We start from the raw sequence: 113,176 nt of genomic DNA, 5'->3' as shown, positions 1-113,176 counted from the left end.
GCGTCGCGAGCGTCACGGTCTCGTGGTCCATGTCCGTCGCGGTGCTGCCCTCTTCGTAGATCCAGACCGAGGTGTGCGCCGTGTTGGCCCACTTCTCGAACAGCTTCACGTGGCCGTTGCGCAGGATCATGTCGCCCGGCTTGAGGTTCGCCCACGAGATCCTGGTGGCGACCTCGTCCAAAGTGGACGTGTTGCGGCTGGACGTCAGCTTCCAGGCCATGGACACGAAACCGGAGCAGTCAGTGCGGTACTGCTTGCCGTGGTTGACGTCCCACGCGTAGGCGGTCTGGCTGTACGGAACCTTGCGGTCCCACCAGTTCTTCGCCCGGCTGATGACCTCGGTACGGCTGATCGAACCGCCGTACCCGGCCGCCGCCTGGACCTGCGAGATGGAGGTCTCCTGCTCGGCAGGACCCTCCGGCGCCGCCTGGGCGATACCGGTGATGCCGGACAGCAGTCCGAGCGAGAGTGCGGTCGCCGCGACGGCGTGGCGAATGCGCATCGTTGTTGCTCCGATCGATTCGATGTTGACGACCGGGACTGTCCACGACGGCGCCAAAGATCGGCCAAAGGTCGATTTAGGCGTCTCTTTACCGCTCCTTCCTAGCTTCTGCCCTCCTTGCTTCGGGCATAAGGAGAGAGCATGTTCGTTCGCACGATCGCAGCCGTGATCGCGATGTTCGCCGCTCTGATCATGGGCGCGTCCGTCGCGTCGGCGGCCCCGGCCAAGTACACGCACGCACAGGCGACCGCGCAGCTGCGCGCGGCCGGCATCACCTGGTCGTCCAGCGGTGGTTGCAGCGACCGCAACCGTCCGAACTGCACGTCGTTCGACCAGGTCAACCAGACCTCCATCGCGGGTGCCAAGACGTTCAAGCGGGCGTCGGGCTGTGCGCTGAACATCACCGGCGGCACCGAGACCGGCCACGCGTCGGGCACGTACTCGCACTGGAACGGCTACAAGCTGGACTACTCGCTGTCCAGCTGCGTCACCAACTACATCAAGGGCACCTTCTCGTCCATCGGCGGCAACAAGTGGAAGTCCGGCTCGGGCAACATCTACTACCTCGAGTCGAACCACTGGGACGTCACGTACTACAACTGCGGCGGTTGCTGAGTTGACCGCGGGGCCGGTAGAAGTTGACGGGTGACCACACTCGGCGCTGTCTACCGGCCCCAGCTTCCGCCTGAGAACCTGCGTTCCGTCGTCCTGGCCGCCGAGGAGTCCGGTGTGGACTCCTTGTGGCTGTGGGAGGACTGCTTCCTGGAGAGCGGCATCGCCTGTGCCGCCGCGGCGCTGGCCTGGACGCAGCGGCTGAAGGTCGGTGTCGGACTGCTGCCGGTGCCGTTGCGCAACGTCGCGCTGACCGCGATGGAGGCCGCGACGCTGGACCGGTTGTTCCCCGGACGCGTGTCGATCGGCGTCGGGCACGGCGTGCAGGACTGGATGGGCCAGGTCGGCGCGCGGGTGTCGTCGCCGCTGACCCTGCTCCGCGAGTACACCGACGCCCTGAAGGCACTGCTGGCGGGCGAACGGGTCACGCGCGACGGCCGGTACGTGAAACTGACCGGCGTCGCCCTCGACTGGCCACCGGCCAAGCCCATGCCGATCTACGTGGGCGGGCTCGGCATGAAGACGCTGGACCTCGCGGGTGAGGTCGGCGACGGCACGATCCTCGACGCCTCTGCCGATCTCGACCGGGTCCGGACCATCAGCGCCTCCCGCGAGCACCCCGTGATCGTCTACGTCGAGACGGACTCGCGGGACCGCGCGTTCGTCACCGACCTGGTCGCGTCGGTGGCCGGGGCGGGCGCTACCAGCGTGATCTTGCAGCAGTCCGCCACGAGCGAGGACCCCGAAGGGTTCGTTCGGTTCGTGGGATCACTCGATGGAGTGAGTGCATAGCGCTGGAGATAACGGCGGATACCTCCGTGCGATGGAACGGTCATGGGCCTTTCGTCGGTGTTCGGGGAGGTAAGCATGCTGGGGCGCAAGAACCGCCGGATCGCTGAGCTGGAGCGGGCCGTGGAGGGCCTGCAGGAGCTGCTCGCTCGAATCGGTGACGCCCGGACGGCGCAGACGTACGCGCTGGAGGAGGTCGACCGCGCCGGCGCCGAGCTGACCGCGCTGCGGCACCGCATCAAGAGCGCGCGGGCGGAGCTCCAGCCGTTGAAGGAGGAGTTGACCTTCCAGCGGGCCGGTGTCTTCCGCACCGACGAGTCCGTGGACCACCAGGCCCAGCTCGACCTGATCCACGACGAGATGAAGACCCTGATCAAGAACGGAGCCGCGGTCGAAGGTGGCGGGCAGGTCACCTACAACGGGTCGGACGCCACGGGGCGCCGGCTCGTCGACGACTGGTCGGCGCTGATGCTCCGCTCGTACAACTGCGAGGCCGAGAACTGCCTGCGCATGTTGAGGGCCGGTGGCCTGGACGCCGCCCGCAGGCGGCTCGATCGCGCGGCGTCGGCGATCGAGCGGCTCAGCGGCACGTTCGCCCTCCGGATCTCGCCGCGCTACCAGGCGTTGCGGTCCTACGAGCTGGAGCTCAGCGCCGACCACCTGCAGCGCAAGGCCGAAAGTCGCCGCACGCGCCGGATTGCCTCCTGACGCCGGGGGTACCTCCAGTGCGTGGCTGAGGTCTCCCTGAACGTCGAAGCGCCCATGGACGCCGTGTGGACGGTGCTCGCCGACGGCTGGTCCTACGCGGGTTGGGTGGTGGGCGCGTCGCACATCCGCGACGTGGACACGGGCTGGCCCAAGTGCGGCACGCGCATCCACCACAGCGTGGGCCCGTGGCCGTTGGTCATCCAGGACACCACTGAGGTCGTGCGTTGCGAACCGGGCCAGCTGCTGGAGCTGGACGCACGGCTGTGGCCGGTCGGGGCCGCACGGATCACGTTCACCCTGCGCGCACGGTCGGAGTCGATCACGCACGTGCACATGGCCGAGCGCGTCGTGCGCGGCCCGTCGACGATCCTGCCGGAGTTTGTGCAGGATCTGCTGCTTATTCCACGTAACAAGGAAACGCTGCAACGCCTCGATGCGCTGGCTCGAGGCCGCACCTGAACACCCTTTCACTAGGTAACTAGTGAAAGGGTGATACGGTCGCTCCCATGGGACAGAGGGAGCATCCGCCGGTCGTGGCGGAAGGCCTGGGGAAGAAGTACTCGCGGGGCTGGGCGTTGCGGGACTGCACGCTGGAGATCCCGGCGGCCCGGATCGTGGCGCTCGTCGGGCCGAACGGTGCAGGCAAGAGCACGCTGATGGGCATGATCACCGGACTGCTCCGCCCGACGACGGGCCGGATCACCGTGTTCGGTGACGAGCCGAACGGGCGCGGGATGCACGGCTCGGTGGCGTTCCTGACGCAGGCCAAGCCGCTGTACCCGCAGTTCACGGTCGCCGAGACGCTGCGGTACGGCCGCAGCGCCAATCCGGGCTGGGACCAGGCCTACGCCGAGGAGCTCGTGCAGAAGGCGCAGGTGCCGTTCGAAGCCAAGGTGGGGACGCTCTCGGGCGGTCAGCGCACGCGGGTCGCGCTCGCGCTGGCGCTGGGCAAGCGGCCGCGCCTGCTGATGCTCGACGAGCCGCTCGCCGACCTCGACCCGCTGGCGCGCGAGAACGTGCTGCGGACGCTGGTCGAGGAGTGCCGGACACAGGGCATCACGGTGCTGCTGTCGTCGCACGTGCTGGCCGAGCTGGAGGGTGTGTGCGACCACCTGGTGCTGCTGACGTCCGGACGGGTGCGGCTCGCCGGTGACGTCGGCCGGCTGTTGCGGGAGCACGCGCAGTCGAGTCTCAGCGCGCTCGCGCTCGCCCACATGCGCGAGGAGGTGGCGGCATGATCTGGATCGTGTGGCGTCAGCAACGTCCGGTGCTCATCACGCTCGCGGCCGGGCTGGTCGTGGCGGTGGCGACCATCCTGTTGCTGCGGGCGGGAATGCTCGCCGATCTGAAGGCCCGCAACATCGTGGAGTGCGTGGAGCGGAGCCTGGAATCGTGTCGTGGTTCGGCCACCCGCGACTTCCGGAACAGCTGGTACGACCTGATCCACATCGCGCAGATCGCGGTGGTCGTGGCACCCGCCATGATCGGCGTGTTCATCGGCGCGCCGCTGTTCGCGCGTGAGTTCGAGCAGGGCACGCACGTGCTGGCGTTCACCCAGTCCGTCAGCCGGACGCGCTGGATGGCGACGAAGTTCGTCGTCGCCGCGTTCCCCGCGGTGCTCTTCGTGGTGGTGCTTCAGCTAGTGGTGCGCAGCTGGGTCAACGCGGCGGGCCAGCTCGGGCCGTTGGTGGGAGGGCCTTACTACTTCACCACCTTCGATGCTCAGGGAGTGTCGCCGATCGCGTACACGCTCTTCGCGTACACGCTGGGCGTGTTCATCGGCGCGCTGTTCAAGCGGACGCTCGTGGCGATCACGTTGACGCTCGGCGTCTTCGTCGTGGCGCGCGGCTTCCTCGGCATGCGGCGGGAGGACATGATCGACCCGGTCCGCGTGCTGTCGGACGAGCTGACGGATCCCTACGCCTCGATGGGACCTGGTCAGGTCGTGTTGAACACGGGTTTCCTGGACGCCGGGGGAGCCGTCGTGGCCAACCCGGGCGTGGCACAGGCGAAGTGCGTGCCCAACGCGCGAATCGAGGTCTCGGTCGAGGACAGGACCGCCTGCTGGCAGCAGAACGGCCTCGCGCGGTCGTTCCGGGACGTCCTCCCGGTCGACCAGGCGACCACGGTGCACCTGCTGGAGGCGTCGATCTTCGCCGGCGCGGCGGTGCTGTTCGTGCTCGGCTCGGTGTGGGCCGTGCGCAGGCAGGTGTGACGGAAGGCGATCGCGGGACCGGTGGACACCTATGCTGAGCGGCGTGATCGAGTTTCGCATCGATCGGCACTCCGGGGTGTCCACCTATCTCCAGATCGCCGCACAGGTCAAGCAGGCCATGCGGATGGGGCTGCTCGGACCCGGCGACAAGCTGCCGACCGCACGGGAGGTGGTGGAGGCCACCAGGGTCAACCCCAACACCGTGCTGAAGGCCTACCGCGAGCTCGAACACGAGGGCCTCGTCGAGGGCCGCCGGGGCATGGGCACGTTCGTCACGGCCTCGCTCGCCACCGACTCCGCGCGGCCCGACGCGCCGCTGCGGCAGGACCTGGAGCAGTGGATGGGCCGCGCGGTGGACGAGGGTCTGTCCGGCGACGAGGTCGACGCGATCTACACCGACGTGCGGGGCACGCACTTCTAGAGGTCCTGGTGTCCACTGTGGATTTTGGAGCACGATGAACGTCAGTCCGGTGCACGCGGAGAGCGTGGCGAAGCACTTCGGCCGGGTCAGGGCGCTCGACGACTGCACGTTCACGTTGCCGGAGGGCAGCGTGACGGGCCTGGTGGGACCGAACGGCGCGGGCAAGAGCACGTTGCTGTCGCTGATCGCCGGTCTGGCTCGGCCTTCTCACGGTTCGGTGAGCGTGCACGGCACGGTGGTGCGTGGACGGATGCATCCCGATGTTTCCCTGCTGACCCAGCGGCGTCCGTTGTACGACCAGTTCACCGTGCGCGAGATGATGCGGGCGGGCGCGGCGATGAACGACCGCTGGTCGTCCGAGCGCGCCGACGAGATCCTCGACCTGCTGGCCGGTGTGGACAAAGACGCACAGGTGCGCACGTTGTCCGCCGGCGCGCGCACGCAGGTCGCCATCGCGTTGGCCCTGGGCCGGCTGCCCAAGGTGTTGCTGCTGGACGAACCGTTGTCCGACCTCGATCCGTTGGCGCGCGACGAGACCTTGCGGATCGTCATGACCGACGTCGCCGAACGCGGCACAACGGTTCTGTTGTCGTCGCATCTGCTCACCGACCTCGGCGACGTCTGCGACCACCTGCTGCTGCTCGACGAGGGACGGGTGCAGGTGTCCGGGGACATCGACGAAATCCTGGCCGATCACCAGATCGTGGTCGGGCCCGCGGATCTCGAGACCGACGGCGTCGTCGTCGACTCCTCGCACACGGCGCGCCAGACGACCGCGCTGGTGCGGGGCGGGTCGGCGCCTTCTGGTTGGCAGGCAACGCATCCGGACCTGGAAGCGCTGGTGATGGGCTACCTGCGGGCCTCACGGACCCGCAAGCTCGCCCGTCAGTAGATCGCTTTGTGCGCGCCCTGGATCAGCGTCTTGTACAACTCGCCCGCCGCACCCCAGCGCGTGAGAGCCGCGCGAGCCGCGTTCGCTCCGGCCGCGCCGTGCACGCCGCCGCCCGGCCAGGCCGAGGAGCCGGCCAGGTAGAGGCGGTCGAACGGGGTGTCCGCGCGGGAGAGACCCGGCACGGGCCGGAAGACCAGTTGCTGGTGGATGGCCGCGGTGCCGCCGTTGACCGAGCCGATCTCGTCCGGGCCGAGCACCGATCGCTCGAGGATGCGGGAGCGGAAACCGGGGGCGCGTTCCTCGATCACCAGCTCGAGGCGGTCGGCGCGGCGCTTCAGGCGGTCCGGGGTCCAGCCGCCCTTGGGCGGCACGTGGGTGTACGCCCAGGCGGCCTCGGTTCCGGCGGGGGAGCGTGACGGGTCGGACGTCGTCATCTGGCCGATGAGCATGAACGGGTTGCGCGGGACTTTGCCGCACGCGAGTTCGTGGGCCGTGGTGGCCATGCCGTTGACGTCGCCGCCGAGGTGGACGGTGCCCGCCTGCGCGGCATCCGCGTTGGTCCAGGGGATCGGGCCGGACAGCGCCCAGTCCACCTTGATCGTGTCGCCGTCCCACTGGAACCGCTTCAGGTCGTCGGCGAGCTTGGCCGGCAGGGCGTCACCGCCGATCAGGTCCAGGTACAGGTTCGGCGCCGGGATGTCGGCCAGGACGGCGCGGCGTGCGCGCACCACGGAGCCGTCTGCCAGACGCACGCCAACGGCCACACCGCGTGCGTGCAGCACTGAGGTCACACGCGCGTTTGTCTCGATGCGTCCGCCGAACCGTCGCACCAGCGAAGCGCTCAGCTCGCCCGCGCCGCCGCGGGGCACCGGGTTGCCGATCTCCTGCCCGAGCATGGCCAGCAGCCAGCCGAAGCCCGCGCCGCCGGCCTGGTCAGGGCCGAGGTCCGTGTGCATCGTGTTGCCCGCCAACAACACACGGGCGCCTTCGCCCTCGAAGAGTTCCTCGCCCAGACGACGCACCGGCAGCGTCAACATCCGTGCGAGACGGAGAGCGTCACCGACTCCGGCCGACCGCAACAGCGAAAGGCCGCCACGGACCGGTGGGAAGGGACGCAGCAGTGACTCCAGCACGGCGTCACGCACTGTGCGCCAGCGTGCGTACTCGGCCTGCCAACGGTCGGCGTCAGCGTGTGCGAACGTGCCGACCGACTTCGCCGTCACTTCAACGTCACGCGACAGCAACGCCACGCGGTCGTCCGGCAGCACGTGGGCCAGCACGGCAGGTGCGTGTTGCCACTGCACGTCGAGGTTCAACGCGCCGAGAACGGGCGAGCCGAGTCCGAGGGGGTAGAACGCGCTGTAGACGTCGTTGGTGAAACCGGGAGCGGTGATCTCGGCCGACGCGACGGCGCCGCCGGGTGTGGCGCGCTGCTCGAGCACCAGCACGTCCCAGCCCGCGTCCGCCAGCAGCGACGCGGCGACCAGGCCGTTCGGTCCGGAGCCGATGACGACCGCGTCGACCTCGTTCACGCACGCCTCCCCATTGCTGTGACGACCTCGCGCAGCACATCACGCGCGTCGTGTTCGGGCCACCATTCCAGATCATCGTGCGCGCGGGTGGTGCGCACGAGGGGCGCCTGGTCGGCCATCCGGACCCACTCCGGCGTCAACGGCTGCAACCCGAGCCGCGCCGTCGCCCCCGCCAGCTTCTCGGCCAGCGGGTACGGCACCGCGATCCGGCCGGCACCGACGCGTCCGGCGATCATCGGCGCGGTCAGCACCGGTTCGGCGGCGAGGTTGAAGGCGCCCAACGCCCTGCGGCGCACTATCTCCACGATCGCGCGCGCCACGTCGGTTTGATCGCCCACGCCAGGTAGATCACCACGTCGGCACCGCGGATGGCGTCGGACAACGACGACAGCGCGCGAACGTCCACACCGACGTCCTCGAAATCGAGGTGGCGGCGCAGGGCGGTGCCGACGTTTCCGGAACCTCCACCTCGGCGAACAGCGCGCGGATGGTCTCGTGCCGCTTCCGCAGAAGGGTGATCACGTCAGCCATGCCGTCCGTATACCCGGAATGTGAGCGATCACGCCGTATCTCATTTCGTTCGGCACCGAAGAGCTAGCACACTCCGTAGTCGAGCGGTAGTCACATGAACCTTACGTATCTGTGTTCCGTACCACATAGAGAGGCATTATGTGACAACGAAAAGAATACTGAGCTACCGCTTAGTATGCCGAGATCATTGGGACAAGGACTGCTGAATGGCCCTCCGCCGCCGTGTACTGCCCATCGCTTTGGCGCTCACCGTGCTCGTCGCGGGGTGTGGCGCGAAGGACGACAAGAAAGTCCAGGTCAAGACCGGGCCGGGCGTTACCGACGACACGATCTCGCTCGGCATCCTCACGGACATGACAGGTCCGTTCAAAGCCTCCGCGCTGACCCGCATGAAGGGCTACGAGCTGTACTTGAAGCAGGTCAACGACCGCGGGGGCATCTGCGGTCGGCGGGTCGAGCTCAAGCAGAAGGACCACGCGTACGACGTGCAGAAGGCGCTCGACGCCTACTTCGACCTGGAACCGCAGGTCCTGGGCCTGCTGGAACTGGCGGGCACGCCGATGACCGCGGCCATCGAGCCGGACATCATGCAGACGCGCACGCTGACGGCGCCCGCGTCGTGGGCCGCGTCGCTGCTCGGCAACCCGCACATGATGATCGTGGGTACGACCTACGACCTCGACGTCATCAACGGGCTTGATCACTACAAGCGACGGGGTGTCATCAAAGAGGGCGACACCATCGGCCACGTCTACGTCCAGGGCAGCTACGGCGACAACGCCGTGGAGGGCAGCCGGTTCGTCGGAACGCAGTGGAACATGAAGGTCGCCGAGCAGCCCATCGGTGAGACCACGGCCGACCTGACCCAGCAGATCGCCTCGCTGAAGGCGCAGAACGCGAAGGCCGTCGTGCTGAGCACCACGCCCGCCCAGACCGCCGCCGCGGTGGGTGTGGCCGCGGCGCTGAAGTGGGACGTGCCGTTCATGGTCAACGTCGTCGGCTTCGACACCGCGATCCTCGACTCGCCCGTGGGCGCCGCCGTGGAGAAGCAGGTGTCCGTCGTGACCTCCGTGGCGCCCTTCAGCGGCACTCAGGCGGGTCCGCGTGAGGTGGCGGCGGCGTTCAACAAGAACTACCCGAACGACAAGCCCGCGATCTACGTCGACCACGGCTACACGGTCGCGATGGTGTTCCTCGCGGTCGTGGAGAAGGCCTGCCAGCACGGCGACCTCAGCCGGGACGGTGTGCTGAAGGCGTTCCACGAGACCAACGGCCTGGACACCAAGGGGCTGACCTCGGCGCTGCACTACTCGCTGGTGGGACGGCCATCCGCCACGCAGTCCTACGTCACCAAGGTCGACCGGTCGGCGCCCGGCGGTCTGACGACCGTCGAGGAGCTGTTCGAGTCCGAGCTGGTGAAGGCGAAGGGCACGCGCGCCAAGTAGCGCCTGCTGTTGGGGCGTCTGCAAGTACTACCAACTGCGAGTTGGCGGTACTTGCAGACGCCCTTTCGCCTACTTGCCGAAGCCGGCCTTGCGGAGCGCGTCCGCCATCGACCCGCTGGCCGCCGGCGGCGCGGAGCGGTTCTGGCCGCCGCGCTGAGGCTGCCCTCCACGCTGCTGAGGCCGACGGTCCCGGCCGCCACCCCCGCCCTGCTGCTTCGGGGCGGGCTTGCCCGGTTCGTCGGTCAGGCGCAGCGTCAGGCCGATCCGCTTGCGGGCCTCGTCGACCTCCAGCACCTTCACCCGCACCACGTCACCGGACTTCACGACGTCGCGCGGGTCCTTCACGTAGGTGTTGGACAGGGCGGAGATGTGCACGAGACCGTCCTGGTGGACGCCGATGTCCACGAACGCGCCGAACGCGGCCACGTTCGTCACGACGCCCTCCAGCACCATGCCGGGCTTGAGGTCGGCGATCTTCTCGACGCCGTCCGCGAAGGTCGCCGTCTTGAACGCCGGGCGCGGGTCGCGTCCCGGCTTCTCGAGTTCCTTCAGGATGTCCGTGACGGTGGGCAGACCGAACTGCTCGTCGACGAACTTCTCCGGGCGCAGCTTCGTGAGCACCGCGGTGTTGCCGATCAGCTCGGCACCCGCCTCCTGCTGCATCTTCCGCACGACCGGGTAGGCCTCTGGGTGCACGGACGAGGCGTCCAGCGGCTCGTCGCCACCGCGGATCTTGAGGAAGCCCGCGCACTGCTCGAACGCCTTCGGGCCGAGCCGCGCCACGTCCTTCAACGCCTTGCGCGACTTGAACGGACCGTTGGTGTCGCGGTGCAGCACGATGTTCTCCGCGAGACCGGCGGTGATGCCGGAGACGCGGCTCAGCAGCGGCACGGAGGCCGTGTTGAGGTCGACGCCGACCGCGTTCACGCAGTCCTCGACCACCGCGTCGAGCGACCGCGACAGCTTCGCCTCGGCCAGGTCGTGCTGGTACTGGCCGACGCCGATGGACTTCGGGTCGATCTTCACCAGCTCGGCCAGCGGGTCCTGCAGCCGGCGCGCGATGGACACCGCGCCGCGGATCGACACGTCGAGCCCCGGCAGTTCCGCGGACGCGTAGGCCGACGCCGAGTAGACCGACGCACCCGCCTCGGACACCACGATCTTGGTGAGCCCGAGCTCCGGGTGGCGCTTGATCAGGTCGGCGGCCAGCTTGTCCGTCTCGCGCGACGCCGTGCCGTTGCCGATCGCGATCAGGTCGACGTTGTGCTGCTTGGCCCACACCGCGAGCTTGGCGATCGACTCGTCCCAGCGGTTCGCGGGCACGTGCGGCTGGATGACGCCGTGCGCGACGACCTTGCCGGTGGCGTCGACGACCGCGACCTTCACGCCGGTGCGGTAGCCGGGGTCGAGCCCCATCGTGGCGCGCGTGCCGGCCGGGGCGGCCAGCAGCAGGTCGCGCAGGTTCGACGCGAACACCTTCACGGCCTCGTCCTCGGCGAACTGACGCAGGCGTCCGCGCAGGTCGATGCCCAGGTGCACGAGGATCCGGGTCCGCCACGCCCAGCGCACGGTGTCGGTGAGCCACTTGTCGCCGGGGCGGCCGCGGTCGTCGATGCCGAACCGGGAGGCGATGCGCACCTCGAACGTCGACGGACCGTCCTCGCGCGGCTCCTCCGGCTCCAGGACGAGGTCGAGGACCTCCTCCTTCTCGCCGCGGAACAGCGCCAGGATGCGGTGCGACGGCAGCTTGGAGAACGGCTCGTCGAACTCGAAGTAGTCGGAGAACTTGGCGCCGTCGGTCTCCTTGCCCTCGCGGACCTTGGAGACGACCCTGCCGCGCGTCCACATCTGTTCGCGCAGCTCACCGATGAGGTCGCCGTCCTCGCCGAACCGCTCGACCAGGATGGCCCGCGCGCCCTGCAGGGCGGCCGCCGCGTCCGCGACCTCCTTCGCCGGGTCGACGAACTTCGCGGCTTCTTCCTGCGGGTTCAGCCCTGGGTCACCCAGCAGCGCGTCGGCCAGCGGTTCGAGACCGGCCTCCCGCGCGATCTGGGCCTTCGTGCGGCGCTTCGGCTTGTACGGGAGGTAGATGTCCTCGAGCCGCGCCTTGGAGTCGGCGGCGAGGATCTGCGCTTCGAGTGCCTCGTCGAGCTTGCCCTGTTCGCGAATCGAGGTGAGAACCGCCGCGCGGCGCTCCTCCAGCTCGCGCAGGTAGCCGAGCCGCTCCTCGAGCGTGCGCAGCTGCGCGTCGTCGAGACCGCCGGTCGCCTCTTTGCGGTATCGGGCGACGAACGGGACGGTCGATCCGCCGTCGAGCAGGTCGACCGCGGAGCTCACCTGCCCCGCGGCCACGCCGAGCTCGTCAGCGATCTTCTGGTGGATGAGCGTTGTCACAGCGCGCCATTCTGCCCGCTGCCCGATTCGACGTGGCACGGTGTCCTCGTGACCATCGCCGAGGTCGTCCCGTCTTTGCTGTCCGGCCTGGACGTGCCGGGTGCCGACAACACGCTGAACCTGCCGGTCGCCCGGCGTGTCGTGCTGCTGCTCGTCGACGGGCTGGGCCACGAACTGCTGCGCGAGCACGCCGGTCACGCCCCGTTCCTGTCGTCGCTGGCCGGCCGGGAGGTCTCCGTCGGTTTCCCGTCGTCGACCGCGACGAGCCTCGCCTCGATCGGGACCGGGCTGCTCTCGGGTGAGCACGGGATCGTCGGCTACACGTTCGCGGTCGGGGACGAGGTGCTCAACTCGCTGACCTGGTCGCGGGCCGACGACCGTCACCACGACCTGCGCAAGACGCTCGTGCCCGAGGTCGTGCAGCCGCACCCGACCCTGTTCGAACGCGCGTCGGCGGCCGGTGTCGCGGTCAGCGCGGTCGCCCCGCTGTTCCACCGGGGCAGCGGCCTCACCAGGGCCGTGCTGCGCGGCTCGTGGTTCCGCGGCGCGGCCGGGTTCGGCGACCTCGCCCTCGGCGCTCTCGCGGCGATCCGGGAGGACCGCTCGTTCTGCTACGCCTACCACGCCGACCTCGACACCATCGGGCACCTCTACGGGCCGGGTTCCGAGGAGTGGTTGCTGCAGCTGGAGTTCATCGACGAGCTGGCGTCCAGGATCGCCGCGCGCATGCCGTCGGACTCGATGCTGGTCGTCACCGCGGACCACGGCATGATCACCGCGGGCGAGCGGATCGACTTCGACACCGAACCCCTGCTGTGGCAGGGAGTCCGGGTGATCGCGGGAGAACCTCGGGTGCGTTATCTGCACACCGCGAGCGACGAGGTCCTGGACGTGTGGCGCGAGTACCTCGGCGACCGCGCGGACGTGCTGGCGCGTGCGGACGCGGTGGACGCCGGGTGGTTCGGCCCGATCAGCCCGCTGGCACTGGACCGCATCGGGGACGTCGTGGTCGCGATGAAGGACTCCGCGGTGATCGTGCGCAGCCAGGCGGAGCCCATGTGGACCGGCATGAGCGGGTTCCACGGGTCCCGCACGCACCAGGAAACGGCGATTCCGGTGCTCTTCCACGTCTCGCCTTAGGATCATCCGACGTGACGATCGAACTCCCCGGACCCGTCGCCTTCGTGCTCGGCGGCGGCGGCAGCCTCGGCGCCTCGCAGGTCGGCATGCTGCGCGCGCTGCACGAACACGGCATCAAGCCCGACCTGGTCGTCGGCACGTCCGTGGGCTCGGTGAACGGCTCGCTGCTGGCGCTGGACCCGGAGAAGGCCGCGGAACGTCTCGCGGTGATGTGGGAGGGGATGACCCGTCAGCGGGTGTTCCCCGGTGGTCCCATCGCGCAGCTGAGGTCGTTGCGCACCAACAAGACCTACCTGTTCCCGAACACCGGCCTGGCCTCCGTGCTGGCCGACGGGCTCGACGGGAGCACGTTGTTCGAGGAGCTGACGCTGCCGTTCGGCGCGGTGTCGGTGGACTGCGTGACCGGTGAGGCCGTCAACATCACCGAGGGCGAGCTGCTCCCGGCGATCATGGCCAGCGCGGCGATTCCCGGTGTGTACCCGCCGGTGCGCATCGGTGAGCGGGTCCTCTACGACGGCGGTGTGCTGGCGAACGTGCCGATCCGGCAGGCGCTGGCGATGGGCGCGAAGTCGTTGGTGGTGCTGGACTGCGCGTTCCCCGGCCACCTGCCGACGGTGCCGGAGACGCTCGCCGAGACCCTGCTGTTCTGGGCGACCTTGGGCATGCGCAACCAGGCGGTGCTGGAGGTCGAGCTCGCCTCGCAGCACGCGCCCGTGCTGTACCTGCCGGGGCCGCCGGTGCAGGCCGTGACGCCGCTGGACTTCTCACACACCGCGGAACTGGTCGAGGCGTCCTACCTCGCCTCGACCACGTTCCTGACGACGCTGGAGATCGGCGGCGCGGGGCTCTACGGGCATCCGTCACACGGATAGCGCCGCTGCGAACTGGTTGGCCGGGCGCGGCAGGCCGTAGTGCTCGCGCAGCGTCCGGCCGGTGTACTCGGTGCGGAACAGACCGCGGGCCCGCAGGATCGGCAGCACCTCGTCCGCGAACCGTTCCAGGCCCGACGGGAGCACCGCGGGCATGATGTTGAACCCGTCCGCGGCGCCTGCCCGGTGCCACTCCTCGATCGTGTCGGCGACCTGGATCGCGGTGCCGGCGAACGTCTTGTGCCCGCGCCCGCCACCGAGCCTGCCGATGAGCTGCCGCACGGTCAGCCGTTCGCGCCGGCCCAGCTCCACGATCAGCGTGTACCGCGACTTCGCGCCCTCGATCGCGGCTTCCTCCGGCAGGTCGGCCGGCAGCTCCTCGTCCAGTTCCAGGTGGTCGACCTTGAGCAGGGCCGCGAGCTGCTTGACCGCGTGCTCCGGCACGATCAGCCGTTCCAGTTCGGCGTCGAGCTCCCGCGCTTCCTCCGGCGTGGAGCCGATCACGGGCACCAGGCCGGGCAGGATCTTGACCTCGTCCGGATCACGGCCGAACTCGACGGCGCGGCGCTTCACGTCCTGGTAGAAGGCGATCGCGTCGTCGAGCGTCTGCTGTGCGGTGAACACGGCTTCCGCGTGCCTGGCCGCGAAGTCCCTTCCGTCCTCCGAGGAACCCGCCTGGACCAGCAGCGGGTAGCCCTGGGGTGAGCGCGGCACGTTCAACGGCCCCTTGACCCGGAAGTGCGGGCCGACGTGGTCGATGGTGTGCACGCGGTCGTCCAGGGCGTGCACGCCTCGGGCCTTGTCCGCGATGATCGCGTCGTCGTCCCAGGAGTCCCAGAGCTTCTTCGACACCTCGACGAACTCCGCCGCCCGGTCGTAGCGGGTGAGGTGGGCGGGCTGGGCGTCGAGACCGAAGTTCTGGGCCGCGTCGTCGCCCGCGGTCGTGACGATGTTCCAGCCCGCGCGGCCACCGCTCACGTGGTCGAGCGAGCTGAACCGGCGGGCCAGGTTGAACGGCTCGTTGTAGGTGGTGGAGGCCGTCGCGATCAGGCCGATTCTCGTGGTGACGGCGGCGATCGCGGTGAGCAGGACGGTCGGTTCGATCTTGCCGGACGGGCGGCGGCTCGGGTTTCCCCACAGCACGGGGGAGTCGGCGAGGAAGACCGAGTCGAACCTGGCTTCCTCGGCGATGCGCGCGATCCGTTGGTGGTAGGCGATGTCGATGTGCGCCAGGGGTTCCGACTCGGGCAGCCGCCACGACGCCTCGTGGTGGCCGGTGTCGTGGATGAAGAGGTTCAGGTGCAGCGTCATGCGGCGACTCCGATGCCGAGTGCGGACAACAGGTGGGTGCGGTCGGCGTCGTGCGCCGGGAGGTCGAGTCCGATGCGGCCTTCCTGCAGGACGACCACGCGGTCGGCCAGTTCGATGGCCTCGTCGACGTCGTGCGTGACCAGCAGGACGGCGGGCCGGTGCTTGGCGCACAGCTCGCGCAGCAGGTCGTGCATCTTGATGCGGGTCAACGCGTCCAGCGCGCCGAACGGTTCGTCGGCCAGCAGCACTTTCGGCTCGCGGACCAGGCATCGGGCCAGTGCGACCCGTTGCTGCTCACCGCCGGAGAGTTCCGCCGGCCACGCGCGTTCGCGACCCTTGAGCCCCACTTCTTCCAGCGCTGACCGGCCTCTTCCCGGCTTCACGCCCAGTTCGACGTTGTCCAGCACCCGCAGCCACGGCAGCAGCCGGGAGTCCTGGAACGCCACCGCGACCTCCTGCGGGACTGCGAGGTCGCCGCTGCCGGTGACGTCGTGGTCGAGCCCGGCGATCGCCTTGAGCAGCGTCGACTTGCCGGATCCACTGCGCCCCAGCAGGGCCACGAACTCGCCGGGCGCGATGGTGAGGTCGAGTCCTTTGAGGACGTTGCGGCTCTGGAAGGTGCGGGTCAGATTGCTCACCCGGACAGCGTGCGTCGCCATGCCAGCGCCCTCCGTTCGATGATCCGCAGCAGCGCGTCCGACACGAACCCGAACAGGCCGTAGACGACGAGGCCGACCACGATCACGTCGGTCTGGCCGTAGTTCTGCGCCTGGAACATCAGGTAGCCGATGCCGCTGGTCGCGTTGATCTGCTCCAGCACCACCAGCGACAGCCACGACGCCGTGACCGCGAGCCGTAGTCCGAGGAAGAAACCGGGCAGCGCGCCGGGGAACACGACCTTGCGCACGTACTGGGTGCGTTTGAGGCCAACGGCTTCCGCGAGTTCGACGTACCGGCTGTCGATGCCGGTCAGCGCCGCGTAGGTCTGCAGGTACATGATCGTCGCGACGGTCACCGCGATCACGACGATCTTGAACTCCTCGCCGATGCCGAGCCAGAGGATCAGCAGCGGGATCAGGCCGAGCGACGGGATCGCGCGCTTGACCTGGACCGTGCCGTCGATCAACGCCTCGCCGGTCCGGCTCAGCCCCGAGGCGATCGCGAGCACCGTGCCGGTGGTGGCACCGAACAGGAAGCCGAGCGCGGCCCGTTGCAACGAGGTGAGGATGCTCTCGGGCAGCTTGCCGGTGCCGGTGAGCTCGATTCCTGTTCGGACGATCGTCCACGGCGCGGACAGGATGCGCGGGTCGAGCACGCCGGTGGCCGACGCGACGCTCCAGATCGCGATGACCAGCGCCGGGCCGAGCGTTCTGCCGTACGGGATGGGCTTGCCGAGCCCCAAACGCTTGCGCCGCAGTGGTGTCGTGGGCGTGGCGGCTACGGGCCGTTCGAGCACCTGGGTCATGTCCGGCTCCGATACTTCGCGTCGACGGCCTCGGCGGCGACCTTCTCGAACCGGCGGTCGAACAGCTCGGTGACGTCGAACTTGGGCACGAAACCGCCTTCCGCCAGCAGGTCTGCCGTTTCCTGCTCCCACTTGATCGCGCGGTCCCAGTTCGTGGGGAAGGTCAGCGGCGGTGTCGACTGCACGATCCGGTCGCCGTCGGCCTTGGAGACGTTCTGGTCCTTCACGTAGTAGTGGTCGACCCACTTGTCCGGGTTCTCGTAGGTCCACACGGTGCCGCGGGCCCAGAACGGGATGAACGCCTTGATGGCGGCGAGCTTCGCCGGTTCGTTGAGCACCTCCACCGGCGCCCACAGGACCGTGAGCAGGTCGATGGAGTTCATCTGGATCGCGGTCGCGTCCGGGTACTGGCCCAGGTACTTGGTGAGCTGCGGCTCGGCCAGCACCGCGACGTCGACCTGCTTGGCCTGCACCGCCGTGAGGAACTGGTTGCTGGTCAACGGGATCAGCTCGACGTCGGTCGTTTTGAGGTTCAGCTCCTTGAGGGTTCTGAGCACGACCACGCCCTGCGCCTGACCCTGCGAGAACGCGATCTTCTTGCCCTTGAAGTCGCTGAGCTTCCTGATGCTGGAGCCGGGTGCGGTGGCGTAGGTGTAGAGGGGCTTGTCGCGTTCGCCGACGGCCACGATCCGTGCGTCGAACTTGGTGGCGCGGGCCTGGATCGGCGGGATGCCGGCGTTGGACGCGAGGTCGACGGACCGCGCCCGGAACGCCTGGATCACGTCCGGGCCCGCGCTGATGTTGGGCCAGTCCGAGACCTGGAACGGCAGTTTCGGCAGCTCACCCGAGGCTTCGAGCTGCTTGAGCGTGGTGCGGATGGAGATCGCCAGCTTGGTGTCCGGCGGCGGCGCCGTCGTCGGCAGGTCACCGACGACCTGCTGGGTGGTGAGGCTGCCCGTGGAGCACCCCGCGGCACCGAGAGCCGCGAGGCCGAGCAACAGGGAACGCCTGGTCAGCATCAGTCCACCACCACGGCGTGGTCGGCGGTGAACGGCCGGCCCGCGAGCAGCGTGGACTCGCGCCCGTCCGGTCCGACCGGGGTGTCGCCGATGAGCGTGACGCGGTGCAGGGTGCGCTGGACGTCGAGGTGGTCCAGGTCGCGCGGCGCGAGGTGGGCGGTGGCGCGGTTGTCCCAGAACGCGACGCTGCCCGGCTCCCAGCGGAACCGCACCGTGTACTCGGGCCTGGTCAGCTCGCTGTAGAGGAGGTCCAGGATCGCCTTGCTCTCGTTCGCCGACACACCGGTGATGTGGCTGGTGAAGCCCGGGTTGACGAACAGCGCCTTCTCGCCGGTGATCGGGTGCACGCGGACGACGGGGTGCTCGGCGACCAGCAGGTTGTCGTTGACGCGCTTGGCGTACGTGCCGTCCTCGACCTTCACCGCGCCGCCGTACCGGTGCTCGGCCCGCAGGCCATCCACAAAGGACTTCACTGGTTCGGAGAGTCCGTTGTACGCGGCGACGAGGTTGGTCCACGTCGTGTCGCCACCGATCTCCGGCACGACCTCGGCGCGCAGGATCGACGCGGCCGGCGGGTTCACCGCGGCCGTGACGTCGGTGTGCCAGCCCGAGAAGTAGCTGTACCGGCGGGTCTGCTTCTGGAAGTCCTTGCCGTAGCGCTCCTCGTACCGGCGCGGGTCGATGGTGAAGATCTCCGGGAACCCGGTGGGCGGGGCGTCGTCGTGCGGGTGGGCGTAGGTCAGCTCCCCGAACTGACGGCCGAACGCGATCTGGCTCCCGTGGTCAAGATCCTGGTCTCGGAAGAAAATCACCTTGTGCGCGTGGAGCGCGTCTTGAACCGTTTCCAGCTCGGCCGCCCCGAGTGGCCGAGAAATGTCGATGCCAGAGATTTCCGCACCGATGTGCCCGGCCACCGGCTTGACCGTGATGGTCTTTTCCTGAACTGAGGTCATGTGACAAGCGTGCAGTTCAGCGCCCTGGACTGTCTATTTTCCGCTCAGGAAAAATAAGTCGGACCACCGTAGATCTCACTGAGCACCACACTTCCGGCGGCGACACTGAGCACGTCGCTGCCGAAACTCGTCGGATTCACATCACCGATTCGCTCTTCTATTTCCTTTGTCAATTCCTCCCAGCATCCGGGAATCAGCATCGCACCGGCCTCCACGACCACGAGCACGTCCGGGTTGATCACGTCGAGCAGCAGTTGCGCGGCCTGCCCGACGAGCCGGGACCGTCGCCGGAACAACTCGACCGCCCGCGGATCACCCCGCTGCCCGGCCTCGATCAGCAGGTCCAGCAACGGTTCCGCGATGATCCCGTCCCGCGCGGCCCGCTCGGCGAGCGTCCGGTTCGACGTCGCGGCCTCGAGGCACCCGCGGCGTCCACAAGGACAAGGCGTGTCGTCGTTGCGCAGCCGCAGATGCGCAATCTCACCCGCCGCGCCACCCGGCCCGCTGTGCACCGCGCCGCCCGTGACGATGGCGGCATCGACCACGTTGCCCACGAACAGGTGCACCAGGCTGGTGCGGGCTCTGGGGTCATGCCCGAAAAGCTGCTCGGCCCGCGCGAGAGCCCTCGAGTGCGACTCGACCCGAACCGCCGTGTCGAGCGCATTAGTCAGAAACTCCTCAGCCCGCGCGTCCTTCCACCCGAGCTGGCTGTGCTCCACGATCACCCCGTCGTCCACCCGCCCACCGGTAGCGACCCCGACCCCGATCGGCACCCGCTCGTGCCTGGCCAGAAACGCAGGCACCCGCTCGGCGATCCTGGTGAGCGCATCGCCGGCCGTGGGCCGATCATGCGGCTCACGCTCTTCCGCGAGCACCCGCCCCCGCAGGTCCACCAGCGCCAAAGTCGTGTGCCCATAAGCAATGTGCACCCCACACACCACATGCCGATCCACGTCGATGTCCACCGGCACGTGCGGCCGCCCGATCGTGACCCGCGGAATACGCGTGACGACCTCACGCACCAGCCCGCGCTCAGCAAGCTCGGCATACTGCTTCGTCACGGTGGCGGCGCTCAACCCGGTCAGTCGCGCGATGGTGCTGCGCGCAACGGGCCCGTGCTCCAGCACGGACCTGAGCACGGTGGCGGCGGTGCGGCTCATGCGTCCCTCCCCTTCTCGCAGGGGCTCGTCTGATCTCCGGTCAGGCGAAGGCGGGCACCGCACAGATCGCGCTCGCCTGCCGACGAAGGTCGACATGACGGCGCGTGCTGAGCACGGATGCCTGGGACACACCCCGATGCTGACACCCGCGGTTCCCTCAACCAAGCGCGTTCACGTGGTGAGACAGCACGGCCGAACAGGTGAACGTTCGTCCGTCAGCTAACGACCGACTGATCCTCTCGGACGTACCCCACACATCAGATCGCGTCCATCACCCGCGGTCGCGGCTTTGGGAGCGCGCGCGACATGACGCCAGCTGAGATGGACCTGTTCAACGCGATCGAGAAGATGGGGCGGGTCAGGTTCGCCGGCGCGGGCCGGGAGATCGGCGCCGGGTTCCTCTCGGAGCAACTGCTGCGCCAGAACGGTTGCCGGCCGCGTGTGCTGACCCTGTGCGATGTGACGGTGATCGGACAGCTCGATCTCGAGGCGGGCGAGGTCGGCTTCCCGGTGGAGTTCGAAGGATGCGTGTTCGACCACGCACCGAACATCGAGCAGGCCACGTTGGCCGGCCTCTACTTCACGGACTGCCAGCTGCCCGGCCTGTGCGCCTCGCAGGTCCGGCTGCACGACGGCTTGGCTTTGCACAACTGCCACGTGAACGGGTGCGTGCAGCTCACCGGCGCGCACGTCGCAGGACAGTTGGACATGGAGGACTGCGTGATCGCCGGTTCGGCCGAGGGCGCGCTGGAGGCCGACGGGCTGAGGGTGGAGCAGGACGTCTACTTCTCAGGGAAGTTCCGGATCACCGGACCGACGAGGATGATCGGCGCTCACATCGGCGGTGAGTTCATCTGCGACGGCGCGGTCTTCCGGAACGCCGGGACCGAGAAGACGTTGGAGTTGAGCCGCCTCGTCGTGCGGGAGCACGTCTTCTGGCGGCACGGTTTCTCCGTCGAGGGTGAGGTCGACCTGAGCGGCGCCGAGATCGCGGGGCGGCTGATCTGCCACGGTGCCCGCTTCTTCAACCTTCGCGGCATGGCCCTGCAAGCGCCCAACATGACGGTGCGGCAGGAGGCCGAGTTCTCCCGGGGATGCAGTGTGGACGGTGAGCTGAGCCTGGTCGGATGCCAGATCGGCGGATGGCTCGACTTCACCGGAGGCCAGTTCCGCAACCCCGGTGGCAGGGCGATCGACCTCACTCTGGCGTCGACCGTGATGAACCTGGTGATGCGCGCGGGAACTCTCGTGCACGGCAAGCTCAGCCTGTCGAACGCGAAGATCGGCGGTGCTTTCCGAGCGCAGGGTGGTCACTTCCAGAACAGGTTCGACACGGCGATCGAGGCCCTGGGGCTGAAGGTGCACAGCGATATCAGCCTTGGTGTGCGCGACGGCGAGCGGTTCCGCGCGCAGGGTCAGGTCGTGCTGAGTGATGCTCATGTCGGCGGCAACCTCAACTGCACGGGTGGGCGATTCGAGAACAAGGAGCGGGACGCGTTGGTCGCCCGCGGCATCAAGGTGGACCGGAACGTGTTGTTGCGCCGTGAGTTCTTTGCCAGCGGCAGGGTTGACTTCGCGGGCGCGTCGATCGACGGCAAGGTCGACTTCCGCGACGCCTGGTTCGAGAGCAGTTCCGAGGCTGTGCGGTTCGATCGCGTCCGAGTCGGGCACGCCATGAAGTTCGACAGGGCCGCGGTCGGCGGTGGCGTGCGGATGTGCAGCGCCCGGATCGGTACCGAGGTCACCTTCGACGGCGCCGCGCTCGGGGGTGAGACGGCGTTGAAGCTCAAGGGAACCCAGATCCGCGGGACGTTGCGGCTGAACTTCGCCGAGCCGCCGGAGGGCTCGGTCGACCTGCGTCAGGTCACGACGGGGTCGTTCGACGACCGTGAGGGAGACCTGCCACCCGGTGACGACACCCAGCTCGACGACTTCGTGTACGGGGCGTTGCACGACACGTCGGTGAAGATGTCGAAGCGCCTGAAGTGGTTGAAGGGCCGTGCTTACCTTCCGCAGGTCTACCTGCAGCTCGCCACCACCTACGCCCGCGCGGGTCACCACGACCAGGCGACCACCGTGCTGGTGGAGAAGGAAGAAGCGCGGCGCCTGGCGTGGAAGGGGTTCCCCGGTCCGCTGTTCCGGATGTGCTGGTGGGTCCTGAAGCCGACCGTCGGGTACGGCTACCGGCCCTTCCGGGTGCTCGTGTGGCTCGGGCTCCTGCAGATCGCGGGCGGAATCGCTTTCAGCAGGGTGGACGCGTTCGACGCGGCGAGAAACGGCGTCCAGATGGAGTGGTACCACTCGTGGCTGTACACGTTCGATCTTCTCGTGCCGGTGGTGAGCCTGCATCACAGTGAGCTCTGGGTACCGCAGGGCGCGACCAGGTGGTGGGCGCTGGCCTTCACAGTGCTCGGCTGGGCTCTGGCGATCTGCCTCGTGACTGGGATCGGTCGGCTCTTCAAGCGGGACGAGCGGTAGACATCGGCTCGTTTGGAGCCTTTATCGATTCGGTTCGGCATGTAAACGCGTCATACCTCCGAGGACCTCTTGAACTCGCGCGGCCAGGTGGCGTAGACCAGTGCGCGGTAACACCGAGCACGTCTTCCTACCGCCGCGGGGAGCGTCCACCAGGAGGCTGGCTCGTGCGCAAAACGTTGCGTCGTCTCGGCGTGTTGATGACCGCCGCTCTGCTCGTTGTCGGCGTGAGCTCTCCGGCGCGTGCCGAGGTGCTGCATCCGCGGCAGGACTGGCTGCGGGCGTCCACCTCGGGGTTGTTCCTGCACTGGGGGATGCGGACGAGTCCGGGCTACACCAGTTGCGGCGCTTGGGAGGCCGCCGTCACCAACGGTGGCTGGACCGCGAAGTACTGGGTCGACGAGGCGAAGAAGCTGCACGCGCAGTACCTGGTGCTGGCGTCGTTCCACAGCAGGCTCGGGTACGCGCGGGCGTGGCCATCGGCGATTCCCGGGAGCTGTTCGACCAAGCGGGACTTTCTCGGCGAGCTGATCGACGCGGCATCGGCCGAGGGGTTGAAGGTCATCAACTACATGACCGACGACCCGCAGTGGCACAACGAGGGCGGCCACGAGTGGCTCGACTCGGCCGGGTACTCGAAGTACAAGGGCAAGACGGTCAACCTGCAGGAGCGGCCCGGTTTCGGGCAGTTCAGCTACGACAACTTCGTCGAGGTCATGCAGCGCTACCCGAAGCTCGCCGGGTTCTGGATCGACAACGACAACGCCTACTGGGAGCAGAACGGCCTGTACGAGCGGATCCGGCGTGATCGTCCGGACATGGTCCTCAGCAACAACAACGAGGACACGGCGATCATGGACACGATCAGCAACGAGCAGAAGACCGGCATGACGCCGAACTACGACTATCCGCAGGCGGTCTACACGGCGGCGCCGCGGTTGATCGAGGCGTGCTTCAAGCTGCCGAGCAGCGGCGCGTGGTGGTACTCCGGCAGCAACTCGGCGGTCGACTACAAGCTCACGCTGGGGCGGCTGATCACCAACGCCGGCAGCGACGTCAAGGCGCTGATGGCCGAGACCGCGATGGTCAACGGCAAGTTCCCGTCGAACCAGGCTTCCTTCAACAACTTCACCGACGGGTATCTGCGCGACATCTGGGAGTCGATCGGCGGCACCTATGGCGGCGGCTACCTCAACGGCGGGCTCAAGCCGGGGTTCTGGAACGACGGCGCGCACGGCGTCACGACCGTGTCCAAGACCAACCCGAACCAGCACTACGTCCACGTCATCAACAAGCCGTCCGGCAGCACGTTGAAGTTGCGGGACAACGGGTACAAGGTCAGCCGCGTCACGAACCTGCGCACGGGCGCGGCGGTGTCGTGGTCGCAAACCGGCGGCACGCTGACGCTGGCGGGCGTGTCGAACTGGGACCAGTACGACACCGTGTTCAAGGTCGAGACCGCCGGGCGCGAAGGGATCATCCCGGCCTCGACTTACACGATGAGCGCGTCGGCCTCGGGTTCAGGCCACCCGGCCTCTCACGCGGCCGACGGCAACTACCAGACCTATTGGGACGCAACGGGTGCGGGCACCGTGTCGCTGCGCTTCGACCTGGGCTCGGCGAAGAAGGTCTCGTACGTGGCGCTGAACCAGCGCGAGGACTCGACGACGTATCCGTCATCAGGTTCCGCGCGCATCAAGAACTACAACGTCTACACGTCCAACGACGGTTCCAGTTGGACGAACGTGAAGTCCGGATCGCTGGCGAACCACCGCGGTGTGCAGTTCATCGACCTGCCGGCGAACACCACCGCCCGCCACATCCGCGTGGAGAAGACGTCTACGCAGGGCAAGGCACAGCTGCGGATCGACGAGGCGTGGCTCGGCTCCGCCTACCCCGGCGCCGGCGGCGGCGAGCCCACCCCGGAGACGCGGTTCGAGGCCGAGAACGGCGTTGTGTCGCAAGGGGTCGTGGAGTCGAATCACGCCGGGTTCTCCGGCACCGGCTTCGTCAACTACGACAACGTCGCGGGGTCCGCGGTCGAGTTCAAGGTCTCCAGCGCCGCTGCCGGGCCGAAGCAGGTGACGCTGCGGTTCGCCAACGGCACGGCGGTGAACCGGCCGCTCGACATCTCGGTCAACGGCCAGCTGGCCGTGGACGAGCAGTCGTTCGCGGGCACCGGCGCGTGGACGACCTGGCAGTCGGTGACCGTGACGCTGAACCTCGAAGCCGGCGAGAACACCGTCAGGGCCGCCGCGACCACCGCGAACGGCGGCCCGAACCTGGACTACCTGGAGATCTAACGGGCCACCCCAGATGTGCCACGCTCCGGGACGTTGGTGCGAGGTGCGTGAAACTGGCCCCAACGCGAGTGCCAACACATCTGGGGCGGGCGGACACGAACAGGTATGACGACCGAAGACCCTGACGACCGAGCGTTGTGGTCGCAGGCCGCTGGGGGCAGTGCGCATGCCTTCGGGGTGCTGTTCGACCGGCACGCGAAGGCGGTCTACAACCACTGCTTCAGGTTGACCGCCTCGTGGGCTGAGGCCGAGGACCACCTGCAGGCCACGTTCCTGCTGGCCTGGCGCAAGCGTGCCGAGGTGCGGCTGGAACGCGAGTCGGCGTTGCCGTGGCTGCTCACGGTGGCGGCGAACGTGGTGCGCAACGACCAGCGGTCGCTGATGCGGCGGCTCAAGAACGTGCGGCGGGTCGGCGAGGAGCGGCCGGTGCCCGACCACGCTGACCAGGTGGTGGAGCGGCTTGACGACCAGCGGCAGATGAAGCAGCTGCTCAAGGCCGTGGCGAAGCTGCCGCGCAACGAACGTGAGGCGCTCGCGCTGTGCGTGTGGTCCGAGGTGTCGTACGCGGATGCGGCGGCGGCGCTCGGCATCACCGAGGGCAGCGTGCGGGCGCGGGTCAGCAAGGCCAAGTCGAAGCTCCAGCAGCACCGCGAACTCGTGCACACCGGGGAGGACCGATGACCAGCATGCTTCCACCCACTCGCGACCTGCCTCCCGGCCGTCACACGCAGATCCGCGCCGAACTCGAACGGCAGGTGTCCGGGCGCCGCGGGTCCTCGCGGTTCACCGTGCCCATCCTCGCGGCCGCCGCCGTGGTCGCCGTGGTGGCCGTGGGAGTGGTGGTGTTCAGGCCAGGGGCGACGGAGCACACGCCGGCCGTTCACATCACCACGTCACCGGCGCCGGTGAGGGAGACGTTCGGCCTCGCACCTGAGCAGGTCGAGGCGATCGAACAGGGCTGCGCCAAGGAAGCGAAGGTGACGGACAAGCTGACGCTGTACCAGCACGGCCGCGACGAAACCGGTCGATGGGCGTTTCTCTACACCGACAAGGCCTGGGTGTCGTGCGACATCGGCCGCGGCGGCGAGGAGTACGACACGAGCGGTCCCCAGGAGGTCTACGTCGACTGGTTGGCGGGACACTTCAGTCTCGATGCGGGCGGCAGCCGTCCCGGCGGCGACACGCATCCGTTCCGACCGGCGCTGGCAGGTGTTGGCGGTTACCGCATTCTCGCGGGTCGCGTCGACTCGTCCGTCGCCAGCGTCACGTACCGCGCGTCGGACGGCAGGACGGCGGAGGCCAAGATCGCCAACGGCACGTTCGTCGTGCGCATCCCCTACCCGTCGACCTGGGACGGCTCCGAGGGGAACGGCACCTCCGAGCTGCGGGTTCTCGACGCTGCCGGGAACCTGCTCGGCACCGCGGGCGAGTCCGAGAAGTGCTGGACCATGCCGGGAGTCAAAGAAACGCTTCCCGACCACAGGGACATCGACTTGGTGCAGAACGCGAACAACAAGTGCGAGCCGGCCCCGCGCTGGAAGTCGCCTCTGAAGTGATGCCACCGACGGGTGCTACCGATCAGTAGTCCCAACCGACATACTGGTTGGTATGACGACTGTGGCGAACTTCGGCGGCACCAGCCACTACGCGGACCTCGACGGGCCCGTGCACTGGGTCGACTTCGGCGGACCGGAAGACGGTCCCCGGATGGTCCTGGTGCACGGGCTCGGCGGCTCGCACCTGAACTGGGCGTTGCTGGCGCCGTTGCTCGCGCAGAAGGCGCGCGTGGTGGCCGTCGACCTGGCCGGGCACGGTCTGACCAACCCGGAGGGCCGCCAGACCACGGTCCAGGCCAACGCGGCGCTGCTCGGCCGGTTCGTCAAGGAGGTCGTCGGCGAACCGGTGATCCTGGTCGGCAACTCGATGGGCGGGATGATCTCCCTGTTCCACACCGCCTACAACCCCGACCTGGTCAGGGGCCTGGTGCTGGTGGATCCCGCGCTGCCGATGGTGTTCGGGACGCGGCCGGACCCGACGATGATCGGCACGTTCTTCATGTACTCGGTGCCGGGGCTGGGGGAGCGGTTCCTCGCCAGGGCGAAGACCGTGTCACCGCGCAAGCAGGTCGAACGCCTGCTGGACATGGTCTGCGCGGACCCGTCGGGCATCCCCGAGGAGCTCAAGCAGGCCTCTGAGCACCTGATCGGCGAGCGCGCGAAGGTCCAGGGCCTGGACGCGGCGTTCCTGGCGGCGGCGCGCAGCACCGTCTTCACGACGTCCAAGCGCGGCGCCTACTTCGCGGCGATGGCCAAGCTGCGCGTGCCGGTGTTCCTGATGAGCGGCGACCGGGACCGGCTGGTCAACGTCGCCGCGGCCCGGTACGTCGCCCGCAGGCACCCGCACTGGCGTTACGACGAGTACGCGGGCGTCGGTCACGTGCCCCAGATGGAGATCCCCGAGGTCGTGTCCGGGCGGGTCTTGGACTGGATGGACGCCAACCGCTTGAGCACCTCCGCGAGCTGACCGAGCGTGAGCCGCTCCCGCAGGACGGGGGCGGCTCCGGTCAGCACGAAGTGGTCGTCGAGCTGCTCGACGCCGGTCAGCTGGATGCCGCGCGGCAGCTCCGGGACGGCGAACACGCGGGCCGGCAGCCACTTGTGCAGCCGCACGTGCAGCTCTGTGCCGACCAACTGGACGGTCAGCGGGAACCAACTGACCGGTTGTAACTCCGGAATGTCCGAAAAGTTCACCTCGACGCGGAACTCCACGGGAGACGACACCAGCACCGCGGGCGGGTTCACGTGCACGTCCCGGCACACGACGGTCGCGCGGCGAGCACGCCAGCGCGACCATCGCACGTCCTCCAGCTCGATGCGGACGTCGTCGACCTGACCGAGCGCCAAACCGAGGGCGCCCAGCCGTGCGTCGAGTCCTACTACGGTCAGCTGCAGGTCGTGCGCGCCTGCCTGGACCGTCAGTTCGTGTCTCAGGCCTTGGTCTCCGGCTTCACACCGTTCGTCGCCGCCTTGGACGTCGCGCGGACGGCACGCGGCTTGGGGGCGGGCTTGGCGGCGGCGGGCTTCGGGGCAGCGGGCTTGGCGGCAGGCTTCACCGCTGCCTTCTCGGCGACAGCCGCCGCTTCCTTGACGCTCTCGGCCTTCGCGGCCGCTTTCTCCTCCGCCTCCGCGGCCAGCGCGACCATCTCGTCGAAGCCCGCCCGGATGCCGTCGGCGAGCAGCTGGACGTCCGGCACGCCGTCGAAGTCGGCGTTGATGCCGAAGGTGAACCTGTCCAGGTAGGAGAAGATGCCGACGGTGATCCGGATCGTGGACGCGACCGGCACGTACGGGAACATCTCCACCAGCGGGCGGCCGAGCATGTAGAGCGGGATGCGCGGGCCGGGCACGTTCGTGGTGACGGTCTGCAGGATCTGCTGCGGGAACCGCATCGCGGTCCGCGAGCCCAGCGCCATCAGCGTCGGCGCGGCGAAGTTCGACAGGTTCGTGATGACGTCCGCACCGGCGGCCTGGCGGGAGCTCTTCAGGTCGTCCATCTGCGCGCGGATCGACGCGAGACGCTTCACCGGGTCCGCCTCGCCGACCGGCAGGTTCACCAGCACAGCGCTGACGCGGTTGTTCAACTCGTTGTGCTGGTCGGACTTGCGCATCGACACGGGCACCATGGTCCGCACGACCATGCCCTCGGTCAGCTCGCCGCGCTTCTCCAGCAGATCCCGGAAACCACGCGTGATCGCGGTGAGGATGACGTCGTTCACCGTGCCGCCGGCAGCCTTGCGAATCTGTTTGATCTCAGCCAGGTTCGCGCGCGCCCACACCCAACGGCGGTGCGGCCCAATAGGACCGTTGAGCGAGGTCGCGGCGCGCGTGACCAAACGACGTGCGGTACCGGGAAGCGAACCGAGAACCGTCTTGCCGAAGTCCACGATCTCGTTGAGGGACCGCATGTTCCGCGCGACGGCGGGCAACGCGGACAGGTGCTGCACCGGCGTCACGATGGCGTCACGCACGCCGTCGACGACCAGGTCGAGGGTCGACGGCTGCGGCGCCGGCTTCCACTCCTTCGGCTCCGGCAGCGCGCTCTCCTTCTTGAAGTCCAGGATGAGCTGCAGCATGTCCGAACCGGACACTCCGTCGATCATGCAGTGGTGGACCTTGGAGATGATCGCCCAGCGACCACCCTCCAGGCCTTCGACCAGCCAGGCCTCCCACAGCGGCTTCTTGTCGTCGAGCTTCTGAGCGAAGATCCGGCCCGCGAGGTTGCGCAGCTGGTCCTCCCCGCCCGGCGACGGCACCGCGGTGTGGCGCACGTGGTAGAGGATGTTGAAGTGGTCGTCGTCGACCCAGACCGGACGGCCGACGTGGAACGGCAGCGCCTTCACCTTCTGCCGGTAGCGGGGGACCTGGTCCAGCCGCGACACGAAGAGACGGATCACGTCCCCGTAAGACGGCACCGGGCCGTCGAAAACCAGGACGGAACCCACGTGCATCGGCACGTTCTCGTCCTCGATGAAGTAGAAGCTGGCGTCCAAACTGCTCATCCGATCCACTCGAAAAATGGTAGAGGACCGGAGCGTCTCAATCGACGTCCATGCAGGTGAGAGGCACTGCACACGTGTGAGGTTGCCAACGTGTTACCTGGACGTGGCGAATCGAGACTCGAAAGTACTGGCGAAAAGATCGTTCACGAAACATCATGGACTCACTGGGCAACGCCGCCCAGGGACGCCGGCTCGGGGTTGTCGACGTGTGGGGAGGCTCTTATGTCTGCCGTACCTTCAGACGAAGTCTTCGACTTTGCCGCTGCTGCTCCTCCCCTGCACCTCGTCAGAGGAAGCGCGCCCGGATTGTTCTGGTACCTCACCGAACCCACCCGCTGCGCGCTCGACATGAGCGAGTTCGTCGCCACGCGCTCGATGCTGCGCGGCGCGCCGTCGGGTGACGGCCACCCGGTGCTGGTGTTCCCCGGCCTGGGCGCCGCCGACTCGTCGACCGTGATGCTGCGCCGGTTCCTGTCCGGTCTGGGCTATCAGGTGAACCCGTGGGGTTTGGGCCGAAACATCGGACCGACCCGCAAGGCCGTGGACGGCATGCACGCCTTGGTGAAGAAGGTTTCCGACGCTTACGGCGGACCGGTTTCCATCGTGGGCTGGTCGCTGGGCGGGATCTTCGCGCGCGAGATGGCGCGGGACCACCCGCACCGCGTGCGTCAGGTGATCACGCTCGGGTCGCCGTACAACATGAGCGATCCCGTGCAATCACGCGCGATGCCCGCGTTCGCACTGTTCTCGCGGCTGCACATCCCGAAGGACGAGTTCCCGCCGCTGGAGTCGACCCGGCCGCCGATCCCGGTGCCCGCCACGTCGATCTACTCCAAAACGGACGGGATCGTGTCGTGGGAGTCGTGCATCGAGGAACCCGGACCGCGCAAGGAGAACGTCCAGGTGTCGTCCTCGCACCTGGGATACGGCTTCAACAGCACCGTTCTGTGGGTGGTCGCTGACCGGCTGGCACAGGCGGAGGGCACGTGGGCGCCCTTCGCCGCGCCGCCGGGCATGGCACGCATGTACCCGCGGGCCGCCTAACAGGGCCTCGGGTCCGCGTAGATCACCAGCGTCTGGTCGGGCTGCTCGGCGAGGTGGAACGCCGTGTAGGCGTAGTCGAGCGGTCCGAGACGCGGGTGCCGCAAGCGTTTCCGGCCGCCGCGCCGTGCCTGCACGTCGTAGTGGGGCCACCAGTCGCGCACCTCCTGGCTGGCCTCGTGCAGGTCGTCGATCAGCCTGGTGAACCTGGCCTCGCCGGCGTGCCGTCCGGCGAGCGTGCGCAGCCTGGCGAGCAGGCCGCGTGCTTCCGGTTCCCAGTCCATCAACGCGTGCCGGGCCTGCGGGTCGGTGAACACCCAGCGCACGAAGTTCGGGTTTTCTCCTTGCAGGGCGGGAAAGAGGTCAGCCGCCGCCTCGTTGTGGACGAGCACGTCGTAGGTGGCGCCGATGATGTACGCCGGGTTCGGTTGCAGCAGCGCCGGAACCGCGGCCACCTCGTCCGGCAGGGCCTCTTCGACCTCGGCCGCCGGCGCGCGTCCTGCTATCTGGAACAGGTGGTCCTTTTCGGACCGGTCGAGCCCGAGCGCCGCGGCGAGCGCCCCGAGCACCTGGTCGGACGCCTGCACGTCCCTGCCCTGTTCGAGGTACGTGTACCAGGTGGCGCTGATCCCGGCGAGCACCGCGATCTCCTCCCGGCGCAGACCCGGTGTGCGGCGCCGGCCGGTGCTCGGCAGCCCGGCCTCGGCCGGGGTGATCCGCTCCCGGCGGCTGCGCAGGAACGCGCCCAGTTCGCTCATGGTGGCACCTCCTGTTCCAGAATAAGGCGGCTCTGGATACCAGGCTGAGCGCGACGCAGGCTGGGTGCATGTCTGGAATCAACGGAAAGGTCGTCGCGATCACCGGCGCCAGCAGCGGCATCGGCGAGGCCACCGCACTGCTGCTCGCCGAACGGGGCGCACGGCTCGTGCTCGGCGCACGGCGCGCGGATCGTCTCGAGGGTTTGGTTGCGCGGATCGAGAAGGCAGGCGGCACGGCCGTATACACACGTACGGACGTGACCCGGCGGGAAGATGTGCACGCGTTGGTCGCGTTGGCCCAGGAGCGGTTCGGCAGGCTCGACGTGCTGGTGAGCAACGCTGGCGTTGGCCCTATCTCGCCGTTGGACGACCTACGCGTCGACGAGTGGGACGCGATGGTCGACGTCAACATCAAGGGCGTGCTGCACGGCATCGCGGCCGCGTTGCCGGTGTTCCGCGCGCAGCAGGCCGGGCACTTCGTCACCACAGCTTCGACGGCCGCGTTCACCGTCGTGCCGACGATGGCGGTCTACGCGGGCACCAAGGTCGCCGTGCGGGCGATCTGCGAGGGCCTGCGCCAGGAGTCGAACGGGGCCTTCAGGGTGACGACCGTGTTCCCGGGGTTCGTGCACACCGATTTCGCCGAGGCCTCGAGCAATCCTGAAGTCCGGTCGCGCATCGCGGGCATGCGGGACCAGATCGCGATCCCGCCGGACTCGATCGCCCGCGCCATCGCGTTCGCGATCGAGCAGCCGGCCGACGTCGACGTGAACGAGATCGCCGTGCGACCGGCTGCCCAGGGTTAGTTGTTCAGAGCTAGGAACTACTTCGTCATCGGCTTGCCATTCGCGGTGACGTTGGTGAACTTCAGGCCGTCGACGTTCTTGACGGTGTTGGTGGTGGAGCTGACGGTGAACTTGGAGTCCCGCAGCTCCAGCCCCTTCACGTGCTCCTGCGACAGGCCGGACACGTCGAGGACCTTGGAAGCCTTGGTGCTGCTGCAGTTGGAGACGTAGAACGGGCCGAACTTCGGCACGTTGCTGCCCGTCTGCGAGTTGTACGTGGTGGTGACGTAGACGAAGGCGCGCGCGAACGTGCCGGAAACGCTGTCCAGGTTGATGTTCTGCGAGAAGCCGCCGCGCTTGGTGTTCGACTTGACGTACAGCGCGAACTTGGTGGCGTTGACGCAGTTCAGCTTGTAGCCGTAGACGTTGCGGATGCCGCCGGTCTGCTCGGAGCCGCACGTGATGGCGCCCCAGTTGCCGTTCATCCGGCAGTTGACGACGACGAGGTTCTGGCACGGCACGTTGACGCGCCGGCCGTCCTCGTCGCGGCCGGACTTGATGGCCACGTTGTCGTCGTGTGCGCCGAGATCGCTGTTGGAGATCACGACGTGGTCGCACGACTCCGGGTCGCACGCGTCCGTGTTGTTGGCGGACGTCGTGGGGTCGGTGTGCACGTCGTCGACCGTGACGCTCTTGCACAGCGTGGGGTGGATCTGCCAGAACTTCGGGTTCTTCAGCGTGACGCCCTGGATCAGCACGGTGTCGCACGAGTAGGGCTCGATGAACGTCGAGCGCATGTTCTTGCCCGAGCCGGGCACCACCCGCTTCTCCGGCGGGGTCCCCTTGGCCACCAACGACTCCAGGTACGAGCGGTCGCTGCCCTTGTTCCACGAACCGGTGGCGCCCGCGTCGAGCGTGCCCTTGCCGGTCAGCGCGATGTTGGTCTGCTTGTACGCGTAGACCATGGGGGAGCGGTTCATGCACTCGATGCCCTCGTAGCGCGTGAGCACCGTGGGGAACTTCGAGGCGTCGCCGGAGAACTTGAGCAGCACGCCGTCCTCCAGGTGGAAGTCGACGTTGCTCAGCAGGTGGACCGCGCCCGTGACGTAGGTGCCCTTCGGAACGATCACGTGGCCGCCACCGGCCGCGTTGCAGGCGGCGATGGCCTTCTTGAACGCTTCGGTGTTGTCGGTCTTGTTGTCGCCCTTGGCGCCGTACGCGGTCGCGTCGAAGTTCTTGTCGGGGAACGACGGGAGCTTCGTGTTCCGCACGATCTCGTTGGCGGCCGGCCAGGGCAGTTCGGGGATCGCAGCCGAGATGACCGTTGCCGAGATGACAGCGGTCCGCTGGAGCGGATCAGCGACCGCGGCTCGCGCCAGCACCGGTGTGGCGATGGCGGCCACGACGGTTGACTTCATCAGCAGTCGACGGTTGATCCTGCCGTCCATTCGACGTCCTCTTCCACAGTGAGGCGAACGTGGGTGGCGGCGGCGTGACCTGCGTTACAGAAATACTGTAAACGTTTGCGCTGCCGCCGTCCACCTGCGTTCAGCTGCGGAAGGCGTTGCGCGTGTAGGTGAGGCTGAAGCTGCCCTTGTTGGCGAAGTACCGGTCGATCAGCAACGCCGGGTCGGTGGCCATGTAGCCGCGGTAGATCGCGCCATCGTTCTGGTCGTCCCAGCCCCACGGCGCGTTGGCGGCGTTGTCCTTGCCGTTGTCACCGCGGAAGGTGCCGAACGACGCGTAGGTCTCGGAGTTGTTGCGGCGGGCCCACATGCCGTTCGTTTCGAGCGTGTTCACCAGGCGGTATCCGACGCTCCGGTCGTTGCCGCCGGACGGCACCTCACCGGTGGCGGCCGGGTGGTAGACGACGCCGTCACCGCCGGGGAAGTTGGCGCCGTCCCACCGGTACAGGCCGTGGCCCTTGGCCTCCTGCCGGGTGGCGGGGCGGCCGTTGACCAGCAGCAACGTGCCGTCGATGGTCTCCGCGCCGTTCTGGAACGGCGACCCGGCGGGCACGTACGAGTAGAAGTCGCTGTGCGCCACCGTGACAGCGGCTTCGAGCTGGCCGAACCCGCTGTCCTTGCGGACGGTCAGCAGCACGCCCTCGAGGTCGTTCTCGTGGGTCCTGGTGCTGAACGGATCGGGCTGGTCGTCCCAGTCACGCGGGTGGAAGAAGCCGTAGACGATGAACCAGTGCGTCGACGTCTCGACCACCGAGTAGTAGGCGGCACCGGTGAGTTTCGCGAGCTGGGTCTGGTTCTCCCAGTTGTTCAGCCCGTTCCAGTCGCCGTCGAAGTCCACAGTGGACAGATAGTCGGCGTCGTAGTCCGAGTCGTCGGTGTCCTGGTGGTGGACCGGCGCCCAGTGGAACGCCAGGTCGTAGTCCGAGACGGCGGCGTGGGCGGGTGTGGTGAGCGCCGTGGTGAAGAGTGCGATGGCCAGCAGGGTGGCGCGGATCGTTTTCACGACGGCGCACGCTAGCTGTAAATGGTGACCGTCAGCCGTGGGTTTGAGCGAAAATCCGTCGACTCGTAGGCAACGCGCGCGAGTGGCATCGAGCCGGCCGCCGCGGTCAGCGTCGTCTCGATCTCGTTGCGCTCGTCCTCGGTGAGGTACGCCCAGAACGAGCTGTGCCAGATCACCGTGTACGTGCCGCGCTCGTCCGGCGGCACGAGGTTCTCGCGCAGCCACCGCCCGGCCGGCGAGCGCTCGACCTTCACCCCGACCTTGGCCGCGAGCTCGATGGCGTCGTCGAGGTCCCACCGCAGCGCGTCGTGCTCCGGCGGGATGAACGAGTGCAGGATCATCGCGTGCTTGGCGTCGCCGGGATCGCGCGGCTGCAGGTCGCACCCGGCCCGTTCGACGATCTCCAGGTTGGGCGGCTGCGGCCCGACGGCGGCCAGGCGCACCGGCGAGTCCTTGTCGCCCCACTCCCAGCCGAGCCCGAACCAGCGGTAGTGGTCCAGGATCAGGTTGAGGCCGGCGCAGGCACCGAGTTCGAGCAGCCGGACCTTGGGCGCCCCGATCATGGTCAGGCCGCGGAGCAGGAACCCGGCCGTCTTCGGCTGGTGCTGCTGCACCGTGCGGTCCAGCGCCGCCAGGATCTCGCCTGGGTTGTCGACGATCGCCCGCCGTGCCGCGAGCCAGGCCAGCAGTGCCGTCGAGTCGGACTCACCCGCCATCGCCGCCGCGTGCGCGCTGGCGAAGCGCTGGCTCAGTTCCGGCGCTTTTCCCGACAGCATCAGCAACCGCACCCCGGCGAGCGCCTGGATGCCGAACAGCGGGCTGTGCACGGCGCTGTGCGAGCAGAGCAGGTCGGCCACCGGCCCGCCGCGGTCGAGTTCGCTCGCGAGTTCCGAGAGGATGCGCGCGGAGACCGGCGCGCTGGTGCGCAACCGCACCGCGAACGTGCGCAGGGTGGAAGCTCCGATACCAGCCGCGGTCACACTTCCTCCCCTCTTCGGCAAGGGACATTACAAGGGCGTGAACGGGTTCCTCCCCATATGAGACCGGGCGTGGCGCCGGAACGCGGTAGGTATCGTGCGGCACGTGAGCGAGTTCCTGGAGCTGTCCGCGGCCGGTCCGGTCGCCACGTTGACGATCAACCGCCCGGCCAAGCGCAACGCGATGAGCTACGAGATGTGGTCGGCCCTGCCAGGGTTGCTCGCCCGTGTTTCCGCTGATGAGAGCGTCAGGGTGCTGGTCATCCGGGGCGGCGAGCACTTCTCCGCCGGTGCCGACATCGCCGAGTTCTCGACGCTGCGGCGAGGCGCCGAGGGTGCCGCTCACTACGGCGAGGCGGTGCACAACGGGGAACGCGCGATCGCCCAGTTCGACAAGCCGACGATTGCCGCGATTTCCGGTTTCTGTGTCGGCGGTGGGTGCGAGATCGCCCTGGCTTGCGACATTCGGGTGGCGTCCTCCGATGCGCGATTCGGCATCACGCCCGCGAAACTCGGCATCGTTTACAACTTCACGTCGACCAAGGCGCTCGTGGACGCGGTCGGGCCGGCGTGGGCGAAGCAGATCCTGTTCTCGGCGGATTTGATCGACGCTTCGACGGCGCTGCGCATCGGGCTCGTGAACGAGGTCGTGGAGTCGTTGGACGCGCGCGTGAAGGAACTGTCCGAACAGATCGCCGCGCGGGCGCAGGTGAGCGTCAGGGGCGCCAAGAAGATCATCAACTCGATCACCGAGGGCGGGCACGAGGACGACTTCGTGCGGGCGCTGTACGCGGAGGCCGCCTCCAGTGCCGACTACCAGGAAGGCGTGTCGGCGTTCCTGGAGAAGCGGCCCCCGCGGTTCTGACGGTTCTGGTTGTACTAGCGGTTCTGGTTGTTCTGGCGGGCTAGTGGAAGGTCACGGTCAGCTTGTTGCAGTCGCGGCAGCTGTACATGACGCGGTTGCCGGGCTCCTGGTCGTGCTTGGACCAGCTGTAGGCCTTCGGGCAGTTCCTGGTGATCGCGTTGCTGTACGGCGTCTTCGCGTCGCGGTTCGGGTTGACGCACAGCATGGGCTTGCCGGTGCCGGGGTGCCTGCGCAGGTTCGCGTCGGGACACGACGGCAGCAGTGCACCGGGGCAACCGGCGGTGCCGCAGAACTGTCCGTTGGGCGGCGGGCCGTTGGTGGGGTTGATCGTGACCGGCACGTTGACGGCGTTGACGTAGCTGACGTTGTACCAGGGTGCGGGCGCGTCACCGGGGTCGAAGTTGAACTCCGCCAGGCTCGCGGGCTGCTCGCCGGTGGTGCAGTGGCCCGGCCGGGCACCGCAGTCGCCGACCAGGCAGTGGAAGGTCGAGCCCGGCTCGCCGGAGCAGTGCTGGCGGGCGAAGAACTTGCCGCGCCAGTGGTTCCTCGGCCCGAGCGGGATGCGGACGACGGCGGACTCTCCCGCCTTGAGCTTGGGCAGCCCGTCGATGTTCTGGGAGCCGTCGTCGTTGACGGCGCTGCCCACCCAGATCGGGCCGCCGGTGGAGTTCACCAGCGTGACCGAGTACGGCGGGGCGGCGGAGGCAGGTGCCGCCAGGAGTGAGCCGGCCAGCGCCAGCAGCAGGACGATCCATTGTGGACGTAAGAGTTTTCTCACGGGGCGCAACGCTAGGGACGGCCGACGGCCGTGCGGAACTTCGGTGCTACCCCAGCATTTGCGCCAGCGCCTGGTGGAACACCTCGCGCTGCTCCGGGTCGAGCGCCGCGAGCATGCCCGCGTCCACCTTCTGGATCGCGGCCAGCAGCACCATCGCCGCGCCGCGTCCCTCGGCGGTCGGGCGCAGCAGCACCTCTCGCCGGTTGGTGTCGCTGCGTTCGCGGTCGCAGTAGCCGAGCGCCACGAGCTGGTCGGCGAGGCGGCTCGCGGCCTGCTTCGTCATTTCCAGCCTCCGCGCGAGGTCGCCGACGGTACCCTCCCGCCGGGCCAGCTCGATCACGAACCAGAAGGCGGTCGGCGGCACCGGGCGGTAGTCCTGCGCCTCCAGCGCGTCCTTCATCGCCTCGCGGTAGCGGCGGAGCACGACCGCCAGGCGTTCCGGAGTGGTTCGAGCACCTCGATCACCCGTGACGACCTCCACGTCCGGCGTACTGGGGAACGACCTGGGCTGCATGCGCCGACGATACCTACAGATGCGGACAGTCTCATAGTGCGACTGTCCTAAGTATTGACAGTCCCGCGTGACCCCTCGTACGGTCCGTGCGTGTTCCGTTACCGCTTTGTTCTGTGTGTGAGCGCTCTCGTGATCGTGGCCGCCTCTGCGGGACCGGCGAACGCGACAGCTCTCACGGCCGTCCGTGCCGAGTTACTCCGGCCGGCGAAGACCGGCTGCCAGAAGCTCGTCGTGGCAGGGCGCAAGCTGCCGCCGCGCTGCCGTCCGTGCCCGAAATCGCTTCTGGGGAAGGCGAAGAAGGCTACGAAGACGGCGAAGAAGTCCAAGGTGAAGAAGTCCAAGAGGTCGAAGACCGGAAAGGGACGACCGCCGAAGCGGTGCGTGCCGGTGCCGGACCTGACGGTCCTGCCCACGGCCGCGGACGGTCCTGCGACCCGCAGGCGCCGAATGCTGACTTGGGGAAACTCAGCATGCGCAAGCAACTTCGCACCAACGCCCGGCAGACCGGCTGTCTCGCCGCGCAGGCGATCCGCCAGACCATGGGCGGCACGCACTTCCCGGAGGCCGCTCGTCTCGCCCACACCGCGCTGGACGCGCCTTCGTGCCGCGCTGACCCGGCCTGTGTCTGGAGAGCCCTGCTCGTCCTGGTGGCCGCGGGCGACCTGATCACGGCCGACGCCAACGCGGAGCGCCTGCTGAACGGCACGAGCCTCGGCACCACCATGCACGCCCACGTCCGCGCCAAGATCGCTCGCCTGTCCGGTGACCTGGCCACCGCACGTGACCTGCTGGCGGACGCACCACCATCGGCGAAGTCGTTGCAACAGCTGTCCGTGGCGCTCCTGATCGAGGTCCTGGTGGACACCGGCGACGTCGACGAGGCCGAGAAGACGTTGCTGGCCAACAAACTCGACGACGCACTGTGGCAGCCCTCCTCCCTGCGCCCCATGCTCCTCGCGGCCTGCGCCGCGGTGCATCGGGCGAAGGACCGTCCGCTGGCCGCGTACGTGGACCACCTGGTGGCGGGCCACGACCTGCTCGCCTCCGGTGTGACCAGCCCGGCGATCCTGCCGTGGCGCGGAAAAGCCGCCCTCGCGGCCCACGCGGCCCATCGCGAGGAGCTCGCCCAGCGACTCGCGGCGGAGGAACTGGCCGCGGCTCGCCGCTGGGGTGAGCCGCGGACGGTCGGCATCGCCCTGTCCACGCTGGGCAGGGTCCGCGGGGACGACGGCACGGCGCTCCTGTCCGACGCGGCCGACCTCATGACCGTGGCCGGTGCCCGGCACGAACTGGCCGCCATCCGCCTCGAGCTGGGGCACCGGTTCGCGGCCCGCGGCGACGACGGCGCGGCCCGCGGTGAGTACGCCGCGGCGCGCACCACCGCGGCGCGCACCGGGAACGCACGCCACCTGCGGCAGGCGTCCGAGGCGCTCGCCCGCCTCTCTCCCGCGGCCGCCCAGGCGCTGACCAGGCAGGAAGACCTGGTCGCGAGCCTGGCCGAAGCGGGGCTGAGCAACCGTTCCATCGCACAACGCCTGTTCCTGACCGTCAGCACCGTCGAGGTTCATCTGTCCAATGTGTACCGAAAGCTCGGTGTCCACGGCCGCAAGGACCTCTCCGGTGCACTGCGCGCGCGATGAACGCACCCTGCGGGCCATCCGGTTGACTCTTCGCGGCACGGACCGCGCCACTGCGATCGCCCTCGCGCGGGAGGTGCTGGGGTCGGCCGTCGGAGAAGGCGACGCCCAGCACTGCCTGCTCGTGCTGGACGCCGCCGGTGAACCCGCCGGGCCGCCCCCTCGCACCGCGGCCCGGCGTGCCTGCGACCTGGTCGACGACGGCCGCCACGACGAAGCCCTGGACCTGCTGCTGGCCTGCGAGGAGTCCGCCAGGTCGCGGTTCGCCAGAGGCCGTCTCAACCAGGCGATGGGCCACCACGACCGCGCGTACTCGGACTTCCTCGCCGCGGGCAGGGCAGCGGAACACCAGGGCGTCACCAACCCGGCCGTGCTGCCGTGGTGTTCCGCCGCCGCGATCAGCGCGCACGACGCGGGGCGACCGGTGATCGCACGGTCCCTGGCCGAAGCGGAACTGGTCGCCGCCCGGCGCTGGGGCGACGCGCGCACGGTGGGCCGCGCCCTGCACGCGGTCGCGCTGACCGGCGATGCGGACCGCGCCGTCGCCCGGTTCACCACGGCGGTCCGGCTGCTGGGCGCCGCGGGTGCTCTCGCCGACCTGCTCGCCGCCCGGCACCACCTGGCGCAAGCCCTTGTCACCAGGGGAAGACACGACGAGGCCGTCGAGGTCTGTGCCGAGTCGCACGCACTGGCCGCTGGAAATCCACTGTGGACTCAGCAGACCGAGGAGCTGGGCGCGCGGGTGGAACGCCTGCGGCGGCTCACTCCGCAGGAGTCCCGCACGGCGGTGCTGGCGTGCGGGATGAGCAACCGGGAGATCGCCGCCGTGCTGGGCGTGACCACCAGGACCGTGGAGCTGCACCTGTCCCAGGTGTACCGCAAGCTGCACGTGAAAGGGCGGCGCGAGCTGAACCGGGTGATCCTCCGGCTCGGCGTCACGCCGCCCTGACACCGCGCGTCAGCCGCGGACGAACTTCCACTTGAGGTTGATGACACCACGATCGGGATCGGCCAGCTTGCGGAACGCGGGCAGGCTCAGGTCGATGTGGTCACGCCCGCACCCCATGCACTTGTCCTTGACCCTGGCCTTCACCTTCTTGCCGTTGAACGTCGCCACCACGAAGACGTTGCGGCACAACGGGTCGTTGTTCGGGTTCGGCGTAGTCCAGTAGACCGGCGACACGGCGACCAGCACCTCGCTGCTCGCGTCGATGGGCGTGCCGCACGCACCGGTACCCCGGTCGTTGTAGTAGGTCGCCTTGCCGTCGACGACCTGGCCGAACGGGATGGCGGCGCTGGCGTCCACCGCGGCCACCAGCGTGATGGCGGTGGCCGCACCGAGGACGGTCAGGAACTTTCGGGTGAATGTCATGTGTCCCAAGCTATTCAGCCGGACACGCCCCGCCCATCTCGGTGCGACCCCAAGATCAGCAGCCGGGATTCCCCTGTTGTGGCACCATCTCAGCCTCCCTGCACGTGTGCGGCCGCCCAGCAGTTCTGCGCGCAGGTCGCCAGCTCCCGCAACGGTCCTGCGAGCTGTCCCGCCCGCGGCGCGTTCGGCCTGTTGTTGTGCTGCAACGGATCGGCCTTCAGGTCGTAGTACTCCTTCTCGCCGTTCGCGTACTCGACGTACAGGTCGTTCCTGGTGCGGACGGCCTTGTACGAGGGCGTGGCCGCGGCGAGGTCGTCGAAGTCCGGATCGGCCTCGCTCGCCTGGGGCTTGCGGTGCTCGACGAGCGCGGCGTTGCGCCAGTTCGGCTGGTTCTGGTTCCTGATCAGCGGCAGCAGGCTCCGCCCGTCGCGATCGGCCGGGTTCGCCCCGGCCATGTCGAGGAACGTGGCGAACAGGTCGACGTTCTGCACGATCTCGTCGCGCACGAAGTCACCGCCGCCCGTCCTGCCGGGCCTCTTGACCAGCAACGGCACGTTCACGTCGTGGTCGTAGGCGGTGCCCTTGCCGCGGATCAGCCGGTGCTGCCCGAGGTGGAACCCGTTGTCCGAGGCGAAGACGATGAACGTGTCGTCGCGTTCCGCCGGCGTCAGCTTGGCGAGCACGCGCCCGACCAGGTCGTCGACCGACTGCACCATGCGGATCCGGTTGCGGAAGTCCTGACGGAGGTCGTCGACGATGCCCGGTCCCAGCGGCTCGCGTCGCACCCAGCCGGGCTTGTCCGCGGTGTCCTCGTCGAAGGAAGGCAGCTCCTGCGCCACGTCGATGCCCTGGCAACCCCGGCCACCGCAGTCGCCCTGGGGGAACTCGCCGCCCGGCCGGTCGCGGTGGGCCGGCGGGAACCGCGGTTCGCTTTCACCCGGCTGGAACGGCACGCGCGAGTGTGGCGAGAACGGTGCCACCTGCAGGAAGAACGGCCGGTTCGGGGCCAGCTCGCGGGACCGCTCGATGAAGTTCTCCGCCGTGCGCGCCAGACGGTCCGTCAGGTAGACGTTGTTGCCGGGCTCCAGCCGTTTCGTGCCGGTCTCACGGACGTAGTCGCTGATGCTGTAGTTGAACTCGTTGTAGCCACCGCCGCCCGCGACGTGCCACTCGTCCCAGCCCTCCGGCACCTTGAAGTTCTCGCCGACGGGGTACTCGTTGATGTACTTGCCCAGGTAACCGGTGCGGTAGTTCTGGCGGTGCAGCGCCGCTCCGTACGTACGGCCCTCGTGGCGTTCGAAGGCCGAGTAGCCGCCGTTGTCGGTGCCCACGTTGGTGAGCACGCCCGTGTTGTGCGGGTGCTCGCCGGTGAACATCGATGCCCTCGACGGGCAGCACAGCGAGTTCGACACGAAGTAGTTGGTGAACCTGGTGCCGTTGTCCGCGAGGGACCTGGTGTTGTCCATGTACTTCAGGAGGTCGGACGACAGGTCGTCGACCAGGACGAAGATGATGTTGGGGCGGGCCGCCTGCGCCTGCAGCGGGGTGGCCGTGGTGACGAGGCCCGACAGGAGCAGGAGGACTAGCGCGAACCTTCTCATGCTCTCGGGACGCTAGCGACGGCGCGGGCGGCCCGGTACTTCGGTCTGCCCCCGAGATTTCCCAGGGGCAGACCGGTTTCTCAGAACACTTCAGCGGCGATCGTGGTGTCCGCGCCGTGGCCGGTGTGCACCACGGTGTCGCCGGGGAGCGTCAGCAGCTTCTCCCGGATCGACTTCTCGATCGTCGGCCGGTCCGAGAACGACCGGCCGGTCGCGCCCGGACCGCCCTGGAACAACGTGTCTCCGGTGAACACCGCACCGAGCGACGGCACGTAGAAGCACACGGCGCCGGGCGAGTGCCCCGGCGTGTGGAGCACCTCGATCCGTTCGCCGGCAACGGTGAGCACCTGGCCGTCTTCCAACGCCTGGTGCGGGATCACGCCGGTGTGCGTCAACGACCAGACGACGTGGTCGTCCTGATGCAGAGCCAACGGCGCACCCGTGGCATGGGCCAGATCCGGTGCGACGCGGACGTGGTCGTCGTGGGCGTGGGTCAGGAGGATCGCCACGACCTTGCGGCCGTCGACGACCTTGAGGATCGCGTCGACGTCGTGCGGCGCGTCGATGACAACGCACTCGTTGCTGTCCCCGATGACCCACACGTTGTTGTCGACGTCGAAGGTCTCGCCGTCCAACGAGAAGGTGCCGGACGTGACGGTGTGGTCAACCCGAAGCGGCATCAGAACACCACGACCGATCGCAGGACCTCGCCGTGGTGCATCTTCTCGAAGGCCGCTTCCACGCCGTCGAGCGGGATCTCCTCGCTGACGAACGCGTCCAGGTCGAACCGGCCCTGCTGGTACAGGTCGACCAGCATCGGGAAGTCGCGCGTGGGCAGGCAGTCGCCGTACCACGAGGACTTCAGCGAGCCGCCGCGCGAGAAGAAGTCGATCAGCGGCATCTCGAGCCGCATGTCCGGCGTCGGCACGCCCACCAGGACCACGGTTCCTGCCAGGTCGCGGGCGTAGAAGGCCTGCTTCCACGTCTCGGGGCGGCCGACGGCGTCGATCACCACGTCCGCGCCGAACGAGTCGGTCAGCCGCTGGATCTCGGTCACCACGTCGTCGACGTCGCGCACGTTGATGGTGTGCGTGGCGCCGAAACCCTTGGCCCACTCCAGCTTCCGCGGGTCGGTGTCCACAGCGATGATCTTCGCGGCACCGGCGATGCGGGCGCCCGCGATGGCGCCGTCGCCGACACCGCCGCAGCCGATCACGGCCACCGAGTCGCCGCGCGAGACGCCGCCGGTGTTGATGGCGGCACCGACGCCGGCCATCACGCCGCAGCCCAGCAGACCGACCGCCGCCGCACGCGCGGACGGGTCGACCTTCGTGCACTGTCCTGAGTGGACCAAGGTCTTCTCGACGAACGCGCCAATACCAAGTGCGGGCGAGAGCTTCGTGCCGTCGACCAGGGTCATCGGCTGCGAGGCGTTGAACGTCGAGAAGCAGTACCAGGGCTTGCCGCGCTTGCACGCACGGCAGGTGCCGCAGACCGCGCGCCAGTTCAGCACGACGAAGTCGCCGGGCTCCAGGTCGGTCACACCGGAACCGACGGACTCCACGACACCCGCGGCCTCGTGGCCCAGCAGGAACGGGAACTCGTCGTTGATGCCGCCCTCGCGGTAGTGCAGGTCGGTGTGGCAGACACCGCACGCCTGGATCTTCACCACGGCCTCGCCGGGACCGGGATCGGGCACCAGCACCGAGGTCAGTTCGACGGGTTGACCTTTGCCCCGGGCGACGATGCCCTTGACCTCTTGCGCCACTGCGACTCCAGTTCTCACTTGATCAGGGTCGTGCCTTCGAACTCGCCGAGTTCCTCCCGGTAGAACTCAATCCCTACACCGTTCGGGTCACGGATGTACAGGCTGTCCTCGACGCCGCGATCGGGGCCCAGGTACTCGACGCCGCCCTCGTCCAGCTTGGACTTGATCTCGTCGAACCGCTCGGGCGAGATGGACAGCGCCAGGTGCTGAACGGCGCCGATCGTCTCCATGAACGCCGGGTGGTCGTGACCGGGGAAGTCGAAGAACCCCAGCAGGTTCTTGTTGCCGAGGTCGAAGAAGAAGTGGCTGGAGCCGCGGTAGTCGCGGTTCTCCACCAGTTCCACCAGCGGGAAGCCCAGGAACTCCTGGTAGAAGCGGATCGTCTCCTCGACGTCCTTGCAGATCAACGCGATGTGGTGCACGCCCCGCGTGGGCGAGCCGCCCCGTTCGTCGAGCGGCTTCACGTACTGTTCGCGCAGCTCGTCGCGCTTGGCCCTGATCGCGTCGAGCTCCGCACCCTCTGGCTGTGGCATGGAGCCAGAATAGTTGAGTGTTCAAGCGTTCGCTGACCTAACCGGCGACGCCCTCGAACTCCACCGCGCGTTCCCCCGGAAGCAGTGTGGCCTGCATGAACGCCACGCTCGTCTCGCTTTCCAGACGCGTGTCGCACTCGAACCCGGCCAGGGCAAGATCACCCGGTTGCCGCGCGTAGACCTTCAGCGACGAGATGTCGTGCAGCCCGAACCCGTCGTCGACACCCCAGTTCGCCAGGTTCGCCGCGCTCATCAGCTCCTCGGCGTCGTCCAGGGAGGGCGCGGAGAAGAAGAGCCGCCCGTGCACGTGGACGCCGCGGGCGCCGCTGGGCGAGATGATCGTGACCGGCTCGCCGGTGCGGCAGGCCAGGAAGTGGAACGCGATCCCGCCACCGCGCGAGCCGACGACCGTGGCCGCCGTCAGACCGCTCCACGTCACCGGCCTGCGGGCGAACGCCTCCGCCTGACCGAGCAGGAACTCGCGGTAGGTGCGCGGGGTGAGGTCCTGGAGGTAGTTCCACATCCGGAAGACGTGGTGATAGCCGAGCTTCCCGGCGAGCTCCAGTGCGGCGCGGAACGCCAGCCGTCCGGCATAGGTGTGTTCGTCGCACGGGGGAATCCGCCCGGCGCAGAACAGGTACTCGCCGTCGTGGGCATAGGTGATCGCCTTGTGCTCACCGGACTCCACACGGCGCGAGCTCGTCCACACTTCCGCGAATCCGCGCCCGGCGTCCTCGGCCATGTGCACGGTCAGTTCCGGGTGCCCGTCCCGCAGCACCGGGTTGAACGAGGTGCCGGCGAACCGCACCACACCCAGCCTGCCGCGGGCCGGGCCTTCCGGCACGACGGACAGCGGCACGAACCTCGACAACAGCTCACGCGCCCGCAAGTGGCGAGTCATCACTGGCCCTTTCGCAGGCGACCGGGCCAGATTAAGTCTCGAAACGATTGGTGTGAACCACTGCGTCTCGTTTCGGGGAACTGGATCGAGTGGTGCTCAATCCTCTTCGTCGCCGGGCCATTCGCCGGTCAGCTTCTGAAAACTCTTGGCGCCACCGCGGTCGATAGCGGCTTTGACCAGGCCGAAGATGGCTCCCTGCAACGCCGCGGCCAGCAGCACCTCGCGCCAGGTGCGGTTCCTCATCGTGGCACTCGGCGCTTCCGAGTCGCCCGCCACGAGTTTCCACACCTGACCGAAGATCGCGGTCGCGAGGAATCCTCCCAGCGCGCCGAACAACATTCCCAGTGGGCGGTACAGGAACTTCATCCATTCCTCCTGGAAATCTTCCAGATGATCAGGACGAGCGTGATGAGCACGGCCGCGATGGCGGCGGGATGCCGGCGCGCCTTCTCGACCTGCGCCGCCACGGGCTCCGGCAGCGAGTCGATGGCCTCGTTGGTGGCCTTGGTCATCGTGCCGATCGCCTCGTTGGTGGCGGTCGCGACCTTGACCTTGGTCTCGTGCGCCTGTTCCTTCACACGGCCGGGCACGTCGACCTTGTGCGCCAACGCTTCCACGGTCTCACCCAGCTCGCGGCGGGTGCGCTCGACGTCGCGCTGCAGTTCTTCCTTGGGGTCGCTCATCGGTGCGCACTCTCCTTGATCGTCGCGATGTCCTGCTGGACGTTGTCCATCGCCTGTCGCGGCATCGGGGGCGTGGCCTGCTTGACCTGACCCTTGCCCACGAGCGCGAAGATGCCCGCGAACAGCAGAAGGGCGGCCGCGACGATCAACGCGGCCGCCCACGGCGGTACTACGAGTGCCAGCAGCAGGATCAGGCCCGCGACGACGCTGAGCCCGCCCCACCACGCGAACACGCCGGCCGCGCCGAACATCCCGGCGCCGACACCGGCGTGCTTGCCCTTGTCCTTCAGCTCCGCGACCGCGAGACGGATCTCATCGCGCGCGAGCCTGCTCACCTGCTCGGACAGCTGGCTGACCAGCTGTGCGGTCGACGTGTCGGTGTTCATGCACGTCAGGTACCCACACCTCGGCTGGGCCAATCAGCGGTTGATCGAGGCGGTCAGCCCTGCTGGGCCTGGGCTTCCGCGACCTTCGCGTGAACCTCTTCCATGTTCACCTCGCGCGCCTGCTGGATCAGGTCGTCCAGCGCCTTGCCCGGCAGCGCGCCCGGCTGTGAGAACAGCACGACGCCTTCCCGCACGATCATCAGCGTCGGGATCGACCGGATGCCGAACGTGGCCGCGAGCTCCTGCTGCGCCTCCGTGTCGACCTTGCCGAACACGATGTCCTCGTTCTTGTCCGACGCGGCCTCGTAGGTGGGCCCGAACGCACGGCACGGACCGCACCACTCGGCCCAGAAGTCGACCAGGACGATGCCGGAGCCGTCGGAATCGCCGACCACCTCGTCGAAGTTCTCCGTGGTCAGCTCGACCGTCGCCATGTTGGTCCTCCTCGTTTGCTGGGGGCATCCGGACCAACGAACCGGATGCCGATGGAATTCCCCAGGTGCCGCCGGTCACGCCTGGCTTCAACTTTTTGTGGACGTCTTCAACTCGACGTTGTACGGTCCCCGCCATGATGCCGCGCCTGCTCGTGACCTCGCTGCTCGTACTGGGGCTCGCCGCCTGCGGGTCCACGCCGGACAATCCGCAGACGTCCACGCCGCCGTCCTCCGACCTGGGTTCGGTCAAGAAGGACGACGCGCTCGCCGCGCTGGTGCCGCCCGCGATCGCGTCGGCCGGCACGCTCAAGGTCGGGTCGAACATCCAGAACCCGCCGAACAACTTCTACGACCAGGACGGCAAGACGCCGCTGGGCTCCGAGGTCGACCTGATCAAGGCGATCTCCGCCAAGCTCGGGCTCAAGGCCGAGCACAGCGACATGGCGTTCAGCTCGCTGATCACCAGCCTGGAGACCGGCCGCGTCGACGTGACGATGGCCGCGATGAACGACACCGCCGAACGTCAGCAGAAGATCGACTTCGTCGACTACTTCACGTCCGGCATCACGATCATGGTGCAGAAGGGCAATCCGCAGGGGGTCAAGAGCGTCGAGGACCTGTGCGGCAAGGGGATCGCGGTCAACCTGGGCAGCTCGCAGGAGCAGTTCGCCAAGGAGCAGAGCCAGAAGTGCGTCGCCGCCGGCAAGCCCGAGGTCACGCTCAGCGTCACCGACAGCGACACCGGGAACCAGAACCAGCTGCGCACCGGCCGTGTCGCCGCGATCCTCAACGACCTGCCGACCGCCGTCTACGTCGCCAAGACCGCCGGTGACGGCCAGTACTTCGAGGTCGTGCCGCTCGCGCCGATCAACGGTGGCCCGTACGGCATCGGCGTGAACAAGCAGAACGCCAAGCTGTCCGAGGCGATCAAGGGTGCGCTGCAGTCGCTGATCGACGACGGCACCTACGACAAGATCCTCACCACCTGGGACATCAAGCAGGGTGCGATCACCAAGGCCGCGATCAATGGCAAGTGATGTCCGCACCAGTGACCTCCAGCAGGGGGAGCTCACCGTCGTGCCGCTGCGCCACCCCTGGCGGTGGTTCAGCGGCGCGATGATCCTGCTGGTCCTCGCGGGTCTCGGCTGGGCGATGGCCGAGGCGCAGATCCAGTGGGAGGACGTGCCGGGGTTCTTCACGCACCCCGTGATGCTCGAAGGCCTGCTCAACACCATCGTGCTCGCCGTGGTGTCCCAGGGCGGCGCGATCGTCCTCGGCGTGGTCATCGCGTTGATGCGGCTCTCGGCCAACCCGGTCGCGCGGTGGTTCGCGGTCGGTTACATCTGGCTGTTCCGCGGGCTGCCGGTGCTGCTGCAGATCCTGATCTGGTTCAACCTGGCGCTGGTGTTCCAGAACATCAGCATCCCGATGCTGTTCTCGGTGCCCACCAACGTGGTGATGACCGCGTTCGTCGCGGCGCTGCTCGGCCTCGGCCTGAACGAGAGCGCCTACATGGCCGAGATCGTCCGCGCGGGTCTGAGCAGCGTCGACCCCGGCCAGACCGAGGCGGCCAAGTCGATCGGCATGACGCCGATGACGACGTTGCGCCGAGTCGTGCTGCCGCAGGCGATGCGCGTGATCATCCCGCCGACCGGCAACAACTTCATCAACATGATCAAGGGCACCTCGATGGCGTCGGTGATCGCCTTCCTGGAGCTCATCCACGCCGCGAACAACATCTCCTCGCGCAACCTGGAGATCATGGAAACCCTGTTCGCCGCCGCGGCCTGGTACCTCGTGATGGTGTCCCTCGCGTCGATCGGGCAGCACTACCTGGAGCGTGCTTATGGCCCTCGTTGAGGCGATTGGGGTCCGCAAGTCGTTCGGCCACACCGAGGTCCTCAAGGGCATCGACATGGAGGTCGAGCGCGGCGAGGTCGTCTGCCTGCTCGGGCCGTCCGGCGCGGGCAAGTCGACGTTCCTGCGCTGCGTGAACCACCTGGAGACCATCGACGCCGGCCGGATCTGGGTCGACGGCGTGCCGGTCGGGTTCCGCGCGGCCGGCGGCAAGCTCTACGAGCTGCGCGAACGCGACGCTGCCCACCAGCGCCGCGACGTCGGGATGGTGTTCCAGCGGTTCAACCTCTTCCCGCACCGCACGGCTCTCGAGAACGTCATGGAGGGCCCGATCCAGGTGCTGGGCCGCGGCCGCGCCGAGGTGCGTGCGGAAGCGTCGGCGCTGCTGGAACGGGTGGGGCTCGCCGAGAAGGCCTCGGCCTACCCCGGTTCGCTGTCCGGAGGCCAGCAGCAACGTGTTGCGATCGCCCGCGCTCTGGCGATGAAGCCCAAGCTGATGCTGTTCGACGAGCCCACGTCCGCGTTGGACCCGGAGCTGGTCGGCGAGGTGCTCGACGTGATGACCTCGCTCGCCCGCGACGGCATGACGATGATCGTGGTCACTCACGAGATCGGCTTCGCCCGCTCGGTCGCCGACCGCGTGGTGTTCCTCGTCGACGGCGCCGTGGTGGAGAGCGGCACACCGTCCGACGTGCTGGACAATCCGCAGCAGCCGCGCACGCAACAGTTCCTCGCAAAGGTGCTCTAAGTTGATCGACGCCTCGTACCTCGCCCAGTTCCGCGAACCGGAGGGGTACCTCGACTTCGCCCGCTTCGGCCCGCCCTCCACCCCGGTGGTGGCGGCCACCTCGCGCCTGATGGAACAGGCCTCGCTGGCCGGTCCCTCCACAGTGGACACCCTGATGCGCGAGGAACAACGGGTGAAGGCCGCCGTCGCGCGCCTTTGCCGCTCGGACACCGACCACGTCGCCCTGGTGCCGAACACGTCCATCGGCCTGTTCCAGGCGGCCTTCGGGCTGTCCGGCACGGTCATGTACTCGGCGTCGGAGTTCCCGTCCAACACCTACCCGTGGGTGCGCGCCGGCCTGCCGTCGATCGTGCTGGACGGCCCGGTGCACCCCGCGGCGGTCGCCGTCGCTTTGACCGAAGAGGTTTCCGCGCTGTCGGTGTCCGCTGTGGACTTCCGCACCGGCTACCGCGCGGACCTGGCGGCGTTGCGCGAGGCCGTGGGCGATCGGCTGCTGATCGTGGACGGCATCCAGGGCTTCGGCGTGGTCGACGAACCGTGGGAGCTCGCCGACGTGCTGGTGGTCGGCGGCCAGAAGTGGTTGCGCGCCGGCTGGAGCACCGGTTTCGTGGTGCTGTCCGACCGCGCTCTGGAACGGCTTTCGCCGGTGCTGTCCGGCTGGACCGGCGCCCTGGACGCGGGCCTGTTCGACAACTCGGTGCACGAGCCCGCGCCGGACGCCGCCTCCTGGAACATCACCAACCTCTCCCCGGTCGTGTCCGGCGCCTTCGCGGAGGCGCTGGAACTCGTTGAGCTGGCCGGGGTTTCCGCTCTGGACACGGCCGTGGGCGAGACCGTCGCGGAACTCGAGGAGATCGTCCTGTCGTGCGGCGGCAAGATCGTCTCCGCCCGCGAACGCCGGGGCGGAATCCTGGCGTTCACCATGCCCGAGGCCGCCTCGGTCGTCGGGGAAGCCTTGAACGGCTTCGGCATCGCCGCCACCGTCCGCCCCGAGCACGTCCGTTTGTCGCCGCACGCCACGACTTCGCGCGGCACCCTGGAACGCGTTCGCGCCGCCCTGAAGTCGCTGTCCAGCTCGGCGGCTTCCCCGGTGCCGGCAGCGTTGTCGGCTCTGGTGCCCACCGTGGACTCGCTCGCCTCGGCCCTGGGCCCGGACACCGAGGTCGTGGTGCACGACCTGTCCCGCCTGCCGAACTCGATCATCGCGATCGCCGGCTCGCTGACCGGCCGCCAGGTGGGCGGGCCGATGACGGACCTGTTGCTGGGCCTCGTCCGGCGTGGCACGACCACCGACATGCCCGGCTATGAGACGTACGCACCGGACGGCCGTGCGATCTGGTCGTCCACCACGTTCGTACGCGACGCCGCCGGGGTCGCCGTGGGTTGCTTGTGCGTCAACAAACTCGCCGCGCACGAGGCTTCCGGGCCCGTCGAGTCGTTTCCACAGGACGTGGACACGCTGCAGCGAGTGTTGGTGGAGAAGGCGATCGCCGATGTCGGCGTGCCCGTCGAGCTGATGAAGAAGGTGCACAAGTCGCAGGTCGTGCGGGTGCTGGACGAGGCGGGGTTCTTCCTCATCCGCGACTCGGTGGATCACCTCGCGGGGGTCCTCGAGGTGACCCGGTACACGATCTACAACTACCTCAACGAGAACCGAGGAACCTGAGCAGGGATTGCCAGGCAGGGGACGAGAACGCGAGGACGCCGCCGCTCGCGTTCTTCGAGTCCCAAGCTCATTGCACTCTCGTGGGTTAGTGAAGGTACTGCGTGAGCCTTGTGCGCGTTTGCTGCTCGTCCAGTGCGACCTTCTCCAGCTGTTTGAAGTGGAGCCTCGCCTTCGCGATCGCGCCGGGATCCTGCACGAACAGGCGCGCGAACTCGTTCTCGCTGTAGGCGACCGGCTTCGACTTCTCGTACTCCCACAGCATGAAGCCGGCGGAGAACACGGCGATCTCCTCGGGCACGAGCCGAATCATGTGGGCTTTGGACAGCAGTCGCTTGTACTGCCCTTGCATCACCTCGTCGTCGCCCATCCGCTGCTGAAGCGCTAGCTCATGGACGTAGAACACGCAACTCGCCCGATCGTGTCGTCGCAGGATCGCCTGTCGGTCAGTCCGGGACTGCACGAGCACGGGAATCCGCTCCTCCGCGACCATTCCTGTCACTCGGTACACACCCTCGGCGTACTCCGCCGTCTGGAAGAGGCCTGGCACCGCGAGCGTGTCGTAGCTGGTGATTCCCTTGGCCGTGGACTCGGCCATCGTGACAGTGCGCAGGTTGCCTGACACCTGCAGCGCGTACTCGTCGAACGCGTGCTGGTAGCGCTGCTTGAAGTTCTCGTAGAAGTCGATGTCCTTGCCGCACATCGACAAGTACTGCACCAGGTCGATCTCGCTGGCGCGTGCCTTCCCGTGCTCGATGGTCGAGACCTTGCTCGGGTCCCAGCCGAGCTTCTTGGCGAGCTCGTGGCCCTTGAGTCCGGTGGAGGTCTCCCGGAGCCTGCGCAGCTCGTCGCCCAGGTCCCTGCTGTACGCGGTCGATGGAGTCATGCGTTGACGCTATGGCTTGTATTCGCTCCATGAATCTGCTCGTTCGGGTGAAAACAATTCCGGGACCGGTTCGCATTCCGGTGGAGTCTCTGAGCTTTCCCGTAACTTTCGTCTTCCCTCACCGTCATCTCGGCTTTACCGTTCAAGGTGTGAGAGCGCTCTCAAAGACGAGATGGCGGGCTGGACTGGCCGCCGTAGCGATTGCCCTGTCGTCATTGGCGACGGTCGAGGCCGCCTATGCGGCCGACGACTACACGCAGAACGTGACCGCGATCGACGCGACTCAAGCCCGGATCAACTTCACGCCGACGACCCCTGCCCTGTACGTCGACGTGCACTACCTGATCTCCGGCCAATCGCAGCAGAACTTCCGGATGACCAACAACGCCGGGACCTGGCAGAAGACCGTCGGGTCGCTGTCGTCCGGCACGGTGATCGACTACTGGTTCACCTACGAGAAGTCCGGGCCGCAGTACGACACGCCGCACTTCAGCTACACCCACAACAGTGCGCCGCAACCGGTCGCGACGCCTACTTTCAGCCCGCCGGGTGGCACGTACGCGACGGCGCAGACCGTGACGATCTCCACCGCCACGTCCGGTGCGACGATCCGCTACACCACTGACGGCTCGACGCCGACGGGGTCCTCGTTGCTGTACACCGGGCCGATCTCGGTGCCCAGCAACAGGACCATCAACGCGATTGGTATCAAGTCGGGTCAGGCGAACTCGTCTGTCGGCAGTGCCTCGTACGTGATCGGCACGCCGGTCGCGACGCCGACCTTCAGTCCACCTGGCGGCGCCTACACCTCCGCGCAGACGGTGACGATCTCCACCACGACGAGTGGCGCGACGATCCGGTACACAGTGGACGGCTCGACGCCGACGGCGTCCTCGCCGCTCTACAGCGGGCCGATTTCCGTGCCCACCAGCCGAACCGTGAGTGCGATCGGCATCAAGTCGGGGCTCGCGAACTCGGCCGTGGCCAGCGCGACCTACACGATCGGCACGTCGCAGGGCTGTGTTCAGCCGGACAACCCGAGTTTCGGGCCGAACACGCGCGTCTTCGACCCGGGCATGTCGGCGGCGAGCATTCAGGCGCAGCTCGACACCGACTTCAACAACCAGAAGGACACGCTGACCGCGCAGATGGCGCCGCGGCGGGTCGCGCACCTGTTCAAGCCGGGTACGTACAACGTGCATGACGACGTCGGCTTCTACACGTCCGTCGCGGGGCTCGGCAAGAACCCCGGTGACGTCGTGATCAACGGCGACATCACCGTGGACGCGTTCAACGAGTCCGACAAGGGCGTTGCGCTGCAGAACTTCTGGCGCTCGGCCGAGAACATGGCCGTGAACCCGAGCAGCGGCACCAACCGCTGGGCCGTCGCGCAGGCGGCGCCGTTCCGGCGCATGGACGTTCGCGGCAACCTGGCGCTCTACCCGGCCAGCTACGGCTTCGCGAGTGGTGGCTACACGGCCGACACCCGCGTGTCCGGTCAGACGGCGTCGATCTCGCAGCAGCAGTGGTACACCCGTGATTCCAACTACGGCAGTTGGAACGGCGGCGTGTGGAACATGGTGTTCTCCGGGACTCCGGGTGCGCCGCCGAACACGTTCCCGAGCCCGCCGGAGACGACGCTCGCGACCACGCCGGTCTCGCGTGACGTGCCCTACCTGTACTTCGAGAACGGCGCCTACCGGGTGTTCCTGCCTTCCCTGCGCACCAACGCTTCCGGTGCGTCGTGGATCAACGGTGGCACGCCGGGCACGTCGCTCGCGATGAACCAGTTCTACGTCGTGAAGGCGGGCGACACCGCCGCCACGATCAACGCGGCACTGGGCCAGGGCTGCAACCTGTTCTTCACGCCCGGCATCTACAACGTCAACCAGACGATCAACATCACGCGGCCGAACACCGTCGTGCTGGGCATCGGCTACGCGACGATCGTGCCGCAGAACGGCGTCACCGCGATGCAGGTCGCGGACGTCGACGGTGTGCGGATCAAGGGCATCCTGTTCGACGCGGGCACGACGCTGTCGAGCTCGCTGCTGACCGTCGGGCCCTCGGGTTCGTCGGCATCGCACGCGGCCAACCCGACGACGTTGCAGGACGTGTTCTTCCGGGTCGGCGGCGCGGTCGCGGGCAAGGCGACCAACAGCCTCGTGGTCAACAGCAACCACACGATCATCGACCACAGCTGGATCTGGCGGGCCGACCACGGCAACGCCGGCACGTGGGGCTGGAACGAGGCGATCGGTGACACGGGCCTGGTGGTGAACGGCAACGACGTGCTGGCCACCGGGTTGTTCGTCGAGCACTACCAGAAGTACCAGGTCATCTGGAACGGCGAGCGCGGACGGACCATCTTCTTCCAGAACGAGATGCCGTACGACGTGCCGAACCAGGCGTCCTGGAACAGGCCGAACGGGCAGGCCGGATACGCGGCCTACAAGGTCGGCGACAACGTCACCACGCACGAGGCGTGGGGGCTCGGCAGCTACTGCTTCTTCAACGTCAATCCGTCCGTGCGGGCGGAGAACGCGTTCGAGGTGCCCAACCGGTCCGGTGTCCGGTTGCACAACCTGCTGACCGTGTCGCTGAACTACCAGGGCACGATCACCCACGTGGTGAACAACGTGGGCGGGGTGACGCCGCCGGGAACCGTGCCGGTGAACGTCGTCAACTACCCGTAGTGCTGAGGTGAGATACGGCCCGTCACCGCGGTGGCGGGCCGTATTCGCGTCCGGTGAGCAAAACGACGGGCCGGGCCGATTTCATTTCCCGGACGCGGCATTGCATGATTCGTGCCATGTCGATCGAGCGGGGCGCCGAGTTCGCCGAGTTCTGGGCTGAACGGCACCTGTGCACGTTGTCCACCGTGCGTCCGGACGGGACGGTGCACGTGGTGCCGGTCGGGGTCACGCTCGACCAGGACGCCGGTGTCGCGCGGATCATCACGCACGGTGCGTCGTGGAAGGTCAAGCACGTGCGCAAGGCCGGGTACGCGGCTGTGTGCCAGGTGGACGGACGGCGTTGGTCCACGGTGGAGGGTCCCGCGGTCGTGCGCGACGACGTGGAATCCGTCGACGACGCCGTGCGCAGGTATGCCGCGCGGTACAAGCAGCCTCGGGTCAACCCGGAGCGCGTGGTGATCGAGATTCAGGTGCAGCGTGTCACCGGAACCGTCTGACGTCACCGTCGTCGGCATCGGGGCCGACGGGTGGGACGGGCTCTCGCCCGCCGCGCGGCACGCCGTTGGCACTGCGAAAGTGCTGATGGGCTCGCAGCGGCAGCTCGATCTGGTGCCGGGGGAGTTCGAGCGGGTCGCGTGGCCGTCGCCGCTGGTGCCGGCGTTGCCCGCGTTGTTCGAGAAGTACCGCGACGTTTGTGTGCTGGCGTCCGGCGATCCGATGTTCCACGGAATTGGCACGACTTTGGTCCGTTTGCTGGGTTCGCGGGTTACCGTGATCCCGCATCCGTCGTCCGTGTCGCTGGCCTGTGCGCGGCTCGGGTGGGCGCTGAACGACGTCGAGGTCGTGTCGCTGGTCGGGCGGTCCGCCGACCTGCTGCGACCTGCCCTGACGCCGGGACGCCGGGTGCTCGTGCTGGGCGGTGATCCGGAGGTCGTGGCCGGGATCGCCGGGCCGGTCACCGTGCTGGAGCAGTTGGGTGGGCCCGCAGAGCGGGTGTACCAGTGGTCCGGGGAGAGCTCGGACCCGTTGTGCGTCATCGCGATCGAGTGCTCTCAGAGCGCGTATTCGCGGGTGCCGGGCTTGCCGGACGACGCGTACGAGACCGATGGGCAGCTGACGAAGCGTGAGGTGCGGGCGATTTCGCTGTCGACACTGGGGCCGTTGCCGGGCCAGCTGTTGTGGGACGTCGGGTCCGGGTCGGGTTCGATCGCGATCGAGTGGTCGCGGACGCATCCGACGTGCCGGGCGATCGCGGTGGAGCAGTCCGCCGAACGGGCCGAGCGGATCGTCCGCAACGCCGCTTCGCTCGGGGTCCCGGGAGTCGAGGTCCACATCGGACGGGCTCCGGAGGCGTTGGAAGGGCTGGAGAAGCCCGACGCGATCTTCATCGGTGGCGGGCTGACCGTGCCGGGCGTGATGCAGACGTGCTGGGACTCCCTGGGCGCCGGCGGGCGGCTCGTCGTGAACGCCGTGACGCTGGAGTCCGAGGCCGTGGTCGCGCAGTGGTACGCGAAGGTCGGCGGTGACCTGGTGCGGATCGCGGTGAACCGGGGTTCGCCGGTCGGCAAGTTCACCGGGTGGCGGCCGCACCTGCCCGTGACGACGTGGAGCGTGACGAAGTGACCGTGCACTTCATCGGGGCCGGGCCAGGGGCGGCCGACCTGATCACGGTGCGGGGGCGTTCGTTGATCGAGTCGTCGCCGGTGTGCCTGTACGCGGGAGCGCTGGTGCCGGTCGAGCTGCTGGACTTCTGCCCTGATGGGGCGCGTCTCGTCGACACGGCTTCGCTGACGTTGGACGAGATCGTTGCCGAGCTGGTGGCGGCTGACGCTGCCGGGCTGGACGTGGCGCGGCTGCACTCCGGGGATCCGGCGGTGTTCAGCGCGATGGCCGAGCAGATGCGCCGGTTGGACGCGCTGGAGATCTCGTACGACGTGACGCCCGGGGTGCCGGCGTTCGCGGCTGCCGCGGCGTCGTTGCAGCGTGAGCTGACCGTGCCCGGAGTGGGGCAGACGGTGATCCTCACGCGCACCTCGCAGCGTGCGACGCCGATGCCTCCTGGCGAGGACCTGGACACGTTGGGGCGTTCGCACGCCACCCTCGTGCTGCACCTTGCCGTGCAACGGATTTCCGAGGTCGTCGCGGAGCTGGTCCCGAACTACGGCCTGGACTGCCCGGTCGCCGTGGTCGCGTACGCCTCGCGGGCCGACGAGATCGTGCTGCGCGGGACGTTGGACGACATCGCTTCGCAGGTCGAGGCCGCCGGGATCAAGCGGACCGCGGTGATCATCGTGGGGAACGTGCTGGGCGCGACCCAGTTCCCCGACAGCCACCTGTACTCGGCCACGCGCGTTCGATGATCCTGATCCTCGGCGGCACGGGGGAGGCGCGCGAGCTGGCTTCCCGCGTGCCCGCGATTTCGTCCCTCGCGGGACGGGTGAGTTCGCCTCGTCTGCCGGTCGGCGAAGTCAGGGTCGGAGGGTTCGGCGGGGTCGACGGGCTCGTGCAGTGGTTGCGGGACAACGACATCCACGCGGTGGTCGACGCCACCCATCCGTTCGCGCGGCAGATCACCGCGAACGCGTTCGAGGCTTGTGAGCGCGTTGGCGTGCCGTTCCTGATCCTGCGACGGCCTGGGTTCACGCCTGTCGATGGCTGGCACTGGGTGGACAGCGTCGCCGAGGCGGCGCGGAACCTGCCGGGCGAGCGGGTGTTCCTGACCACCGGGCGGCAGGACCTCGCGGAGTTCGCTCACTGCCCGCAGTGGTTCCTGGCGCGGATGGTCGAGCCGCCGTCGCCGCCGATGCCCGCCCGGATCGAGGTGCTGCTGTCGCGCGGCCCGTTCACCGTGGACGGCGAGCTGGAGCTGATGCGGTTCCGTGAGATCGACGTGCTGGTGACCAAGGACAGCGGCGGCACGATGACCTCGGCCAAGCTCGAAGCCGCGCGTCAGCTCGGGACACCGGTCGTGATCGTGCGCCGGCCACCGCTCCCACCTGCGGAAACGGTGGCCGACGTCGATGCTGCGGTCAGCTGGTTGGATAGCGCCGGGGTGTGAACACCACGCCGGCGTCGGTCACGATCGTCTGGGACGAGCCGATGATCAGCAGGCAGCGCATGTCGATCGTGTCCGCGTCGAGAGTGCCGAGCGTGAGGACGCGGATCTCCTCTTCCGGGCCGCCGACGTCGCGTCCGACGACCACCGGGGTCTCCGCCTTGCGGTGCTGCAGCAGGAGGTCGCGCATGTCCGCGACCTGGTGCGTGCGGGCCTTGGACGCCGGGTTGTAGATCGCGATGACGAGATCTGCCTTGGCGGTGGCGGTCAGACGTTCGGCGATGACGTCCCACGGCTTGAGGCGGTCGCTCAGCGAGATCACCGCGTAGTCGTGGCCGAGCGGGGCGCCGGCCTTTGCTGCCACGGCGTTCGCGGCGGTGACTCCGGGGATGATTCGCACCGGGACGTCCTGGGTTTCCGCGGCGACTTCCAGGACGGCAGTGGCCATCGCGAAGATGCCGGGGTCGCCGGAGGAGACGACCGCGACCCGCTTGCCCTTCCTGGCCAGGTCCAGGGCGAACGCGGCGCGTTCGGACTCGACCTGGTTGTGGGAGGCGTGCTTGGTCTGGCCGGGGCGGTCCGGGACGCGGTTCAGATAGGTGCTGTAGCCGACGAGCTCGTCCGCCGCTTCCAGTTCCTGGCGGGCTTCGGGGGTGAGCCAGGTCCGCGCGCCGGGGCCGAGGCCGACGACCACGACCTCGCCCTTGGGTTTCGCGGGCTTGGACTGGCTGGGAAGCAGGGCCAGCGAGAAGTACGGGACGTCGTCGGGGTTCACGTCGGCCAGTGGCGACATCTTCTGCCGGCCGGTGGTGGCGCGCTCGACGTACCAGGCGCCGTCGAGCCTGCCCGTGGTTTCGAGTGCTTGGCGGACGTTGCCGAAAGTGCGGCCCAGCTTGAGGATCGCGGCCGAGTCGGTGTCGGCGAGGCGCGTTGCGAGCTCGGCGGGCGGCAGGGTGCCGGGCAGGATCGTGAGGACCTCGTCGCGTTCCACCAGCGGGGTGCCGAGAACGGCTGATGCGCCGCTCACGGACGTCACGCCGGGGACCACTTCCCACTCGTAGCGGTCGGCGAGGCGTTTGTGCATGTGCATGTAGGAGCCGTAGAAGAACGGGTCTCCGGCGGCGAGGACTACGACGTCGCGTCCGGCGTCGAGGTGCGCGGCGAGCTTGGCCGCGGCTTCCTCGTAGAACGCGTCGATCTCGCCCTGGTAGTCGTCGGTGTCCTCGGTCGTCACGGGATAGACGAGCTGTTCCATGATCTGCGGATTTGGATCATCTTGGCTGCGGAAGTACGGCGCCGCAATGGTTTTGGCGACTGACCTACCGTGCCGGGCGCTGTGGAACGCGATGACGTCGGCTTCCTTGATGAGCCGCGCGGCCTTGACCGTCACGAGTTCCGGGTCGCCAGGACCCAGACCGACGCCGTAGAGCTTGCCCGTCATTCTTCTTCGCTCGCAATCGCGTTGATAGCCGCTGCCGTCATGGCGCTGCCGCCGCGCCGGCCGTGCACCACGAGGTGCTCCAGATCCGTTGCGGCCAAAGCCTCCTTGGACTCCTGCGCACCGATGAACCCGACCGGGATGCCCAGGACCGCCGCCGGCCTCGGAGCTCCCCGCTCGATCAGGTCGATCAGGTGGAACAACGCGGTGGGGGCGTTGCCGATCGCGATCACCGCGCCCTCGAAGCGGTCCGCGAGGAGTTCGAGGGCGGCGGCGCTGCGGGTGTTGCCGATGTCCTGCGCTTTGGCCGGCGTGCGCGGATCCTGAAGGTAGCAAAGGACTTCGTTGTCCGCGGGCAGACGACGGCGGGTGACGCCGGACGCGACCATGTTGGCGTCGCAGAGGATCGGGGCACCGTTGCGCAGCGCCGCGCGGGCGGCGCGCACGACGCCGGGGGTGAAGGCGACGTCGTCGGGCAGGTCGGTCATGCCGCACGCGTGGATCATGCGCACGACGACTTTCGCGACGTCTGCCGGGAACCTGGTGAGGTCCGATTCCGCGCGAATGGTGGCGAAGGACTGGCGGTAGATCTCCGCGCCGTCCTTGATGTACTGCGTCACCTGTACTCCTCGTAGCCGTCGCCGGTCGCGACGAACTCGATCACATCACCGGCCGGGCGACCACATCGGCGTGAGCAACCCGACCAGTGCACCGGACGGCTGTGCGGGGTTCCCAGCCAGGCTTTCGCGTCCGCTCGCACGTCGGAGAGCGACTTCGCGCAGCCGGGGCGTCCGGTGCAGGCGCTGACGCCGTGCCAGGGGGAGGCGGGGTCGGTGATCAGGCCGGACGTGTCGGTTCCCGGCGGTACGACCAGGCTGCGCCACGGCGTCAGCCGGATGGGGACGCCGGGGAGTTGGTGTGCGTCCAGCCTGCCCAGTGGGACGCCGGGGGTGGTGGGGGAAGGTGCGACCGGCGTCACGGCAGGGGTGACGCGCGGGGCGTCTGAGGTGCCGAAGTGCTCGGTGATCTTTCGCACACCGTCGTCCACTTCGGACAGGCGCCAGGCGGTCCCCCGGATCTGCTGGAAGAGGCAGGCGGCGGTGAGGACGGCGTCGACGGGGTTGTGAACACGGACACCTGTATCGGTACCGGCGAGAAGGAGGACGAAGCCGTCGGAAGGGCCGTCGCCTGCCCTCGCAGCGCCGTCCACCAGCCCGAAGTCGCCCCCGAGGCCGCTCACCGCGCCACCCACCGTGACCAGGAAACGCCCTGGCAGCGAGGCCAGAGAGGGGTTCTCGCACAGGGCCGCGTCGATCTCGTCGACCAACGCCTGGTTGTCCTCCAGCGGCGCCGCGACGATGTTGCGGATGCGTTCGTGCGTCGAAGAGGGCAGCAGGCCCGCCGCACCCAGTCGCGCACCCAGCTCGACGCCGTCCGCGAGCCCCCTGATCTGGAGGTTCGCCCGCGAGGTCAGTTCCAGCACTCCGTTGCCGAGCTCCGCGGCCGCCAGCCGGACGACGTCCCACTGAGCAGCGGAAAGAGTGCCGCCCGGGATCCGGATGCGCGCCAGCCCGCCGTCGGCTGCCTGGTGCAGCTCGACGGCGCCGGGGCAGGCGTCCGAGCGACTGCGCTCAATCCCACTGGGCATAGGTCGGACTGTAACCCGCCGGTTAGGGTGAGCCCGAACGACGAAGCACAGGAGGAAGCCGGTGTGAATCCGGCGCGGTCCCGCCACTGTGACCAGCGAACACGCTGGGAGTCAGGAACTCCGCTTCCGAGTCACCCGCAACCTGGGGCGAGGACCCCACGAGGGATGGAGCCCTGCGTGATCCTGCTGCTGTCGACCTCTGACACCGACCTGCTGTCGGCGCGTGCCTGTGGCGCCGAGTACCGGCTCGGCAACCCCGCCCGGCTCACCGCCGACGACCTGCCCGCGCTCGTCGACGGGGTCAGCCTCGTCGTCGTGCGCATTCTCGGCGGCCGCCGGATGTGGGAGGAAGGGCTCGACTGGCTGCTGGCCAGCGGGCTGCCGGTGGTGGTGCTCGGTGGTGAGCAGCAGCCGGACGCCGCGCTGATGGAGCTGTCGACCGTGCCCGGCGGTGTCTGTGCCGAGGCGCACCTCTACCTCGCGCACGGCGGGCCCGCGAACCTCGCCGAGCTGCACAAGTTCCTCGAGGACACCATCCTGCTGACCGGCCACGGGTTCGCGACCCCGCAGGCCACGCCCTCGTGGGGTGTCCTGGAGCGGGAGACGACGACCGATGGCCCGACGGTCGCGGTGCTCTACTACCGCGCGCATCACGTGGCCGGGAACACGGCGTTCGTGCACGCGTTGTGCGACGCGATCGAGGCCAAGGGCGGGAGGGCGCTGCCGGTCTACTGCTCGTCGTTGCGCACCGCCGAGCCCGAGCTGCTGGAGACCCTCGGCCAGGCAGACTCGCTGGTCGTGACGGTGCTCGCGGCCGGTGGCACGAACCCGGCGAAGGCATCTGCGGGTGGGGACGACGAGGCGTGGGACGTGGGCGCGCTCGCCGCGCTGGACGTGCCGATCCTGCAAGGGTTGTGTCTCACGTCCAGCCGCGAGTCGTGGGACGAGAACGATGACGGACTGTCCCCTTTGGACACCGCCACCCAGGTCGCGATCCCGGAGTTCGACGGCCGGATCATCACGGTTCCGTTCTCGTTCAAGGAGATCGACTCCGACGGGCTCACCGTCTACGTGGCCGATCCGGAACGGGCGCTGCGCGTCGCCGGCATCGCGGTCCGGCACGCCAGGTTGCGGCACATCCCGGTGGCCGAGCGCAAGATCGCGGTGATGCTGTCGGCGTACCCGACCAAGCACTCCCGCATCGGCAACGCGGTCGGACTCGACACACCGGCCTCCACTGTCCGGCTGCTCAAAGCCATGCAGGAGCACGGGTACGACATCGGTGACGCGTTGCCGGGCGTGCAGGAGCTGGACGGCGACGCGTTGATCCACGCGCTGATCGCCGCCGGTGGCCAGGACGTGGACTGGCTGACGCAGGAGCAGTTCGAGAGCAACCCCGTGCGCATCGCGGCGGCCGACTACCGGGCGTACTACGAGACGCTGCCCGAGGACTTCCGCGAGTCGATGCGGGAGCACTGGGGCGAGGCGCCGGGCACCCTCTTCGTCGACCACTCGAAGTCCAAGGACGGCGAGATCGTGCTGGCCGCGCTGCGGTCGAACAACGTGGTCGTGATCGTGCAGCCGCCGCGCGGGTTCGGCGAGAACCCGATCGCGATCTACCACGACCCGGACCTGCCGCCGTCGCACCACTACCTCGCCGCCTACCGGTGGATCGAGTCGCAGTTCGGCGCGGACGCGGTCGTGCACGTCGGCAAGCACGGCAACCTGGAGTGGTTGCCCGGCAAGACCGTGGGCATGTCGGCGTCCTGCGGCACGGACGCGGCCCTCGGCGACCTGCCGTTGATCTACCCGTTCCTCGTCAACGACCCCGGTGAGGGCACGCAGGCGAAGCGGCGCGCGCACGCCACGCTGGTCGACCACCTGGTGCCGCCGATGGCCCGCGCGGACAGCTACGGCGACATCGCCCGGCTGGAGCAGCTGCTCGACGAGTACGGCAACATCTCCGCGATGGATCCGGCCAAGGTACCGGCGATCCGCGCGCAGATCTGGACGCTGATCAAGGCCGCGAAGCTCGACCACGACCTGGGACTCGACGACCGGCCCCACGACGCGGAGTTCGACGAGTTCATCCTGCACGTCGACGGCTGGCTGTGCGAGGTCAAGGACGTCCAGATTCGCGACGGCCTGCACATCCTGGGTGAGGCGCCCACGGGCTCCGTCCGCGTCAACCTCGTGCTGGCGATGCTGCAGGCGCGGCAGATGTGGGGCGGTCAGGTCGCCGCGCTGCCCGGCCTGCGCGAGGCACTCGGCCTCACCACCACGGGCCGCGAGGACGTCGACGCGGTGGAGGAACAGGCTCGCGTGCTCGTCCAGGCGATGGAGGACGCGGGCTGGGATCGTTGCGCCGCAGCGGATCTGCACGAGTCCGAGGACGTGCGGAAGATCCTGGAGTTCGCGGCGGACGAGGTCGTGCCCCGGCTCGCACGCACCACCGACGAGATGACGAACGTCCTGCACGCGCTGGACGGCGGCTACATCCCGGCAGGCCCGTCCGGTTCCCCGTTGCGCGGCTTGGTGAACGTGCTGCCGACCGGCCGCAACTTCTACTCGGTCGACCCGAAGGCCATCCCGTCGCGCCTGGCGTGGGAGACCGGTCAGGCGATGGCCGACTCGCTGCTGGAGCGCTACCGCTCCGAGAACGACGGCGAATGGCCGCCGTCGGTGGGCCTGTCGGTCTGGGGCACGTCCGCGATGCGCACCGCCGGCGACGACATCGCCGAGGTGTTCGCGCTGCTGGGCGTGCGGCCGGTGTGGGACGACCAGTCCCGCCGCGTCACCGGTCTCGAGGTGATTCCGCTGCAGGAGCTGGACCGGCCGCGCATCGACGTCACGATCAGGATCTCCGGCTTCTTCCGCGACGCGTTCCCGCACGTCGTGTCCATGTTGGACGATGCCGTGCAGCTGGTCGCCGCGCTGGACGAGCCCGCGGAGCACAACTTCGTGCGGGCGCACATGCTCAAGGACCTCGAAGAGCACGGCGACCAGCGCCGGGCCACGTTGCGCGTTTTCGGTTCCAAGCCGGGCGCGTACGGCGCGGGCGTGCTGCCGTTGATCGACAGCCGCAACTGGCGCGACTCGTCGGACATCGCCGAGGTCTACGCGGTGTGGGGCGGGTACGCGTACGGCCGCGGGGTCGACGGCATCGCGGCGCGCGAGGACATGGAGTCGGCGTACCGGCGGATCGCGGTGGCGGCCAAGAACATCGACACCCGCGAGCACGACATCGCCGACTCGGACGACTACTTCCAGTACCACGGCGGCATGGTCACGATGGTGAAGGCGTTGACGGGCAAGGCACCTGCCGCGTACGTCGGTGACAGCACGCGTCCCGAGGCGGTCCGGACCCGCACGCTGACCGAGGAGACCTCGCGGATCTTCCGCGCCCGCGTGGTGAATCCGCGCTGGATCGGTGCGATGCGCAACCACGGGTACAAGGGCGCGTTCGAGCTGCAGGCGACGGTCGAGTACCTGTTCGGCTACGACGCCACCACCGGCGTCGTCGCGGACTGGATGTACGAGAAGCTGACCGAGTCGTACGTGCTCGACCCGGAGACCCGCAAGTTCCTGCAGACCTCGAACCCGTGGGCGTTGCACGGCATCGCCGAACGTCTGCTGGAGGCCGCGGAACGCCAGATGTGGGAGCACCCCGAGCCGTCCACTTTGGACGCGCTGCGGGCCGCCTACCTGGAGACCGAGGGCGACTTGGAAGACGGCGCCTGAGGGCTCTGATCCAGCTTCACGCAGCAGTGTCCTGGTGAGGGATCGAGGCGAGCGCTCACGTCGTTCGCCTTGATCCCGTCCAGCAGTCCGCTGATCAGGCAGAGGTTCATCCCGCACACCAGCTGCGTGTGCCGCTGAGCCAGGCTGTGGAACGGGCAGTTGCCCAGCAAGATCGCGGTCCCGTCGGTCCGCGGCTCGAACCCGAGGTCCTCCAACGCCTCCGCCACGTCGCCAGAGGTCTGCGCCGCCAGGTCCTCGCCCCACTCGTACGCGCGCCGGTTCAGGATCTCGCGCGCCGGCTCACCCGTGCTCTCCGCCTCCAGCAACGCGTCGGTGAGCAGGTGGCTCGCCGCCTCGTACCGCCGGTCGGGCAACGACACCTCGATCTGCTCCCCGGACCGCCGGTAGAGCTTCGCCGGCCGCCCTGCCCCCGGCCCGGTCCGGCCGGACCGGCGCTCGTGGAGCACGTCCAGCAGCCCCATCTCGACCAGCTTGTCGAGGTGGAACGCGGCGGTCGTGCGCGGCAGCCCGATGGCGGCGGACGCCTCGTCCTTGCTGATGGGCGCGGTCTGGCGCACCACGAAGTCGTAGAGCTTGCGCCGGTTCGGCTCGTCGAGGGCCGCGACGGCGGCGACGTGGTCGGCCATCTCTAAAACCTACTCCTGTTGACGAAAATCGGCACGCGGCTCTAACGTTAGCTGAAGTTGTCGTTAGAAGGAGGAGTCATGGCGGTCCTGACACGCACGGATCCGGCGACGCAGGCGTTCGTGTTGCTGCGCACGGTCTTCACGGTGGCGCCGATCCTGTTCGGGCTCGACAAGTTCTTCAACCTGCTCGTCGACTGGCCGGTCTACCTGGCGCCGTGGATCGACTCGGTCGTCCCCGGCAGCCCGCAGACCGCGATGTACGTCGTCGGCGTGATCGAGATCGTGGCCGGGGTCCTGGTGGCGGTGGCACCAAAGTGGGGCGGGCTGGTCGTCGCGGCCTGGCTGCTCGGCATCATCGTCAACCTGCTGACCCTGCCCGGCTACTACGACGTCGCGTTGCGCGACTTCGGCCTGCTGGTCGGCGCACTGGCGTTGTCGAGGCTGGCCAGCCGATGACCGACCCGATCGACCCGATCGACACCGAGGCGGCGCGGCACGCGGTGACCGACCTGCTGAAAGCACTGGGGAAGGACCCGTTCTCGGTGCACCTGGCCGACACCCCGCGCCGCGTCGCCGAGGCTTACGCGGAGCTGCTCACCCCGCGGTCGTTCAACCTCACGACATTTCCCAACGACGAGGGATACGACGAACTCGTGCTGGCGCGAGGAATCCCGGTCCAGTCGTTGTGTGAGCACCACATGCTGCCGTTCCACGGCGTCGCGCACGTCGGGTACCTGCCGGGGGACCGGATCCTGGGCCTGTCGAAACTCGCGCGCGTCGTCGAGATGTTCGCCCGTGACCTGCAGGTGCAGGAACGCCTCACCAAGCAGGTCGCGGACTGGTTGCAGGAAAACCTGCGACCCAAGGGAGTGGGCGTCGTGATCGAGGCCGAGCACATGTGCATGACGCTGCGCGGAGTGCGGGTCAACGGGGCCAGCACCGTCACTTCGGCCCTCCAGGGCGTGCTGCGGAACGATCCAGCGTCACGCCAAGAGTTCTTCACCCTCGTGCACTCGTAGTCTGTGCGGCATGGTGAAAATTCACGCCGGTGCCAAGCTGACACCGTCGTTCCGGGACTTTCTGCCCGTGTGGGTCGCGAGTCGGCCGTGGTACCGGGGAAACGGCGCGCTGTGGCCCATCGGGTTCTTCCGGTTCGAGGACCCGGCGGGGCAGGTCGGTGTGGAGACGCACCTGCTCCAGGACGGCCCGGTGGTGTACCAGGTGCCGCTGACGTACCGGTCCGCCCCGCTCGCCGGGGGAGCGCTCGTCACGACGGCCGAGCACAGCGTGCTGGGTACGCGGTGGATCTACGACGCGGTGACCGACCCGGTGTGGATCGCGGCGATCCTGGACCTGGTCGCCACCGGCGGGGTCTCGGACTCGGCCGCCCGCAGCGGGTACGGCCCGGTCGTCGCCCGCGGCGCGGTGATCCGCCCGGTGCGGCTCACCCCGGAGACCGCGGTGATCGACCTGGACCGGCGGATCGTCCCGGGAACCCCACCGGGTGACGCGGTGGGTGTGGTCAACGGGTCGTGGTACCAGGACGGGGTGGAGAAGAGCGGTCGTCTCGCGGTGATCCGTCAGACGGGCCCGAAGACGTAGGTGCCGGCGGCCTCGGCGTTGTCACCGGCCCAGAACTCGAGCCACAGCTGGGAGAACTCGTCGCGCGACAGCTTGCCGTCGCCGTCGAGGTCCAGCGCGGCGAAGTCGGTGACGCCGTCGTGCCCCAGCCACGCGCTGATCATCGTCCGGTACTCGCCGGACGAGATGTAGTCGTCGTGGTTCTCGTCGACGGCACCGAACATCGCGTCGGCGGTGTCGGTGACCGCTTCCGGCGTCTTCGGGAGCGCGTCCACGATGCTCAGGACGTTGTCGATCGTCACCCTGTCCTTGCCCGCGATCGCCGAGAGGGTCGCCCACCAGCCCATCATCACCCCGGACAGCAGTTCCTCGTCGCCACCGCGCAACGACGCCCAGCGCGCGGTGAGCGCGCGGAAGTCGCTCTCGTCCAGGTAGCCGTCATCGTCGGCGTCCATCGCGCCGAACACCACTGCCACTTTGCGTCGTTGCAGGTCGCTAGCCATGCGCTGGACCATAGGCCGAACGTTGCAACGGAAACCATCGGCCGAACGGGTCCGAACTACCGCGCATCGAGTGCATCCGAGAGACCCAAACGGCCCGATACGCCCAACTTTCGGTATGTCCCGGACAACACGCCCTCGACGGCGTCCGCGGGCATCAGCAACGTGGCAGCGATCTCCTCGTTGGAGCGCCCGCGTGCCGCCAAAGCCGCCACCTGGTGCTCGGTCGGGGTGAGCGCGGTCGGTCCGGTCTGGCGCATTCGCCGTGGCCCGGCGCCGGTCGCCACGAGTTCGGAGTAGGCCCGCGCGGCCATCGCGGAAGAGCCGCACTTCTGCGCCAGATCCAACGCCTCACGCAGGCACGCGCGCGCACCGGACGTATCTGCCTGACGCCGCACCACGACGCCGAGGTCGACCAACGCCCGTGCCAGCTCCAGACGGGCGGGGGAGCCGCGCAGCACCCGCACGGCCTCTTCCAGCAACGTCCGCCCGGCCGCGCCCGCGGTCACCCGGCCCGCCGCGCGCAACGCCATGCCCAACGCCCGTGGCGCGCCCCAGACGCGGGCCAGCGCTACCTCTTCCAACGCGAGTTCGCGCGCCCGTTCGCCGTCGCCGATCGCCGCGCACGCCTGGGCCGCCCCGGAACGCCACGCCAGCGGTGCGGGGTTGCGGTAGGGCCAGCCCTCGCAGTGCCGTCCCGCCGCGAGAAACGCCTCCAGTGCCTCGTGGTCGGCGCCGCGCACGGTCAGCATCCGGCCCTGGGTCGTCAGCAGGCTGGCGTAGGTCCACGTCCTGCGCGCTTCTTCTGTCGCCGCTTCGGTGATCACCGAAGCGGCCTCGTCCGGATGACCCTCCTCGAGCAGGATGTCGGCGAGCAGCGCCGCGTGCCACGTGGAGACCGTGTGCCAGCGCCGGTCCTGCCGCAGCTGGTCGTCGGCCAGCGCCAGGTCGGCGCGGGCGGCCACGAGATCACCCTTGCGGCGCTGGACGTTCGCCCGCATGACGTACGTCAGCGCGCGCACCGCGGGAGGTTGGGTGCGGTCCACGTCGTCGAGCAGCGCCAGTGCGGGGTCCAGTGAGTCGGCCAGGTTGAGGATCATCGCGGACGCCAGCGCCGACATCGTGTCTTCGGCCGACACGAGCAGAACCGCGTCCGCGGCACTGATGTCGCCGACCATCACGTGGTGCAGCACCTCGGCGGGTGTGTCGAGCGGGACCGACGAGGGCACGGCCTCCTGCCACGCCAGCCCGTGCACCGCCAGATGTGCCCGCGCCCGCGGCGAACCGGACAGCACGGTCTTCAGCTCGGCCGGGTTTCCCTCGGCGTGCAAAGCGTAAGACAGCGCCACGGCCGATTCCGGATCGTCCTTGTTGGACTCGAAAGCCTCACGCAACCGTGCGGACGCGCCCGGAAGGTTGCCGACGAGCTCGGCAACGCCCAGCAACCGCAACGCGCGTGACGGGTTCGCCACCGGTTCGCGCAACGCACGCCACAACAACCGCGCGGCACCGGACGTGTCGCCCCGGTTCACCGCCTCCTGCGCGGCCCGGTCGAGCACCTCACCGGCCCACGGCTCCAGCCCGGGCGAGGTCTCCACCAGGTGCTCTGCCACCACCCGGTCCGAGGCGCCGTGTGTGCGCAACGACCGTGCGGCCCGGAGATGCAGAGCAGCCCGCGAAGGCGCTGGCATGTCGTCGAGAACGGCCGGGCCGGCCACCCCGAGCAGCTCGACGGTCCGGACGGCGTCGGCGAGCTCGACCGGCGACAGCCGGGTCAGTTCGGCCAGCACACCGGGATGAGGAGACGGTCCGAGCACGGCCAGCGACTGCGCCGCGGCCACCACGGCGGCCGGACGACGACGCAACCGGGCCGCCATGATCTCGCCGGCCACCTCCGCGCCGCGTTGCGCGACCCGCCACGCGGCCTCGGCGGTCGGCGGCACCCCGTCCTCCGCCAGCGCCTTCACCAGACGCGTCACCGTCAGCGGGTTGCCGCCGGTCGCATCGAGGCACGCGGCGACGAACTCGGGAGCCGGAGCGGGGGAGATCAGCGCGGCGATGGCGTCCGCGGACAGGTTGTCCAGCGCGATCCGGCCGCACGCCGCCATGATCTCGCCGAAAGAAGGGTCGTCGCACCGCTCGCCCGCACCCACGGTCAGCACGACGGCGATGGGCAGGCGCTGGATCCGCAAGGTCAGATAAGCCAGCCACCGCAACGACGCGGCGTCGGCCCAGTGCGCGTCGTCCACCGCGATGAGCAGGCCGGACGTGCCCGCGAGCGCCGCGGCCAGCCGGTACACGCCGTGCAGCACGGCGAAGTCGGCGGCCGGCGCGGTGAGCCGGAGCGCGCCGATCGCCTCGGCGGGCACGAGATCCGGGTCGGTCATGTCGAAGAGCTGAGCCACGATCCCGAACGGCAGGTCGCCCTCCAGCGCACTGCCGCGCGCCCGCACGACGCGCCGGCCGGAGGCCTCCCAGCGCGCGGCGAGGTCGTCCGCTGCCGCGGTCTTCCCGGTACCGGGTGCGCCTTCCACGACGGTGGTCGTGCCGGGAGTCACCTGGTCGCTGATTCCGGCACACCACGCTTTCCGCCGGTTTTCCATGATCTCTCAACAATCCGTGGGTGAATGGATCAGCGGAATTGATGCTAGGAGAAAGAGCGCCACTTGCCCAGGTAAACGTTCCTGCGCTATGGGCGTCTCAACAGGGTGGCTACACGTATGATCCGCCGGGCAACTACTCGAATGGGTAGCGGCAGCCGGGTGACGACCTCTCACGGTCATCCCAACGGCCTAGGGGTGCTGCTTCGGGGCTGGTCGGGATGCGGGTCGTTGTGGTAATGCAGCGCTTGTTCTCCGCCGCCGCGGAGCGAAAGGAAAATGGGTGTCGGGGAATCGGGACAGTGTGTTCCGCGGCCGTGCGGGAGAACAGGAACTCCTCAGCGGTGTGCTGGACGCGGGCACCGGCGTGGTGCTGGTCGACGGTGCGGCGGGAACCGGCAAGACGCGGTTGCTGAGCGAGATCGCCGCCGTCGCCACGCGTCGCGGTTTCGAAGTCGCCACGGCACAGGACGAACTGGAACAGCCCTTTCTGCTGGCGCGCCTGGCCGAACGCGAACCGGACGGCCCCACGCTCGTCGTGCTGGACGATCTCCACCTGGCCGAGCCGGGCACCCTGGCCGCATTGCGCGCACTGCTGCTCAACTCCACCCACGAGAAGGTCGTCTGGCTGCTCGCCCGCCGCCGCGGTGAGGGCGCGGAGCGCCTGTTCGCCGCCGCCGCACAGCGCGGGGCCGTGCGGATCGAACTTAGGCCGCTGACGGACAACGTGGTCGCGGACCTCGTCGCCGATCTCGCCGGAGGAATTCCCGACAACGACCTCCGGGCGTTGGCGGCGACCGCCCAGGGAAATCCAGCGGCATTGATCGGTCTCGTCAACGCCCTTCTCGAAGACGGTCAGGTCGTGGTCACGGCCGAGCACGCGTCGTTGCGCGCCGACCGTTCGCCCCGGCACACCGAGTCGCTGCTGCGCGACCGCGTCGGTTCGCTGAGCGGCCAGGCGAGGCACCTGCTGCAGGTCGCGTCCGTGCTCGGGCCGCGCTTCGAACCCGGTGACGTCGCGGAGATGCTCGCTTCCAGCACGGCGATCCTGTTGCCCGCACTGGACGAGGTCATCGGCGCCGGCGTGGTGACGGCGCTGGACGACCGACTGGCGTTCCGGCACGAGCTGGTCTGGCGGCTGGTCGCCGACTCCGTGCCGCCGCCCGTGCGGCGCGCGCTGCACCGCGAGGCCGGCGAAATGCTGCTGGGGCGCGGGGATTCCGCCGTCAACGCCGCCAAGCACCTTCTGCACGGCGCCCAGCGCGGTGACGTGCGGTCGATCGACGGACTGGTCGCGGCAGCGATCGCCGTGCTGTGGAACGCTCCTGATGCCGCGGCCGAACTCGCGGTGCGGGCACTCGAACTCACCGACCAGGCGTCCGCCTCGCTGGTGCACCGCACGGTCATCGCCGTGCGCGCGCTGATCGCGGCAGGGAAGCTCACTGCCGCGCAGGCACTGGCGCAGGACGCGTTGTCCCGTCAGGTTTCCCCGGAACCCTCCGCCAAGCTGCGGCACTGCGTGGCCACGACGACGTTGCTGGGCGCGCAGCACGGCGAGTCGGTGGAGATCTCCGAGGCGTTGCTGGCGGAACCCGACCTGCCGCCGGAACTCGCGCCGTGGGTGGAGATCACCAGGATGATGGCCCTGCTGGGCCATGATCGGCGCCGTGCGGAGGAACTGGCCGAGACCGTCGTGCGCAACCACACGGGCGCACCGGACGACGTGCTGGCAACGGCTTTGGCGGTGCTGGCGGCGATCGCGCGCGACAGCGGACAGCCTGGCGCGGCACTGGAACTGGCCCGCGAGGCCGCGCAGTCCGTTACGTCCCACGACCTCTGTGCCTATCCGCAACTGCTGCTGGCGACGCTGAACGCCGGGCTGCGGGACTTCGCCGAGGCCGACGGCGTGGTGCGGCGGGCGCGCAGCGGGCCGTCCGCGGTGGTGACCAGGGAACTCATGACCGCGGTCGTGCAGGCGCGGATCCTGTTGCAGGCCGGGCGAATCGAGGAAGCGGCGATCGAGGCGCGCGGTGCGCTGACGGTGGCAGAGGAGACCGGGCACGTGGCGCTGGTCGCGCCCGCGCTGGTCGTGCTGGCGATGGTCGCGATCCACACCGGCGACCTGCCTGCCGCGATCGAGCACGTCGAGCGCTACCGCGACCGCGTCCCGGTCGACGGGATCATCTTCTCGCGCGCCTACTACCAGTGGGCCGACGTGCTGGTCACGTACGTGGCCCACGGCCTGGAAAAGGCGCTCGGTCTGCTGACGGACGAGTATCCGGGGCTAGTGTCGTCCGCGTTGTTCGCGGAGGAACCCCGTGCCGCCGGGTGGTTCGTGCGCCGGGCCGTGGAAGCGGGGGACGAGCGGCTGGCCAAGTCCGTTGTGGACCGTGCTGAACGGCTCGCCGAGGAGCACCCCGGATTCCGTGCGGTGGCGGCGGCCGCGATGCACGCCCGCGGCCTGTTCGACACCGACGCCGCGCTGCTGGAACAGGCTTCACAACAGCACCGTGACCTGTGGGCCCGGGCCAACGCGTCCGAGGACCTCGGCGTGCTGCTGACGACCACGGCCGATCGCGCGGCATCGGTGAAGGCGCTGGAGAACGCTCTCGGGCTGTACCGGGAGATCGGCGCGTCCCGCGACGGCGCCCGCGTGCTGGGGCGGCTGCGCAAACTCGGCAGGCGCCGGCGCGCGGAGCCGGTGCGACCGGCGTCCGGATGGTCCAGTTTGGACGACACCGAACGGGCGATCGCGAACCTGGTGGCGAAGGGTCAGACGAACCGGCAGATCTCCACGCAGCTGTTCATGTCACCGCACACGGTGAACTTCCACCTGCGCAAGATCTTCCGGAAGCTCGGGATCAGTTCTCGCGTCGAGCTGGTGATGAGGTCGAGGGACGACCAATAGGCGTCGCGACCCGCTTCGCCTGCCGGCGCAGCTGCAGGATGCGGGCCGCACCGACGACCGCGACCAGCAGCGCGCCGCCGATCGCGCCGAACAACAGCGCCACCCCGAGCGGAAGGCTGAACTCGCCCCACAGAAAGTGGATCGTCGCGTTGCCGCCGTTCTGCAGGATGAAGACGAGCAGGAAGATCAGCACGACGATCGCGACCAGCACGGCGATCCACGTGCCGCTGATCCGGGTGGGGCGCAGCTTCTTCGGTGCGGCCACGGCCGGGGGCTTGGCCGCGGTCGGAGGCGCGGCCGGGATCGGTTCGGTGATCGGCGTCTTGGGGGTCTCGTCGCTGGAGGTCGCCACAGGGACGATTATCGGCGACCAGGCGTGATTCCGCGCGGTGGCAAAAGGGTTACAACCTGCGCAGGCCGGACAGAACGCGCTCGAGCAGCGCCATGTTCGGCTTGTCGCCGGGTTCGTGCACGGCGACCAGGTTCAGCGTGATCAGGTCGCTCAGGAGCACGCGCGTGACGCCGAGCGGGATCTTCATCAGTGCCGAGATCTCGGCGACCGACCGCGGCTGCAGGCACAGCCGCATCATCGCCGCCTGGTCGTTGTTCGCGCGGTACAGCCGGTCCTCGTCCGTGGAGAGCAGCGTTTCCAGGCGGAGGTCGTGGCGGGCCGTGGTGCGGCCGCCGGTCCGGGCGTAGGGACGGATGAGCGAACTGTCCCGCGAGGGGGTGGGTGGTTCCTGTTCCTGCATCGGCCACTCCGGTGGCGGTTCCGGTGGGCGTTGGCGCAACGGTTGCTGACGGGGCAGTTGTTGCGTCTCCGCGCCGTGGGAGTCTGCTCTTCTGTCGGCGCGCAGTCGTTTACGGGTCGCCGGAGACCCGAAACGGGCCCCCGTGTAACCGATTTCCGTCGCTTCCTCGTCGTGCACGTGCTCAAGCTATAACGAAGACGCCCAAATGTATGTCGATCACGTTGCCTTTTTGTTCCTCAAGTCGAATCTGACCTGGATCGCAGTGCCGGACGACGTCGTTTGGGTGCGCACGAGGTCCGCCAAACGGTTCACCAGCAACAGTCCGCGACCGCCTGGATCGTTTGCGTGAACGGGTGTACGGCCGGCCAGCACATCGGTGATGTGCCCGTTGTCGTTGACTTGGCAAACAATACTTTCGCTTTCCGCCCAGACCCGGACCGTGCTCTCGCCGCCGCCGTGCCGGACGCTGTTCGTCGCGAGCTCGGTGACCGCCAGCGCGAAGTCGTCGACGCGGTCGTGCGCCAGTCCGAACTTCACGGCCTGCTCCCGTGCGAACGTCCGCACGGCGGCCATCGCACCGGCGCCTACCAGCGTGCTTGCCGCGTCCGCCGGGGTTGCCAGCGGCAGTGAGTGAGCGGCGACGACGACCCGTGCGGGGTGGAAGTGGTCGCTGGGACGATGACCGCTCGCGTCGATGACGACCGGGTGGGTCTTCTCGGCGTCGGCCAGGATGTCATGGTTGAGGGCGGAGATGTCGTACGGGCACAGAATGCTGAGGTCACGGCCGCTGAAGGCGTAGTTGACCAGCGCTTCGTGCAGCGCGCACGCCGGGTACTCGACGTCGGTGCGCAGGTCCCACACCGGCTCGCTGATGATCCGGACGGGCCCGCGGTGCCGGTCGGCGAACGCGCGGAGGTCGGGGATGATCCGGCCGGGGTTGCGTCCGGCGTCCGCCATGTCGATGAACGTGACGAGGTGCGCGAACCCGCTCAGCGCCTCTTTGAGCAGCTCCAGGTTCCGGTTCGGCACGGCCACGGCGACCGGTTCGGCGTTCGCGAGGCCCTCCATGACGAACGGGACGGTCCCGTCGATGTAGGACTCCTCATCGGAGTAGAACAACGCCGGATGTGCGAACGTCATGTGCCACCTCTCGTCAACGCCCCAGGATGCGCACCTGGCGCGTTGCTCAAACCATCATTTCTTGACCCTCACACCGTGTCAGCCCCTACACAGGAGCAGTCATGTTCACCATCGGAGACTTCGCCCATCTGGGGCGCGTGTCGGTGCGGATGCTGCGCCATTACGACGCGGTGGGGTTGCTCCCACCGGCCCACGTCGACCCGTCGTCCGGCTACCGCTTCTACACCGCGGTCCAGCTGCAACGACTCAATCGGCTGGTCGCGCTGAAGGACCTCGGTCTCACGCTCGACCAGGTTCGAATCGTGCTCGACGAAAAGCTTTCCGTGGAGCAGCTGCACGGAATGCTTTCGTTGCGTCGCGCTGAGCTGAGGCAGCAGATTCTTGCGGACGAGTCGCGTTTGCGGCGGGTCGAGGCACGTCTCCGCGCCATTGAAAGGGAAGGCGCCATGCCTACTGACGACGTTGTTGTGAAGCCTGTTCCGTCTGCGCGGATCGCCCGGCTGACCGCGACCGCCGCGTCGTACGGGCCCGAGGACATCGGTCCGGTCATCCAACCGCTGTACCCGGAGCTGATGACCCGGCTCGAACGCGCCGGCGTGCCGATCACCGGGTACGGGATCGCCACCTACGAGCCCGCCGACGGTGACGCCGTGGTCGTGCACGCGGGGGTGACCGTGTCCGTCGAGCCGTCGCAGGCCTACGACTTCGAGGTCGTGGACCTCCCGGCGCTGACGTCCGCGGCGACCATCGTGCACCGGGGGCTGATGGACGACGTCGACGCCACCTACCAGGCCGTGGCGGGATGGATCGAGGCGAACGGATACCAGCAGAACGGGTTCGCCCGCGAGGTGTACCTGAACTACGGCGACGGCGACCCCGCGGAGTGGGCCACCGAGCTGCAGCTGGAGATCACCAAGCCGTAAGGGCGATCACGACGGCCAGTCCGAGCAGGCCGACCGGCAGCGAGGCGACCGCGGCGAGCCCGCCCGTGAGGAGCGGGCCGCCCGCGTCGCCGAGCTCCCTGCCCACCTCGGCGCTGCCCATCGTCTGGCCCATCCGTTCGTCCGGAGTGGACCTGGCGAGGGCCGCGAACGCCAGCGGGGTCACGATTCCCGACCCGGCTCCGATGAGGACGGCCGCGACGAGCGCGCCGGCGAGTCCGGGGATCGCCGCCGCGGCCACGAAACCGGTGGCTGCGGTGAGTGTGCCGATCCGGGTGCCGCGGCGGGTGGCGATGCGTCCGGCGTCCAATGCCCTGCCGACGCGAGGTTGGACGAGTGCCGCGGTGATCGCGAGGAGCGACACCGCGGCGCCGGTGACGATCGGGCCGTGCTGGGCGGCTTTGACCGGTAGGAAGCCGACTCCGGTGGCCAGTGCCGCGGTGGACGCGGCCAGTGCCGCGGTGGGCCGGAGGAAGTCGCTGTGGGACAGGCGCTTCACGAGGTCGGCGACGGTTTGCCGTTGGCGGGGCAGGGGTTCCAGGCTCGGTACCGCCACGAACGCCCACCCGGCCACGGCCACCGCGAGCGCCGCCATCGTGAGGAACAGGACGTCGAAGCTGCCGAAGTGGATCAGCAGGCCGCCGAGCAGAGGGCCGGCTGTGTAGCCGATGCCCTTCCACGCGCCGTACCGCCCGAACGCCCTGCCTCGCGCGTCGCTCGGAGTCAGCCGGGCGACCATGGCGCTGGCCGCCGGGGAGAACGCGGCCGCGGCGACACCCTGCCCGAACCGCGCCACGGCGACGTTGTCGATCAGCACGAACGCGCTGCTGGCCACGGCGAAGGCCAGCAGGCCGCCCAGCAGGACCGGGCGCGGGCCGACGCGGTCGGCCAGCGAGCCGAACACGGGCTTGAGCAGGACCTCGGCGCCGTCGTAGATGGCGAGGACCAGCCCCAGCGCCAGCAGGTTCGTCTGCAGGAAGCCGAGACCGGAAGCGACGCTGTGGGCGCCGAACGCGGTGACGAAGCCTGCTGCGCACAGCGGCAGGACGTTCCTCACGCTAGTGGTCGTCCTGGTGGATGCGGCGGTGCAACGACTCCATGCGGTCGTCCAGCTGGGCCGCGATCATCGCCGACGACATCAGCTCGTCCACGAAGTCGGCGGGCGGGCTGTCGTCGTACTTGTAGAACAGCTTGTGCTCCAGCGTGGCCCAGAAGTCCATCGCGATGGTCCGCAGCTGCACCTCGACCTTCACGTGCTCGACCCGGTCCGAGAGGAACACCGGGATCTCCACGATCAGGTGCAGGCTGCGGTACCCGTTCGGCTTCGGGGCGGCGATGTAGTCCTTGGTGCGCAGGATCTTCAGGTCGTGCTGGCGGGCGAGCATGGCCGACACCCGGTACACATCGGACACGAACGGGCAGATGACGCGCACGCCGGCGATGTCGTCCAGGTAGTCGCCGATGCGGTCGACCTCGAGCGGGAAGCCCTTGCGCCGCAGCTTCTCCAGAATGCCCTCAGGCTTCTTCACCCGGTTCGTGATGTGCTCGATCGGGTCGTGCTGGTGGACGTAGTCGAACTCCTCGCTCAGGATCCGGAGCTTCGTCATCAGCTCCTCGATCCCGAACTTGTAGACGAGCAACCGCCGTTCGAGGTCGCGAAGGAGGCTCAGGTCGTCGGCCAGGTCGGTCACGACTCCAGCGTACTGACCACGCGGATGCCCGGTCGTTCGGGGAAAAATCACGGACAGATCCTGGTCAGTTCGACATCAGAACTGCGCGACGGCTTCCGGCGCGTAGCCGTAGAAGCCCGGAAGACCACCCGTGTGGAGGAACACCACCGGCACGTCACTCCTGGGTGCGAGCTCGCGGAACTTGACCGCCGCCTTGCCCGTGTAGACCGGGTCCAGGATCACGCCCTCGGTCTCGGCGAACAGCTTCAGCACGCTCCACATCTCCGGCGTCGGCACGCCGTAGCCCGGCCCGATGGTGTCGTCGGTGACGGTGACGTGCGCGAGCTTCGGTTCCGGCTCACCCAGGAGTGCGGCGGCGTCGGTCGCGAGGGTGCGGAGGTCCTGCTGGGCGTCCTGTGCGGTGTGCGACACGCTCGCGGCGTGCACGGTGCCGGGCCAGCCCAGCAGTTCGGTGCCGAGCGCGATGCCGGCGGCCGTGGCGCCGCTGCCGTCCGGCACGACGATGGTGGCGTTGCCGATGCCGCGCTCGTTGAGCTGGCCGACGAGTTCGACGGCCGCCGCGACGTAGCCCAGCGCGCCCAGGCCGTTCGAGCCGCCGACGGGCAGCGTGACGGCCTTGTCGTGGTTGACCTTCTCGTAGGCCCGCACGGTCTCCTCGGCGTCCGCGCAGATCTGCACGTTGGCGCCGAACATGTGGTCCAGCACGACGTTGCCGGACCGTTCGTACGCGTCGCCGGTCATCGGCACCTTGGCGGTGAGCACGAGCTCGCACCGCAGCCCGAGCTTCGCGCACGCCGCGGCCGTCTGGCGCCCGTGGTTGGTCTGCAGCGCGCCGAACGTGATGATCGTGTCCGCGCCCTGCTCGATCGCCTGCCCGAGCAGGAACTCGAGCTTGCGCAGCTTGTTGCCGCCCGCGCCGAGGCCGTTGACGTCGTCGCGCTTGATCAGCACCGGCGGGCTGCCGAGCGCGGCCGCGAGCCTCGGGGCGTCGTCCAGCGGGGTCGGCCAGCTGCCCAGTGCGACTCGGGGAAACGCGCTCAGGTCCATGGGGCGAGCCTAATTGCTTCGCCGGGGTCCGGTGCCGGGCCGATGCCGTGCAGGACGTGGGCGAGGACCTCGATCCCGCGCACGACCCGCGGGCCTGGGCGGTTGTGGTAGCTGGGCCCGTCCAGCACCCACATCTGCGGGAACCGCTGGTCGGGAAGCTCTTTCAGGGTGCGTTCCGGCGGGAAGCCGCACGGCATCAGCAGCACGACGTCGGGTGCGGCGTCGTGGACCGTCTGCCAGTCGATCGGGGTGGTGTGTTCGCCCTTCTCGGCGATGAGCGGGACACCGCCCGCCTTGGCGATCTGCTCCGGCACCCAGTGCCCGGCCGGCCACACCGGGTCGAGCCACTCGATCGCGGCCACTCGCGGGTGCTCGAGGTCCTTGGTCTGCTGTTCAACGTGGTCGATGCGGTGCCGGAGCGCCGCGATCTTGTCCGTGCTGTCGACGCCGAGCGTGTCGCCGACGGTCTTCAGGCAGTCCAGCACCTCGTCCAAGGTGGAAGGTTCGAGACTGAGCACCTTCGGGCCGATGTCCATCACGCGCACGGTGTCCGTGACCCTGCGGTACGAGATCGCGCAGACGTCACAAAGGTCTTGGGTGAGGATCACGTCCGGCTTGAGGTCGTCGAGCAGTTCCTCGTCCAACCCGTACAACGACGAACCGCGGTGCACGGTCGCGGAGATCTCCCGGCTGCTCACCGCGTTCTGGTCGATCCCGGTGCTCGTGACCACCGGCACGGCGGCGACCTCTGGCGGCCAGTCGCACTCGTGGGTGCGTCCGACGAGGTGCGAGACCAGCCCCAGCTCGGCGACGATGTCCGTCGAGGCGGGCAGCAGCGACACGATCCGCATCAGACTTCCCGGCCGAACTCGGCGTACCGCGTGGTACCGCTCTCAAGGGCGGCGACCGCGAGGGTGAGCCGCCGGTGCAGGGACGGATAGATCTTGGCGCGGGCATCGTCGAGCGTCAGGTAGACCACACCGGACAGTTCGGGGTCGCAAGCGGTGGCACCGTCCACCACACCGCCGTCGAACACGAACTGGTGGCAGTCGCGCCACACGCCGTTGCGCGGCGTCCAGTCCACGACGAGCAACGGTCCCAGGCCGACGTTCAGGCCGAGCTCCTCGCGGATCTCGCGAATCGTCGCCGCCTTCGGGGACTCGTCGTCCTCGGTCATGCCGCCCGGGATGTCCAGCACCGGCTTGTAGATCGGCACCACGAACAGCACGCGTCCGGCGGAATCCCGGATCAGCGCGCCACCGGCACACGTCTTCGTAGGACGCCGGGAAGCCACGCCGGGCTCGTACTCGAGCTCGGCCGGACCCTCGTCCAGAACATCGGCGGCGAATGCGGCGGGGTCTCCCGCGTGGTGAGCGGACACGAGTGGATGATCACACCACAGGGTGAATCCCGCACCTGTTGTGCAGCGGTTAAAGCCTGGTGAGCAGATGTATCGAAGATGACGGAACGCAACCAAACGATCCGGGAGTACGCTTGAGCCTGTAACTCCGTGCGATCAATCGCCGATGTCCAGGCAACATCGGTGGAGGTGACGCCAATGGGGGCAACCGGTGCCGCCAGACGAAGAAGCGACAGCAGATCGGCCCCGTGGTCGGTGGTCGGACTCACTGTCGTATTCGTCGTGGTGGCCCAGGTCCAGTTCGCCATCGCGGTCGCGGAATCGGTCTGGTGGCCGGTCGCGATCGGGGTGCTGCTGCTGGCCGCGGCGGTCGCGTTCGTGAAGACGGCACGCAGGCTGCGTTGGGAAGACAGCGACCCGTACGAGGCACCGCCCGAGGTGGCCCAGCCGCTTCCGGCCGTCGAGTACGAGAGCCACGTCGACGCCGACGGAAGCCTTGCACGCGCGGTCGGCGACGTGGTCCACGCGTCCAGGCGCTGGCGGGCCTGACAGCCTCGTAGAGCGGAGACCGGGTCAGACAGGGCGGCCCGGTCATGTCGCGGTGTCCGCGGCCCTCAGCCGAGAAGGCCCAGCTCGTTCGCCACCGTGCCCGCGCGGTAGACCAGGTCTGGCCGGTGGTGGCTGACGTCCGTGAAGTCCACCGAGGCGAACAGCGCCCGGAGATCTGGTTCGCAGTCCCGGTAGCCGCGCTCGTGCAGACGCAACAACGCGTCCAGCATCGGTATCTCGCAGCTGCCTGCCGCAGGCCCGGACTGCCTGTCGCGGAGCACGTCCAGCAGTTCCTTGTCAGAGCCACCTCTGCCGATCCGGTCGCAGAGCTGCACGACGAACGCACCGCTCTTGCCGAGCGTCGTCTTCGAGAGCTGGCGCAGGGTGTCCACGCTCACCGTGACGTCGCGGCGCAGGCAGTCGAGGACGACGTCGGGGAATCGGCTGGACCACCGCAGGTACTGCCGTGCCCTCTCCTCGGGGTGCATCGGCGACGCGGCCAGCCCGATCAACGCTCTGGCGTAGTCGACGTCGAACCGGCCTTCCGGAAGTGTCTCGAACGCGTACTTGAACTCGTTGACGGCCGGATCGCCGGTGAACCGGGCGTCCAGCGCCGCCTCGCGCAACGAGATCCGCCCGGCGAGACCGTCCAACTCGACCGAGGTCGGCAGCGGCGTGCCGATCGCCACGGTCGCGTGCGGCCGGTCGGTCCACCGCACGTAGATGGACTCGATGAGGGTGCGCCACTCGCTGTCGGTCAGCTGGGACTTCCACAACATCGCCAGCTTCGTCCAGTCGAGCACACCGATGTCGCGCGAATCGCAGACCCTGGCGAGCACGACGTGTAGCAGCACCAGGTTGAGACTGTAGATCGCGTAGCGCGCCGGCGCCGGCCTGCGCACCGGCTGGTAGGCCTCCAGCGATCGCGAACGAGGCGTTTGCGACAGCGCGAAAAGCTGCCGCACCAGCGTCTTCATCTCGTCGCGGTACTTGGCGGCACCGGCCATCTCCATCAGGAACTCGATCACCGGTGTGCTCGACGTGAGCGGGGCGAACGAAAGCAGGGCCCACAGCATGCTGTCGTCGGGCCGGGCACCCGTGATCCGCCGCCCCGTCGACTCCCGCTCGCACAGGTCGTTGAGCACGCACCAGGTGAACCTGGCTACCAGGAACTCGCCGAACGTGGCGTGCAGGAACTCGTACGTGTGGAGGCGGTGGTCATCCCGTGTCGCGGTGGCGCATTGGACGAAGAAGAAGAACCGGCCGACGATCCGGTCTCCTTCACTCAACGGAGTGCGCGTGCCGTCGGTCTGTTCGGACACGCCGGCGCGCAGCAACGCGGTCATGTCCTCGTCGATCGCGTTGCCGCCGACCCACTTGATGCCGCGCTGGAACATCGCGAACGCGACGACGGACAGCTTCTCCAGCTCCACCTCGACCGGGTCCTCGTCGGGCGACACCGCGTCGTTGCCCTTGTCGACCTCCCTGCGAGCGAAGCGGCGCAACAACTTCTCGTACAGGTCGACCTTGCCCAGGCTGTCGTGGTCGCGCTGCAACGCGTTCCCGACGGCGTCGTACAACGCGAGCATCAGCAGCAGGAGTGGTTGCTCGGCGAGGTCGTGATGATCGAGCACCGCGGTGGCGGGCAGCGGAACCAGGCCGTTCGCGGCGAAGTACCCCGCGTTCGACGAATTCCACACGTCGAGCCAGGACGCGACGTTCGAGTCGGTGAACGGCAGGAGCCGCAGCACGTCGGTGCCGAGCGGGATCTGCATGCCACCGGACACGCAGATCCGGCTGGTCACGACGAACGCCACGGGATGCCCGGCGTCCGCGCAGTCGCGCTGGAAGTCCTGGACCCGGTCCAGGAAGTCGGTCTGGCTCACCCCGGTGGCCTGGAGCAACTCGTCAAAACCGTCGAGCAGCACCACGGGCAACGCGTCACCCGCAGCCCGTGCCATCGCCGTGAAGCTCACGTCCTCGAGCAACGCCGTGCTGAGCCCGGCGTCGATCTGCCTGCGCACGTCGGCCTCCGCCGCGGCCGCCCGCAGTTCCACCCGGACCGTGAAGTAGTCGCTGGCGGGCAGTCGCGCGGCCAGGACCTTCGTCAGCAGCGACTTGCCCGATCCCGGATCACCGAGCACCACCAGCGGATGCGTCACCGCCCTCGGCGAGGTGAGGTGGCCGACGAGGTACTGGTAGAGATCCGACCGAGGCGGGAAGTCGTGCCACCACCCGAGCTCCGCCGGGTGAGCGTCCTGGGACATGGGCACGACCTGGTAGTCCGGGTCGATGTACGCGTCGCGGGTGAGCGGGATCTCCAGCCCGGCGGGCACCTGCCCAGGGTCGATGATCGGTCGGTCCAGCACCGCCCGATAGCGGCTGTGCAGCGCCTTTCGCCGCTCGTCGGGTTCGCCGCCGACCTGGGTGCGGGCCAGCGCCTCCTCCAGCCTCGCGAGACCCGCGGACACGCTGGCGTTCTCGTGCGCCTGCAGCCAGTACGCCAGCTCCTGATATTCCACCGCGAGCTTGCGGATCAGCTCCTCGTACCGCAGCAGCGCGCTGCCGTGCAGCGCGGACAACACGCCCTGGGTCCGGCGGCGCTGCTCGTCGGTCAACCGGGCCCAGATCGTCTTGCTCTTCAACAGCTTCAGGAACTCGCGGCAGGCCTGCTCGTACTGGTCCGCGAGTGCCTTGAGATTCTGCGCGTACGGCCGGTTCGCGCTGGGCAGCACGCCGTTGCCGTTGAAGATGCTGCTGAGGCCCACCAGTGCGTGCTGTTCGTCCTTGTCGAGCCCGAGCTCCTTGAGCTTGAACGGCAGGTCCACCTGCTTGAACGCCTCGAACAACGCGACGATCACGATCACGGTGTGCGCGGCGTGCAGCCGTTCGGACTGGCTGTACCGGCTCAGCCCTGACCGCTTCTCCCCGGCTTTGACCAGCAGCTCACGACTCAGCCGCACGAAGTCGGCCTTCGCGTCGAACCAGCCGAGGAGTTCGGAGGCCCCGCTCACCGAGCCGCCGAGCAACGCCAGCCCGACCAGCTTGTCGAGCTTGTCTACGAGCGCGCTCTCCTTCTTGCCCAGCAGCTTGACGGCGTCCGCGTAACTGTAGGTCTTGGCCACCTCCCAGAGTCTTGACACGTGATCATGACGCTGTGCGCGAGTTGCGATGACAGGTCGTTTGGTTCCGTCGAGCGGTTGTGGGCTGATCGGCCCAACGGGCCAGTCGCGGTGAACTTCTCCGTACAGTGCAGCTGAATTCTCCGTATCGCTCCACGGATGTCCGCACCCACCACTCGCAGCTGAAATGTCGAAGTCACATTTCACGAAATGCGAGGGGGATTCAGGTGCGCAGACTCATCGCGCTACTGGGAATCGGGCTGCTGTCTTGGACGACGGTGGGGACGGCGCAGGCCGCGCCGGTGTCCGTGCAGGCGGTCACCACGAAGATCGAGAAGGTCGTCAGCGACATCGACTCCGTCAGCCCGAAGGGCAAGACCGCGAACTGCCCGCCGGGCATGGTCGTGACGGGTGGCGGGTTCTCCACCGCGACCGGGGTCGGCAACGACGGGTCGGTCGTCATGGACGAGCTGATCATCAGGGACAACTTCGTGACCGGCACGGCCTACGAGGACGTCAACGGCACGTCGAAGAACTGGGGCATCACGGTGTTCGCCGTGTGCTCGAACCCGTTGCCCGGCTACGAGATCAAACTCGGCCGCAGCGTGAACACCGGGTCGGAATTCGAGAAGCCGGCGGTCGCCACCTGTTCTCCAGGCAAGGTCGTCATCGGTGGCGGGTTCCAGGTCACCGGCGGTGTGGGTGAGGTGGTGGTCGACGAACTGCTGCCGAGCAACACGCAGGTCTTCACCAAGGCCTTCGAGGGCAAGGCGGGCACGTCGCGGAGCTGGTTCCTCGACGCCTTCGCGGTCTGCGCGTTCCAGTCGGTGGGCTGGGAGATCGTCAACAAGGTCGGCCCGATCCACTCGTCCGGCAAGATCACCACACGGGAGTGCCCGGCGGGCAAGAAGGTGCTCGGCCCGATGTTCGACCTCACCGGTTCGCTCGGGCAGGCGCACATGATGTCCCTGCTCCCGAACGACATCCCGCGCCACGAGGTGTCCATCGCCGCGTTGGAGGACGACGACGGCACGACCAACTCGTGGGGCCTCAACAACTGGCAGATCTGCGCCAGCTGAGTGCACGGAGCCCAGGGGTCTCATGATCCCCGGGCTCCGTTGTCGATCAAGCAAACCGTGTCATGTCAACGAAATCGCTCGCTCTGGGCCGGTGCGGCTGTCACCATCGCCCGCATGGAGCTGGCCCTGCGCAGATGTCCCACGGCGACCGACACCACCGGCAGGCGCTGGCGTGAACCGCAGATCGCCTTCGCGCTCGGCCGGATCCGCACCCGCGGACTGCTGGTCACCGGCGAACCCGGCGTCGGCAGGACGTGGTTCGCGCGGGCCGTCGCCAGGCTGTCCGGCGCCGAGGTCCACTGGGTCGTCGCGACGGAGTCCAGCCGGTCCATCCCGTTCGGCGCACTGGCGGGACTCGCGGACGACCTGCACCCCGTCGCGGTGCTGAACTCCCTGCGCAAGAGGCTCGGGCCGCGCTCGCTGCTGGTCGTGGACGACGCCCACCTGCTCGACGAGGCCTCCGCGACCACCCTGCTCACGCTGGCCGCCGCCGGGACGTCGCGGCTGCTCGTCACGGCTCACCTGGGCGGACCGGTGCCGGACGCCGTGCTCGCGCTGGTCAAGGACGGGTTCCTGGACGAGCTGCCGCTCCAGCCGTTCGGCCGCGCGGACACCGCCGGGGCACTGGCCGAAGGCCTCGGCGCCGAGATCGCGCCCCGCACGGCCGACCTGCTCTGGCGGTGGAGCAGGGGCAACGGACGCCACCTGACCGAACTGGTGCAGCGCGGCCTGACGGACGGCACACTCACCCGGATCGGCGACGTGTGGGTGTGGCGCGGTGACACCGACGTCCCGCCCGTCGCGGCCCAGCCGATCACCGGACTGTCGGCCGCGGGCGTCGAGGCGTTGTGCGCGCTGGTGCTCGCCGAGCCGATCACCTTGGACGCGTTGTGCGCGACCGCCTCGCCGGAGGGGTTCGCCGAGATCGAGGAACGCGGCCTGGTCGGCGGCACGGCGGGGATCGTCCGGCTGGCGCACCCGATGCTGGCCGCGGCCGCCGCGCCGCATCTCACGCCGTTGCGCCGCCGTCGGCTGGTGGACCGGCTGCTGGCCGCTGACTCCGGCAGGCCGCACCTGCTGCTCGACTCGGGCGTCACCGACCCGGCGCGGTTCGTAGCGGCGGCCCGTGAGGTGCTGCTGGACCAGCCGAAGCTGGCCGTCCAACTCGCCGAACGCGCCTTGCCGCTGGACTCCGGCCCGCACGCGGCACTCGTGCTGGCCGACGCGCACGCGGAGAGCGGTTCGCCTGCTTCGGCGTGGGAGGCACATCGCATTGCCTCCCACCGTGTTCGTGACGACGACGACAGGCTCGCCGTGGTGCTCGCCCAGGCGTCGCTGACGATCTGGTGCGACCGCAAACCCGGTGAGGCGGTGGACCTGCTGGAGAAAGCCCCGCTGCCAGAACGGTTTCACGCCGACCTGGAATCGGCGGCCGCGGTGGCACTGCTGTTCTCGGCCCGCCCCGCCGACGCGCTGACCCGTGCCGAGAAGGTCCTCGCGGGCGACCCGCCGCGGACCGCGTGGGGCAGGGCGACCCTCGTCGCCGCGGCGGCCCTGGTGATGGCCGACCGGCCGCGCGAAGCCGGCGAGGCGATGGCCAGGCTGACCGGTGCGACCGACGTGTCGGCGTACTACCAGGGCCTCGCCCGGTCCGTGGTGGGCCTGCTCGGACCGGACGGCGACGCGCCGGACCTGGCCCGGCTGCGCGAGGCCCATCTCGCGCAGAGCAGCGGCAGGGGAGCGTTCCGGTCCGAGGTGACCGCCAACCTCGCCGTGGCCGAGGCGGCGGCCGGTCTGCCGATCACCGAGAAGCCGGACGAGGTGGCGGTGCTGCCCGCGCTGGGCACGTGGGTGGAGGCCGTCGCCGCCGCCGCGCGCAACGAGCCGTCGGCCGGCCTGTACCTGGCCGCCGCCCGCGAGGCCGCCGACGCGGGATCGGTGCGTTGCATGGTCTATTACCTCGCCGCGGCGGCGGAACAGGGTGCGGCCGCCGAAGCCGTGCACGCGCTCGGCGACCGTTGCTTCGAGGCACCGGACACCAGGGCCCGCGCGATCGGGATCTGCGCCCGTGCCTCACGATCCGGCCCCGATCTGCTGGCGGCGGCGCAGGCCCACCGCGCGGCCGGGATGCCTGCGGAGGCGGTGAAGTTCACCGAACTGGCCGAGCGCAAGCACACGTCCGGGCTCACCAAACGCGAGCTGGAGGTCGTGCGGCACGCGGCGGCGGGCATGACCGACCGGCGGATCGCCGAACGGCTCGTGGTCTCGGTGCGCACGGTGGAAAGCCATCTCGCGGCGGCGTACCGGAAGCTCGCGATCAGCTCCCGGCAGGAGCTGGCGGGCCTCTTCGCCTGACAATGGGCGCATGCCGACGTCTGCCGAGTGGCTCGAAGTGCGCGCTCACCTGCTGGAACACCGCCACGCCCTGGCGTTGAAGGCTGTTTCGGAGTACCCGGACGTGCCCAGGGTCGCCGGCATACCCCTCCTCACCGCCCCGCACTGGACGCCTGCCGGGCCGATCCCGCTGGCCGATCTTTCGCTGGAGCTGCGGGGGTCTGGGCAGTTCCCCCGCGTGGGATCCGAGCTCCCAGACGGCTTCGACAGCTACTCCGAGGCGATGGCCGCGCTTGCCGCGCCTTCCGTTTTCCAGAACCGCGAGACCTACCGCCTGCTCGACTTCACCGGCAGGCACCTGACGTTCGGCATCGGCTCGTACTTCGACGGCATCGACGTGGGCGAGGCCTGCGCGCACGAGTACGCGGCCCGTTCGCTCGGCCACGCTTCCGCGCTGCCGCTGCGTGCTTCTGTCGGCGACCCGTGCGACCTCACGCGCCGCCCGGTCAACGTCGCCATCAGCACTCTCACCATCCGCCACTCGCCTGGTGAGCCGACGTTCTTCCTGCACTGGCGCGACCCGAAGCGCGTCGGCCACGCAGGCGGGATGTACCAGGTGCTGCCCGTCGGCGTCTTCCAAGGCGCCCAGGACAGCGACTTCTCGTTGTGGCACTGCATGATCCGCGAATTCGCCGAAGAGCTGCTGGGCGTGCCGGAGATCCACTGCGCCGACTACGAGACCTGGCCGTTCGCCCAGCGGCTGACCTCGGCGGCCCGCGTGTTCTACCTCGGCATGGGCGTGGACCCGCTGACGTTCGCCACCGACATGCTGACCGTCGCGGTGATCGAGGCCTCCGAGTTCGACCAGCTGTTCGGCGATCTGGTGTCGCACAACGACGAGGGCCGCGTGCTCGAGGGACTTCCGTTCACCGCTGCGAACATCGACCGCTTCGTGCACCACGAACCGACTCAGGCGGCCGGCGCGGCGCTGTTGTCGCTGGCATGGCAGCACCGCGAGATGTTGTTGGGCTAGAACGGGTTCGGCAGGTACGCCCACGCCGTCGTCGCCGGGTCGAGCCGCATCAACGTGAGCGGCTTGGCAGGGATCGGGTCGTGCAGCAACGCGTGCCGGTCGGGCGTGTCCGGGACCGCCCTCGCGACCGCCTGCCAGAGTTCCGCTGCCGGTGCGTCGAGGGCGGTGACGAGTCCGGTCAGCGCGGTCGCGAAGAACGTGGCGAACGTCTTGGCGCGCAAGGCTTCTGGGCTCGCGTGCAGTCGTGACGGCAGGTTCGCGCGCGGGCTGACGCGGATGTCGGCCAGGTCGCGGTAGATCAACCGGTTCGGCCTGCCGTTGACGAGGCCGATGACGAGGTTCTGTTCGTGCGCCTCCAACGCCACGCCGCGGGCGAGCAGGGTCATCAACGGTGGCACGGCCAGTTCGGCGAACTCTGCGAGCCACCTGACCGGGTCGCCGAGTGCGCGGATCGGGGGAGGGCCGCCGTCCACCGGGCGCGCGGTCAGCGCGGCCAGCGGCAACAGGGTTTCCTGCGGGTGCGGCACGGGTTTGTCGCGCAGGATCACGCCCAGCGCGCGGTTCGGGTCGCCGTCGGTGAGCACCGCGGCCGACGCGCGGTTGGGCTGCAGTTCGATGCCCTCGACAACGGTGCTGAGGAAGTCGGAGACCGTGGTGGCCGTGGCGATCGAGCCACCGGAGATGTCCCGCACGGCCGAGGTGATCTGCGCGCTCAGCGTCGTTTTGACGTGCCAGGCGCCGGCCGACAGGGTGCGCAGGGCCATCAACGGGCTGGCGTCCAGCGTGCCGATCGTGGGTACGTTCAGCCGGTCGGCCTGCCACGGGTGCAGCGGCAGGAGGATCTGCGCGCCGGCTGACAGTTCGGCGGGCCAGTCGCCGAACACGACGTGGTCCTCGGTCGGGTGCAGCCGCAGCGCGACGACCTGGCGGTGCTCGGGGCCGTACGCCAGGTGGTCGCGGGCGGTGAACCCGGTGCGGTTGCGGCAACACGGGTGCAGCGGATGGCCGTCGACCACGCTCTGCTCGTGCTCCTCCAACGTCCGTTCGAGGAATGGGGTCGTGAGCGGGCTCGTTGTGCGGGAGAGCGCCAGTCCGGCCACGCTGTGGGCGACTTCGGTGATCAAGCTCCCGGAGTCGCGCCAGCCCAGTGCGGTGAGGAGGTGGACCGGATGGGAATACTGGGTTGGGTCGCCGCTGACCTGCGGCAACGGCTCGATCGCGAGGGCTCGGCGCAGGCGCGCGAGGATCGCCGCGCGGGCTCCGGGCAGCGCCGTGAGGAACCTCTCAGCACGCTCGCCGTCCAACGCGGCGAGGAACTCGGTCTCGACCGGCGTTTGCGTCAGAATGATCAGATCCTGACACATCGCCAGAGGGAAGCGGACACCGGTGGAAACGATCACTGATCCCGACGGCATCACCTCGACCGCCCTGCTGAACTGCCTGCGCCGCGAGGTCGGGGAGCAGGGGCCTGAGGGCACGATCCGGCTTCCGCGCACCGACGTGCTGCTGCGGGCGCGGGAAGGTCGTTGGCTGTCGGAGCCCGAGGTGTTCTCCGGGACGTGGCAGCCGGTGTCGTGGCAGGAGCTCGCGGTGCTGATCACCAAGGAGCTCGGCGATCCACCGGTCGGCTTCCTCGACGAGATCGCGGGGTCGCGGTCCGCCATCGCCGCCGTTCTCGCCGCTCGTCCTGCCCCGCCCTCCGACCTCTACCGACGCTCCGAGCAGGCCTTGATCGCCGGCCACCGCTACCACCCGGCGCCGAAGGGCCGCGGGGGCCTGCCCGCGGCGGAGTGGCTGCCGTACGCGCCCGAGGTGCACGCGCGGTTTTCGTTGGTACACCTGGAAGGCGAGTTCGTCGACGACGGCGAGGTGCCGCTGCCCGCCGGGGTGCTGCCCGCGCATCCTTGGCAGCTTTCATTGCTGGGGCGCTCCGGGCCGGTGGCTGATCACGAGGTGTGGCCGACGTCGTCGGTGCGCACGGTCTACGACCCGGCCGCGGATCTGTTCTACAAGTTCAGCCTCGACGTGCAGATCACCAACGACGTGCGCCGGTTGTGGGCCCACGACCTGCGCTGGATCCCACCGCTCGCCCGGCTGCTGAGACCGGTGTTCGCGGACATCGCCTCGGTGTACCCCGGGTCGGCGTTCCTGATCGACCGCGGCTACCGGACTTCGCCGGAATCCTTTGAGGGACTCGCGGTGGTGGTGCGGGACGGTGTTCGCCAGCACACCCTGCCCGGTGTGACCCCGTTGCTGGCGGCCGGAATCAGCGAAGGGTTCGACGGCAACCCGTTGGACGGCTTGGACGCTGACGGTGCGCTGCGGTGGTTCCGGCAGTACGTCTCTGTCGTCGTTCCTCCTGTGCTGCATGCGTTCTTCGCGCACGGCGTGGTGATGGAGTGTCATCTGCAGAACGTGCTGGTCGGTGTGGACTCGTCCGGTCTGCCGGTCCAGGCGATCTACCGCGATCCTGAAGGCATGCGGTTGTTGCCTCGGCACGCCCAACTGTTGTCCGAAGTGGACGGAGAAGGCCGGGGTGTGTCTGAGGCGAAGGGCTGGGAGAGGCTCCAGTACTGCCTCGTCGTGAACCACCTCGTGGAGATCGCCGGCGCGGTGCTGGACCGGCACCCCGAGCTGGACGTGTGGGCGGAGGCGCGCGCCGTTTTCGTTGCGTATGCAAGGGATCACGGATGTGAACAGCTCTTGTCGTTGCTGGAGAGCCCCTTCGTCCCGGCGAAGGCGAACCTGTTGTTGCGCTGGACGCGAGCCGAGGGCGCGGCGAGCCGTTACGTCGATTGTCCAAACCCGTTGTACCGGAACTAGGACCGTTCGTTGACGCCGTGTCAGCGGCGCCAATAGCGTTCAGGGCATGACACGTCTGCTGGCGTTGCTCGTGCTGATCTCGGCGATGTTCGTTGGTGCACCGGCAGCTTCGGCGTACGTGCCACCGGTGACACGCGCGCAGGTGAGTCTCGACGCGGGCTGGCGGTTCCTGCGTGCGGACGCGGCTGGAGCCGAGGCACCGGGATTCAACGACTCCGCGTGGACCTCCGTGAACGTCCCGCACACCTGGAACGCCCAGGACGGGCAGGACGGCGGCTCGAACTACTACCGGGGAATCGGCTGGTACCGCAAGCACTTCACGCCGTCCACGACGTTGTCCGGGCGCCGCCTGTGGTTGCAGTTCGACGGCGTGAACCAGGTCGCGGACGTGTGGGTGAACGGCGTCAAGCTGGGCCAGCACCGCGGCGGCTTCGCCGGGTTCCGCTACGACGCGACCTCGGCTCTGAAACTGGGCCAGGACAACGTGATCGCGGTGAAGGCCGACAACCGCGCGGTGGCGGACGTGGCGCCGTTGTCCGCTGACTTCACGTTCTTCGGCGGCATCTACCGCAACGTCTCGCTGACCGCGCTGGATCAGCTCGGCGTCCGCATGGGCGACTCCGGCGGCCCCGGCGTCTATCTGCGGCAACGGTCTTTGTCCGACGCGTCCGCGAGTGTCGAGGTGACGACCAAGGCGTGGAACAACCGTGCTTCTGCCGCACGGGTAAAGGTTCGCGCGGTCGTGGTGGATCACGCGGGGGTGATCGTCGGTGAGAGCGTGACCGCGACCCGTTCGGTCAACGCTGCCGCCGGTTTCGACACCGTGCAGACGCTCACGATCCCGCGCCCGCACCGGTGGAACGGCAAGGCCGATCCGTACCTCTACCGCGCGAGTGTCGAGATCATCGACGCCGACACCGGCGTGGTGAAGGACGTCGTGACCGAACCGCTCGGCCTGCGCACCACGGCGGTCGACGCCAACACCGGGTTCTCGTTGAACGGCAAGCAGTTGCGCCTCAACGGCGTGAACGCGCACCAGGACCGGCTCAACGCCGGGTGGGCCGTGACGCAGGCCGACCAGCGTCAGGACTTCGACCTGATGGACGAGATGGGCGTCAACGCGTTGCGGACCGCCCACTACCAGCAGGCCGAGCACGTCTACGACCTCGCCGACCAGCGCGGTTACGTGGTGTGGACGGAGATCCCGCTGGTCAACGAGGTGACCGACAGCGCGGCGTTCCGGGCGAACGCCCAGCAGCAGCTGCTGGAGATGATCCGCCAGAACTTCAACCACCCGTCCATCGCGTTCTGGGGCATCGGCAACGAGCAGAAGACCAGCAACACCGCCACGAACAACCTGCTGCGCGACCTGGCCGCGTCCGTGCGCGCCGAGGACTCCGGCCGCCACTCGACCTACGCGTCGCACATCGGCGACCGCGACCCGGTGTCGAGCCACGCCGAACTCGCCGCCTACAACAAGTACTACGGCTGGTACGACAACAGCAGTACCGGCCCCGGCGGCTGGGCCGACCGCCTGCACGCCGCCGACCCGGCCCGCAAGATCTCGCTGAGCGAGTACGGCGCCGGCGGCAGCATCGCCCAGCACGAGGAAAACCCGAAGCCGCCCGTGACGACCTCGCGCTGGCACCCGGAGGAGTACCAGACCCTGGTGCACGAGAACTCGTGGGCGCAGCTGAAGACTCGGTCTTTCCTGTGGGGCACGTTCGTGTGGAACATGTTCGACTTCGCGGTCGACAGCCGTTCAGAAGGCGACACCCTGGGCCGCAACGACAAGGGCCTCGTCACCTACGACCGCGCGGTCCGCAAGGACTCGTTCTACCTGTACAAGGCTCAGTGGACCAACACCCCGTTCGTCCACCTGAACAGCGCCCGCTGGACCCAGCGAACCGCCGCCGCCACCACGGTTCGCGCCTACGCCACCACGGACAACGTGCAGCTGATCCTGAACGGCGTCGCAGTCGGCGCCCCGAAACCGCCGGCCCCGGACCGCATCTACACGTGGCCGATCACCCTGCGGCCGGGCGCCAACACGGTGACGATCACCGGTACGCGAGATGGCCGTGCCTACACCGACACGGCCACCTGGACGCTCGCCACTGCGCCTGCATAGGTCGAAACCACAGGGCGATATCAGCCCCGCGAAGCCTTCGAGGTCGTCAACGGCCGGCGCGCCATCAACGCGCGCCGCCGCAGTGACCTGAGCGATGGCGTCTGCCGCCCGTTCCCGAACCACGGCGAGCAATCGGACGAAGACGGCACTTGGCTCGGGAGAGGAGTCACTCCTCAGCCACCGAGCCAGCACCACCCGAACTTCTCCTCACGTCGTGCGCCTTGAACCGTGCAACGACTCGCAACAGATCCGCCACCGGCCAAGCGAGCTTGAACACCGGCACCGCATTCGCCCGAGACGCGTTTCTTGTCCCAATGCTCACGCGCAACCGCATCGATGACGTCGAGCATGCGAATGGCCTCGGTGGCGACAAACCGTTGATCTTCCGTGACCAGGCGGGGCGCGGGACGGCGGACGCAGGCGCCGGGTCGTCAGTCTCGTCGTCGTGCCCGACGAACCGGCGGAGCGCTAGACCTGGTTGTGCGTGATCCATTCGGCGAGCGAGATCAGCGTGGTCTCGGCGCTCGCGGCCATGTAGTCGCGCAACGCGGCCAAGTCCACGCGGGTGCTGCCCAGCACCGGATCCAGCCGGAGCAGCCGCCACGACTGTTCCGCCACGGTGCCGCGGCCGCGAGCGTGGAACGTCCAGGTCCACTCGACGATGCCGTCGACCACGAAGGCGAAAGCGCTGCCAGGCTCGGCTTTCACCACCTGCGAGCGGGTGGTCCACTCCTTGCCGTTCCTGCGGTTGCGGCCGCTGAACCACGCGCCGACCTCAGGCCCAGCGCCTTCGTCGTAGGCGACGTCTGTCGCGTTAGGACTCCAGCGGCTGATCGCGGATACATCGCTGACGAGCCGGTAGATGTCCGCAGGGGCGGCGTCGATCCACGCACGGCGCGTGAAGGTGAAGTCGGACGCGTCCACTGCCTCGATGTCTTCGGTGGTGGTCATGGCGCCAATTGCACTGTTCTTCCCGTGCGCGCACCACTCCCGGCTCTGCATATCCCTGGCTGGGACAGGTAACGCGGCCGGCTCGAGCCCATACTCGGATCCATGGGCGAATCCGGACGGCTCGGGGCTTTCCTCAAGACGCGGCGCGCGCAGCTTCGTCCCGAGGACGCCGGCGTCCCGGACTACGGCGAGCGGCGGCGGGTACCGGGTCTGCGCCGGGAGGAACTGGCGCGCCTGGCCGGTGTCAGCAGCTCCTACTACACCAGGCTCGAACAGGGGCACTCGTCCGGCGCGTCGCCCGAGGTCCTGGACGCGCTCGCCACCGCTCTGCGGCTGGACGAGGCGGAACGGCAGCACCTGCACGCCCTGGCCAGGCCGGCGAACCAGTCACGCCGAGCGCGCCGCCAGGCTCCCGAACGCGTGTCGGAGGCGACCGGCCAGCTGCTCGACGCGCTGGCGGGCGTTCCCGCGATCGTGCTCGGCCGCCGCAGCGACGTGCTGGCCTGGAACAGGCTGGGGCACGCGTTGTTCGCCGGACACCTGGACTTCCACGCCGTGGCGGCACCTCGGCGTCCGAACATGGCGCAGCTGGTGTTCCTCGACGCGCACACCCGTGAGCTGTACGCGGACTGGCCGGCCAAAGCCAAGGCGGTGGTGGGGAACCTCCGTCTGGTCGCGGGGGAACATCCGGACGACACCACGTTGCACGAACTGGTGGGACAGCTCAGTGCGAACAGCTCGGACTTCGCCTCGATGTGGGCGGACCACCGCGTCAAAGCCTGTGCGACGGCCGTCTACGAGATGAGGCACCCGCTGGTCGGGCGGCTGGTCGTCACGCAGCAGACCCTGACCAGCGGTCCAGGTCCAAGCATCGTGGTCGCGACCGCACCGGCGGGCTCGCCCTCGCACACCACGCTGACCCTGCTCGCCCAAGCCGTCCCGTCGAGCGCCAGCGGCATCACGAGCGGCGGGTTTTCGCCGCCACCCAGCCCTCGACACCGTCCAGAAACCGGTCCACGCCGAAGCTGAGCTCGAACGGCAGCGCGTCGTCCGCTCCCTCGGAGCTGAGGTGATGACCGGCGACCTCGGCCGCGTGGACGGCGGTCAGCGCCGGGTAGTCCTCCGGGTCGATGAGCTCGGTGACGAGGTGGGTGAGGTCGGCGTCCGTGTGCGGGATCCCGTCGGGGCGCTTGTGGGCGCTGGTCATGTTCATGCTGATCTGCGCAGTCCCACGCACGACTGCGGTCAGGTGTAGAGCCGCCCCTCGCGCCTCGCCGCCGACCAGTCCGGCCGCCAGCAGCGGGCGCAGCAGACGGTCCAGCCAGGCGAGCTGGTTGGGGCCGACGGGTGCGTGGTCGAGCGGGACGCGCAGCATCCACGGGCGGCTCTGGAAACCGGCCCACAGCGCGCCGACCCAGCGCCGGACCGCCTGCCGGAAGTCCGTTGCGTCGCCGAGGTCGGGGGGTGCGCCCGCGCCGATGTCGGCGGCCACCTCCAGCAGCAGGTCCTTGCTCGGGACGTGGTTGTAGAGCGACATCGTCGAGTAGCCGAGCTCGGCGGCGATCCGTTGCATGGACAGCGCTTCCAGTCCGTCGGCGTCCGCGATCCGGACGGCGGCCTGCGCGATCAGCTCCACGCTGAGCTGGGACCGGGGGCCACGCCGGCCGCGGCGCTGACCCGCCCACAGCAGCGTGAGGCTGCGCTGCAGGTCCGGGTCCTTGTTGTCGCGAGTCGTCATCCGCCATCCCGTCAGTTCGGTCCGGTGTCATCCTAAAACTATGTACGTCATACGTTTCTATGTATGGTGTACGTAGTTTCCGGCTGGTCCCCATCACGAACGGACTGTCATGACCTCGACCACGAACGCGCCGCCCGCGTCTCCGTCCCTGCGGAAGGTCGCCTGGTGGCGCAGACCCTGGATCGTGCCGCTGATGCTGGTGGTCGCGGCGTTCCTGGCGTTCTCCGTGCCGCCTTACCTGACCTTCGACCCGGCCCACTCCCGGCTGAAACCGCCGGAGGGCAACGACCTCTACTACCCGCTGCTGGTCGCGCACGTGCTCTGCGGCACCGTCGCGATGGCGACCGCCTGTTTCCAGGTCTGGCCGGCGTTCCGCGCGCGGCACCGGGCCGGGCACCGGATCACCGGCCGGATCTACGTCTACGCCGGGGCGCTGCCCGCCGGTCTGCTCGGGCTGTACATCGGCTGGCACACGGTGGCGGGCCCCTCCGTGCTGGTGGCCAACCTGGTGGGATCGGCGCTGTGGCTGATCACCACGATCATCGGACTGCGGATGGCCGTGCTGCGCCGCTACGACGAGCACCGCAGGTGGATGTCGCGCAGCTTCGCGCTCGCCATGTCGATCGCGCTGAGCCGGGTCGTCAACATCCCGGCGATGATCTTGCTCACGCCCCAGGTCGACACCGCCTTCGGTGGCAGCCGCGAACTGATGCGCAACACCGCGACGAGCATCGGCGTCTGGCTCAGCCCGCTGCTCCTGCTGCTGCTCGCGGACTGGATTCTGGACCGCCGCAGGCCGCGCCGGCGACCGTCCTAAAAGGACCGACTGGCCTGTTGAGACGCGATCCGTCAGGAGAGCGCTTTCATGCTACGTTCGATCGAGAGTTAGCCACTCGGAGCGGAGCGGCCCATGCCCGTCCTTTGGGGTGTCTCGTTCGACGCCACCGCCATGTCCGGTGTGGTGGTGGAGTTCATCAAGATCGCCAAGTCCTTTGCTGACCAGGGGTATCGGGTTCACCTCGACCTCGGGTACGACATCAAGGCCGACAAGGGCCGTTTCTTCCAGCCCTACCGGCACGAACGCGTGCCGGACTGGGTCACCCTCGATCGTGTGGACGGCGTCGCGCGCATCGCCGGGTACGACCGGGAATTCGTGGCGGCGACCCTGGAAGCCGTGCGGCACGACCAGGTTCCGGACGCCGAGCGCATCGTCGCGGAACTCGCCGATGCGATCGTGCGGACCTGGGAAGACCGCGGCGTCACGCTCGTGATGGTCGAGAACGGCACGTTGCCCGAGAACGTGACCTACACGAAAGCCTTGTACCGGGCGATTGCGATGTACGGCGCGACTCACGATCTCGGGCGGTATGTGCTGTGGCGCGACCACGACCTGATGTGGCAGAGCGAACCGGCCAAGTACGGCAGCTTCCCTTACCCGTCAACGCCTCCGATGGTGAACTCGCCGCACATCCACTACTTCGCGCTGCACGAGGAAGCGAAACGGCGCACGCTGGAGTGGATGCCGCACCTGCGCAACCTCGACGTCCTCCCGAACACCTTCACCGCGCCCAGCCGTCCAGGGCGGCCGGACTTTCGCGAGCACTACGGCGTTCCGCGCCACGCGAAGCTGATCGCCAGGTTCACCAGGATCATCCCGCAGAAGCGCATCGATCGCGATTTACACCTGGTCGCACGGCTTCCGGGCACCTGGCTGTTCGTCGCCGGTGACACCGAGGAGAACCCGGAGGAAACCAGAAAGCTCCGCCTGCTCGCGGAAGAGCTTGAGGTTCCTGTCGTCTTCGGTGGAGTGCTCGAACCGTGCGAGTCGACCGGGAACGGGTTCTCGGTGCGTGACCTGCTCGCGCACGCCGACGTCGTGTCGTTCCTGACGTCGTACGACTACGAGAGTTACGGCAACCCGATCGGTGAGGCGATCGCGGCGGGCGTGCCGTACATCGCGAGCAGCTATGCCTTGTACGACAAGGTGTACGCGGGCTTCAAGGCTCCGGTGCTGGACATCGTGGCACACGACCTGCCGACGCCGGAGTTCGCCCGGCAGGTTCAGGATCTCATGACGAACGCGGAAAGGCGGGCGGAAGTGGTGGCGCACAACCAACAGCTCGGCACGCACCACCGTGCGGCCGCGAACGCGCTGGTGAGCAACCTGTTCCCGCCCGCGATGGGCGAGCACGTGCGGCTCAGCGTGGTGTTGCCGGTGTACAACGAGGCCGCGAACATCCACGAAGTGCTGCAGTCCCTGCACGACCAGGACGAGATCGATCCGGACACGTACGAGATCGTCCTGGTGGACAACAACTCCACCGACGACACGGTCGCGATCGCCCGCGCGTTCGCCGAACGCTCGAAGGTCGCTCTGCACGTGATCGGCGAGCCCGAGCAGGGTGTCGCGCCCGCACGTCGGACGGGCATGGAGTTCGCTGTGCACCGCAGCCGTGCCAGAAGGGATCCCGGCGAGCGCTTCTACCTGGTGTCCGCCGACGCGGACTGCCGCGTCGACCGCCGGTGGCTCGTCGAACTCTTCGTGGCGATGGAGAAGGACAAGGCCGCGATCGGCGTGTGCGACTACTACTACAACGCCGAACATTTCGTTGGCAGGCCACGACTCTGGGACGCGATCCAGCGCACTCTGCGGTGCCGCGCGGTGACGTTCTCGTTGTTCGGCGGCTTTCCGGACGGCAAGGGCTTCGCGGTCGAGCGCGAGGCCTACGAGAGCGTCGGCGGCATCGAGATCTTCTACCAGCTGCAGCACGGACGCTTCGTCAACCACCTCTCCGACGACTGGGACTTCGGCATCAAGGTCCGGGGTTCCGGTCACGACATCACCTACGCACCGCGGTCGAAGGTCGAGATCAACCCGAGGCGCGTCAACCACGCCCTCGACGAGGTGATCGCCGGCCGCGCGTACGGCAACGACGGCATCATCGTCATGCGCGACATCAGGCCGGAGGCGCCGGAGCGGGCTGTCGACCTCACCGAGGCGGAAGCGTTGCAGGCCTGGGAGTTCTCCATCAAGGACTTCACCCCGAAGAACACCATCCTGCCCGTCCTGCTCACACCGTCCTTTCTGGACGAGGACGCCGTGGTGGCGTTCTTCGGCGAGGACCTCGCGAACCGGCTCGGCACGCGCATCGCGGAGATCAAGGACGAGATGAGCGTCGTGGACTTCCTCCCGATCCACTCCTACAAGACGCCGTCCTACCGGCTGTACTTCGAGTTCAGAGACGAGATCTTCGCGCGGCTGCGCGCCACCGCCGGCGAGGACATCGGGTTCCCGCCGCCCCTGCCGGAGTGCTTCGACGACGTGCCGGAGGGCAGGTTCGCCGAGTTCGTGAAGTACTACTGCGAGGACCGCGAGTCCGGGGAGGCCCACAACTACTTCGGCAATGGAGGGGTGTTCTGATGGACCGTGTTCTCGCGAACCGGGAGCCCAAGGTGTGGGCCGCCCTGCAGGACCCCGCCAACGCGCACCTGCTCGAGTACGTCACCGAAGACCCGTTCGGCGCGCATGTGTTCCCCGGCAACGTTCCCGGCTACCGCGTGGACGACTTCCTCGACGACCTGAGCGACCAGCTCGCCGGCACCGCCCCGATCCACCTGTGGTCGTACATCCCCACCTGCGCCTACAAGTGCCGCTTCTGCCAGTACCCGGTCGTGCTGGTCAAGGGCGGCCAGGCCGAGGAGAAGCTGACCCGGTGGGTCGACTGGAACATCAGGGAGGCCGAACTCTGGCTGCGACGCGTGCCGGAGCTGGCCGGCGCTCCCGTCGGTGAGTTCAACGTCTTCGGCGGCACACCGTCGTTGTTGCCGGAGAAGGAGATCCGGCGACTGCTCGGCTTCTACCAGGACAACTTCGGGTTCACCGAGGACACGACGATCCGCTTCGAGGGCGACCCGAGCACGTTCACCCCGGCCAAGCTCGAGGCACTCCGGGACCTGGGCTGCACCAAGCTGTCCAGCGGCGTGCAGTCGTTCGACGACGACGTGCTGAGGGAGTGCGGCCGCGAGCACACGGCGCAGATGTGCGTCGACTTCGTGCGCAACGCTCAGGCGGCCGGCTTCGAGTGGGTCAGCATCGACCTGATGTACGGCCTGCTGGACCAGACCGTCGACAGCGTCAAACGCGACCTCGACATCGTGCTGGACAACGAGATCACCGCCCTCGTGTGCACCAAGCTGCACCTGAAGTCCTACGCCGAGACCAGAACAGGCGTGGCGGGGGAGCAACCCGCGCCGTGGCAGCTCCCGGCATACCGCGAGAAGCTCGTCCAGAACGGCCACTTCTGGCCGACCCTGCAGGAGCAGTACCAGATGCGCGAGGTGCTGACCGACGGCCTGCGCGCCGCCGGCTACACCGAACACCCGACGATGTACTTCGCCCGCGACGGCCTCGGTCCGGAGAAGTGGAAGTCCATCATGGTGGACCAGGACAAGCAGGAGGCCGAGGTCGCGATCGGCCTCGGCGGCAGTTCCAGCTGCCGCAGCTCCGAGGCGATCACCGACGTGAACTGGAAGAACTACGCGGCCGCCGTCGACGAGGGCAGGGTGCCGCTGGGCTCCGCCACCGGCTTCGACGCGGGCGCGCAGGAAGCGAGGGCGGTGAAGATGGCCCTGTCGACGTTGCAGCCGGTCCGCGAGGACCTGCACCGCGCGACCTACGGCAGGTCCCTGCACGAGAGGCCGTGGAGGGAGAAGTTCGCGTCGTTGGCCGAACGCGGCCTCATGACGGTCGACGCGGACGGCGTCACGCTGACCGGCGACGGCGAGGTGCTGGTGGAGGCCATCATCAACACCGAGCTGTGAAGGCCGACCGGCCTCCACGGCGAACGATCACCTGACCAGGCCCGTTCGTGCTGCGAGCCACGGCAGGGAGTCGAAGAGACCTGGCCGCCACACGTTCCAGTCGTGCCCTCCCGGCAGTTCCTTCCACAGCACGTCCATTCCGGCCCTGCGACAGGCCTCGAACACTTCGGCGCCCGCCTGGCGGTAGAGCGCGTCGCCCTGGGCCGCGACGACCACACCCGCGGTCGCCGGGAACCGTTCGCGGGCAAGCACGTCCATCGGGTTGACGCGCACGAACGCCGCTTCGTCGCCGCCGAACGCGGCCTTGACCGTCTCGGCACGCGTGCTCAGCGTCGGTTCGCGCTGCCCGGTGATGTCGATGAAGTTCCCGTACACGTCCGGCGCGCGCACGGCGAGTTGCAGAGCGCACGTGCCACCTTGAGAGAAACCCGCGATGGTCCAAGCCTCGCGGCGCTCGTCGACCGTCAGCCGCTGCTTGATCCACGCGGGCACGTCACGGGCCAGATAGGTCTCCGACCGTCCCAGCTTCGAGTCCAGGCACAGGGGGTTCGCCATCCGTGCGCCGAGCTGGTCGGCCACCACCACGATCGGCGCCAGCCCGTCGTGCTCCCGCGCGAACGCGTCCAGACGCTCGGTGAGCCGGCCGGCGTCGAACCAGTCACGCGGCGAACCCGGCTGCCCGGCGAGCAGCACGACGACCGGCAGCCGCGGGCGGGGCGTCGCCGCGTACGCGGGCGGCAGGTAGATCCACGCCGGACGCGCCCTGAACGCGCCGGGGATCTCCGCCTCCGACACCGTGCCCTTCTCCGGAAGATCCGCGGGCTTCCGCCAGACGTCCGCGAGCTTGCCGCCCGCGGGCACCTCGACCACGCTGGACGCCGGCTTCGCTGCCTCGTCGAGGGCGACCCGGTTGTTCGTGAAGAGCTCGAGCACCGCGCGCGACGTGGGATACAGGCCGAAGTACGAGTTCGCCGCGGTGATCGCGCTCGTCAGCACGACCAGCACCAGCACCACGCTCAGCACCCGCCAAGGCCACCGCCCGGCACGCAGCCGCGCGACCGCCAGGCAGGCCGCGACCAGCGTCGCGCCCGCCCACACCGCCAGGATCCGCGGCAGCGGCTCCGGCCACGGTTTCCACACGTGCTCGACCACGAACGTCAGCCCGGCCACGACCACCGCACACGCCAGCACCACCGCCGGGACGACTCGGGTCCACCAGGTCCGGCCCCTGCGGACCGCCAGCGTGATCAACGCGATCACGCCTGCAACCGCCGCGACGATCGGGATCGGGCCGTTGATCAGCGACAGGTCCAGTGGGTTGAGCATGCGTTCCGTTCGTCAGCGACTCTCCGCGTTCACGCCGGAGATCAACGTCCTCAGTGGACTCCACGGACCGAACCCGTCAATTCGAGCACGCCCGCGCGATCACCGCTTCCTCAAGCGTACTCAGGACGGGCGACAGGCGCGCCTGGCAAGCAGAACCCGCCGGTCGGCTGGTCCGAACCAGCCGACCGGCGGGCATGCACCGCCGCTCCGTCCCAATCGGACGTTGCCCAGATCTCTTCGTCGTCGCTGCTCGAACTCGCGCAGGACTACCAGCGATGCGCGACGTCGACGACCAAGCGCGACCCAGCGCCGGGTCCGTCGAGCAGCAGCACGCGGAACGGCAGCCGCGCGCGAACCCCAAGCCCGATCGTCGTCTGCCCCTCGAACTGCCCGGCCCACGCAACGTGGCGGAACGTGCTGTACGCGCTGACATCGGCGAGTTCGCCGTTCGGCAAGAAGATCGCGTCAGTAGCAATCGTCGGCACCTTCGCCACGACCTCCAACCTCGCACCGCCGCGCACAGGAACGAGCTCACCCGACCCGTCCTTGCGGATCTCGTCGACATAGCGCACGGAGTAGCCGCGCACATCGCCGTTCACGTCGAGGACGATCCGGTCGAAACAGTCGTGGCGGCCAGTGCGGATGCTGTACAGCTCGTCCGTGGAGCCAGGGCCCGCCTCCTTCGGCAGGGAACCCCAGGTGATCCCGCAGTACGGCGCACTAGCCCCCGCCGTGGCGGGCACCCCCAGCAGCACACCGAAAACCATCGCCACCAGAACCACAAGGGAACGCCTCATCACGGCCTCCTGACACGAACTATCGCTGCTCTGAATGACGCCTGACCTGCGCCCCGGTTGCCTGGCCATCCGCCGCACCGAGCCGTGCGGGCAACCGCGGGACGTGCTGGGGCCTCGAGCCTCCGACCTGTTCACGCCAAGGGACGACGTGGAAATGGGCGATACCGAGCTACCAGGTGTTGCCGTCGTTATGGCTTGCTGTTTCCAGTATGGGCGCGCAAACCTGCACGATGTCCGCCTCGTGCCGTTGTCCTGATGAATGATCAGGCGGTCAGCGAGGCAGATCTGGTGAAGATCCCGACCAGGACGGCGGTCGGCGGCCAGGCGGGTGGGGTGCGTCCGGCTCCTTCTCCGACGTCTCCTGTTCGGCCCGCTGCGGTCCCTTCGTCGGTACACCGTCATCCGTCAGCGGGACACCGGTGTTGTTCTCGCTTCGCGGAACCACATCGAGCCGGCGTACCGAACTCTGGATCGTCCGTGACGGCGCTGATCGGCTGAAGCACAACTTGCGCGTCGCCGCCGACAGACTGCCGCCCTCGACAGCCGTCACAAAGGCGCGCCTATTGCACAGTTCCATTGTTCTCACCGTTTCAGGTCCTTCCGCCTGGCCGCGACCAGCGAAGGCGGGCCGAGAGCCGCTCGCTCGCGGGCGGCGACGCAACGGGCCGGTTCGCCGTGCCGGGCGTTGATGCCGTCGTGCGGCGCACTCGGCATCGAGCCTGTGACAACGATCGCCCGAACAGTGCAAACGAGACAATCGGTCGGAGTGCGTAGATGCACGGCGCCGCTACGTACGCGGAGGCGGACATTCGTCAGGATCGGAAGCCGGCAGCCACCGAGTGAGCTGGGTCCGCGACGTCAGCTGGAGCTTGCGCAGGATCCGGCCCACGTGGGTCTCCGCGGTGCGCTGCGCCATGCCGAGTCTGTCAGCGACCTCGCTGTTCGTCAGCCCGTCCGCGACCAGTCTTGCTACTTGAAGCTCCCGGCCGGTCAGCGGAGTGTCGGCAGCTGCCCGCCCGGAGTGAGGCCGGGGCGTGTCGGCTCCGCGGTGGAGTGCCTGGGCGATGCCGTCCTCGTACCCGGCTCCTCGTTCGCAGGCCGACTCGTACTCGGATGCCCCCAGGTTGTCCTGGATCCGTTGCAGGTACCGGTCGTGCAGCCGGGCAGGCGGCGCGACGTCGAGGAGCGGACTCGCCCCGAGCCTGCCACGGGCACCCGCTGAGATGCCTGACAACTCCGCTGCCCACAGGTAGCTGCCGTTGTCAGCGGCCAGCCACGCCAGCTGCTCGACTATTCGTGCGGCACCTCGGAAGTCACCGAATCGGTGCGCGATCTGGAGGCCGCGCACGAGGTGTGTTTCCGCATGGCCGAGTTCTCCGGCACGCGCGAACGCAATCCCACTCGCGAGGAGCAGGTAGGTCTTGGCCCACAGGTCGTCATCTCTGCACGCTTCCGTGCGCAGAGCACGCTCGGCAGTCGCGATCGCCGCTGCGGTTGCTGGGCGACATCGTCGTGTTCAGCGGCGCGGATGACTCAGCCTCAACCCGATCCGAAGCGTGAAGGCTCCGTCTGTCCCGAGGCGAAACCACAGCGAAACCAAGCGAGTGCGGCCCTGAACATCGGCCCTGCAGACACAACCGGACTCAGAAGTCGTTGCAGCGCACCTGGTCGAACTCCAGGAATCCGGGCCGGCGCGTTGGTGCCGCGGGTTCAACCCGACACGTCCACCGGTACGGCGATCGGAGCCGGCCCGCGGTATGTGCCGTGATCGGCCTGTCGAACCCGGCGACGCGCGATCGACGCAGGGGTGAGAGCGACCGGCAGCATTGCCGCGGCCGACTGGCCAGAGGAAGGGAACGACAATGGGACCGACAACGGGTAGGACGCCAATCCGGCTCTACATGTCCATGTCCATCGACGGGTACATCGCCGGACCGGACGACCGGCCGGGCCAGGAACTCGGCCGCGATGGAGGGCGGCTGTTCAACTGGCTCGACGACCGGCAGTCCGAGGGGATCAACGGGCAGGTGTACGCCGAGGCCGCGGCCACCGGCGCCGTGATATCCGGACGGCGCACGTTCGAGCTGGCCGGCCGCTGGAACGGCGACCACCACGACGGCGTGCCGATCCACGTGCTCACCCACGACATCGACCCGGACGACGAGCCGCCGGGCAGCGCGAAGTTCTACACCGACGTCAACGCGTGTGCTGACGAGGCCAGGGAAGCGGCGGGAGATCGAGCGGTGCTGGTCCACGGCGCGGGTGCGGCGCAGGCGTTGCTGGCGGCCGGCCAGCTCGACGAGCTCGAACTGCACCTCATCCCGGTACTGCTGGATGAAGGACGGCGGCTGTTCGAGCCGACCGGACTCGGCCACGTCGAACTGGAGCCCGTTCGTCGGCTCGAAGGCCGCGGCGTCACGCATCTGCGTTATCGCGTCATCCACCGTTGAGGGAAACGGCCATGAGCGCATTTCCGGCAGCCGGAACGAACATCGCGCGCAGGGTCACGGCAGCCAGCCCGGGCGGACCAGACCGGCTTCATGGGCGAAGACCACGAGCTGAGGTGGTGAGCGGATTCGTGCGGCACCGGCTGGTCGCACCCGTGATGACACCGAGTGCGGAGAACTCCTGGATCGGTCCCCTCCGATTCGATCGGGTGAGATCGCCAAGGCGTACTTCACAACGGGCACATACGATTCCGTTGTCCGCCATCGAGGCATCGACTTCGGGACGAGTCGTGATCGACCTTTCCGCGCGTGCCGATCCCCGTTCCGTGAGAGACCTCTGACACGCTGGTCAGCCGGTGCTTCCGATCAGGACAGCGCGTCGATCGGCGCGACCGCCACCAGCTTCTCCACGGCGCGGGCGAGCTTTCCGTCGAGCGTGACCAACGCGTCGGCGTGGAGCTGGGTCAGGGCGACGTACTCGGCGGCCAGGGTGTCGGGCCACCCGAGCTGGTCGGCGACCTTCCAGGCGACGGCCTGAAGGACGCGGTCGCCGAGCAGCCGGATCCGCAGTCCGCGCAGGTAATCGAGCCGTCGCTCGGCGTCCTTCTTGGTCATCTCACCGCGCCGCACCTCTTGGTAGAGCAGCGACAGCGTCTGCGAGCGGAGGAGCGTCGGAGCCAGGATCTGGTGTCCCGCGCCGATCACGGCCTGGTCGTGAGCCAGACGGATGGCCACGTCCGAGCCGATCACGTACTTGGTCATGAAGATCCACTTCTCTTCGTCGCGCGACCGGTCAGGCCGTGTCAGCTGCCGCCGCGAGGAGCCGGGCGAGCTCGGCCGGCTTGGTGTGCGTGGGCCAGTGGCCGGAGTCGATGTCGACGAAGTCGACGTCTTTGGCCTTGGCGAGCTCGGGCACGTCGCCCGCGTTGATCCAGTCCTTGGCCTGGGCGGGGCTGAACTCGGGGCAGATGACCACGACCGGGACGTCGAAGCGTTGCTCGTCGGTCAGCCGGACGACGCCCGTGGCGACACCGCTGGGAACGGGGATCGCGGAGGCGGCGAACATGCGCTTCGCTTCCTCGTCGAGGTCGGCCGAGTCCGGTCCTTCGAACGGTGCCCAGCCGGGGAAGGGCATGACACCGTCCGCCAGTTCGAAGAAGTCGGCGTAGGGACTCCCGTCGGAGGCTGGGAAGCCGCCGATGAGGACGACCTTGGAGACCTTGTCCGGACGCGCGTCCGCGGCCAGCCACGCCAGGGAGCAGGCGGCCGAGTGCCCGACCACCACGGGCTTGCCGGAGGCCGCGTCCACGGCGGTGAGCACGGCCGCCACCTGGTCGTCGAGCGTGGCGGTGGCGGACCCGTCGCCCTGGCCGGGCAGGGTCAGCGGCACGGGGCGGTGGCCGAGCGACCGGAGCGTGGACGCGACGTCGTCCCAGGCGGATCCGTCGAGCCACAGGCCGGCGATGAGCAGGACGTCCATGATCAATAACCCCTTTTTTCGCGCGGTCAGGTACGTCGACACGTCACGCTAGAGCCAATTCCGGACGATCTGCTTCCGGTTCATCGGGATGATCGCCTAGCCTGCCCGAGTGCCGAGTGACCTCAGCCCCACAGCCAGGGCACTGCGCGCGCTGGAGATCCTCCAGGCGCGTCCCGGCACGACGGCCGACGAGCTCGCCGAGCGACTGGGCGTCACGGAACGCGCCGCCCGCCGCTACGTCGGGATCCTGCGAGAGGCGGGCATCCAGGTCGAGTCGTACCGAGGACCGCATGGCGGGTACCGACTCCGGCGCGGAACGCGGTTGCCGCCGATCGTGTTCACTCAGGCCGAGGCGCTGGGCCTGGTCATGGCGGTGCTCGACGGCCAGCCTGCCGCCACCGAAGCCGACGACCCGGTCGGCGCGGCCCTCGGCAAGGTCATCCAGGCGCTGCCGGAGAACGTCGGCAGACAGGCGGCCGTCCTGCGCGAGCACGCCAAAGCCGCGCCCGACCGGCACTCCGCTCACCCTGATCCCGCGATCACCAGCGCACTCGTCGCCGCCGTCGCGGCCAGGCAGCGCGTGTTGATCGCGTACCAGAGTGAGCGCGGCAACGCGTGGAAGACCGAGGTGGACCCGTGGGCGGTCGTGGTCCGCCACGGGCGCTGGTACCTGTTGTGTCATTCCCATCGGGCGGACGCGATTCGCACCTACCGGATCGACCGGATTCGCACGGTCGGACAGACCGCGCACGAGTTCGTGCCACCCGACGACCTCGACCCGGTCGCGGCGCTGGAGGAGAACCTGGGCACCGGCTGGGAGTTCCCCACCCGCGTCGTGTTCGACGCTCCTCTGGCCGAGGTCGCACCGTGGATCCGGCCTCCCATGGGACGGCTTCACCCATTGGGGGACGGGTGCGTGCTCGTCGGCAGCACCAGCAATCCGGCGATGTACGCACAGGAGTGGTTGGCGACCGTGCCGTTCGCCTTCCGCGTCGAGGGCGGAGACGAACTGCGTGCCGCGGTCGAAGCCGTCGCGACGCGCTTTGCCGCGGCCTTGGTCAAGAATTGACGACCATCCTGTTGCGGGATGCGACATTCGTGGCTCATGCGGGTGGATTTGGCCCACTGCCCGACTGTGACCTGCGGTGGTCCACCGCACTCCTCGCCGCCGTGCACAGCGTCGTCCAGCCACAGTGACCGGTGCTCGTCCTCGCGGCCGTGGAAGCTCGAGGAGGACTTGCTCGTCTAGGACACCGACAGGATCTTCGTGTTCCACCACAGGTCGAGGGTGTCGAGGGCGTTGAGGTCGCCCTGCTTCTTCACCACGCCGATGGTGAGGGTGCGGCTGTCGACCCACCAGACCTGGGCGTAGCTGTCGGCCAGGAAGCACGTGACGAACTCGCCGGGCAGCGGGCCTGAGGTGTCGCGGTAGTACGGCGCATAGTGGATCGGGTCGGACTTGGGGCGGCACCCGCCGCGCTCGTCCATCCGCGGGATGCCGCGGCTGGTCACCAGCATCTGGAAGAACGCGTCCTGGGTGGCGCGATCGGCGAACAGCCGGAACTGGGCCTCGTCCGGTTGCTGGTCCCGGGGGTCCCACGAGTGCCCGCAGCGGACGGCGGCGACCGCACCGCCGTCGGCGGTGATGGCCGAGCACCCGACGTTCTTGTAGACGTCCGGCAGGGCGGCCAGCAACGCGTCGACCTGTGGGGACTGCGTCGTGGTGGTGGCCGTGGAGGTGGTGGTCGTGGTGATGCTGGTCGTGGTGCTGGACCACGCCGATTCGCGCGTCTTGTCGAGGTTGCCGACGTACACCACCGCCGCGACGATCAGCGCCACCACCACGAGAGTGGCGCCGATGAGGACGACCCGCTCGGCCCGAGAGGTGCGATCGGGCTGAGGGCGGGTGTGCAGCACGGTTCGAAGCTCGGTCGTGGTGCGTTCGAAGGCGGGCGGGACCGGGGTGGCCACGGCCTGGGCCGCCGCCCGCGCGAACTCGCCCGCGGTGGCGTAGCGGTCGGCCGGGTTCTTGGCCATGCCCTTCGCGATCACGTCGTCCAACGCGACCGGAACCGCCGGGTTCAGCGCGGAAGCCCTGGGCGGCGGGTCGTTCAGGTGTGCCCAGATCTGGGCGGCGGTGCTGTCCGCCGTGAACGGACGCCGGCCGGCCACGCACGAGAACAGGACGCAGGCCAGGGCATAGACGTCCGCGCGACTGTCCACCGCACGGCCTTCGAAGCGTTCCGGGGCCATGTAGTCGAGGGTGCCGACGACCGAGCCGGACGCCGTCAGGCTCGTCGCGGACGGCGAGACGCTGCGGGCGATGCCGAAGTCCACCAGGTACACGAAGTCGCCGGAGGTCACCAGGATGTTCGACGGCTTCACGTCGCGGTGCACGAGCCCGTCGGCGTGCGCGGCGTCCAGAGCGCTCGCCACCTGCTCGACGATGCGCACGGCCCGTGCCGGCTCCACGGTTCCCTCGCGGAGGATGTCCGAGAGGTCGCGACCCTCCACGAGCCGCATGTCGAGGTAGAGCCGGCCGTCGATCTCGCCGTACGCGTGGATGGGGATGACATGCGGCTCACGCAGCCGCGCGACGATCTGCGCCTCGCGGCGGAAGCGGGCGCGGTAGTCCGCGTCGTCGTGGATGCCGGGCGACAGCCTCTTGAGCGCCACGAGACGGTCGTGCGCCGTGTCGTACGCCCGATGCACCTCGCCCATCCCGCCGCGACCGAGCAGTTGCTCGATCCGGTACGGCCCGAACGTCTCTTCCGTCATCGTCCTCGTGCCCCGAGCGCCATGTCCGTCCGAGTCGACGCGCGCCGACCGCTGCAGGTTCCGCCTCTCGCAGCCTACAAACCTTCCCGGACGGCCCGAATCGTCCGGCTGGTCCCTTGAAACCAGCCGGGCGATCAGGGGGCAGGAGCCACGAGGCGAGCGGGATGTCGCCTCCGACGCCCCACTGGGTCATGCTGATCCCACGCACGTACCAGTTGCCCTCGGACGGACGCCACACGGTCAGATCCGTTGTGCTGTCACCGTTGTAGTCGCCTTCCTGGCCCCACTGGGTGAAGCGCGAGAACAGCAGCCGGTTCGGCGAGCCAGGGCCGGGGGTTGCCGACGACGTTCGGCGTCGCGTTGCGCACGATCGCGTCGTGCACCCGAGAGGGCCGCCGGGTGCCGGGCGAGGTACAGCGCCGCCACGCCGGCCACGTGCGGGGTGGCCATCGAGGTGCCGCTGATGTCTGTGGCGTTCACGGTCAGGGCCCCGCGACCCTGGCCGGCGAGGTCGAGCAGGCGTCCGCGTTGGAGTTGCCCGACGCCACCGCGTAGGTGACGCCCGACGCGATCGAGTTGCGGATCGCGGTGTCCAGCGGGTCGAACGCGCCACGGTCCTGGATCATGGAAGGACTGGACGAAGCGGTGTGAACGTTTAGGTATCGCAAATGTGTTCAGGAGCCCGCGCTTCCAATTTGCTCCCAATGCAACACAAACGGCCCGCCGATGAAATCGTCGACAGGCTGTCTGACTGGGTAAAACACGCTGTGGGCGATACTGGGATCGAACCAGTGACTCTTCGGTGTGAACGGCACCGGCTACGTCCCAGAAGGACAACTGGAGCCCAGATGTGGTGCCATGAATTGGGCATTCGTGTCGAGCTGTCTTGGCATGTCTCAGTGGAACCATCCTGACGCTTGCCATCCTGGCTACCAGCTTGGGTACAGGAGCTGTGCTCCGGCCTCGATCGTGCGAACGCGATTGGTCCAGCCGACCAGGGGTTGGCGTGGCGGCGTCAGGTCACAATGGACCACGAACTCATAGCCTCGCTCCACGATGTTGGCCGCGACAGCCGTGTCGGGCCGACGTGCAGGCAGAGCCTCCCAATCTGGCGTTGCTTCTGGGCTACTCCACGCTGAAATTCGATCGTCCGAATATCGTGATCAAGCTCCAGCATATGGTGCTAGATGAAGGTTCAGTGCCTGGTGCGGCCTATTCTGATCCAATTTCTGCTACACGGCAGAGGTGGCAGCATAGGATCTTAGGACGTCTGCGCTGGGCCCTGTCGTCATCCAATCGGACTAGCAGGATGTGGGTTCGGGATGTCCTCGTAACCGGCAGGGGAATCGTGACGATACGACCGTATACAGGCTTCGAGGGGTGGTGTCCGGTGGCGGACCAGTGGGACTTCTTCGTCTCGTACACCGCGACGGACCGTGCGTGGGCTGAGTGGGTCGCCTGGGAGTTGGAGGAAGCCGGGCACCAAGTCCTGATTCAAGCGTGGGACATGGTGCCAGGCAGCAACTGGGTCAACTTGATGCACCAGGGCGTGCAGAACGCAGAGCGCACTATCGCATTGCTCTCCCTCACCTACCTGTCTTCGGTATACGGAACCTCGGAGTGGCAGGCAGCGTGGGGCGATGACCCACTGGCAGAAAAGCGCAAACTTCTAGTGTTCCGGGTGGAGGAGTGTGAGCGGCGAGGACTGCTGAAATCAGTAGTCTCGCAGGACCTGTTCGGCGTGCCTGAGGGAGTTGTCCGTCAGCGCTTGCACGAAGGGGTGAGGGCTGCGCAGACGGGACGGGTGAAACCTTCCGTGCCACCTGAGTTCCCAGGTAGGACACGAGCCGTTGTCACAGAACCGCGGTTTCCTGGCGCGTTGCCGACCATGTGGAACGTTCCTGCGCGAAACCCGAACTTCATCGGCCGCGACGAGTCGCTCACGAGCCTGCGTGACGTGGTGCGCTCGTCAGGAACGGTGGCGGTTCACTCGCTGCGAGGCATGGGCGGGGTTGGCAAGTCGCAGTTGGCTATCGAGTACGCGCACCGGTTTGCTAGTGACTTCGACCTAGTGTGGTGGATACCTTCAGAACAGCCCGCGCTCATTCCCGACCACCTGGCGAAGTTGGGCGCCGTTCTGGGAATTGCTGGCCAGAGCGACCTCGTGTCGATGGTGTCGGCGGTACATACCGCTTTACGTAGCCAGCGGCGCTGGCTGCTGATCTTCGATAACGCCGAGGCTCCAGAGACACTGCGTGAGTACTTACCCTCTGGCGCTGGGCAAGTGCTGATCACCACCCGGCGGGCTGGATTCGGTGCCTTAAGTGCTGAGCTGGATGTGGACGTGCTGGACCGTGCAGAGAGCATCGCGTTGCTGACCCGTCGGCTGCCTGCCATCGTTGAAGACCAAGCATGGGAGTTGGCTGAAGCGCTGAGCGATCTTCCTTTGGCACTCGAGCAAGCGTCGGCTTACATGAATACCAATGGGTTGCCCGTCGCGACGTACCTAACCATGCTTCGGACCCGGACCATCGAGATGATCGGTCGCGGCCGCGTGGTCGGTCGCGACCAGACACTGGCGACTCTGTGGGACATGTCCTTGACCGAGCTAGGTCGACATCACCCAGCAGCGCTGCAGTTGCTGGACCTACTCGCCCACCTGGCACCAGCCCCGGTGCCGTTGGATCTGTTCACTACCAACTCGCATGACCTGCCGACGCCATTGGCCGACATTGTCACCGACCCGATCGCCTTCACCGATGCGGTCGGTGCGTTAGCCGACCACTTCCTGATTCGGCGCACCACCAACGAGATGACGATCGTGCACCGGCTGCTCCAGCAGTCATTACGTGCCCGCCACTCTGCAAGCCGACCATGGGAAAGCGCTGAACACCCGAACACCGCGGTGCAGGAGCTTCTGGCAGCCGATCTGCCTGACGAGATTGAGACAATGCCGAGCAACTGGTTCCGTTGGAGAACCCTGTTGCCTCATGTGCTCGCCGTCTGCGAAGACCTCCGGGCAAGCTCCGCTAACGCGATCGGGTCCAGTGCATGGCTACTAGATCACGCCGCTACCTACCTTCGAGTTCACAGCCAGCCTGCCGACGCCAAACCGCTTTATGAGCGTGCTCTGGCGATCAACGAAGCCGTCTACGGACCCGATCACCCCAGCGTGGCGATTAACCTGAACAGCCTAGGCAACGCACTGCAAGATCTCGGTCAGCCTGCCGATGCTGTGCCTCTGCTTGAGCGTGCTCTGGCGATCAACGAAGCCGTCTACGGACCCAATCACCCCAGCGTGGCGACCAACCTGAACAGCCTAGGCAACGCACTGGCCGTCCTCGGTCAGCCTGCCGATGCTGTGCCTCTGCTTGAGCGTGCTCTGGCGATCAACGAAGCCGTCTACGGACCCGATCACCCCAGCGTGGCGATTAACCTGAACGACCTCGGCAACGCACTGCAAGATCTCGGTCAGCCTGCCGATGCTGTGCCTCTGCTCAAACGTGCCCTAGCCATTGACGAGGCCGCCTACGGGCCCAACCATCACGAAGTCGCCAGCAACCTGAACGACCTCGGCAACGTACTTTGTGACCTCGATCAGCCCGAGGACGCTAGACCGCTCTACGAACGCGCTTTGGCGATCGATGAGGCCACTTACGGGCCCAACCACTACGAAGTCGCCACTAACCTGAACAACCTCGGCAACGCACTGCATGCTCTCGGTCAGCCTGAGGACGCCAGGCCGCTCTATGAACGCGCTTTGGCGATCGATGAGGCCACTTACGGGCCCAACCACCCCAACGTTGCCTTCAACCTGATCGGGCTCGGAGGTGTACTACATGACCTCGGTCAGCCCGAGGATGCGGTGCCTTTGCTCGAACGCGCTGTGGCTGTTGATGAAGCCGCGTACGGGCTCAACCATCCCAAGGTTGCCAGCGACCTGGCCGCCCTCGCTGCTGTGCGAGTCGCCCTTGGTCAGTTTGAGGAGGCCAGGTTGCTCTACGAACGCGCTTTGGTGATCAACGAAGCCGCCTACGGATCCAATCACCCCGACGTTGCTATCAACCTGGTC

General features: G+C 68.4%; 106 protein-coding genes and 1 riboswitch (1 of these 107 only partly in view). Of the genes, 49 read left to right on the top strand and 57 right to left on the bottom strand.

Annotation, left to right across the window (positions count from 1 at the left end; genetic code table 11):
* Positions 1-502 carry the 5' portion of a hypothetical protein gene (locus ACWGE0_RS15565; protein ID WP_452261563.1) on the bottom strand. The gene continues 50 nt to the left of window position 1, outside the view, so the window shows 502 of its 552 coding nt (coding positions 1-502); its start codon is at positions 500-502; its stop codon lies off the left edge, out of view.
* A gap of 141 nt (positions 503-643) precedes the next feature.
* Here ACWGE0_RS15565 and ACWGE0_RS15560 point away from each other — a divergent pair, with 141 nt between their 5' ends.
* From ACWGE0_RS15560 to ACWGE0_RS15525, 8 genes are all read left to right on the top strand, one after another.
* Complete coding sequence (locus ACWGE0_RS15560) at positions 644-1,117, top strand: hypothetical protein (protein WP_452261562.1); 474 nt, start codon at positions 644-646, stop codon at positions 1,115-1,117.
* Between the two features lie 30 nt (positions 1,118-1,147).
* The gene (locus ACWGE0_RS15555; protein WP_452261561.1) at positions 1,148-1,906 is read left to right on the top strand and encodes an LLM class flavin-dependent oxidoreductase; all 759 of its coding nucleotides are present in this window, start codon (positions 1,148-1,150) and stop codon (positions 1,904-1,906) included.
* 75 nt (positions 1,907-1,981) lie between these two features.
* Positions 1,982-2,611: a DUF4041 domain-containing protein gene (locus ACWGE0_RS15550; RefSeq protein WP_452261560.1), complete on the top strand. Its 630-nt coding sequence runs from the start codon at positions 1,982-1,984 to the stop codon at positions 2,609-2,611.
* A gap of 21 nt (positions 2,612-2,632) precedes the next feature.
* The gene (locus ACWGE0_RS15545; protein ID WP_452261559.1) at positions 2,633-3,070 is read left to right on the top strand and encodes an SRPBCC family protein; all 438 of its coding nucleotides are present in this window, start codon (positions 2,633-2,635) and stop codon (positions 3,068-3,070) included.
* A gap of 47 nt (positions 3,071-3,117) precedes the next feature.
* The gene (locus ACWGE0_RS15540) at positions 3,118-3,849 is read left to right on the top strand and encodes an ABC transporter ATP-binding protein (RefSeq protein ID WP_452261558.1); all 732 of its coding nucleotides are present in this window, start codon (positions 3,118-3,120) and stop codon (positions 3,847-3,849) included.
* The gene (locus tag ACWGE0_RS15535; RefSeq protein ID WP_452261557.1) at positions 3,846-4,826 is read left to right on the top strand and encodes a hypothetical protein; all 981 of its coding nucleotides are present in this window, start codon (positions 3,846-3,848) and stop codon (positions 4,824-4,826) included. Before ACWGE0_RS15540 ends, ACWGE0_RS15535 begins: the two co-directional genes overlap by 4 nt.
* A gap of 43 nt (positions 4,827-4,869) precedes the next feature.
* A complete protein-coding gene (locus tag ACWGE0_RS15530) occupies positions 4,870-5,247 on the top strand; it encodes a GntR family transcriptional regulator (protein WP_452261556.1) in 378 nt (125 codons plus the stop codon).
* 34 nt (positions 5,248-5,281) lie between these two features.
* Entirely contained in the window at positions 5,282-6,139 is an 858-nt protein-coding gene (locus ACWGE0_RS15525) for an ABC transporter ATP-binding protein (RefSeq protein WP_452261555.1), read from the top strand.
* Here the strand turns inward: ACWGE0_RS15525 and ACWGE0_RS15520 are convergent.
* A complete protein-coding gene (locus tag ACWGE0_RS15520) occupies positions 6,133-7,671 on the bottom strand; it encodes a phytoene desaturase family protein (RefSeq protein WP_452261554.1) in 1,539 nt (512 codons plus the stop codon). The genes ACWGE0_RS15525 and ACWGE0_RS15520 overlap by 7 nt on opposite strands.
* A complete protein-coding gene (locus ACWGE0_RS15515; protein ID WP_452261553.1) occupies positions 7,668-7,991 on the bottom strand; it encodes a hypothetical protein in 324 nt (107 codons plus the stop codon). Before ACWGE0_RS15515 ends, ACWGE0_RS15520 begins: the two co-directional genes overlap by 4 nt.
* Before the next feature lie 417 nt (positions 7,992-8,408).
* On the opposite strand from ACWGE0_RS15515, the gene ACWGE0_RS15510 reads away from it, so the two are divergent.
* Positions 8,409-9,647, top strand: a complete 1,239-nt coding sequence (locus ACWGE0_RS15510; protein WP_452261552.1) for an ABC transporter substrate-binding protein — start codon at positions 8,409-8,411, stop codon at positions 9,645-9,647.
* Between the two features lie 69 nt (positions 9,648-9,716).
* Here the strand turns inward: ACWGE0_RS15510 and ACWGE0_RS15505 are convergent, their stop codons facing one another.
* Positions 9,717-12,041, bottom strand: a complete 2,325-nt coding sequence (locus ACWGE0_RS15505) for a Tex family protein (RefSeq protein WP_452261551.1) — start codon at positions 12,039-12,041, stop codon at positions 9,717-9,719.
* Between the two features lie 48 nt (positions 12,042-12,089).
* Here ACWGE0_RS15505 and ACWGE0_RS15500 point away from each other — a divergent pair, with 48 nt between their 5' ends.
* Complete coding sequence (locus tag ACWGE0_RS15500; protein ID WP_452261550.1) at positions 12,090-13,181, top strand: alkaline phosphatase family protein; 1,092 nt, start codon at positions 12,090-12,092, stop codon at positions 13,179-13,181.
* 11 nt (positions 13,182-13,192) lie between these two features.
* Positions 13,193-14,053, top strand: coding sequence for a patatin-like phospholipase family protein (locus ACWGE0_RS15495; RefSeq protein WP_452261549.1), 861 nt, complete (start codon positions 13,193-13,195; stop codon positions 14,051-14,053).
* On the opposite strand, the gene ACWGE0_RS15490 is transcribed toward ACWGE0_RS15495, so the two are convergent.
* The 7 genes from ACWGE0_RS15490 to ACWGE0_RS15460 are packed head-to-tail and all read right to left on the bottom strand — an operon-like array spanning position 14,042 to position 20,073.
* Positions 14,042-15,361, bottom strand: a complete 1,320-nt coding sequence (locus ACWGE0_RS15490; RefSeq protein WP_452261548.1) for an LLM class flavin-dependent oxidoreductase — start codon at positions 15,359-15,361, stop codon at positions 14,042-14,044. The genes ACWGE0_RS15495 and ACWGE0_RS15490 overlap by 12 nt on opposite strands.
* Positions 15,358-16,020 (bottom strand): ABC transporter ATP-binding protein, encoded by a 663-nt coding sequence (locus ACWGE0_RS15485; RefSeq protein WP_452261547.1) that lies wholly within the window; start codon positions 16,018-16,020, stop codon positions 15,358-15,360. Before ACWGE0_RS15485 ends, ACWGE0_RS15490 begins: the two co-directional genes overlap by 4 nt.
* On the bottom strand, positions 15,996-16,826 hold the full coding sequence (locus ACWGE0_RS15480; RefSeq protein ID WP_452261546.1) for an ABC transporter permease: 831 nt from the start codon (positions 16,824-16,826) through the stop codon (positions 15,996-15,998). Before ACWGE0_RS15480 ends, ACWGE0_RS15485 begins: the two co-directional genes overlap by 25 nt.
* The gene (locus ACWGE0_RS15475; RefSeq protein WP_452261545.1) at positions 16,823-17,845 is read right to left on the bottom strand and encodes an ABC transporter substrate-binding protein; all 1,023 of its coding nucleotides are present in this window, start codon (positions 17,843-17,845) and stop codon (positions 16,823-16,825) included. Before ACWGE0_RS15475 ends, ACWGE0_RS15480 begins: the two co-directional genes overlap by 4 nt.
* Positions 17,845-18,798 carry a TauD/TfdA dioxygenase family protein gene (locus ACWGE0_RS15470; protein ID WP_452261544.1) on the bottom strand — a complete coding sequence of 318 codons (954 nt, stop codon included), beginning with the start codon at positions 18,796-18,798 and terminating at the stop codon, positions 17,845-17,847. Before ACWGE0_RS15470 ends, ACWGE0_RS15475 begins: the two co-directional genes overlap by 1 nt.
* A gap of 44 nt (positions 18,799-18,842) precedes the next feature.
* On the bottom strand, positions 18,843-19,958 hold the full coding sequence (locus ACWGE0_RS15465) for an ROK family protein (RefSeq protein WP_452261543.1): 1,116 nt from the start codon (positions 19,956-19,958) through the stop codon (positions 18,843-18,845).
* Positions 19,959-19,998: 40 nt separating this feature from the next.
* Entirely contained in the window at positions 19,999-20,073 is a 75-nt protein-coding gene (locus tag ACWGE0_RS15460; RefSeq protein ID WP_452261666.1) for a putative leader peptide, read from the bottom strand.
* Positions 20,074-20,264: 191 nt separating this feature from the next.
* Between ACWGE0_RS15460 and ACWGE0_RS15455 the strand changes: the two genes are divergently transcribed.
* From ACWGE0_RS15455 to ACWGE0_RS15435, 5 genes are all read left to right on the top strand, one after another.
* On the top strand, positions 20,265-22,436 hold the full coding sequence (locus tag ACWGE0_RS15455) for a hypothetical protein (RefSeq protein WP_452261542.1): 2,172 nt from the start codon (positions 20,265-20,267) through the stop codon (positions 22,434-22,436).
* A 164-nt stretch (positions 22,437-22,600) separates the two neighbouring features.
* On the top strand, positions 22,601-24,736 hold the full coding sequence (locus ACWGE0_RS15450) for a discoidin domain-containing protein (RefSeq protein WP_452261541.1): 2,136 nt from the start codon (positions 22,601-22,603) through the stop codon (positions 24,734-24,736).
* 105 nt (positions 24,737-24,841) lie between these two features.
* Positions 24,842-25,417 carry an RNA polymerase sigma factor gene (locus ACWGE0_RS15445; RefSeq protein ID WP_452261540.1) on the top strand — a complete coding sequence of 192 codons (576 nt, stop codon included), beginning with the start codon at positions 24,842-24,844 and terminating at the stop codon, positions 25,415-25,417.
* Positions 25,414-26,292, top strand: a complete 879-nt coding sequence (locus tag ACWGE0_RS15440; RefSeq protein ID WP_452261539.1) for a hypothetical protein — start codon at positions 25,414-25,416, stop codon at positions 26,290-26,292. The genes ACWGE0_RS15445 and ACWGE0_RS15440 overlap by 4 nt, the downstream gene beginning before the upstream one ends.
* Before the next feature lie 52 nt (positions 26,293-26,344).
* On the top strand, positions 26,345-27,259 hold the full coding sequence (locus ACWGE0_RS15435; protein ID WP_452261538.1) for an alpha/beta fold hydrolase: 915 nt from the start codon (positions 26,345-26,347) through the stop codon (positions 27,257-27,259).
* Here the strand turns inward: ACWGE0_RS15435 and ACWGE0_RS15430 are convergent.
* Together ACWGE0_RS15430 and ACWGE0_RS15425 are read right to left on the bottom strand one after the other, a co-directional pair.
* A complete protein-coding gene (locus ACWGE0_RS15430) occupies positions 27,169-27,639 on the bottom strand; it encodes a hypothetical protein (RefSeq protein WP_452261537.1) in 471 nt (156 codons plus the stop codon). The genes ACWGE0_RS15435 and ACWGE0_RS15430 overlap by 91 nt on opposite strands.
* A gap of 83 nt (positions 27,640-27,722) precedes the next feature.
* Entirely contained in the window at positions 27,723-29,294 is a 1,572-nt protein-coding gene (locus tag ACWGE0_RS15425; RefSeq protein ID WP_452261536.1) for a WS/DGAT/MGAT family O-acyltransferase, read from the bottom strand.
* A gap of 222 nt (positions 29,295-29,516) precedes the next feature.
* Here ACWGE0_RS15425 and ACWGE0_RS15420 point away from each other — a divergent pair, with 222 nt between their 5' ends.
* Positions 29,517-30,338: an esterase/lipase family protein gene (locus tag ACWGE0_RS15420; protein ID WP_452261535.1), complete on the top strand. Its 822-nt coding sequence runs from the start codon at positions 29,517-29,519 to the stop codon at positions 30,336-30,338.
* Here the strand turns inward: ACWGE0_RS15420 and ACWGE0_RS15415 are convergent.
* Positions 30,335-31,093 (bottom strand): helix-turn-helix transcriptional regulator, encoded by a 759-nt coding sequence (locus tag ACWGE0_RS15415; protein ID WP_452261534.1) that lies wholly within the window; start codon positions 31,091-31,093, stop codon positions 30,335-30,337. The two genes, ACWGE0_RS15420 and ACWGE0_RS15415, sit on opposite strands and share 4 nt — an antisense overlap.
* Positions 31,094-31,161: 68 nt before the next feature.
* Between ACWGE0_RS15415 and ACWGE0_RS15410 the strand changes: the two genes are divergently transcribed.
* Entirely contained in the window at positions 31,162-31,899 is a 738-nt protein-coding gene (locus tag ACWGE0_RS15410) for an SDR family oxidoreductase (protein WP_452261533.1), read from the top strand.
* A gap of 17 nt (positions 31,900-31,916) precedes the next feature.
* Here the strand turns inward: ACWGE0_RS15410 and ACWGE0_RS15405 are convergent, their stop codons facing one another.
* The 3 genes from ACWGE0_RS15405 to ACWGE0_RS15395 form a co-directional block, all read right to left on the bottom strand.
* The gene (locus ACWGE0_RS15405) at positions 31,917-33,326 is read right to left on the bottom strand and encodes a glycoside hydrolase family 28 protein (RefSeq protein ID WP_452261532.1); all 1,410 of its coding nucleotides are present in this window, start codon (positions 33,324-33,326) and stop codon (positions 31,917-31,919) included.
* 100 nt (positions 33,327-33,426) lie between these two features.
* On the bottom strand, positions 33,427-34,347 hold the full coding sequence (locus ACWGE0_RS15400) for a hypothetical protein (protein WP_452261531.1): 921 nt from the start codon (positions 34,345-34,347) through the stop codon (positions 33,427-33,429).
* 11 nt (positions 34,348-34,358) lie between these two features.
* Positions 34,359-35,327: a DUF2332 family protein gene (locus ACWGE0_RS15395; protein WP_452261530.1), complete on the bottom strand. Its 969-nt coding sequence runs from the start codon at positions 35,325-35,327 to the stop codon at positions 34,359-34,361.
* Positions 35,328-35,430: 103 nt separating this feature from the next.
* On the opposite strand from ACWGE0_RS15395, the gene ACWGE0_RS15390 reads away from it, so the two are divergent.
* Complete coding sequence (locus tag ACWGE0_RS15390; RefSeq protein WP_452261529.1) at positions 35,431-36,189, top strand: enoyl-CoA hydratase/isomerase family protein; 759 nt, start codon at positions 35,431-35,433, stop codon at positions 36,187-36,189.
* A 40-nt stretch (positions 36,190-36,229) separates the two neighbouring features.
* On the opposite strand, the gene ACWGE0_RS15385 is transcribed toward ACWGE0_RS15390, so the two are convergent.
* Positions 36,230-36,967 carry a thaumatin family protein gene (locus ACWGE0_RS15385; RefSeq protein WP_452261528.1) on the bottom strand — a complete coding sequence of 246 codons (738 nt, stop codon included), beginning with the start codon at positions 36,965-36,967 and terminating at the stop codon, positions 36,230-36,232.
* A 46-nt stretch (positions 36,968-37,013) separates the two neighbouring features.
* On the bottom strand, positions 37,014-37,481 hold the full coding sequence (locus tag ACWGE0_RS15380) for a MarR family winged helix-turn-helix transcriptional regulator (protein ID WP_452261527.1): 468 nt from the start codon (positions 37,479-37,481) through the stop codon (positions 37,014-37,016).
* 470 nt (positions 37,482-37,951) lie between these two features.
* Between ACWGE0_RS15380 and ACWGE0_RS15375 the strand changes: the two genes are divergently transcribed.
* A complete protein-coding gene (locus ACWGE0_RS15375) occupies positions 37,952-39,121 on the top strand; it encodes a helix-turn-helix transcriptional regulator (RefSeq protein ID WP_452261526.1) in 1,170 nt (389 codons plus the stop codon).
* The gene (locus ACWGE0_RS15370; protein ID WP_452261525.1) at positions 39,102-40,067 is read left to right on the top strand and encodes a helix-turn-helix transcriptional regulator; all 966 of its coding nucleotides are present in this window, start codon (positions 39,102-39,104) and stop codon (positions 40,065-40,067) included. Before ACWGE0_RS15375 ends, ACWGE0_RS15370 begins: the two co-directional genes overlap by 20 nt.
* A 9-nt stretch (positions 40,068-40,076) precedes the next feature.
* Here the strand turns inward: ACWGE0_RS15370 and ACWGE0_RS15365 are convergent, their stop codons facing one another.
* From ACWGE0_RS15365 to trxA, 10 genes are all read right to left on the bottom strand, one after another.
* Positions 40,077-40,490: a cysteine/serine endopeptidase inhibitor gene (locus tag ACWGE0_RS15365; protein ID WP_452261524.1), complete on the bottom strand. Its 414-nt coding sequence runs from the start codon at positions 40,488-40,490 to the stop codon at positions 40,077-40,079.
* An 89-nt stretch (positions 40,491-40,579) separates the two neighbouring features.
* Complete coding sequence (locus ACWGE0_RS15360) at positions 40,580-42,091, bottom strand: sulfatase family protein (RefSeq protein ID WP_452261523.1); 1,512 nt, start codon at positions 42,089-42,091, stop codon at positions 40,580-40,582.
* 80 nt (positions 42,092-42,171) lie between these two features.
* Positions 42,172-42,771 carry an MBL fold metallo-hydrolase gene (locus ACWGE0_RS15355; RefSeq protein WP_452261522.1) on the bottom strand — a complete coding sequence of 200 codons (600 nt, stop codon included), beginning with the start codon at positions 42,769-42,771 and terminating at the stop codon, positions 42,172-42,174.
* Positions 42,771-43,859: an S-(hydroxymethyl)mycothiol dehydrogenase gene (locus tag ACWGE0_RS15350; RefSeq protein ID WP_452261665.1), complete on the bottom strand. Its 1,089-nt coding sequence runs from the start codon at positions 43,857-43,859 to the stop codon at positions 42,771-42,773. The genes ACWGE0_RS15355 and ACWGE0_RS15350 overlap by 1 nt, the downstream gene beginning before the upstream one ends.
* Before the next feature lie 14 nt (positions 43,860-43,873).
* Positions 43,874-44,392 carry a VOC family protein gene (locus tag ACWGE0_RS15345; RefSeq protein ID WP_452261521.1) on the bottom strand — a complete coding sequence of 173 codons (519 nt, stop codon included), beginning with the start codon at positions 44,390-44,392 and terminating at the stop codon, positions 43,874-43,876.
* A gap of 37 nt (positions 44,393-44,429) precedes the next feature.
* Entirely contained in the window at positions 44,430-45,293 is an 864-nt protein-coding gene (locus ACWGE0_RS15340) for a chorismate transformation enzyme, FkbO/Hyg5 family (protein ID WP_452261520.1), read from the bottom strand.
* A gap of 96 nt (positions 45,294-45,389) precedes the next feature.
* Positions 45,390-45,659, bottom strand: a complete 270-nt coding sequence (locus tag ACWGE0_RS15335; protein WP_452261519.1) for a DUF4235 domain-containing protein — start codon at positions 45,657-45,659, stop codon at positions 45,390-45,392.
* Positions 45,656-45,976 (bottom strand): DUF3618 domain-containing protein, encoded by a 321-nt coding sequence (locus ACWGE0_RS15330; RefSeq protein ID WP_452261518.1) that lies wholly within the window; start codon positions 45,974-45,976, stop codon positions 45,656-45,658. The genes ACWGE0_RS15335 and ACWGE0_RS15330 overlap by 4 nt, the downstream gene beginning before the upstream one ends.
* A complete protein-coding gene (locus tag ACWGE0_RS15325; RefSeq protein ID WP_452261517.1) occupies positions 45,973-46,362 on the bottom strand; it encodes a phage holin family protein in 390 nt (129 codons plus the stop codon). Before ACWGE0_RS15325 ends, ACWGE0_RS15330 begins: the two co-directional genes overlap by 4 nt.
* A gap of 53 nt (positions 46,363-46,415) precedes the next feature.
* Complete coding sequence (gene trxA / locus ACWGE0_RS15320; RefSeq protein WP_319968243.1) at positions 46,416-46,796, bottom strand: thioredoxin; 381 nt, start codon at positions 46,794-46,796, stop codon at positions 46,416-46,418.
* Between the two features lie 134 nt (positions 46,797-46,930).
* On the opposite strand from trxA, the gene ACWGE0_RS15315 reads away from it, so the two are divergent.
* Genes ACWGE0_RS15315 through ACWGE0_RS15300 form a run of 4 tightly spaced genes read left to right on the top strand, consistent with a single transcriptional unit; the run spans position 46,931 to position 51,067 of the window.
* Positions 46,931-47,833 carry a transporter substrate-binding domain-containing protein gene (locus ACWGE0_RS15315; RefSeq protein ID WP_452261516.1) on the top strand — a complete coding sequence of 301 codons (903 nt, stop codon included), beginning with the start codon at positions 46,931-46,933 and terminating at the stop codon, positions 47,831-47,833.
* Positions 47,823-48,656: an amino acid ABC transporter permease gene (locus ACWGE0_RS15310; protein ID WP_452261515.1), complete on the top strand. Its 834-nt coding sequence runs from the start codon at positions 47,823-47,825 to the stop codon at positions 48,654-48,656. The genes ACWGE0_RS15315 and ACWGE0_RS15310 overlap by 11 nt, the downstream gene beginning before the upstream one ends.
* Complete coding sequence (locus ACWGE0_RS15305; protein WP_452261514.1) at positions 48,643-49,401, top strand: amino acid ABC transporter ATP-binding protein; 759 nt, start codon at positions 48,643-48,645, stop codon at positions 49,399-49,401. Before ACWGE0_RS15310 ends, ACWGE0_RS15305 begins: the two co-directional genes overlap by 14 nt.
* Before the next feature lies 1 nt (position 49,402).
* A complete protein-coding gene (locus ACWGE0_RS15300; RefSeq protein WP_452261513.1) occupies positions 49,403-51,067 on the top strand; it encodes a PAS domain-containing protein in 1,665 nt (554 codons plus the stop codon).
* Between the two features lie 85 nt (positions 51,068-51,152).
* Here the strand turns inward: ACWGE0_RS15300 and ACWGE0_RS15295 are convergent, their stop codons facing one another.
* Complete coding sequence (locus tag ACWGE0_RS15295) at positions 51,153-51,950, bottom strand: helix-turn-helix domain-containing protein (RefSeq protein WP_452261512.1); 798 nt, start codon at positions 51,948-51,950, stop codon at positions 51,153-51,155.
* A gap of 149 nt (positions 51,951-52,099) precedes the next feature.
* On the opposite strand from ACWGE0_RS15295, the gene ACWGE0_RS15290 reads away from it, so the two are divergent.
* The 5 genes from ACWGE0_RS15290 (at position 52,100) to ACWGE0_RS15270 (ending at position 57,704) form a co-directional block, all read left to right on the top strand.
* Complete coding sequence (locus ACWGE0_RS15290; protein ID WP_452261511.1) at positions 52,100-54,646, top strand: chitobiase/beta-hexosaminidase C-terminal domain-containing protein; 2,547 nt, start codon at positions 52,100-52,102, stop codon at positions 54,644-54,646.
* 116 nt (positions 54,647-54,762) lie between these two features.
* Positions 54,763-55,143, top strand: coding sequence for a TIGR03618 family F420-dependent PPOX class oxidoreductase (locus tag ACWGE0_RS15285; protein WP_452261510.1), 381 nt, complete (start codon positions 54,763-54,765; stop codon positions 55,141-55,143).
* A complete protein-coding gene (gene cbiE / locus ACWGE0_RS15280; RefSeq protein ID WP_452261509.1) occupies positions 55,124-56,269 on the top strand; it encodes a precorrin-6y C5,15-methyltransferase (decarboxylating) subunit CbiE in 1,146 nt (381 codons plus the stop codon). The genes ACWGE0_RS15285 and cbiE overlap by 20 nt, the downstream gene beginning before the upstream one ends.
* Entirely contained in the window at positions 56,266-57,006 is a 741-nt protein-coding gene (cobM, locus tag ACWGE0_RS15275) for a precorrin-4 C(11)-methyltransferase (protein ID WP_452261508.1), read from the top strand. The genes cbiE and cobM overlap by 4 nt, the downstream gene beginning before the upstream one ends.
* A complete protein-coding gene (locus ACWGE0_RS15270) occupies positions 57,003-57,704 on the top strand; it encodes a cobalt-precorrin-6A reductase (RefSeq protein WP_452261507.1) in 702 nt (233 codons plus the stop codon). Before cobM ends, ACWGE0_RS15270 begins: the two co-directional genes overlap by 4 nt.
* On the opposite strand, the gene ACWGE0_RS15265 is transcribed toward ACWGE0_RS15270, so the two are convergent.
* Genes ACWGE0_RS15265 through ACWGE0_RS15255 form a run of 3 tightly spaced genes read right to left on the bottom strand, consistent with a single transcriptional unit; the run spans position 57,676 to position 60,787 of the window.
* Positions 57,676-59,142 (bottom strand): precorrin-2 C(20)-methyltransferase, encoded by a 1,467-nt coding sequence (locus ACWGE0_RS15265; protein ID WP_452261506.1) that lies wholly within the window; start codon positions 59,140-59,142, stop codon positions 57,676-57,678. The two genes, ACWGE0_RS15270 and ACWGE0_RS15265, sit on opposite strands and share 29 nt — an antisense overlap.
* Complete coding sequence (locus ACWGE0_RS15260) at positions 59,139-59,759, bottom strand: precorrin-8X methylmutase (RefSeq protein ID WP_452261505.1); 621 nt, start codon at positions 59,757-59,759, stop codon at positions 59,139-59,141. Before ACWGE0_RS15260 ends, ACWGE0_RS15265 begins: the two co-directional genes overlap by 4 nt.
* Positions 59,756-60,787 (bottom strand): hypothetical protein, encoded by a 1,032-nt coding sequence (locus ACWGE0_RS15255; protein ID WP_452261504.1) that lies wholly within the window; start codon positions 60,785-60,787, stop codon positions 59,756-59,758. The genes ACWGE0_RS15260 and ACWGE0_RS15255 overlap by 4 nt, the downstream gene beginning before the upstream one ends.
* Positions 60,788-60,838: 51 nt before the next feature.
* Positions 60,839-60,908, top strand: a riboswitch (cobalamin riboswitch).
* A 56-nt stretch (positions 60,909-60,964) separates the two neighbouring features.
* Between ACWGE0_RS15255 and cobN the strand changes: the two genes are divergently transcribed.
* Positions 60,965-64,528, top strand: a complete 3,564-nt coding sequence (gene cobN, locus ACWGE0_RS15250; RefSeq protein WP_452261503.1) for a cobaltochelatase subunit CobN — start codon at positions 60,965-60,967, stop codon at positions 64,526-64,528.
* Here cobN and ACWGE0_RS15245 read toward each other — a convergent pair.
* On the bottom strand, positions 64,489-65,175 hold the full coding sequence (locus tag ACWGE0_RS15245) for a helix-turn-helix transcriptional regulator (protein ID WP_452261502.1): 687 nt from the start codon (positions 65,173-65,175) through the stop codon (positions 64,489-64,491). The two genes, cobN and ACWGE0_RS15245, sit on opposite strands and share 40 nt — an antisense overlap.
* Before the next feature lie 78 nt (positions 65,176-65,253).
* Here ACWGE0_RS15245 and ACWGE0_RS15240 point away from each other — a divergent pair, with 78 nt between their 5' ends.
* The 3 genes from ACWGE0_RS15240 to ACWGE0_RS15230 are packed head-to-tail and all read left to right on the top strand — an operon-like array spanning position 65,254 to position 66,777.
* Positions 65,254-65,631, top strand: a complete 378-nt coding sequence (locus ACWGE0_RS15240) for a hypothetical protein (RefSeq protein ID WP_452261501.1) — start codon at positions 65,254-65,256, stop codon at positions 65,629-65,631.
* Positions 65,628-66,194 carry a GTP cyclohydrolase I FolE gene (gene folE, locus ACWGE0_RS15235; protein WP_452261500.1) on the top strand — a complete coding sequence of 189 codons (567 nt, stop codon included), beginning with the start codon at positions 65,628-65,630 and terminating at the stop codon, positions 66,192-66,194. The genes ACWGE0_RS15240 and folE overlap by 4 nt, the downstream gene beginning before the upstream one ends.
* A 10-nt stretch (positions 66,195-66,204) precedes the next feature.
* Positions 66,205-66,777 (top strand): maltokinase N-terminal cap-like domain-containing protein, encoded by a 573-nt coding sequence (locus ACWGE0_RS15230; RefSeq protein ID WP_452261499.1) that lies wholly within the window; start codon positions 66,205-66,207, stop codon positions 66,775-66,777.
* Here ACWGE0_RS15230 and ACWGE0_RS15225 read toward each other — a convergent pair.
* Together ACWGE0_RS15225 and ACWGE0_RS15220 are read right to left on the bottom strand one after the other, a co-directional pair.
* Entirely contained in the window at positions 66,756-67,358 is a 603-nt protein-coding gene (locus ACWGE0_RS15225) for an EF-hand domain-containing protein (protein ID WP_452261664.1), read from the bottom strand. The genes ACWGE0_RS15230 and ACWGE0_RS15225 overlap by 22 nt on opposite strands.
* Positions 67,316-69,859, bottom strand: coding sequence for an AAA family ATPase (locus ACWGE0_RS15220; RefSeq protein ID WP_452261498.1), 2,544 nt, complete (start codon positions 69,857-69,859; stop codon positions 67,316-67,318). The genes ACWGE0_RS15225 and ACWGE0_RS15220 overlap by 43 nt, the downstream gene beginning before the upstream one ends.
* A 280-nt stretch (positions 69,860-70,139) precedes the next feature.
* Between ACWGE0_RS15220 and ACWGE0_RS15215 the strand changes: the two genes are divergently transcribed.
* Complete coding sequence (locus tag ACWGE0_RS15215; protein WP_452261497.1) at positions 70,140-72,764, top strand: LuxR C-terminal-related transcriptional regulator; 2,625 nt, start codon at positions 70,140-70,142, stop codon at positions 72,762-72,764.
* Here ACWGE0_RS15215 and ACWGE0_RS15210 read toward each other — a convergent pair.
* From ACWGE0_RS15210 to ACWGE0_RS15200, 3 genes are all read right to left on the bottom strand, one after another.
* Entirely contained in the window at positions 72,718-73,116 is a 399-nt protein-coding gene (locus tag ACWGE0_RS15210) for a LapA family protein (RefSeq protein ID WP_452261496.1), read from the bottom strand. The two genes, ACWGE0_RS15215 and ACWGE0_RS15210, sit on opposite strands and share 47 nt — an antisense overlap.
* Positions 73,117-73,165: 49 nt before the next feature.
* Positions 73,166-73,516 carry a DUF742 domain-containing protein gene (locus ACWGE0_RS15205; RefSeq protein WP_319968264.1) on the bottom strand — a complete coding sequence of 117 codons (351 nt, stop codon included), beginning with the start codon at positions 73,514-73,516 and terminating at the stop codon, positions 73,166-73,168.
* A gap of 216 nt (positions 73,517-73,732) precedes the next feature.
* Positions 73,733-74,656: an anti-sigma factor RsbA family regulatory protein gene (locus ACWGE0_RS15200; RefSeq protein ID WP_452261495.1), complete on the bottom strand. Its 924-nt coding sequence runs from the start codon at positions 74,654-74,656 to the stop codon at positions 73,733-73,735.
* 101 nt (positions 74,657-74,757) lie between these two features.
* On the opposite strand from ACWGE0_RS15200, the gene ACWGE0_RS15195 reads away from it, so the two are divergent.
* Entirely contained in the window at positions 74,758-75,579 is an 822-nt protein-coding gene (locus tag ACWGE0_RS15195; RefSeq protein WP_452261494.1) for a MerR family transcriptional regulator, read from the top strand.
* Here ACWGE0_RS15195 and ACWGE0_RS15190 read toward each other — a convergent pair.
* The 5 genes from ACWGE0_RS15190 to ACWGE0_RS15170 all read right to left on the bottom strand — a co-directional run bounded on the left by ACWGE0_RS15190 (position 75,566) and on the right by ACWGE0_RS15170 (position 79,716).
* Positions 75,566-76,654 (bottom strand): MFS transporter, encoded by a 1,089-nt coding sequence (locus ACWGE0_RS15190; RefSeq protein WP_452261493.1) that lies wholly within the window; start codon positions 76,652-76,654, stop codon positions 75,566-75,568. The genes ACWGE0_RS15195 and ACWGE0_RS15190 overlap by 14 nt on opposite strands.
* 1 nt (position 76,655) lies before the next feature.
* The gene (locus ACWGE0_RS15185; RefSeq protein ID WP_319968268.1) at positions 76,656-77,288 is read right to left on the bottom strand and encodes a GTP pyrophosphokinase; all 633 of its coding nucleotides are present in this window, start codon (positions 77,286-77,288) and stop codon (positions 76,656-76,658) included.
* Between the two features lie 75 nt (positions 77,289-77,363).
* On the bottom strand, positions 77,364-78,335 hold the full coding sequence (locus ACWGE0_RS15180) for a D-cysteine desulfhydrase family protein (RefSeq protein ID WP_452261492.1): 972 nt from the start codon (positions 78,333-78,335) through the stop codon (positions 77,364-77,366).
* Positions 78,326-79,186, bottom strand: coding sequence for a cobalamin-binding protein (locus ACWGE0_RS15175; protein ID WP_452261491.1), 861 nt, complete (start codon positions 79,184-79,186; stop codon positions 78,326-78,328). Before ACWGE0_RS15175 ends, ACWGE0_RS15180 begins: the two co-directional genes overlap by 10 nt.
* On the bottom strand, positions 79,186-79,716 hold the full coding sequence (locus ACWGE0_RS15170; protein WP_452261490.1) for an NUDIX domain-containing protein: 531 nt from the start codon (positions 79,714-79,716) through the stop codon (positions 79,186-79,188). Before ACWGE0_RS15170 ends, ACWGE0_RS15175 begins: the two co-directional genes overlap by 1 nt.
* A gap of 261 nt (positions 79,717-79,977) precedes the next feature.
* On the opposite strand from ACWGE0_RS15170, the gene ACWGE0_RS15165 reads away from it, so the two are divergent.
* On the top strand, positions 79,978-80,244 hold the full coding sequence (locus ACWGE0_RS15165) for a hypothetical protein (protein WP_452261489.1): 267 nt from the start codon (positions 79,978-79,980) through the stop codon (positions 80,242-80,244).
* A 65-nt stretch (positions 80,245-80,309) separates the two neighbouring features.
* Here the strand turns inward: ACWGE0_RS15165 and ACWGE0_RS15160 are convergent, their stop codons facing one another.
* Positions 80,310-83,369, bottom strand: coding sequence for an NACHT domain-containing protein (locus ACWGE0_RS15160; RefSeq protein ID WP_452261488.1), 3,060 nt, complete (start codon positions 83,367-83,369; stop codon positions 80,310-80,312).
* Between the two features lie 224 nt (positions 83,370-83,593).
* Here ACWGE0_RS15160 and ACWGE0_RS15155 point away from each other — a divergent pair, with 224 nt between their 5' ends.
* The 3 genes from ACWGE0_RS15155 (at position 83,594) to ACWGE0_RS15145 (ending at position 87,812) form a co-directional block, all read left to right on the top strand.
* Positions 83,594-84,445, top strand: a complete 852-nt coding sequence (locus ACWGE0_RS15155) for a hypothetical protein (protein ID WP_452261487.1) — start codon at positions 83,594-83,596, stop codon at positions 84,443-84,445.
* Between the two features lie 114 nt (positions 84,446-84,559).
* Positions 84,560-86,800, top strand: coding sequence for a LuxR C-terminal-related transcriptional regulator (locus tag ACWGE0_RS15150; RefSeq protein ID WP_452261486.1), 2,241 nt, complete (start codon positions 84,560-84,562; stop codon positions 86,798-86,800).
* Positions 86,801-86,810: 10 nt separating this feature from the next.
* Entirely contained in the window at positions 86,811-87,812 is a 1,002-nt protein-coding gene (locus ACWGE0_RS15145) for a hypothetical protein (RefSeq protein WP_452261485.1), read from the top strand.
* On the opposite strand, the gene ACWGE0_RS15140 is transcribed toward ACWGE0_RS15145, so the two are convergent.
* Complete coding sequence (locus ACWGE0_RS15140) at positions 87,809-89,176, bottom strand: IucA/IucC family protein (protein ID WP_452261484.1); 1,368 nt, start codon at positions 89,174-89,176, stop codon at positions 87,809-87,811. The two genes, ACWGE0_RS15145 and ACWGE0_RS15140, sit on opposite strands and share 4 nt — an antisense overlap.
* Before the next feature lie 22 nt (positions 89,177-89,198).
* Between ACWGE0_RS15140 and ACWGE0_RS15135 the strand changes: the two genes are divergently transcribed.
* Complete coding sequence (locus ACWGE0_RS15135) at positions 89,199-90,635, top strand: IucA/IucC family protein (protein ID WP_452261483.1); 1,437 nt, start codon at positions 89,199-89,201, stop codon at positions 90,633-90,635.
* 46 nt (positions 90,636-90,681) lie between these two features.
* On the top strand, positions 90,682-92,766 hold the full coding sequence (locus tag ACWGE0_RS15130) for a glycoside hydrolase family 2 protein (RefSeq protein ID WP_452261482.1): 2,085 nt from the start codon (positions 90,682-90,684) through the stop codon (positions 92,764-92,766).
* A 468-nt stretch (positions 92,767-93,234) separates the two neighbouring features.
* On the opposite strand, the gene ACWGE0_RS15125 is transcribed toward ACWGE0_RS15130, so the two are convergent.
* Positions 93,235-93,717: an SRPBCC family protein gene (locus tag ACWGE0_RS15125; protein ID WP_452261481.1), complete on the bottom strand. Its 483-nt coding sequence runs from the start codon at positions 93,715-93,717 to the stop codon at positions 93,235-93,237.
* Between the two features lie 102 nt (positions 93,718-93,819).
* Between ACWGE0_RS15125 and ACWGE0_RS15120 the strand changes: the two genes are divergently transcribed.
* Positions 93,820-94,746: a helix-turn-helix domain-containing protein gene (locus ACWGE0_RS15120; protein WP_452261480.1), complete on the top strand. Its 927-nt coding sequence runs from the start codon at positions 93,820-93,822 to the stop codon at positions 94,744-94,746.
* Here the strand turns inward: ACWGE0_RS15120 and ACWGE0_RS15115 are convergent.
* A complete protein-coding gene (locus ACWGE0_RS15115; protein ID WP_452261479.1) occupies positions 94,676-95,455 on the bottom strand; it encodes a TetR/AcrR family transcriptional regulator in 780 nt (259 codons plus the stop codon). The two genes, ACWGE0_RS15120 and ACWGE0_RS15115, sit on opposite strands and share 71 nt — an antisense overlap.
* Before the next feature lie 109 nt (positions 95,456-95,564).
* Here ACWGE0_RS15115 and ACWGE0_RS15110 point away from each other — a divergent pair, with 109 nt between their 5' ends.
* From ACWGE0_RS15110 to ACWGE0_RS15100, 3 genes are all read left to right on the top strand, one after another.
* Positions 95,565-96,272 (top strand): DUF2306 domain-containing protein, encoded by a 708-nt coding sequence (locus ACWGE0_RS15110; RefSeq protein ID WP_452261478.1) that lies wholly within the window; start codon positions 95,565-95,567, stop codon positions 96,270-96,272.
* 93 nt (positions 96,273-96,365) lie between these two features.
* Positions 96,366-98,876, top strand: coding sequence for a glycosyltransferase (locus ACWGE0_RS15105; protein ID WP_452261477.1), 2,511 nt, complete (start codon positions 96,366-96,368; stop codon positions 98,874-98,876).
* A complete protein-coding gene (locus ACWGE0_RS15100; RefSeq protein WP_452261476.1) occupies positions 98,876-100,276 on the top strand; it encodes a radical SAM protein in 1,401 nt (466 codons plus the stop codon). Before ACWGE0_RS15105 ends, ACWGE0_RS15100 begins: the two co-directional genes overlap by 1 nt.
* Before the next feature lie 27 nt (positions 100,277-100,303).
* On the opposite strand, the gene ACWGE0_RS15095 is transcribed toward ACWGE0_RS15100, so the two are convergent.
* From ACWGE0_RS15095 to ACWGE0_RS15080, 4 genes are all read right to left on the bottom strand, one after another.
* Positions 100,304-101,602 carry an alpha/beta hydrolase gene (locus ACWGE0_RS15095; RefSeq protein WP_452261475.1) on the bottom strand — a complete coding sequence of 433 codons (1,299 nt, stop codon included), beginning with the start codon at positions 101,600-101,602 and terminating at the stop codon, positions 100,304-100,306.
* Positions 101,603-101,868: 266 nt separating this feature from the next.
* Complete coding sequence (locus ACWGE0_RS15090) at positions 101,869-102,399, bottom strand: AMIN-like domain-containing (lipo)protein (RefSeq protein WP_452261474.1); 531 nt, start codon at positions 102,397-102,399, stop codon at positions 101,869-101,871.
* Between the two features lie 582 nt (positions 102,400-102,981).
* Positions 102,982-103,113: a hypothetical protein gene (locus ACWGE0_RS15085; protein WP_452261473.1), complete on the bottom strand. Its 132-nt coding sequence runs from the start codon at positions 103,111-103,113 to the stop codon at positions 102,982-102,984.
* A gap of 73 nt (positions 103,114-103,186) precedes the next feature.
* Positions 103,187-103,747 (bottom strand): helix-turn-helix transcriptional regulator, encoded by a 561-nt coding sequence (locus tag ACWGE0_RS15080; protein WP_452261472.1) that lies wholly within the window; start codon positions 103,745-103,747, stop codon positions 103,187-103,189.
* 553 nt (positions 103,748-104,300) lie between these two features.
* On the opposite strand from ACWGE0_RS15080, the gene ACWGE0_RS15075 reads away from it, so the two are divergent.
* Positions 104,301-104,849, top strand: a complete 549-nt coding sequence (locus tag ACWGE0_RS15075) for a dihydrofolate reductase family protein (protein ID WP_452261471.1) — start codon at positions 104,301-104,303, stop codon at positions 104,847-104,849.
* A 363-nt stretch (positions 104,850-105,212) separates the two neighbouring features.
* Here ACWGE0_RS15075 and ACWGE0_RS15070 read toward each other — a convergent pair whose 3' ends face one another.
* Both ACWGE0_RS15070 and ACWGE0_RS15065 read right to left on the bottom strand, forming a co-directional pair.
* Complete coding sequence (locus ACWGE0_RS15070; protein WP_452261470.1) at positions 105,213-105,608, bottom strand: type II toxin-antitoxin system VapC family toxin; 396 nt, start codon at positions 105,606-105,608, stop codon at positions 105,213-105,215.
* Between the two features lie 31 nt (positions 105,609-105,639).
* Positions 105,640-106,326 carry an alpha/beta fold hydrolase gene (locus tag ACWGE0_RS15065; protein ID WP_452261469.1) on the bottom strand — a complete coding sequence of 229 codons (687 nt, stop codon included), beginning with the start codon at positions 106,324-106,326 and terminating at the stop codon, positions 105,640-105,642.
* A gap of 109 nt (positions 106,327-106,435) precedes the next feature.
* On the opposite strand from ACWGE0_RS15065, the gene ACWGE0_RS15060 reads away from it, so the two are divergent.
* Positions 106,436-107,395 carry a helix-turn-helix transcriptional regulator gene (locus ACWGE0_RS15060; RefSeq protein WP_452261468.1) on the top strand — a complete coding sequence of 320 codons (960 nt, stop codon included), beginning with the start codon at positions 106,436-106,438 and terminating at the stop codon, positions 107,393-107,395.
* Positions 107,396-107,571: 176 nt separating this feature from the next.
* Here the strand turns inward: ACWGE0_RS15060 and ACWGE0_RS15055 are convergent, their stop codons facing one another.
* The 3 genes from ACWGE0_RS15055 to ACWGE0_RS15045 form a co-directional block, all read right to left on the bottom strand.
* A complete protein-coding gene (locus ACWGE0_RS15055; protein ID WP_452261467.1) occupies positions 107,572-109,104 on the bottom strand; it encodes a serine/threonine-protein kinase in 1,533 nt (510 codons plus the stop codon).
* A 240-nt stretch (positions 109,105-109,344) separates the two neighbouring features.
* A complete protein-coding gene (locus ACWGE0_RS15050) occupies positions 109,345-109,554 on the bottom strand; it encodes a hypothetical protein (RefSeq protein WP_452261663.1) in 210 nt (69 codons plus the stop codon).
* A gap of 32 nt (positions 109,555-109,586) precedes the next feature.
* Positions 109,587-109,730 (bottom strand): hypothetical protein, encoded by a 144-nt coding sequence (locus ACWGE0_RS15045; RefSeq protein ID WP_452261466.1) that lies wholly within the window; start codon positions 109,728-109,730, stop codon positions 109,587-109,589.
* Positions 109,731-110,494: 764 nt separating this feature from the next.
* On the opposite strand from ACWGE0_RS15045, the gene fxsT reads away from it, so the two are divergent.
* A partial coding sequence (gene fxsT / locus ACWGE0_RS15040) for an FxSxx-COOH system tetratricopeptide repeat protein (RefSeq protein ID WP_452261465.1) occupies positions 110,495-113,176 on the top strand: 2,682 nt, incomplete at its 3' end.

It is taken from the genome of Lentzea sp. NPDC054927 (assembly GCF_053610285.1).
This window is presented reverse-complemented; position numbering and strand designations above follow the sequence as displayed.

Coding starts and splice junctions, on each gene's coding strand:
- ACWGE0_RS15560 (WP_452261562.1), top strand. CDS start 644: ATGTTCGTTCGCACGATCGCAGCCGTGATCGCGATGTTCGCCGCTCTG.
- ACWGE0_RS15550 (WP_452261560.1), top strand. CDS start 1,982: ATGCTGGGGCGCAAGAACCGCCGGATCGCTGAGCTGGAGCGGGCCGTG.
- ACWGE0_RS15540 (WP_452261558.1), top strand. CDS start 3,118: ATGGGACAGAGGGAGCATCCGCCGGTCGTGGCGGAAGGCCTGGGGAAG.
- ACWGE0_RS15535 (WP_452261557.1), top strand. CDS start 3,846: ATGATCTGGATCGTGTGGCGTCAGCAACGTCCGGTGCTCATCACGCTC.
- ACWGE0_RS15525 (WP_452261555.1), top strand. CDS start 5,282: ATGAACGTCAGTCCGGTGCACGCGGAGAGCGTGGCGAAGCACTTCGGC.
- ACWGE0_RS15510 (WP_452261552.1), top strand. CDS start 8,409: ATGGCCCTCCGCCGCCGTGTACTGCCCATCGCTTTGGCGCTCACCGTG.
- ACWGE0_RS15490 (WP_452261548.1), bottom strand. CDS start 15,361: ATGACGCTGCACCTGAACCTCTTCATCCACGACACCGGCCACCACGAG.
- ACWGE0_RS15485 (WP_452261547.1), bottom strand. CDS start 16,020: ATGGCGACGCACGCTGTCCGGGTGAGCAATCTGACCCGCACCTTCCAG.
- ACWGE0_RS15480 (WP_452261546.1), bottom strand. CDS start 16,826: ATGACCCAGGTGCTCGAACGGCCCGTAGCCGCCACGCCCACGACACCA.
- ACWGE0_RS15475 (WP_452261545.1), bottom strand. CDS start 17,845: ATGCTGACCAGGCGTTCCCTGTTGCTCGGCCTCGCGGCTCTCGGTGCC.
- ACWGE0_RS15470 (WP_452261544.1), bottom strand. CDS start 18,798: ATGACCTCAGTTCAGGAAAAGACCATCACGGTCAAGCCGGTGGCCGGG.
- ACWGE0_RS15465 (WP_452261543.1), bottom strand. CDS start 19,958: ATGAGCCGCACCGCCGCCACCGTGCTCAGGTCCGTGCTGGAGCACGGG.
- ACWGE0_RS15455 (WP_452261542.1), top strand. CDS start 20,265: ATGACGCCAGCTGAGATGGACCTGTTCAACGCGATCGAGAAGATGGGG.
- ACWGE0_RS15445 (WP_452261540.1), top strand. CDS start 24,842: ATGACGACCGAAGACCCTGACGACCGAGCGTTGTGGTCGCAGGCCGCT.
- ACWGE0_RS15440 (WP_452261539.1), top strand. CDS start 25,414: ATGACCAGCATGCTTCCACCCACTCGCGACCTGCCTCCCGGCCGTCAC.
- ACWGE0_RS15435 (WP_452261538.1), top strand. CDS start 26,345: ATGACGACTGTGGCGAACTTCGGCGGCACCAGCCACTACGCGGACCTC.
- ACWGE0_RS15425 (WP_452261536.1), bottom strand. CDS start 29,294: ATGAGCAGTTTGGACGCCAGCTTCTACTTCATCGAGGACGAGAACGTG.
- ACWGE0_RS15420 (WP_452261535.1), top strand. CDS start 29,517: ATGTCTGCCGTACCTTCAGACGAAGTCTTCGACTTTGCCGCTGCTGCT.
- ACWGE0_RS15415 (WP_452261534.1), bottom strand. CDS start 31,093: ATGAGCGAACTGGGCGCGTTCCTGCGCAGCCGCCGGGAGCGGATCACC.
- ACWGE0_RS15410 (WP_452261533.1), top strand. CDS start 31,162: ATGTCTGGAATCAACGGAAAGGTCGTCGCGATCACCGGCGCCAGCAGC.
- ACWGE0_RS15405 (WP_452261532.1), bottom strand. CDS start 33,326: ATGGACGGCAGGATCAACCGTCGACTGCTGATGAAGTCAACCGTCGTG.
- ACWGE0_RS15380 (WP_452261527.1), bottom strand. CDS start 37,481: ATGCAGCCCAGGTCGTTCCCCAGTACGCCGGACGTGGAGGTCGTCACG.
- ACWGE0_RS15375 (WP_452261526.1), top strand. CDS start 37,952: ATGCGCAAGCAACTTCGCACCAACGCCCGGCAGACCGGCTGTCTCGCC.
- ACWGE0_RS15365 (WP_452261524.1), bottom strand. CDS start 40,490: ATGACATTCACCCGAAAGTTCCTGACCGTCCTCGGTGCGGCCACCGCC.
- ACWGE0_RS15360 (WP_452261523.1), bottom strand. CDS start 42,091: ATGAGAAGGTTCGCGCTAGTCCTCCTGCTCCTGTCGGGCCTCGTCACC.
- ACWGE0_RS15355 (WP_452261522.1), bottom strand. CDS start 42,771: ATGCCGCTTCGGGTTGACCACACCGTCACGTCCGGCACCTTCTCGTTG.
- ACWGE0_RS15345 (WP_452261521.1), bottom strand. CDS start 44,392: ATGCCACAGCCAGAGGGTGCGGAGCTCGACGCGATCAGGGCCAAGCGC.
- ACWGE0_RS15340 (WP_452261520.1), bottom strand. CDS start 45,293: ATGACTCGCCACTTGCGGGCGCGTGAGCTGTTGTCGAGGTTCGTGCCG.
- ACWGE0_RS15335 (WP_452261519.1), bottom strand. CDS start 45,659: ATGAAGTTCCTGTACCGCCCACTGGGAATGTTGTTCGGCGCGCTGGGA.
- ACWGE0_RS15330 (WP_452261518.1), bottom strand. CDS start 45,976: ATGAGCGACCCCAAGGAAGAACTGCAGCGCGACGTCGAGCGCACCCGC.
- ACWGE0_RS15325 (WP_452261517.1), bottom strand. CDS start 46,362: ATGAACACCGACACGTCGACCGCACAGCTGGTCAGCCAGCTGTCCGAG.
- trxA (WP_319968243.1), bottom strand. CDS start 46,796: ATGGCGACGGTCGAGCTGACCACGGAGAACTTCGACGAGGTGGTCGGC.
- ACWGE0_RS15315 (WP_452261516.1), top strand. CDS start 46,931: ATGATGCCGCGCCTGCTCGTGACCTCGCTGCTCGTACTGGGGCTCGCC.
- ACWGE0_RS15310 (WP_452261515.1), top strand. CDS start 47,823: ATGGCAAGTGATGTCCGCACCAGTGACCTCCAGCAGGGGGAGCTCACC.
- ACWGE0_RS15305 (WP_452261514.1), top strand. CDS start 48,643: ATGGCCCTCGTTGAGGCGATTGGGGTCCGCAAGTCGTTCGGCCACACC.
- ACWGE0_RS15295 (WP_452261512.1), bottom strand. CDS start 51,950: ATGACTCCATCGACCGCGTACAGCAGGGACCTGGGCGACGAGCTGCGC.
- ACWGE0_RS15285 (WP_452261510.1), top strand. CDS start 54,763: ATGTCGATCGAGCGGGGCGCCGAGTTCGCCGAGTTCTGGGCTGAACGG.
- ACWGE0_RS15270 (WP_452261507.1), top strand. CDS start 57,003: ATGATCCTGATCCTCGGCGGCACGGGGGAGGCGCGCGAGCTGGCTTCC.
- ACWGE0_RS15265 (WP_452261506.1), bottom strand. CDS start 59,142: ATGACGGGCAAGCTCTACGGCGTCGGTCTGGGTCCTGGCGACCCGGAA.
- ACWGE0_RS15255 (WP_452261504.1), bottom strand. CDS start 60,787: ATGCCCAGTGGGATTGAGCGCAGTCGCTCGGACGCCTGCCCCGGCGCC.
- ACWGE0_RS15245 (WP_452261502.1), bottom strand. CDS start 65,175: ATGGCCGACCACGTCGCCGCCGTCGCGGCCCTCGACGAGCCGAACCGG.
- ACWGE0_RS15240 (WP_452261501.1), top strand. CDS start 65,254: ATGGCGGTCCTGACACGCACGGATCCGGCGACGCAGGCGTTCGTGTTG.
- folE (WP_452261500.1), top strand. CDS start 65,628: ATGACCGACCCGATCGACCCGATCGACACCGAGGCGGCGCGGCACGCG.
- ACWGE0_RS15230 (WP_452261499.1), top strand. CDS start 66,205: ATGGTGAAAATTCACGCCGGTGCCAAGCTGACACCGTCGTTCCGGGAC.
- ACWGE0_RS15220 (WP_452261498.1), bottom strand. CDS start 69,859: ATGGAAAACCGGCGGAAAGCGTGGTGTGCCGGAATCAGCGACCAGGTG.
- ACWGE0_RS15205 (WP_319968264.1), bottom strand. CDS start 73,516: ATGCAGGAACAGGAACCACCCACCCCCTCGCGGGACAGTTCGCTCATC.
- ACWGE0_RS15200 (WP_452261495.1), bottom strand. CDS start 74,656: ATGACGTTCGCACATCCGGCGTTGTTCTACTCCGATGAGGAGTCCTAC.
- ACWGE0_RS15195 (WP_452261494.1), top strand. CDS start 74,758: ATGTTCACCATCGGAGACTTCGCCCATCTGGGGCGCGTGTCGGTGCGG.
- ACWGE0_RS15180 (WP_452261492.1), bottom strand. CDS start 78,335: ATGGACCTGAGCGCGTTTCCCCGAGTCGCACTGGGCAGCTGGCCGACC.
- ACWGE0_RS15175 (WP_452261491.1), bottom strand. CDS start 79,186: ATGCGGATCGTGTCGCTGCTGCCCGCCTCGACGGACATCGTCGCCGAG.
- ACWGE0_RS15150 (WP_452261486.1), top strand. CDS start 84,560: ATGGAGCTGGCCCTGCGCAGATGTCCCACGGCGACCGACACCACCGGC.
- ACWGE0_RS15145 (WP_452261485.1), top strand. CDS start 86,811: ATGCCGACGTCTGCCGAGTGGCTCGAAGTGCGCGCTCACCTGCTGGAA.
- ACWGE0_RS15140 (WP_452261484.1), bottom strand. CDS start 89,176: ATGTGTCAGGATCTGATCATTCTGACGCAAACGCCGGTCGAGACCGAG.
- ACWGE0_RS15130 (WP_452261482.1), top strand. CDS start 90,682: ATGACACGTCTGCTGGCGTTGCTCGTGCTGATCTCGGCGATGTTCGTT.
- ACWGE0_RS15125 (WP_452261481.1), bottom strand. CDS start 93,717: ATGACCACCACCGAAGACATCGAGGCAGTGGACGCGTCCGACTTCACC.
- ACWGE0_RS15120 (WP_452261480.1), top strand. CDS start 93,820: ATGGGCGAATCCGGACGGCTCGGGGCTTTCCTCAAGACGCGGCGCGCG.
- ACWGE0_RS15115 (WP_452261479.1), bottom strand. CDS start 95,455: ATGACGACTCGCGACAACAAGGACCCGGACCTGCAGCGCAGCCTCACG.
- ACWGE0_RS15110 (WP_452261478.1), top strand. CDS start 95,565: ATGACCTCGACCACGAACGCGCCGCCCGCGTCTCCGTCCCTGCGGAAG.
- ACWGE0_RS15105 (WP_452261477.1), top strand. CDS start 96,366: ATGCCCGTCCTTTGGGGTGTCTCGTTCGACGCCACCGCCATGTCCGGT.
- ACWGE0_RS15100 (WP_452261476.1), top strand. CDS start 98,876: ATGGACCGTGTTCTCGCGAACCGGGAGCCCAAGGTGTGGGCCGCCCTG.
- ACWGE0_RS15095 (WP_452261475.1), bottom strand. CDS start 101,602: ATGCTCAACCCACTGGACCTGTCGCTGATCAACGGCCCGATCCCGATC.
- ACWGE0_RS15090 (WP_452261474.1), bottom strand. CDS start 102,399: ATGAGGCGTTCCCTTGTGGTTCTGGTGGCGATGGTTTTCGGTGTGCTG.
- ACWGE0_RS15085 (WP_452261473.1), bottom strand. CDS start 103,113: ATGCCGAGTGCGCCGCACGACGGCATCAACGCCCGGCACGGCGAACCG.
- ACWGE0_RS15075 (WP_452261471.1), top strand. CDS start 104,301: ATGTCCATGTCCATCGACGGGTACATCGCCGGACCGGACGACCGGCCG.
- ACWGE0_RS15070 (WP_452261470.1), bottom strand. CDS start 105,608: ATGACCAAGTACGTGATCGGCTCGGACGTGGCCATCCGTCTGGCTCAC.
- ACWGE0_RS15065 (WP_452261469.1), bottom strand. CDS start 106,326: ATGGACGTCCTGCTCATCGCCGGCCTGTGGCTCGACGGATCCGCCTGG.
- ACWGE0_RS15055 (WP_452261467.1), bottom strand. CDS start 109,104: ATGACGGAAGAGACGTTCGGGCCGTACCGGATCGAGCAACTGCTCGGT.
- ACWGE0_RS15050 (WP_452261663.1), bottom strand. CDS start 109,554: ATGGCCACCCCGCACGTGGCCGGCGTGGCGGCGCTGTACCTCGCCCGG.
- ACWGE0_RS15045 (WP_452261466.1), bottom strand. CDS start 109,730: ATGATCCAGGACCGTGGCGCGTTCGACCCGCTGGACACCGCGATCCGC.